General features: G+C 53.1%; 101 protein-coding genes, 1 tRNA gene and 2 pseudogenes (2 of these 104 running past the window's edge). 54 read left to right on the top strand and 50 right to left on the bottom strand.

The window, feature by feature from the left end; translation table 11 throughout:
- From MRY16398_RS23310 to MRY16398_RS23280, 7 genes are all read left to right on the top strand, one after another.
- On the top strand, positions 1–490 hold the 3' portion of the coding sequence (locus tag MRY16398_RS23310; protein ID WP_041852652.1) for a hypothetical protein. Its footprint begins 461 nt before the window's first position; the window shows 490 of its 951 coding nt (coding positions 462–951); the start codon falls outside the window, past its left edge; the stop codon is at positions 488–490.
- A 3-nt stretch (positions 491–493) separates the two neighbouring features.
- Positions 494–1,180: a hypothetical protein gene (locus tag MRY16398_RS23305; protein WP_125125273.1), complete on the top strand. Its 687-nt coding sequence runs from the start codon at positions 494–496 to the stop codon at positions 1,178–1,180.
- Between the two features lie 209 nt (positions 1,181–1,389).
- Complete coding sequence (tssF, locus tag MRY16398_RS23300; RefSeq protein WP_125125272.1) at positions 1,390–3,150, top strand: type VI secretion system baseplate subunit TssF; 1,761 nt, start codon at positions 1,390–1,392, stop codon at positions 3,148–3,150.
- Positions 3,114–4,196: a type VI secretion system baseplate subunit TssG gene (tssG, locus tag MRY16398_RS23295; RefSeq protein ID WP_125125271.1), complete on the top strand. Its 1,083-nt coding sequence runs from the start codon at positions 3,114–3,116 to the stop codon at positions 4,194–4,196. Before tssF ends, tssG begins: the two co-directional genes overlap by 37 nt.
- Positions 4,177–4,713 carry a type VI secretion system lipoprotein TssJ gene (tssJ, locus tag MRY16398_RS23290; protein ID WP_125125270.1) on the top strand — a complete coding sequence of 179 codons (537 nt, stop codon included), beginning with the start codon at positions 4,177–4,179 and terminating at the stop codon, positions 4,711–4,713. The genes tssG and tssJ overlap by 20 nt, the downstream gene beginning before the upstream one ends.
- Positions 4,714–4,716: 3 nt before the next feature.
- Positions 4,717–5,142 carry a type VI secretion system baseplate subunit TssE gene (tssE, locus tag MRY16398_RS23285; protein WP_125125269.1) on the top strand — a complete coding sequence of 142 codons (426 nt, stop codon included), beginning with the start codon at positions 4,717–4,719 and terminating at the stop codon, positions 5,140–5,142.
- A gap of 3 nt (positions 5,143–5,145) precedes the next feature.
- Complete coding sequence (locus tag MRY16398_RS23280) at positions 5,146–6,240, top strand: VasL domain-containing protein (RefSeq protein ID WP_125125268.1); 1,095 nt, start codon at positions 5,146–5,148, stop codon at positions 6,238–6,240.
- A 71-nt stretch (positions 6,241–6,311) separates the two neighbouring features.
- Here MRY16398_RS23280 and MRY16398_RS23275 read toward each other — a convergent pair whose 3' ends face one another.
- On the bottom strand, positions 6,312–7,784 hold the full coding sequence (locus tag MRY16398_RS23275; RefSeq protein WP_125125267.1) for an NCS1 family nucleobase:cation symporter-1: 1,473 nt from the start codon (positions 7,782–7,784) through the stop codon (positions 6,312–6,314).
- 146 nt (positions 7,785–7,930) lie between these two features.
- On the opposite strand from MRY16398_RS23275, the gene MRY16398_RS23270 reads away from it, so the two are divergent.
- From MRY16398_RS23270 to puuE, 3 genes are read left to right on the top strand one after another with little or no spacing between them, the layout of a single operon-like run.
- A complete protein-coding gene (locus tag MRY16398_RS23270; protein WP_125125266.1) occupies positions 7,931–8,650 on the top strand; it encodes a GntR family transcriptional regulator in 720 nt (239 codons plus the stop codon).
- A complete protein-coding gene (locus MRY16398_RS23265; protein ID WP_125125265.1) occupies positions 8,647–9,384 on the top strand; it encodes an aspartate/glutamate racemase family protein in 738 nt (245 codons plus the stop codon). Before MRY16398_RS23270 ends, MRY16398_RS23265 begins: the two co-directional genes overlap by 4 nt.
- Before the next feature lie 29 nt (positions 9,385–9,413).
- Positions 9,414–10,358, top strand: a complete 945-nt coding sequence (gene puuE / locus MRY16398_RS23260; protein ID WP_041852643.1) for an allantoinase PuuE — start codon at positions 9,414–9,416, stop codon at positions 10,356–10,358.
- Between the two features lie 630 nt (positions 10,359–10,988).
- Here puuE and hpxZ read toward each other — a convergent pair.
- The 4 genes from hpxZ to MRY16398_RS23240 are packed head-to-tail and all read right to left on the bottom strand — an operon-like array spanning position 10,989 to position 14,523.
- Complete coding sequence (hpxZ, locus tag MRY16398_RS23255; protein WP_223878735.1) at positions 10,989–11,375, bottom strand: oxalurate catabolism protein HpxZ; 387 nt, start codon at positions 11,373–11,375, stop codon at positions 10,989–10,991.
- Entirely contained in the window at positions 11,372–12,745 is a 1,374-nt protein-coding gene (locus MRY16398_RS23250) for an AtzE family amidohydrolase (RefSeq protein WP_125125264.1), read from the bottom strand. The genes hpxZ and MRY16398_RS23250 overlap by 4 nt, the downstream gene beginning before the upstream one ends.
- Positions 12,742–12,930, bottom strand: a complete 189-nt coding sequence (gene hpxX, locus MRY16398_RS23245) for an oxalurate catabolism protein HpxX (protein ID WP_041852640.1) — start codon at positions 12,928–12,930, stop codon at positions 12,742–12,744. The genes MRY16398_RS23250 and hpxX overlap by 4 nt, the downstream gene beginning before the upstream one ends.
- A 9-nt stretch (positions 12,931–12,939) precedes the next feature.
- The gene (locus MRY16398_RS23240; RefSeq protein WP_108702371.1) at positions 12,940–14,523 is read right to left on the bottom strand and encodes a gamma-glutamyltransferase family protein; all 1,584 of its coding nucleotides are present in this window, start codon (positions 14,521–14,523) and stop codon (positions 12,940–12,942) included.
- A gap of 114 nt (positions 14,524–14,637) precedes the next feature.
- On the opposite strand from MRY16398_RS23240, the gene MRY16398_RS23235 reads away from it, so the two are divergent.
- From MRY16398_RS23235 to hpxK, 3 genes are all read left to right on the top strand, one after another.
- On the top strand, positions 14,638–15,477 hold the full coding sequence (locus MRY16398_RS23235; protein WP_041852639.1) for a MurR/RpiR family transcriptional regulator: 840 nt from the start codon (positions 14,638–14,640) through the stop codon (positions 15,475–15,477).
- 202 nt (positions 15,478–15,679) lie between these two features.
- The gene (locus MRY16398_RS23230; protein WP_041852638.1) at positions 15,680–16,918 is read left to right on the top strand and encodes a pyridoxal-phosphate-dependent aminotransferase family protein; all 1,239 of its coding nucleotides are present in this window, start codon (positions 15,680–15,682) and stop codon (positions 16,916–16,918) included.
- Positions 16,915–18,159 (top strand): allantoate amidohydrolase, encoded by a 1,245-nt coding sequence (gene hpxK / locus MRY16398_RS23225; RefSeq protein ID WP_172600680.1) that lies wholly within the window; start codon positions 16,915–16,917, stop codon positions 18,157–18,159. Before MRY16398_RS23230 ends, hpxK begins: the two co-directional genes overlap by 4 nt.
- Before the next feature lie 298 nt (positions 18,160–18,457).
- Here the strand turns inward: hpxK and MRY16398_RS23220 are convergent, their stop codons facing one another.
- Together MRY16398_RS23220 and fadE are read right to left on the bottom strand one after the other, a co-directional pair.
- A complete protein-coding gene (locus tag MRY16398_RS23220) occupies positions 18,458–19,228 on the bottom strand; it encodes an amidohydrolase (protein ID WP_125125263.1) in 771 nt (256 codons plus the stop codon).
- 111 nt (positions 19,229–19,339) lie between these two features.
- Positions 19,340–21,784, bottom strand: a complete 2,445-nt coding sequence (gene fadE, locus MRY16398_RS23215; protein ID WP_079497620.1) for an acyl-CoA dehydrogenase FadE — start codon at positions 21,782–21,784, stop codon at positions 19,340–19,342.
- A gap of 250 nt (positions 21,785–22,034) precedes the next feature.
- Here fadE and lpcA point away from each other — a divergent pair, with 250 nt between their 5' ends.
- Together lpcA and MRY16398_RS23205 are read left to right on the top strand one after the other, a co-directional pair.
- The gene (gene lpcA / locus MRY16398_RS23210) at positions 22,035–22,616 is read left to right on the top strand and encodes a D-sedoheptulose 7-phosphate isomerase (protein WP_041852634.1); all 582 of its coding nucleotides are present in this window, start codon (positions 22,035–22,037) and stop codon (positions 22,614–22,616) included.
- A gap of 148 nt (positions 22,617–22,764) precedes the next feature.
- The gene (locus MRY16398_RS23205) at positions 22,765–23,532 is read left to right on the top strand and encodes a class II glutamine amidotransferase (protein ID WP_041852633.1); all 768 of its coding nucleotides are present in this window, start codon (positions 22,765–22,767) and stop codon (positions 23,530–23,532) included.
- Here MRY16398_RS23205 and dpaA read toward each other — a convergent pair.
- Positions 23,503–24,243 carry a peptidoglycan meso-diaminopimelic acid protein amidase gene (dpaA, locus tag MRY16398_RS23200; protein WP_041852632.1) on the bottom strand — a complete coding sequence of 247 codons (741 nt, stop codon included), beginning with the start codon at positions 24,241–24,243 and terminating at the stop codon, positions 23,503–23,505. The two genes, MRY16398_RS23205 and dpaA, sit on opposite strands and share 30 nt — an antisense overlap.
- 305 nt (positions 24,244–24,548) lie before the next feature.
- Here dpaA and dinB point away from each other — a divergent pair, with 305 nt between their 5' ends.
- On the top strand, positions 24,549–25,607 hold the full coding sequence (gene dinB / locus MRY16398_RS23195) for a DNA polymerase IV (protein ID WP_041852631.1): 1,059 nt from the start codon (positions 24,549–24,551) through the stop codon (positions 25,605–25,607).
- Positions 25,608–25,684: 77 nt separating this feature from the next.
- Here the strand turns inward: dinB and pepD are convergent, their stop codons facing one another.
- Entirely contained in the window at positions 25,685–27,142 is a 1,458-nt protein-coding gene (gene pepD / locus MRY16398_RS23190) for a cytosol nonspecific dipeptidase (protein WP_110295571.1), read from the bottom strand.
- A gap of 258 nt (positions 27,143–27,400) precedes the next feature.
- Here pepD and gpt point away from each other — a divergent pair, with 258 nt between their 5' ends.
- The 3 genes from gpt (at position 27,401) to crl (ending at position 29,668) form a co-directional block, all read left to right on the top strand.
- The gene (gene gpt, locus MRY16398_RS23180) at positions 27,401–27,859 is read left to right on the top strand and encodes a xanthine phosphoribosyltransferase (protein WP_041852629.1); all 459 of its coding nucleotides are present in this window, start codon (positions 27,401–27,403) and stop codon (positions 27,857–27,859) included.
- Between the two features lie 108 nt (positions 27,860–27,967).
- Positions 27,968–29,212: an esterase FrsA gene (gene frsA, locus MRY16398_RS23175; protein WP_125125262.1), complete on the top strand. Its 1,245-nt coding sequence runs from the start codon at positions 27,968–27,970 to the stop codon at positions 29,210–29,212.
- Between the two features lie 57 nt (positions 29,213–29,269).
- The gene (gene crl, locus MRY16398_RS23170; RefSeq protein ID WP_125125261.1) at positions 29,270–29,668 is read left to right on the top strand and encodes a sigma factor-binding protein Crl; all 399 of its coding nucleotides are present in this window, start codon (positions 29,270–29,272) and stop codon (positions 29,666–29,668) included.
- A gap of 140 nt (positions 29,669–29,808) precedes the next feature.
- On the opposite strand, the gene MRY16398_RS23165 is transcribed toward crl, so the two are convergent.
- On the bottom strand, positions 29,809–30,561 hold the full coding sequence (locus MRY16398_RS23165; RefSeq protein WP_071195911.1) for an IclR family transcriptional regulator: 753 nt from the start codon (positions 30,559–30,561) through the stop codon (positions 29,809–29,811).
- Between the two features lie 414 nt (positions 30,562–30,975).
- On the opposite strand from MRY16398_RS23165, the gene MRY16398_RS23160 reads away from it, so the two are divergent.
- The 6 genes from MRY16398_RS23160 to MRY16398_RS23135 all read left to right on the top strand — a co-directional run bounded on the left by MRY16398_RS23160 (position 30,976) and on the right by MRY16398_RS23135 (position 35,754).
- A complete protein-coding gene (locus MRY16398_RS23160) occupies positions 30,976–31,368 on the top strand; it encodes a RidA family protein (RefSeq protein WP_047371700.1) in 393 nt (130 codons plus the stop codon).
- Positions 31,369–31,479: 111 nt separating this feature from the next.
- Positions 31,480–32,304: an ABC transporter substrate-binding protein gene (locus MRY16398_RS23155; protein WP_041852624.1), complete on the top strand. Its 825-nt coding sequence runs from the start codon at positions 31,480–31,482 to the stop codon at positions 32,302–32,304.
- A gap of 54 nt (positions 32,305–32,358) precedes the next feature.
- Complete coding sequence (locus MRY16398_RS23150; protein ID WP_125125260.1) at positions 32,359–33,096, top strand: amino acid ABC transporter permease; 738 nt, start codon at positions 32,359–32,361, stop codon at positions 33,094–33,096.
- Positions 33,093–33,728 carry an amino acid ABC transporter permease gene (locus tag MRY16398_RS23145; protein ID WP_125125259.1) on the top strand — a complete coding sequence of 212 codons (636 nt, stop codon included), beginning with the start codon at positions 33,093–33,095 and terminating at the stop codon, positions 33,726–33,728. The genes MRY16398_RS23150 and MRY16398_RS23145 overlap by 4 nt, the downstream gene beginning before the upstream one ends.
- 5 nt (positions 33,729–33,733) lie before the next feature.
- On the top strand, positions 33,734–34,471 hold the full coding sequence (locus MRY16398_RS23140) for an amino acid ABC transporter ATP-binding protein (RefSeq protein ID WP_125125258.1): 738 nt from the start codon (positions 33,734–33,736) through the stop codon (positions 34,469–34,471).
- An 11-nt stretch (positions 34,472–34,482) separates the two neighbouring features.
- Entirely contained in the window at positions 34,483–35,754 is a 1,272-nt protein-coding gene (locus MRY16398_RS23135; RefSeq protein ID WP_125125257.1) for an alanine racemase, read from the top strand.
- 169 nt (positions 35,755–35,923) lie between these two features.
- On the opposite strand, the gene MRY16398_RS23130 is transcribed toward MRY16398_RS23135, so the two are convergent.
- Complete coding sequence (locus MRY16398_RS23130) at positions 35,924–37,003, bottom strand: porin (protein ID WP_071195906.1); 1,080 nt, start codon at positions 37,001–37,003, stop codon at positions 35,924–35,926.
- Positions 37,004–37,299: 296 nt separating this feature from the next.
- On the opposite strand from MRY16398_RS23130, the gene proB reads away from it, so the two are divergent.
- From proB to MRY16398_RS23100, 6 genes and pseudogenes are all read left to right on the top strand, one after another.
- Positions 37,300–38,403, top strand: coding sequence for a glutamate 5-kinase (gene proB, locus MRY16398_RS23125; protein WP_047371693.1), 1,104 nt, complete (start codon positions 37,300–37,302; stop codon positions 38,401–38,403).
- An 11-nt stretch (positions 38,404–38,414) separates the two neighbouring features.
- Positions 38,415–39,668, top strand: coding sequence for a glutamate-5-semialdehyde dehydrogenase (gene proA, locus MRY16398_RS23120; protein WP_125125256.1), 1,254 nt, complete (start codon positions 38,415–38,417; stop codon positions 39,666–39,668).
- Between the two features lie 116 nt (positions 39,669–39,784).
- Positions 39,785–39,860: transfer RNA gene (locus tag MRY16398_RS23115), tRNA-Thr, on the top strand.
- Positions 39,861–40,012: 152 nt separating this feature from the next.
- A pseudogene (locus MRY16398_RS23110) lies at positions 40,013–41,199 on the top strand (tyrosine-type recombinase/integrase).
- Positions 41,178–42,104 carry a HamA C-terminal domain-containing protein gene (locus MRY16398_RS23105; RefSeq protein ID WP_125125255.1) on the top strand — a complete coding sequence of 309 codons (927 nt, stop codon included), beginning with the start codon at positions 41,178–41,180 and terminating at the stop codon, positions 42,102–42,104. Before MRY16398_RS23110 ends, MRY16398_RS23105 begins: the two are co-directional and overlap by 22 nt.
- Positions 42,105–42,106: 2 nt before the next feature.
- Complete coding sequence (locus MRY16398_RS23100; RefSeq protein ID WP_125125254.1) at positions 42,107–44,653, top strand: DEAD/DEAH box helicase; 2,547 nt, start codon at positions 42,107–42,109, stop codon at positions 44,651–44,653.
- A gap of 156 nt (positions 44,654–44,809) precedes the next feature.
- Here the strand turns inward: MRY16398_RS23100 and MRY16398_RS31055 are convergent.
- Positions 44,810–45,039, bottom strand: a pseudogene (locus MRY16398_RS31055) (tyrosine-type recombinase/integrase); the annotation flags it as partial.
- Between the two features lie 6 nt (positions 45,040–45,045).
- Here MRY16398_RS31055 and MRY16398_RS31465 point away from each other — a divergent pair.
- Entirely contained in the window at positions 45,046–45,207 is a 162-nt protein-coding gene (locus MRY16398_RS31465) for a putative T6SS immunity periplasmic lipoprotein (protein WP_420488921.1), read from the top strand.
- 145 nt (positions 45,208–45,352) lie between these two features.
- Here the strand turns inward: MRY16398_RS31465 and MRY16398_RS23085 are convergent, their stop codons facing one another.
- Entirely contained in the window at positions 45,353–45,796 is a 444-nt protein-coding gene (locus tag MRY16398_RS23085; RefSeq protein WP_125125253.1) for a lysozyme inhibitor LprI family protein, read from the bottom strand.
- Between the two features lie 198 nt (positions 45,797–45,994).
- Positions 45,995–46,483 (bottom strand): MarR family winged helix-turn-helix transcriptional regulator, encoded by a 489-nt coding sequence (locus MRY16398_RS23080; protein WP_125125252.1) that lies wholly within the window; start codon positions 46,481–46,483, stop codon positions 45,995–45,997.
- A gap of 160 nt (positions 46,484–46,643) precedes the next feature.
- Here MRY16398_RS23080 and MRY16398_RS23075 point away from each other — a divergent pair, with 160 nt between their 5' ends.
- Positions 46,644–47,771, top strand: coding sequence for an MFS transporter (locus tag MRY16398_RS23075; protein ID WP_125125720.1), 1,128 nt, complete (start codon positions 46,644–46,646; stop codon positions 47,769–47,771).
- Between the two features lie 92 nt (positions 47,772–47,863).
- Here MRY16398_RS23075 and MRY16398_RS23070 read toward each other — a convergent pair whose 3' ends face one another.
- A complete protein-coding gene (locus MRY16398_RS23070) occupies positions 47,864–48,235 on the bottom strand; it encodes an STY0301 family protein (RefSeq protein ID WP_125125251.1) in 372 nt (123 codons plus the stop codon).
- Positions 48,236–48,432: 197 nt separating this feature from the next.
- On the opposite strand from MRY16398_RS23070, the gene MRY16398_RS23065 reads away from it, so the two are divergent.
- Positions 48,433–48,648, top strand: a complete 216-nt coding sequence (locus MRY16398_RS23065) for a hypothetical protein (RefSeq protein ID WP_125125250.1) — start codon at positions 48,433–48,435, stop codon at positions 48,646–48,648.
- Between the two features lie 140 nt (positions 48,649–48,788).
- Here MRY16398_RS23065 and MRY16398_RS23060 read toward each other — a convergent pair whose 3' ends face one another.
- Positions 48,789–49,019 (bottom strand): STY0301 family protein, encoded by a 231-nt coding sequence (locus MRY16398_RS23060; RefSeq protein WP_178107417.1) that lies wholly within the window; start codon positions 49,017–49,019, stop codon positions 48,789–48,791.
- A gap of 304 nt (positions 49,020–49,323) precedes the next feature.
- Between MRY16398_RS23060 and MRY16398_RS23055 the strand changes: the two genes are divergently transcribed.
- The 5 genes from MRY16398_RS23055 (at position 49,324) to MRY16398_RS23035 (ending at position 52,262) form a co-directional block, all read left to right on the top strand.
- Positions 49,324–50,355 carry an alpha/beta hydrolase gene (locus MRY16398_RS23055; protein ID WP_125125249.1) on the top strand — a complete coding sequence of 344 codons (1,032 nt, stop codon included), beginning with the start codon at positions 49,324–49,326 and terminating at the stop codon, positions 50,353–50,355.
- Positions 50,356–50,599: 244 nt separating this feature from the next.
- Positions 50,600–50,950 (top strand): BPSL0067 family protein, encoded by a 351-nt coding sequence (locus tag MRY16398_RS23050; protein ID WP_232034357.1) that lies wholly within the window; start codon positions 50,600–50,602, stop codon positions 50,948–50,950.
- Between the two features lie 36 nt (positions 50,951–50,986).
- Positions 50,987–51,352 carry an STY0301 family protein gene (locus MRY16398_RS23045; RefSeq protein ID WP_110295581.1) on the top strand — a complete coding sequence of 122 codons (366 nt, stop codon included), beginning with the start codon at positions 50,987–50,989 and terminating at the stop codon, positions 51,350–51,352.
- 93 nt (positions 51,353–51,445) lie between these two features.
- Positions 51,446–51,808, top strand: a complete 363-nt coding sequence (locus MRY16398_RS23040) for an STY0301 family protein (protein WP_110295582.1) — start codon at positions 51,446–51,448, stop codon at positions 51,806–51,808.
- Between the two features lie 88 nt (positions 51,809–51,896).
- The gene (locus MRY16398_RS23035; protein ID WP_108702370.1) at positions 51,897–52,262 is read left to right on the top strand and encodes an STY0301 family protein; all 366 of its coding nucleotides are present in this window, start codon (positions 51,897–51,899) and stop codon (positions 52,260–52,262) included.
- A 95-nt stretch (positions 52,263–52,357) separates the two neighbouring features.
- Here the strand turns inward: MRY16398_RS23035 and MRY16398_RS23030 are convergent, their stop codons facing one another.
- The 3 genes from MRY16398_RS23030 to MRY16398_RS23020 all read right to left on the bottom strand — a co-directional run bounded on the left by MRY16398_RS23030 (position 52,358) and on the right by MRY16398_RS23020 (position 57,062).
- Positions 52,358–55,300, bottom strand: coding sequence for a ligand-binding sensor domain-containing diguanylate cyclase (locus MRY16398_RS23030; protein ID WP_125125248.1), 2,943 nt, complete (start codon positions 55,298–55,300; stop codon positions 52,358–52,360).
- Positions 55,301–55,705: 405 nt separating this feature from the next.
- The gene (locus tag MRY16398_RS23025; RefSeq protein ID WP_041852603.1) at positions 55,706–56,287 is read right to left on the bottom strand and encodes a histidine phosphatase family protein; all 582 of its coding nucleotides are present in this window, start codon (positions 56,285–56,287) and stop codon (positions 55,706–55,708) included.
- Between the two features lie 265 nt (positions 56,288–56,552).
- A complete protein-coding gene (locus MRY16398_RS23020; protein WP_125125247.1) occupies positions 56,553–57,062 on the bottom strand; it encodes a hypothetical protein in 510 nt (169 codons plus the stop codon).
- A gap of 490 nt (positions 57,063–57,552) precedes the next feature.
- Between MRY16398_RS23020 and MRY16398_RS23015 the strand changes: the two genes are divergently transcribed.
- The gene (locus tag MRY16398_RS23015) at positions 57,553–61,260 is read left to right on the top strand and encodes a tetratricopeptide repeat protein (RefSeq protein ID WP_125125246.1); all 3,708 of its coding nucleotides are present in this window, start codon (positions 57,553–57,555) and stop codon (positions 61,258–61,260) included.
- A gap of 6 nt (positions 61,261–61,266) precedes the next feature.
- Here the strand turns inward: MRY16398_RS23015 and MRY16398_RS23010 are convergent, their stop codons facing one another.
- From MRY16398_RS23010 to MRY16398_RS22980, 7 genes are all read right to left on the bottom strand, one after another.
- On the bottom strand, positions 61,267–64,104 hold the full coding sequence (locus MRY16398_RS23010) for a DUF4062 domain-containing protein (RefSeq protein ID WP_125125245.1): 2,838 nt from the start codon (positions 64,102–64,104) through the stop codon (positions 61,267–61,269).
- A 23-nt stretch (positions 64,105–64,127) separates the two neighbouring features.
- The gene (locus MRY16398_RS23005) at positions 64,128–65,876 is read right to left on the bottom strand and encodes a hypothetical protein (protein ID WP_125125244.1); all 1,749 of its coding nucleotides are present in this window, start codon (positions 65,874–65,876) and stop codon (positions 64,128–64,130) included.
- A 212-nt stretch (positions 65,877–66,088) separates the two neighbouring features.
- The gene (locus MRY16398_RS23000; RefSeq protein WP_041852598.1) at positions 66,089–66,784 is read right to left on the bottom strand and encodes an ABC transporter ATP-binding protein; all 696 of its coding nucleotides are present in this window, start codon (positions 66,782–66,784) and stop codon (positions 66,089–66,091) included.
- Entirely contained in the window at positions 66,777–67,559 is a 783-nt protein-coding gene (locus MRY16398_RS22995; RefSeq protein WP_041852597.1) for an ABC transporter ATP-binding protein, read from the bottom strand. The genes MRY16398_RS23000 and MRY16398_RS22995 overlap by 8 nt, the downstream gene beginning before the upstream one ends.
- Complete coding sequence (locus MRY16398_RS22990) at positions 67,546–68,595, bottom strand: branched-chain amino acid ABC transporter permease (RefSeq protein WP_041852596.1); 1,050 nt, start codon at positions 68,593–68,595, stop codon at positions 67,546–67,548. Before MRY16398_RS22990 ends, MRY16398_RS22995 begins: the two co-directional genes overlap by 14 nt.
- Positions 68,595–69,494 (bottom strand): branched-chain amino acid ABC transporter permease, encoded by a 900-nt coding sequence (locus MRY16398_RS22985; protein WP_041852595.1) that lies wholly within the window; start codon positions 69,492–69,494, stop codon positions 68,595–68,597. Before MRY16398_RS22985 ends, MRY16398_RS22990 begins: the two co-directional genes overlap by 1 nt.
- A gap of 26 nt (positions 69,495–69,520) precedes the next feature.
- Entirely contained in the window at positions 69,521–70,657 is a 1,137-nt protein-coding gene (locus MRY16398_RS22980; RefSeq protein WP_041852594.1) for an ABC transporter substrate-binding protein, read from the bottom strand.
- A gap of 651 nt (positions 70,658–71,308) precedes the next feature.
- Here MRY16398_RS22980 and dgcN point away from each other — a divergent pair.
- Genes dgcN through MRY16398_RS22965 form a run of 3 tightly spaced genes read left to right on the top strand, consistent with a single transcriptional unit; the run spans position 71,309 to position 74,162 of the window.
- Positions 71,309–72,310: an N-acetyltransferase DgcN gene (dgcN, locus tag MRY16398_RS22975; protein ID WP_071195882.1), complete on the top strand. Its 1,002-nt coding sequence runs from the start codon at positions 71,309–71,311 to the stop codon at positions 72,308–72,310.
- The gene (gene dgcA / locus MRY16398_RS22970; RefSeq protein ID WP_041852592.1) at positions 72,310–73,287 is read left to right on the top strand and encodes an N-acetyl-D-Glu racemase DgcA; all 978 of its coding nucleotides are present in this window, start codon (positions 72,310–72,312) and stop codon (positions 73,285–73,287) included. The genes dgcN and dgcA overlap by 1 nt, the downstream gene beginning before the upstream one ends.
- A 26-nt stretch (positions 73,288–73,313) precedes the next feature.
- Positions 73,314–74,162, top strand: coding sequence for a D-amino-acid transaminase (locus MRY16398_RS22965; RefSeq protein WP_071195881.1), 849 nt, complete (start codon positions 73,314–73,316; stop codon positions 74,160–74,162).
- 561 nt (positions 74,163–74,723) lie between these two features.
- On the opposite strand, the gene MRY16398_RS22960 is transcribed toward MRY16398_RS22965, so the two are convergent.
- Both MRY16398_RS22960 and MRY16398_RS22955 read right to left on the bottom strand, forming a co-directional pair.
- Positions 74,724–75,557, bottom strand: a complete 834-nt coding sequence (locus tag MRY16398_RS22960; protein ID WP_107223689.1) for a glycosyltransferase family 8 protein — start codon at positions 75,555–75,557, stop codon at positions 74,724–74,726.
- Positions 75,554–76,936, bottom strand: coding sequence for a D-arabinono-1,4-lactone oxidase (locus MRY16398_RS22955; protein WP_079497595.1), 1,383 nt, complete (start codon positions 76,934–76,936; stop codon positions 75,554–75,556). Before MRY16398_RS22955 ends, MRY16398_RS22960 begins: the two co-directional genes overlap by 4 nt.
- A gap of 432 nt (positions 76,937–77,368) precedes the next feature.
- Between MRY16398_RS22955 and MRY16398_RS22950 the strand changes: the two genes are divergently transcribed.
- A complete protein-coding gene (locus tag MRY16398_RS22950; RefSeq protein WP_052249362.1) occupies positions 77,369–78,397 on the top strand; it encodes a LacI family DNA-binding transcriptional regulator in 1,029 nt (342 codons plus the stop codon).
- A gap of 68 nt (positions 78,398–78,465) precedes the next feature.
- Here MRY16398_RS22950 and MRY16398_RS22945 read toward each other — a convergent pair whose 3' ends face one another.
- The 19 genes from MRY16398_RS22945 to hemB all read right to left on the bottom strand — a co-directional run bounded on the left by MRY16398_RS22945 (position 78,466) and on the right by hemB (position 101,745).
- Positions 78,466–79,230 carry an HpcH/HpaI aldolase family protein gene (locus MRY16398_RS22945; RefSeq protein ID WP_041852588.1) on the bottom strand — a complete coding sequence of 255 codons (765 nt, stop codon included), beginning with the start codon at positions 79,228–79,230 and terminating at the stop codon, positions 78,466–78,468.
- Positions 79,231–79,259: 29 nt separating this feature from the next.
- Entirely contained in the window at positions 79,260–80,042 is a 783-nt protein-coding gene (locus tag MRY16398_RS22940) for a 2-keto-4-pentenoate hydratase (RefSeq protein WP_125125243.1), read from the bottom strand.
- A gap of 40 nt (positions 80,043–80,082) precedes the next feature.
- Entirely contained in the window at positions 80,083–81,042 is a 960-nt protein-coding gene (locus MRY16398_RS22935) for a D-2-hydroxyacid dehydrogenase (RefSeq protein ID WP_079497593.1), read from the bottom strand.
- A 73-nt stretch (positions 81,043–81,115) separates the two neighbouring features.
- Entirely contained in the window at positions 81,116–82,426 is a 1,311-nt protein-coding gene (tcuC, locus tag MRY16398_RS22930) for a tricarballylate/proton symporter TcuC (RefSeq protein ID WP_071195874.1), read from the bottom strand.
- Between the two features lie 131 nt (positions 82,427–82,557).
- Positions 82,558–83,829, bottom strand: coding sequence for a phosphopyruvate hydratase (eno, locus tag MRY16398_RS22925; RefSeq protein WP_125125242.1), 1,272 nt, complete (start codon positions 83,827–83,829; stop codon positions 82,558–82,560).
- Positions 83,826–84,854: a phosphotransferase family protein gene (locus MRY16398_RS22920; protein WP_125125241.1), complete on the bottom strand. Its 1,029-nt coding sequence runs from the start codon at positions 84,852–84,854 to the stop codon at positions 83,826–83,828. The genes eno and MRY16398_RS22920 overlap by 4 nt, the downstream gene beginning before the upstream one ends.
- Positions 84,855–85,321: 467 nt before the next feature.
- Positions 85,322–85,768, bottom strand: coding sequence for a DUF421 domain-containing protein (locus tag MRY16398_RS22915; protein ID WP_041852583.1), 447 nt, complete (start codon positions 85,766–85,768; stop codon positions 85,322–85,324).
- 10 nt (positions 85,769–85,778) lie between these two features.
- Positions 85,779–86,288, bottom strand: coding sequence for a hypothetical protein (locus MRY16398_RS22910; RefSeq protein WP_041852582.1), 510 nt, complete (start codon positions 86,286–86,288; stop codon positions 85,779–85,781).
- A 106-nt stretch (positions 86,289–86,394) separates the two neighbouring features.
- Positions 86,395–87,165 (bottom strand): ethanolamine ammonia-lyase subunit EutC, encoded by a 771-nt coding sequence (eutC, locus tag MRY16398_RS22905; RefSeq protein WP_041852581.1) that lies wholly within the window; start codon positions 87,163–87,165, stop codon positions 86,395–86,397.
- Positions 87,162–88,550 (bottom strand): ethanolamine ammonia-lyase subunit EutB, encoded by a 1,389-nt coding sequence (locus MRY16398_RS22900; protein ID WP_041852580.1) that lies wholly within the window; start codon positions 88,548–88,550, stop codon positions 87,162–87,164. The genes eutC and MRY16398_RS22900 overlap by 4 nt, the downstream gene beginning before the upstream one ends.
- A gap of 9 nt (positions 88,551–88,559) precedes the next feature.
- Positions 88,560–89,939, bottom strand: a complete 1,380-nt coding sequence (gene eat, locus MRY16398_RS22895; protein ID WP_041852579.1) for an ethanolamine permease — start codon at positions 89,937–89,939, stop codon at positions 88,560–88,562.
- Positions 89,940–90,935: 996 nt separating this feature from the next.
- Positions 90,936–91,982, bottom strand: a complete 1,047-nt coding sequence (fbpC, locus tag MRY16398_RS22890) for a ferric ABC transporter ATP-binding protein (protein WP_041852578.1) — start codon at positions 91,980–91,982, stop codon at positions 90,936–90,938.
- 12 nt (positions 91,983–91,994) lie between these two features.
- Positions 91,995–94,073, bottom strand: a complete 2,079-nt coding sequence (locus MRY16398_RS22885; protein WP_103245873.1) for an ABC transporter permease — start codon at positions 94,071–94,073, stop codon at positions 91,995–91,997.
- Positions 94,074–94,144: 71 nt separating this feature from the next.
- Positions 94,145–95,176, bottom strand: coding sequence for an ABC transporter substrate-binding protein (locus tag MRY16398_RS22880; protein ID WP_041852576.1), 1,032 nt, complete (start codon positions 95,174–95,176; stop codon positions 94,145–94,147).
- 4 nt (positions 95,177–95,180) lie between these two features.
- A complete protein-coding gene (uhpC, locus tag MRY16398_RS22875) occupies positions 95,181–96,491 on the bottom strand; it encodes an MFS transporter family glucose-6-phosphate receptor UhpC (protein WP_125125240.1) in 1,311 nt (436 codons plus the stop codon).
- Between the two features lie 86 nt (positions 96,492–96,577).
- The gene (locus tag MRY16398_RS22870) at positions 96,578–98,119 is read right to left on the bottom strand and encodes an MASE1 domain-containing sensor histidine kinase (RefSeq protein WP_125125239.1); all 1,542 of its coding nucleotides are present in this window, start codon (positions 98,117–98,119) and stop codon (positions 96,578–96,580) included.
- On the bottom strand, positions 98,119–98,748 hold the full coding sequence (locus tag MRY16398_RS22865) for a response regulator transcription factor (protein ID WP_125125238.1): 630 nt from the start codon (positions 98,746–98,748) through the stop codon (positions 98,119–98,121). The genes MRY16398_RS22870 and MRY16398_RS22865 overlap by 1 nt, the downstream gene beginning before the upstream one ends.
- Positions 98,749–98,923: 175 nt before the next feature.
- A complete protein-coding gene (locus MRY16398_RS22860) occupies positions 98,924–100,642 on the bottom strand; it encodes a bifunctional ornithine lipid synthase OlsF (protein WP_071195864.1) in 1,719 nt (572 codons plus the stop codon).
- Positions 100,643–100,773: 131 nt separating this feature from the next.
- Positions 100,774–101,745: a porphobilinogen synthase gene (hemB, locus tag MRY16398_RS22855; RefSeq protein WP_071195863.1), complete on the bottom strand. Its 972-nt coding sequence runs from the start codon at positions 101,743–101,745 to the stop codon at positions 100,774–100,776.
- A 471-nt stretch (positions 101,746–102,216) separates the two neighbouring features.
- Here hemB and MRY16398_RS22850 point away from each other — a divergent pair, with 471 nt between their 5' ends.
- Positions 102,217–105,168, top strand: a complete 2,952-nt coding sequence (locus tag MRY16398_RS22850; RefSeq protein ID WP_125125237.1) for an autotransporter outer membrane beta-barrel domain-containing protein — start codon at positions 102,217–102,219, stop codon at positions 105,166–105,168.
- Between the two features lie 94 nt (positions 105,169–105,262).
- Entirely contained in the window at positions 105,263–105,889 is a 627-nt protein-coding gene (locus MRY16398_RS22845) for a helix-turn-helix domain-containing protein (protein ID WP_041852569.1), read from the top strand.
- 17 nt (positions 105,890–105,906) lie between these two features.
- Here MRY16398_RS22845 and ampH read toward each other — a convergent pair whose 3' ends face one another.
- Positions 105,907–107,064, bottom strand: coding sequence for a D-alanyl-D-alanine-carboxypeptidase/endopeptidase AmpH (ampH, locus tag MRY16398_RS22840; protein ID WP_125125236.1), 1,158 nt, complete (start codon positions 107,062–107,064; stop codon positions 105,907–105,909).
- Positions 107,065–107,260: 196 nt separating this feature from the next.
- On the opposite strand from ampH, the gene MRY16398_RS22835 reads away from it, so the two are divergent.
- The 3 genes from MRY16398_RS22835 (at position 107,261) to MRY16398_RS22825 (ending at position 110,280) form a co-directional block, all read left to right on the top strand.
- Positions 107,261–107,794, top strand: a complete 534-nt coding sequence (locus tag MRY16398_RS22835) for an isochorismatase family protein (protein ID WP_041852567.1) — start codon at positions 107,261–107,263, stop codon at positions 107,792–107,794.
- Positions 107,795–107,922: 128 nt separating this feature from the next.
- Positions 107,923–109,143 (top strand): peptide antibiotic transporter SbmA, encoded by a 1,221-nt coding sequence (gene sbmA / locus MRY16398_RS22830; RefSeq protein WP_041852566.1) that lies wholly within the window; start codon positions 107,923–107,925, stop codon positions 109,141–109,143.
- 12 nt (positions 109,144–109,155) lie between these two features.
- On the top strand, positions 109,156–110,280 hold the full coding sequence (locus MRY16398_RS22825) for a DUF1615 domain-containing protein (protein ID WP_409349121.1): 1,125 nt from the start codon (positions 109,156–109,158) through the stop codon (positions 110,278–110,280).
- On the opposite strand, the gene MRY16398_RS22820 is transcribed toward MRY16398_RS22825, so the two are convergent.
- On the bottom strand, positions 110,277–110,579 hold the full coding sequence (locus tag MRY16398_RS22820; protein ID WP_041852564.1) for a YaiY family protein: 303 nt from the start codon (positions 110,577–110,579) through the stop codon (positions 110,277–110,279). The two genes, MRY16398_RS22825 and MRY16398_RS22820, sit on opposite strands and share 4 nt — an antisense overlap.
- Positions 110,580–110,832: 253 nt before the next feature.
- Between MRY16398_RS22820 and MRY16398_RS22815 the strand changes: the two genes are divergently transcribed.
- Entirely contained in the window at positions 110,833–111,069 is a 237-nt protein-coding gene (locus tag MRY16398_RS22815) for a DUF2754 family protein (RefSeq protein ID WP_125125235.1), read from the top strand.
- Here the strand turns inward: MRY16398_RS22815 and ddlA are convergent.
- The gene (gene ddlA / locus MRY16398_RS22810; protein ID WP_071195858.1) at positions 111,066–112,166 is read right to left on the bottom strand and encodes a D-alanine--D-alanine ligase; all 1,101 of its coding nucleotides are present in this window, start codon (positions 112,164–112,166) and stop codon (positions 111,066–111,068) included. The genes MRY16398_RS22815 and ddlA overlap by 4 nt on opposite strands.
- 84 nt (positions 112,167–112,250) lie before the next feature.
- Between ddlA and MRY16398_RS22805 the strand changes: the two genes are divergently transcribed.
- The 4 genes from MRY16398_RS22805 to phoA form a co-directional block, all read left to right on the top strand.
- On the top strand, positions 112,251–112,934 hold the full coding sequence (locus tag MRY16398_RS22805) for an extensin-like domain-containing protein (protein ID WP_125125234.1): 684 nt from the start codon (positions 112,251–112,253) through the stop codon (positions 112,932–112,934).
- Positions 112,935–113,104: 170 nt separating this feature from the next.
- Positions 113,105–114,295: a multidrug efflux MFS transporter gene (locus MRY16398_RS22800; protein WP_041852687.1), complete on the top strand. Its 1,191-nt coding sequence runs from the start codon at positions 113,105–113,107 to the stop codon at positions 114,293–114,295.
- A 258-nt stretch (positions 114,296–114,553) separates the two neighbouring features.
- Positions 114,554–114,814 carry an anti-adapter protein IraP gene (gene iraP / locus MRY16398_RS22795; RefSeq protein ID WP_041852560.1) on the top strand — a complete coding sequence of 87 codons (261 nt, stop codon included), beginning with the start codon at positions 114,554–114,556 and terminating at the stop codon, positions 114,812–114,814.
- A 100-nt stretch (positions 114,815–114,914) separates the two neighbouring features.
- A protein-coding gene (gene phoA, locus MRY16398_RS22790; protein WP_125125233.1) for an alkaline phosphatase crosses the window boundary here: on the top strand, positions 114,915–115,343 show its beginning. Its footprint extends 990 nt past the window's final position; 429 of the gene's 1,419 nt are visible here — the first part of the coding sequence; the start codon lies at positions 114,915–114,917; its stop codon lies off the right edge, out of view.

Genomic DNA, 115,343 nt, shown 5'->3' with positions numbered 1-115,343 from the left:
AAAGCTTGAGGAAGAATATCAAGTGCTAAAAAAAACAGATCCTAATAATGAACTCAGAAGATCTAACAAACAACGACTTTTTTATGCTGTTGCAGGTGATTATGGTAAGGGGAATATTTCTTTGCGAACAGCATATGACATGTATGATAAATATAATGGTGAATTCGATAAAAAAATGTCAAGACTTGATATTCTTAGATATATTGTTACGGATGAAGGTGCTGTAAAATTTACTACAATTTATCTTTATGATGCAAAAATGAAACTTGCTCAATATGTGCATGGGCATCCTCCAAGACGGTATGAGGCTGTTCTTGTAACATATTTTAAACAAGGTCATTCATATATTAATAGTTACTTAGAAAACATAAGAAAAAGTGGTGAAAATCGTCCTATCGGGCCGGGGGAGGGATGTGGGATATGTAAACAAAGGGAACGTTTTGCCGAAATTTTAGGCGTTCAGATAAAAAAACTTATACTACAGGGGTAGGTTATGCCTGCATTATACAGGTTTTTTTTTCCCATAATTCTATTCCTTTTTGTATGTGAGTTAAGTTCGCAGGTTTATTCTCTTCATGTATCTATCAGAGAAGCCAGACTAAGAGTTTTATTAATAAATCCCGGCTTGATTTCTTTATTGCCACTTTTTTTTCCTTATAATTCTCTGAAAACAAGATTGTACGTATTTGTTTTGTCAATTATTGTTACAGTGCTATTGGGGTTATGGCCTTTATCTTTGGGCAATAAAGAACTGATTTTAGGTGTACAGCTGAGTTTGTTTTTATTTTTCTTATGGGGTTATAACAATAACATAGCAATCAAACGCATTTCCTTGTTATTCGCTTGTATAGTCTGTGGGGGAGCTTTTTTTGGTATTTTTAGGCAGTTATATCTGGAGAGACAATTTCAACAACATAACTATTGTATCGATAATAAACGTAGTGGTTGTGGTATGTCATCAGTCTGTAGCGTTTATATCGATATAAAAGAGTGTGGCAGTAACCAGCCTGTAATATACGATTTATATCATGGTGAAGGTTATGCTTTTATAAAATATGGTTATGAACGTGGGATGCCTTTACTCTATCTGAATGGTGGAGGGAAAAGAATGGTGACATATGCCTTGTGCAAAGATAGGCTTGAACGAGTTTTTGAAAATGAAAATATTTCTTGTGAATAAAAATCAACATTCGTATGGATATTATGTTCGTTATTGGTAGTAGGGCAATGACAATGGAAATTATTCAATTTTGACAATAGTCAAAAAATAATAGTGAGTTAACGAAAGAAATAACGGAATTTGTTATATATGTCGTATTAACTGAAAGTAATAAGGGATTTATAAATTTTATTTATTCTATCTGACAGCTCCTTCGTCAAAGGATTTTCATGGACGATTTAACCCAACGCTACTACGAAGCCGAAATGCGCTACCTGCGCGAAGCCGGTAAAGAATTCGCGCAGGCATATCCTGACCGCGCGGCAATGCTGAACCTCGACAAACCTGGTGCTCGCGATCCGTATGTGGAGCGCCTGTTTGAGGGTTTCGCATTCTTAATGGGGCGGCTGCGTGAAAAACTGGATGACGATTTGCCGGAGCTCACCGAAGGGCTGGTCAGTCTGCTCTGGCCGCACTATCTGCGCACCATTCCCTCACTGTCTATTATTGAGCTGGCAACCGATTTTCGGCTGATGAAGCAGAGCGAAACGCTCAGCCAGTTTCAGGTGTTGTCACGCCCGATTGGTGAGCGAAAAACCCGCTGTCGCTACACCGCCACGCGCGATGTCACGCTCTATCCGCTGGCTTTGCCTGACGTGTCACTGCAGTACGAGCCGGACGGACGTTCTGTCATTCGCCTGCGTTTCGAATGCAGCCCGCTGGTCGGCGACTGGTCGCAAATTGATTTATCACGACTACCGTTGTATCTGAATGCCGACAGCCCGATAGCCTGTGCCTTACACCGGGCGCTAACGCTGGGAACGCAACAGATCTGGCTGCGTTTGCCGGGGCATGAGCGGCGTGTGCTGGAGGGCCATTTTTCTGCGCAGGGATTGGGCGATGATGACAGACTGTGGCCCAAAGGAGAATCCGCATTTAGCGGCTATCAGCTCTTACTTGAATATTTCACTTTCCGTGAAAAATTTATGTTTGTAGCGCTTCATGGGCTGGAAAACATCACCTGGCCGGAAGGAATAAAGGGTTTTGAGCTGGATGTTGTGCTGGTGGAAAGTTGGTCCCACGATTTGCCCTTCAATGCCGACACTATCCGCCTGCATTGTGTTCCGGTTATCAACCTGTTCCCACTAGAGGCTGACCCGCTGCATCTCTCTCCGCTGGAAAACGAATATCTCCTGCGCCCCATGCGTATCCAGGATGGGCATACTGAAATCTATTCTGTTGATCGAATCGTCTCCTCACGCCACACCGGCAATCAGGCGTATGTCCCGTTTTCCAGTTTTCGCCATCGGGGCGGCATGTTGCGTCACGATGCCCCCGAACGCTATTACCACACGCGGGTAAAGCGTGGCCCCTCGGGGCTGCATGATAGCTGGTTGATTTTGGGGGGCGATGGGTTTGACGCGGACAGGCTTATGGAAGATGAAACCTTGTCACTAAGTCTGACGGGTACCAACGGCCAGCTTCCGCGCAAGGCGTTGCAAAGCACGCTTCTGGACACCCCCCTCCATGCGGCGCAAAACAATCTGCGGGTCCGTAATCTCTGCGCGCCGACGCAGCCTTGTTATCCCCCTTCGCGTGACCGTTTCCACTGGCGGGTACTCAGTCATCTTGGCTCAAACTTTCTGTCGATGATGGATAACGCGGAGATCCTGCGCGGCACGCTGGCGCTCTATGACTGGACGGAGAGCGAGATGAATCGCCGTCGTCTTGAGGCGATTGTTGATGTTCAACACCATCTCATTCAGCGTTTCGAAAAAGGCTTTCTGCTGCGCGGAGTGGACATTCAGGTCACCCTCGACAGCAAAGGTTTCGCCGGGGAGGGGGATATCACCCTGTTTGGTGAACTCCTTCATCGCTTCTTCGCGCTCTATGCCGATATCCATCTTTTCACACAACTCACCGTAATATTGCAACCCACAGGGAAGTGCCTGCAATGGACCGAACACCACAGCCAGCGCGTACCGGGCTGATACATCGACTGACGCCGCACATTTCGCGGATTAATTTTTACCGTTTTTGCCAGTATCTGGAACAAGCTGCGCCACACGCCCCGCCGTTAGGCAGTAGCGCGAACCCTGCTGATGATCCCGTGCGCTTTCGCCCTCATCCGGGGATGGGATTCCCTGTCAGCGAACTTAAAGCGGTCGAGCACCATTCGCAGCAGCCTGACGCGCCAGTGACAGTACGCACCACTTTTCTGGGGCTTTACGGCGTCGATTCCCCTCTGCCAACGGCTTACCTGGACGACATCGCACAGGGAAAGGACGGGCATGAAGCGGTAATGGCGTTTCTGGATATCTTCAACCACCGTTTTACCACGCAGTACTACCGCATCTGGCGCAAATACAACTACCCGGCGTCGTTTGAACCGGGGGCAAGGGATGCGATTTCACGTTGCCTGCTGGGGCTCATTGGTTTGGGCATTCCCGGTAGCGAAAACCATATCGCCACGCCCGTTTCGCGTTTTCTGGCACTGTTGAGCGTGATGCGCCTGCCAACGCGTACAGCGGAAGGCGTGACAGCGTTAGTGGCACTGCTTGCGCCAAAGACCCAGGCAACGGTGACACCACACGATCCGCAGTCTGTTGTACTGCAAACGCGGGCCTGCCTGTCCCGAACGTCCCGCATTGACCTGACAACGCGCGCTCTGTTGGGGCGAACCGGCACGGACGTTAACAGTCAACTGTTACTGCAATTCTATACCGAAGAGGCTGACGAAGTGCGCGGATGGCTGCCGGGAGGGCAGTTGCATACCGATCTTCTGGTGCTGCTGCGTGTATATCTTGGCTGGCGTTGCCAGGCGCGGTTACAGCTCACGCTTCCGGTCAGCCTGCTGCCGGCGGCACAGCTAGGGAAACAGCGCGTTCAGATTGGCCTAACCGGCATTTTACGAACCTCAGGTTCCGCGCCAGACACCGGGACTGTAACGGTGAAACTTGGCCGCTATCAGGGACTCATGCCAGGTTCAACACGATGGGACAGGGAGAGAATCACGCATGTTCATTATCCACTGTAAGCGCCGGGCGTTGGCCTGCGCGATGGCGTTGTCAGTTTTCCTGACAGGCTGCGGGCTGGGGCAAAAGGTGATTGAGGGTTCGAAAAGTATGGCGAGCGCTATCTTCTATAAACAGATCCATACCTTGCATCTGGATTTCATCTCGCGTGGCGCGCTCAACACGGACGCGCAAAACACGCCGCTTTCCACCATGGTGCATGTCTGGCAACTCAAATCGCGCACCCGCTTTGATAAAGCAGATTACGACACCTTGCTCATGCAGGAAGAGTCGGCACTCAACGGCGATGTTCTGGCGGAACATTCAGTCTGGATTAAACCCGAGGGGGCGGTTTCGCTGGATGTGCCGCTCGATAAAGAGACGCAGTTTATTGCGATTGCCGGGCAGTTTTATCACCCGGATGAAACGCGTAATAGCTGGCGGTTGATCCTGAAACGGGACGAGTTGGATGCGGATAAACCCCGCACTATCGAGCTTTTGCGCAGCCAGTTAACGCTGCTTCCTGTGCAGGACAATTAATCCATGCCGACGCCTTCTTTATACGAAATGTTGATGTCTGGCTTCAGTGGCGAATTACCGCTGGAACAGGTCGGCGAGCGGGACCAGCTTATCCTTTCCGTGATGGACAACATGCAGCGCATTATCAATTGCCGGGCGGGTACGCTGGCGCACCTGCCGGATTACGGGTTACCGGATCTTAGCGTGATACATCAGGGAATGACGACGGGTATTCACGGGTTAATACACCAGATTGAGGAGACGCTGCGCCGTTATGAACCTCGCTTGAGTCAGCTCCGCGTGGAGCTACTGCCGCAACCGCGTCCCGGACATCTGAATTACCTGATTCATGCCGAACTTCCCGCCAGGGGATGGATCCGTTTTGACGGGGTCTTCTCGCCGGAAGGGCGGATAGTCCTACGTCATCTTAAGCAACAGGAGCGTGCATAACCTATGACGGACCATTCGTTATTTATCAGCCAGTTTCGTGTGGGTGGCGATCCCTGTACCTTTCGCGAAGCGGGCGAATTACAGGCCGAAATGGGTAAACTCACCCATCCGGCGCGCCCGGACGTGGACTGGCGTCGGGTCGAATCGTTGTGTCTGGCGTTGTTCAGACAAAATGGCGTGGAGCTGCAAACACTGGTCTGTTACATCCTGGCCAGAACAAAGCAGCAGGGGCTGGTGGGTATGACCGAAGGGCTGGAGGCGTTACAGACACTGATGACGCGCCACTGGGGCGATTTCTGGCCCGTGCAGGTGCATTCAAGAGTCACTCTGCTCAGTTGGCTGGCGGAAAAGATACAGCAGTCGCTACGGACAATGGAGGTTCAGTATCAAGCGTTGGCGCGGGTCTATCGCTGTGAGCAATACCTGGCTGAACTTGAAAAAGTACTGCGTCAGTGCGAACTCTGGCATCTGACCCGAATGGATATCGTTGCCGGTCAGTTGCGTAATGTCGCGCTGCGACTGGAGCGGCTCACGCCGCAGGAGACAGAAGCAGGCGTAACGCCGATAACCGCAAGCGCCATAGCGCCCTCCGAACCTGAAGAGATTGCGCCACGTGTCGCACCGCCAGCGCGGCAGACAACGGTCACACCATCCCGACGTTCATGGCCGATGTTTTTTGCCGGAATGATGACCGCAGTGTGTTTGAGCGGTGTCGGGGTTGGGGTATGGACATTTCTGAATCAACCTGATTTACGGGAACGAGAGCGCAATGCGCTGCCGGTTTCTGAGCTGTCTCATTACGCGCAGGCACAGAAGCAGTTGCAGCGCCTTTCTCAGCAACTGGATGCCCTTGATGAACGTAAAGGGAAATATTTAACCGCATCGGAACTGAAATCAGCCGTTTTCGCGATTCGCCAATCCCTGCAAACGCCACCGCTGGAAGAACTGCTTCGGCAACTGGATGAACAGACACGATCGGGGGAGGTGGCGCCTGCGTTGATCGTACAAATCGAGACCCGATTTCAACAATTGCTCAACCGCTATGCCCTGTTAAGCAACCCTCGTGCGAACAACGCAGGGGAGGATAAGACCCCGTAGACGTTGCCTGTTTTCTTCTTAATCTTCTGTCAGCAACAGGCCCGGACCACCCCAGTCCGGGCCTGATGCGTTTACTCTTTCGCCGTTGCGCGACGCGGAGCAAACCCTTCGCTAACCCCTTCACGATCGTGGCGTGCAATCCAGCGGTAGCTGCCTGCGCCCAGGAACACACCGATAAACCAGCTAAAGTTCGCCACTTCGTGCAGTGACGGAATAAAGCTGATTACCAGGCACACGGCGACCGATGGCACCAGTGCGGCAACCGCTTTCGGGTTGATGCCGTTTTTGTACCAGTAGCGCCCATTCGGGGAGACGGTAAACAGATCATCGACAAACACTTTCCCGCGTTTAATCAGGTAGAAGTCCGACAGGAGAATACCGAACAGTGGCCCGATAAAGGAGCCCAGCACATCCAGCGTGTAGTGGATCAGTTCCGGTGACTGGAACAGGTTCCACGGCGTCAGCAGCACGGAACCAACGGCGGCGATCATCCCGCCGGTGCGGAAGCTGATCTTCTGCGGCGAGCAGTTTGAGAAATCGAACGCCGGGGAGACGAAGTTAGCCACAATGTTGATCCCAATGGTGGCGATAATCATGGTCAGCAAACCAATTGCCATGGCCAGGCTATTGCCCACGTGGCTGACGGTCTCGATAGGATCAGTGATCATTTTGCCGAACAGCGACTGTGTACCTGACACGATCACCACGGTCACGATGGAGAACAGCAGGAAGTTAAACGGCAGACCCCAGCGGTTGCCGCGACGAATTTCCTGCATGCTTTTGCCGTAGCGAGAGAAGTCGCCAAAGTTCAGCAGTGGGCCGGAGAAGTAAGAAACCACCAGCGCCGTTGCGGTAATCATCTGCCAGGTTTGCTCGCCCGCGGTCAGCTCTTTGCTGGCAAGGGTAAACGAGATACCGCTAAAGCCGGTTTGCGACAGGATCCACACCGCCAGCGCCAGCATCACCACGTAGACAGCCGGGCCTGCGATATCGATAAAGCGTTTAATCGCGCTCATCCCGTGCCAGAACACCAGTGCCTGCAATACCCACATAATGCCGAAGCAGACCCAGCCCAAATGCGACAGACCAAGGAAATGCCCTTCGGTCATCGGGGCCAGAGAAGGCCAGAATTTCAACATCACCAGCATTAACGCGTTAGCGGCCAGATAGGTTTGTATACCGTACCAGGCAAAGGCGATAAGACCACGGATGACGGCCGGAATATTGGCACCGAACACGCCAAATGCCTGGCGACAGATAACCGCATAGGGCACGCCAGCCATTTGGCTTGGTTTGGCAACAAGGTTTGCGCACAACTGCACAATACAGATGCCCAGCAACAGGCACAGTAATACCTGCCAACTGGCAAGGCCGAGCGCAAAGAAGCTGGCCGCGACCACGTATCCGCCCATGCTATGAACGTCGGACATCCAGAAAGAGAAGATGTTGTACCACGTCCAGTTCTGGTCGCGCGTCGGGGCCAAATCGTTGTTAGTGAGTCGTGGGCTGTAACTGTCTTTGTAATTTGGTTCAAGGTTTGGCATGGAATCTGCTCCTCTGAATACAGATTGTGACGTTATGTCTGCCATCCTGTATTGCATGAACCAGGCCAGGTTTTAATTTTATGTATACAAAATATTTTAATGATGTATACAAAAAGATAAGAACCAGGTAACAAAGGAATTTCCCAATGAAGCAGCCAACGGGGCTACAGACCCCAGCAGATCTGGAAGATAAAGAAAATTTCATCTGGCAGTCGCTGATGACCGCCATTGTCGAACATCAATTACCGCCCGGCAGCAAATTACCCGAAGAAGCCCTGGCCGAAGTGTTTGGCGTTAGCCGCACGGGGATCCGCAAGGTCCTGACGCGCCTTGCGACGGTGCAAATGGTCACGATGACGCCCAGACGTGGTGCATTTGTTGCCAAACCGGATATCGATGAATCGAAAGCGATCTTCTCTACCCGCAAAATGATCGAGTGTGCCAACCTGCCGCAGGTACTTGAGCATCTACAGCCGCCACATATTGTTGGGCTCGAGAAAATCATCGCGCAGGAAGAAGAGGCGCATCAGAACCACGATGGCGCGGCGGCGATTCGTTATTCCGCGGCATTTCATATCCAGTTGCAGGCTATCTCTGGCAATGCCGTAGTGACCGATATTGTGACCACGCTGGCGCAACGTTCGTCGCTGGTGATTGCCGCCTGGGGCGCCCCCTGGCAGCGCGGGTGCCGCTGCGACGACCACGACAGGCTCATCGAACTGCTGCGTAAGAAAGATGGCGCGGCGCTGAGCCATGCTATGGCCCACCACTTCGATCATATTGTCTCAAGCCTCAGCTTTGAGCGCGGCGGCGACATCCTCCCCGATTTTGCCCGCCTGTTTGGCGCGCCAGGAGAACAGGCATGACACAATTCTGTATACAGGTGATCAACCCCAATACCAGCCCGGAAATGACGCATACCATTGCCAGCGCTGCCCGCAGTGTCGCCGCACCAGGTACGACGATCCTCGCCAGTTGTCCGAGCCAGGGCGTGGCATCAATTGAAGGGCATTTTGATGAGGCGATTGCCGCCATTGGCGTGCTGGAACAGATAAAAAAAGGCATGGCACAGGGGGCGCAAGGCCATGTCATTGCCTGTTTTGGCGATCCGGGGCTGCTGGCCGCCCGCGAGCTGGCAAGCGGGCCGGTCGTGGGAATTGCCGAAGCGGCGATGCATGTCGCCACGCTGGTCGCGACGCGTTTTTCCATCGTCACCACCTTGCCGCGCACGCTGATCATCGCCCGTCATTTACTGCAGCAATATGGCTTTGGGCATCACTGCGCCGCACTGCATGCGATCGATTTACCGGTACTGGCGTTAGAAGATGGCACGGGTCTTGCTCAGCAGAAAGTACGCGAGCGTTGTATACAAGCCAAACGGGAAGATAATAGCGGCGCTATTGTTCTCGGCTGTGGCGGGATGGCGAACCTTGCTAGCGAGCTGACGCAGGAGCTGGGTATTCCGGTGATCGATGGCGTCACGGCAGCGGTGAAAATGGTGGAATCCCTCCTGGCACTGGGGCTTGGTACCAGCAAGTACGGCGATCTGGCGTATCCCAATAAAAAGCCGCTTTCAGGATGCTTTGAAATGCTGAGCTGAAAGCGGCCCCAAAATGAGGTCGAATCAGCATGCATTCAGATACGGACAAGCCTGTCTGGCACTTTACCGATAACTACCCGCGCGATATGGCAGGGTATGCCGGAAAACCCCCTCATGCGCAATGGCCCGGAGGGGCGCGCATTGCCGTGCAGTTTGTCCTTAATTTCGAAGAAGGCGGCGAGAACCACGTCCTGCATGGCGACGCCGGTTCTGAACAGTTTTTGTCAGACATTATTGGTGCGGCGAGTTACCCGGCAATACATATGTCGATGGACTCATTGTATGAATACGGTTCCCGCGCAGGTTTCTGGCGCATCCACAATGAATTCCAGAAGCGCGGCCTGCCTTTAACGGTGTTTGGTATCGCAATGGCGCTGGCGCGCAACCCGGAGATCGTCGCTGCGATCAACGCCGCGGAGTATGACGTGGTGAGCCACGGCTGGCGTTGGATCCACTATCAAAATATGGATATCCAGACCGAGCGTCAGCATATGCAGCAGGCGCTGGAGATCCTCACGACGCTGTTTGGCAAAGCGCCGCTCGGCTGGTATACCGGGCGCGATAGCCCGAACACCCGCAAGCTGGTGGTGGAGCAGGGCGGTCTGCTGTATGACAGTGATTACTACGGCGACGACCTGCCGTTCTGGACAACGGTTGACGAGAAGCCTCACCTGATTGTGCCTTATACGCTGGATGCGAACGATATGCGCTTTGCCACCGCGCAGGGTTTTAATACCGCCGAGCAGTTCTATACCTACCTGAAAGACAGTTTTGATGTGCTGTATGAAGAGGGTGAAACGGCACCGAAGATGATGTCGATTGGCATGCACTGTCGGCTATTGGGTCGCCCCGGCCGTTTCCGCGCATTGCAGCGTTTCCTGGATTATGTGCAGAGTCACGAAGGTGTGTGGATTTGCCGCCGTCAGGATATTGCCGAGCACTGGGTGAAGACGCATCCGTATACTCCGGCGTGAGTTCATCCCCTCACTCCGGCCCTCTCCCTCAAAGGTGAGGAATCCCCACAAAATGCGAGCACGAACGGTCCCCTCTCCTCTTTGGGGAGAGGGTTAGGGTGAGGGGGAAAATGCGGCTCTGATGGTCATCTCGTTCACCTTATGTTCCTTGCTTTTCTGTCGCGACAGAACCCGTGAACGTGCCAGGGTGGCTCACCGCCACCACCCTGGCGACCCGGGTTCCCGGCCAGGAAAATCGCCGCTGGCGCGGTCCATGATGCTTATGTCGTCTGACTTTCGGGTCGTGGACCAGCCTGCGTCCTTGCAGGCTATCCCCTCCGCCCGCTTCCCTGCGGGCGGCCCCGGTCAGCCGCAACGCCTCATCGATTTTCAGCCGGACCCTGTCATCGCTGTCATTGTTTTATTCTTATTAAGCGGCGTTATCGCTGTAAGACGTAAGATTACTGGGGATTCCTCAGCCCCCGGAGAGAGGGGGGCACCTTGTATCCCCGGTAAGCGCAGCGCCACCGGAGACAATTCCCGGATGGCGGCGCAGGTACTTTATCCGGGCAATGTTTTCCATGCGAGCAGAGAGGGGGTTTCTCCCTCTCCCTGTGGAAGAGGGCATCCAGCCGCCCCCATCTTTCCTTTTTACCCCATCAAACTGACATGCGCCGCCACAATCCGCCAGCCATAGGGGAACTTCACCCAGGTCTGCATCTGGCGGCCCACCCGTTCACTGTTCTCGCGCGTAAACTCCGTGCTCGCGACTGCCATATCCTCACCGTAGGTGGTGATCGTGGTATTACGCAGCAATCTGTCCAGCCCCGCTGAGGGGCGTGCATTACGAAACTCGCGGATCGCCTCAATGCCGTACAAATTCTCTGTTGCGCCGTAGCGCACCGTGCGCGGGTCCGCCCAGAAAAGCTCATCCAGCACTGCCACATCATTACTGATAAGCGCCTGCTCATAACGATAAAACGCAGCGGTGACCTCATTTAATACTGTCGGACGGTCGATATTATCTCTGTTCATCATGCTTCCTGTGGGTAAAGAATGCCCGCCTGCTCCAGTCTCCACGCCGCCTGCAGACAGCGTGACTCCTGCCAGGGGGCGGCAATAATCTGTACGCCAATCGGTAAGCCCGAGGCGGTTTTTACGGGTACGGTCACCACCGGCAGGCCTAAAAACGAGATGGGCTGCGTCAGCATCCCCATACTGGCTTTGATCGGTAAATCGGTATGGTTAATGCGCATGGTGTTCTCGCCAATTGGCGTTGCGCTGCACGGCGTCGCCGGGGCCAGAAGCAGATCGACATCGTTAAACAGCGGTAGCGTTTTATCGCGAAACCAGGCACGAAAACGCTGTGCCTGGGTATACCAGGCCGAGGGGGTCATTGCGCCTGCCAGCAAGCGCTCGCGGGAGTTAAGCTCAAACGTATCGGCATCCGTTCGTAGCGCAGGAAGATAATGGTTACCCCCCTCTGCCGCAGAAAGCAAAAACGCGGCTGAACGCGCCAGCTCCGCTTCCGGCAATACCCGCGTCTGGTTAGCGCCCAGAGCTTGTGCCACCGCGTTGACGGCGGCGCGGGCATCAGCATTACACCAGGTGGTGAAATAGCCCTCCAGCACGGCACAGCGTAGCGCCCCCGTACTGGATAACGTGGGCAGCGTGGCGGCAGGTTCGTGTGGTGATTGCCAGTTGTCTTCCACGTCATGTCCCTGGAGCGCGTCATAGACACAGGCCAAATCCTCCACGTTACGTGCCAGCGGGCCGATGTGATCCAGACTGGCGACAAACGGATGGCTACCGCTGCGCGATAAGCGTCCAAAGGTGGGCTTTAGCCCCGGCACGCCGCACAGCGAGGCGGGAACGCGAATAGAACCGTTGGTGTCGGTGCCCAGCGCAAAATTGACCATCCCGGCAGCAACGGCCGCCGCTGAGCCGCCCGATGAACCACCCGCGACCCGGGTGAGGTCTCGCGGGTTACGCGTCGCACCATAGTGGCTGTTTTCGGTAGTGAAGCCATAGGCATAGGCATCCATGTTGAGCGTGCCAGCCAGCGTTGCACCCGCATTCGTAAGCTGGCGAATGGCGAATGCATCTTTTGTTGCGGGGGGCTGAGTGCTGAACAGCTTTGCCCCCGCCAGCGTGGTCACCCCCTCCACATCGAACAGGTTTTTCACCGCATAAGGTACGCCTGCCAGCGCTGGCAAGGTTTCGCCCGCAGCACGCCGGGCGTCGATGTGCGCGGCTTCGGTGAGCATGCGCGTCGCCGTTACGCCGGTGAAGGCGTTGATGCCGGGGTTTGCCTGTTCAATCAGCGCCAGTGATTGCTGTGCCAGTTCGCGCGCGCTAAAGGTTTTGCTACGCAGTCCTTGCTGAATGTCCCGAATGGATAAGCTCATAGCCGATATTCTCCTGCGCCTTCCTGGCGGTGAGGCAGTGGGAAAGCCATCAGCGGCTGCGCCATGGCCGCGATGCGGGTGAGCTGAACTTCGAGTTCGGCCCGGCGTTCATCGTCCAGCGGTACCGCCAGGAGTTGTTCCATCAACCGGATGTATGTCGGCCAGTCGAATTTGTTATCGCTCATAATGACTCCTTAAAAACCGGCCGCGCTGCCGTTACTGCGTGGATCAAATGCCCCTTCGAGCATCCCGTTGGGATGACGCACAATCGCCCCGGCGTGCCCGGTGGCTTCGCTCAGCCCCGGCAACCATTCAACGTCATGGCCCAGGTCACGCAGCGCCTGATACGTGGCCTCGCTGAATCGCCCCTCCAGCTTCAGGCTATCGGACGTTTGCCCCCAGGTGCGGCCCAGCAACCAGCGGGGGGCGCATACTGCTTCCTGCAAAGGCATGTTTTGCATCACGTGGCGGGTAAATATGGCGGCCTGTGTTTGCGGTTGCCCGTCGCCCCCCATCGTGCCGTAGACCATGGTGCGGCCATCTTTCAGCCGTGCCGCCGCCGGGTTGAGGGTGTGGAAAGGTTGTTTACCGGGTACCAGCGCCAGCAAATGATCCGGGTCGAGACTGAATGCCGCGCCCCGGTTTTGTAACAGCACGCCGCTCTCTGGCAGCACCACGCCGCTACCGAACTCGTGATAAATGCTCTGAATAAACGACACCGCCAGCCCGTTTTTATCCATCACGCCCATCCAGACGGTATCCCCCGGTCCTTTGCCTTTGCCCCAGGGGGCGGCCCGCTTGTCATCGATGCTGGCGGCCAGCCGTTGCAGTGGTGCCTGCTCCAGCAGACTTTGGACCGGCAGCGTGACGTGGCGTGGATCGGTGATGTAGCGGTCACGCAGGCCAAAGGCCTGTTTGGTTGCTTCGACGATGCGGTGAATGGTCTGTACTTCGCTGGCCTGCGCCATATCCAGATGGTCGGTAATGCCGAGGATGGCCAGCGACACCAGCCCTTGCGTTGGCGGCGTCATATTGAAGATGTCGCCCTTGCTGTGGCTCAGGCGAAGCGGTACCCGGCGGTGGGCACGGTGAGCCGCCAGATCCTGAGCGGTCAGTGGCAGGCCGAGCGCGCTCATTTCCGCCGCCATCTGATCGGCGAGCGCTCCGCGATAAAAACTGTCCAGTCCGTCGGTGGCGAGGCGGGTTAATGTGCGGGCGAGGCGCGGCTGGCAGAAACGGCTGCCCGCCTGTGGGACTTCGCCCTGAATTAGAAAAGTCTCGCTAAAGCCCGGCACATCCACCAGCTCCGGGTATTTACTTTGCGTGGCGCTGGCCTGCGACTGTGTTACCGGGATCCCTTCGCTGGCGTAACGGATGGCATCGGCCAGCAGGCGGGAGAGCGGCAATTGCCCGCCGCCCAATGACGCTGATACGTTCAGCGCCTCGTCCCAGCCGCTCAGCGTGCCGGGAACCGTGAGCGCCGCCAGCGGGCCACGATGGGGAATATGGCTATGCCCGCGATAGAAATCACGTGTCGCCAGTTGCCCGGCGGCGCCGCTGGCGTCAATGGCGAGGGGCGCGCCTTCGGGCGGCACTATCAGCCAGAAACCATCGCCGCCGATGCCATTCATATGGGGATAGACCACCGCAATGGTGGCGGCTGCGGCGATCATCGCCTCAATCGCATCGCCGCCGTGGCGCAACACCGATAGTGCCGATTCGCTGGCAAGGTGGTGGGGCGTTACCGCCATACCGGAAGGGGCAACATTACTTTGCATCGTCATGCTCTCTTTGTTCGGGTAAGTCAGAGAGCTAAGCAAGAGCTGTTCCAGATTGACGACAAGCGTTTCACTGTGTCAGCTTAATGTGAAACGAAAGTTGCAGGAGGGTCTATGCAGCAGTTAGATACGCGCTTACGCGAGTGCTATAACGAATTATCCCCGCAAGAACAGCGAGTTGCCTCATTTATCATGGATCATTTTGATGACCTGATGAGCTACAACAGCGCCGAACTGGCCCGTCTGAGCGGCGTGTCGAAAGCCACTGTCAGCCGTCTGTTTAAACGGCTTGGCTATGATCGTTTCAAAGAGATGCGCGACGAGGTGCGTACACTGCGCCAAAGCGGCATGCCGCTGACGGAAAACCGCGATGCTGTACAGGGCAACACCTTGCTGGCGCGACACTACAAGCAGGAGATGGCGAACCTGACACAGTGGGTGAATGCGCTGGATGCCGTGCAGTTTGCCGATGTGGTACAGGCGTTGGGCGCAGCGCAGCGCGTCTTTATTCTTGGCCTGCGCAACAGCGCGCCGGTGGCCTTGCATCTGCGCCAGCAACTGATGCAAATCCGTGGTCAGGTCAGTCTGATGCCTCAGCCGGGGCAGACACTGGCAGAAGAGTTAGTGGATATCACCCCGCAGGATGTGGTGGTGGTGGTCGCTTTTCGTCGTCGTCCACGGGTCATCCGCCCGGTACTGGAAGCGCTGCACAAACAGGGCGTGCCGACTGTTGCCATCAGCGAACCGCAGGCGGCGGGCATTACCACGCTTGCCCGCTGGCACTTCGGCCTGCCGCTCGACAGCGTATCGGCGTTTGATAGCTACAGCAGTGCCATGAGTCTGGTGAATTTACTGGCGAATGCGTTACTGCACAGCGCCCTGACGGAGGGACGTCAACGTATCCATAACATCGCATCGCTGTATACAGAACTCGACGAACTGGAGCAACGATGATGCACTGTATTGGTGCTTTTGCACCCGTTCAGGGGATCGTTATGGTGCGGGCAGATAACGTTAATCCGCGCTGAAAAAGGACGAAATCAGCGCAATAGCAGGCTGGTGTCTTCATTTCCTCTGTGGCACATTAGTTGCAGAAAGTAGCACTAAGAATCTTTTGTTTCATGACGATCACTTTTGTATACCAAAGGATGTGTCCATGTTCGACTCTCAGCACTCTGCGCAAATTAACCCGCCACACCGTTTACTGATGGGACCGGGACCTATCAACGCCGACCCGCGCGTTTTACGTGCCATGGCGAGCCAACTTGTGGGGCAGTATGACCCGGTTATGACCGGCTATATGAATGAGGTAATGGCCCTCTACCGCGAGGTATTCCGCACGCAAAACCGCTGGACCATGCTGGTAGATGGCACCTCGCGCGCCGGGATCGAAGCGATCCTCGTCTCTGCGATCCGCCCTGGCGACAAGGTGCTGGTACCGGTCTTTGGCCGTTTCGGGCATCTGTTATGTGAAATCGCCCGTCGCTGCCGTGCGGAAGTACACACCATCGAGGTGCCCTGGGGTGACGTTTTTACGCCCGATCAGATTGAAGACGCCATCAAGCGTGTTAAGCCTCGCCTGTTACTGACGGTGCAGGGTGATACCTCTACAACAATGCTGCAGCCGCTGGAAAATCTGGGTGAGATTTGCCGCCGTCATGGCGTGTTGTTTTATACCGATGCCACCGCATCGCTCGGCGGTAACGCGCTGGAGACCGATGCCTGGGGGCTGGATGCGGTCTCCGCGGGTTTGCAGAAATGCCTGGGCGGTCCGTCGGGCAGTTCGCCCATCACCCTGAGCCCACAAATGGAAGAGGCCATTCGCGCACGCAAATGTGTGGAGCAGGGGATCCGTACCGATACGCACCAGGACGGCGATGACGAGATGATCTACTCCAACTATTTCGATCTCGGCATGGTGATGGACTACTGGGGGCCGGAACGCCTGAACCACCATACCGAAGCCACCAGCATGCTGTTTGCCGCCCGTGAGTGCGCACGCATCATGCTGGAAGAGGGGATGGACGCGCTGATTGCCCGCCACGAATTACATGGCCGCGCCATGCTGGCGGGGATCCAGGGAATGGGGCTGGAGGTGTTTGGCGATATTCATCACAAGATGAATAACGTACTCGGGGTGATGATCCCGTCGGTTGTGCATGGTGAAGAGGTGCGTAAGCGCCTGCTGGATGATTTTCACATTGAAATCGGCACCTCGTTTGGCCCGCTACAGGGCAAGATCTGGCGTATTGGCACTATGGGGTATAACGCGCGCAAAGATTGTGTGCTGCAAACCCTCACAGCTCTGGAAGCAGTGCTTAACCGTCTGGGCCTGCGCACTGTACAGGGCGCGGGAATGCAGGCCGCCTGGGATGTCTACGAAGGGGTGGCATGATGATGACTGCCGATGAGGCTGACCGCGCTGCGCACCGGGTAATGACGCGTTGCGATGCGCTGGCAGAGATCAGTGAAACGCCGGGTCAACTCACCCGGGTTTACCTCTCTTGCGAACATTTGCGGGCGAACGCGCAGGTGGCGCAGTGGATGCAGGATGCGGGAATGCTCACCTGGCAGGATGCGGTAGGCAATATTTGTGGACGCTACGAAGCGGCAAGCGACGGTGCACAGGCGGTGTTGCTTGGATCGCACCTGGACACCGTTCGTGACGCCGGACGCTACGACGGCATGCTCGGCGTGCTGACTGCCATCGAAGTGGTGGACTGGCTGCACCGTCAGGGTTTGCGTGGTTCACAGGCCATTGAGATCGTCGGGTTTGCTGATGAAGAGGGCACGCGCTTTAACATCACGCTGTTAGGAAGCCGGGGGCTGACCGGCACCTGGCCGCAGGGCTGGCTGGATTGCGAAGATGCGCAGGGGATAAGCGTGGCGCAGGCGATGGTCAATGCCGGTCTGGAGCCTACACGTATCGCCACGGCGGAACGTGCCCGTGAGGATTTTTCCGCGTATCTGGAGCTGCACATCGAGCAGGGGCCGGTACTTGAGCAAGAAGATCTGCCGCTCGGCGTGGTCACCGCGATCAACGGTGCGCGCAGGTTGACCTGTCGGTTTAGCGGGGAAGCGGGGCATGCGGGCACCGTGCCGATGAGCCATCGTCACGATGCATTGACCGCCGCCGCCCAGTGGATCGGGTTTGTTGAACAAAAAACGCGGGAGTCTGGCCCGGAGCTGGTGGCAACGGTCGGTACGCTGCAGTGTGAGCCCGGTGCGGTGAACGTGATCCCGGGAGCGGTGACGTTGACGCTGGATATCCGCAGCCCGAACGATGATCTGCGGGAGACGCTGTTAAACGCCCTGCTGGATGAGGCCGTGCGCATTGGGCAGGCACGTGGCGTTGGTTTTAGCTACGATATTTTTTACTCCATTGCGGCAACACCTTGTGATACGCATCTGCGTAATGTGCTGGCTGGTGCCGTTGAGGCGGTGCAGGGGCGCGTGCTGTTGCTGCCAAGCGGTGCCGGGCATGATGCCATCGCGATTGCGGAACGCTGGCCATCGGCCATGTTATTTGTGCGTTGTGACAGAGGGATCAGCCATCATCCGGCCGAGAGCGTGCAGCAGCAGGATGTGGCGCACGCGTTGCGGGCATACAGTGAAGCGGTGAGAGCGTTAATGTAATTCAGTGTTTCCCTGAAAGAGGGGAAATTATCGTGTAGCCCCGGTAAGCGCCAGCGCCGCCGGGGACAATTCCCGGATGGCGGCGCAGGCACCTGATCCGGGCTACGACCGGTTTTCTCCCTCTCCCCTGGGGCAGAGGAATCCCCACATAAATGCGAGCACGAACGGTCCCCTCTCCTCTTTGGGGAGAGGGCCAGGATGAGGGGGAAAATGCGGCTCTGATGGTCATTCCGTTCACCTTATGTTCATGGCGACATGTCAACTTCGGACACGTGAACGGGTAAAGGGGAACGTCATATCACCCAAGCGTAAACGGATCGGCGTCCTGCCAGGCGGGAAACTTCTCGCGGTACTCTTTTAATGCGGCCATCGACAACTCGGCATCAATGCGGATAGCCTGGTGCGGCTCGGCGGTGGCGATAACCTCGCCCTGCGGGTTAATGACCCGGCTGTCGCCACGATAATGATGCCCGTTGCCATCGGTACCCACACGGTTGCAGCCCGCGACATACGCCAGGTTTTCAATAGCGCGAGCCACCAATAGCGATTGCCAGTGCAGCGAACGCGGCGCAGGCCAGTTGGCGACATACAGCGCCAGATCGTAATCATCGCGATTGCGCGACCAGACCGGGAAGCGCAGGTCGTAACAGACCAGCGGTAAAATACGCCAGCCGCGCCACTTAAAGACCACGCGCTCGTTACCGGCTTCGTAATGGTGATGTTCATCGGCCATGCGGAACAGATGGCGCTTATCATAGAAATGAACAGCCCCTTCCGGCTCGACCAGCAGGAAACGGTTAACCGGGCCGCGCTCTGTTTGCAGCGCGGCACTGCCCGCGACCAGCGCGTTCGTCTGGAGCGCTTTGGCCTGCATCCACGCCACAACGTCTTCTTGCGGCATCGACTGCTTCGCCGCTTCCATCGCAAAACCGGTGGTGAACATTTCCGGCAGGACTATCACATCACGCCCGGTGATATCTTCAAGCTGGCGGTCGAAATGGCGCAAATTGGCCGGACCGTCCATCCAGACTAAAGGTTGTTGCAACAGCGTAATTTTTAAACCAGGCACGATTTAAGCTCCCCTTAAACAGCATTTTTACACTTTAGCACGAGAAAAAGGGAATTTGTGGTAATAAAAAACCCCGCACGAAGCGGGGTCAGGGTCTCTTCGAAGGGGGCGTTATGCAGCCTGAGGCTTACGCACCTTTTCCGGTGTTTTTACCGGCTGCGTTGCCAGCTCTTCCGGTTCGAAATCGTCGACATTGATACTGCGCAGACGGCTGATTTCGGCTTTTGTCAGGATCTCAGCTTCGTCCTGATTGATAAGCCCGCCGGCCAGCGCCTCTCTTGCCAGCACGTCCAGACGTGTGAACGGCAGGTTTTTACCGAGCTCTTTACAAATGCGCTGATGAATCGGGTCGGCGGCAATCACGTCAAGCAGCGCCTCTTCCAGCAGACCGACCGGGTTATGTTCGCTCGGCGTCAGGTACTGACCACGACCAATACGCGAACGGGTGGCGCACGGCGTTTGCAGAATCTTAGCGACCTGATGATCCAGCTTATCGGACGGTGCCAGATAGTGACGACCGGTCGGGAAAATCACCACCCGCAGCAGACCCGCGACCACACGGTTCGGGAAGTTGGCCAGCAGATCGTCCATCGCCTGTTCAGCCTGATACAGCGCGTCCTGTACGCCCCAGTGCACCAGCGGCAGATCCATCTCATGGCGGCCTTCATCGTCATAGCGTTTCAGCACCGCAGAGGCGAGGAACACCTGACTTAAGATATCCCCGAGACGTGCCGAGATACGTTCACGACGTTTCAGGCTACCGCCCAGTACCGCCATCGACACATCCGACAGCAGCGCGAGGTTGGCACTTAAGCGGTTGATATGCTGATAGTAGCGTTTGGTTGAATCGCTGGTCGGGGCCGAACTGGTCAGCCCGCGCGTCAGCCCCAGCCAGAAGCTACGCATCTTATTGCTACCCACATGCCCGATATGTTTAAACAGCAGTTTGTCGAACGCATCCACGTCATTGTTTTGCGCGGCGGCCATTTCATCCAGCACGTACGGATGGCAGCGAATCGCGCCCTGACCGAAGATCATCATGCTGCGGGTCAGAATATTGGCCCCCTCAACGGTGATGGCAATCGGTGCGCCCTGATAGGCGCGAGCCAGGAAGTTGCCTTCGCCGAGCATAATGCCTTTACCGCCAGCGATATCCATTGCGTCAATGATTGACTGCTGGCCACGGTGAGTACAGTGATACTTCACAATGGCGGAGAGCACCGCCGGTTTCTCACCGAGCATAATGCCATACGTAATCAACGCGGCAGCAGCATCCATCACATAGGCGTTACCCGCGATACGTGCCAGTGGTTCTTCGATCCCTTCCATCTTACCGATAGCGACTTTGAACTGACGACGGATATGAGCATAGGCGCCAATACCCAGCGCCACCGATTTCAGGCCGCCCGTGGAGTTGGATGGCAGGGTGATACCACGGCCCACGGACAGACATTCCACCAGCATACGCCAGCCCTGTCCGGCCATTTTCGGACCGCCGATGATGTAATCAATCGGTACGAAGATATCCTGACCACGCGTCGGACCGTTCTGGAACGGGACGTTCAGCGGGAAGTGACGACGACCAATTTCAACGCCCGGGGTGTTGGTGGGGATCAGCGCACAGGTAATACCGAGATCTTCTTCGCCACCCAGCAGTTTTTCCGGGTCAGAGAGTTTAAACGCCAGGCCCAGTACGGTCGCGATAGGCGCCAGCGTGATATAGCGTTTGTTCCAGGTCAGGCGCATACCGAGCACCTGTTCACCCTGCCAGTCGCCCATGCAGACGACGCCGGTGTCCGGGATGGCGCCCGCATCGGAACCGGCTTCCGGGCTGGTCAGTGCGAAGCACGGAATTTCCTGTCCACGCGCCAGACGGGGTAAGTAATGATTTTTCTGCTCTTCGGTGCCGTAATGTTGCAGCAGTTCGCCCGGCCCTAAAGAGTTAGGTACGCCGACGGTGATCGCCAGGATACCGGAAACCCCGGAAAGTTTTTGCAGTACGCGGGACTGGGCGTAAGCGGAGAATTCCAGGCCGCCGTACTCTTTTTTAATGATCATCGCGAAGAAGCGATGTTCTTTCAGATACGCCCACAGTTCTGGCGGTAAATCGGCCATTTCATGGGTAATCTGAAAGTCGTTAGCCATACGGCAGGCTTCTTCCACCGGGCCATCAATAAAGGCCTGTTCTTCGGCGGTCAGGCGCGGCTGCGGGTAATTGTGTAGTTTTTTCCAGTCAGGATTACCGCGGAACAGATCGCCTTCCCACCAGGTTGTGCCGGCATCGATAGCTTCTTTTTCCGTACGGGACATCGGCGGCATCACTTTACGAAAGCCGCGGAAGACCGGCGCAGAGATCAGCGATTTACGCATCGGCACAAAGTTGAAGGGCACAAGGATAATGGCCAACGGCACCAATACCCAGATGGACCACAGACCTGAAGCGCCAAGCGCGGCAGTCCATGCCAGGAGGATTACGCTGCTGAGCAGCAGACTCACCCGGTGATAGAACAACACGCCGAGTAGGACAACAGTTGCGAGAAGACTCAAAATCATCATAGAGAAAAGCTCCCTTGCTTGTAGGAGGTCTGACCACTTGTGATGATATGGTTGTAGTGGATGTTATTTCTTTTAGCAATGTGTTTACAAAATAATTACAACCTGGTTCACATTGTTGGGGAGGAATGTGGCACGAAAAACGAAAACCCCCGACGATCACCATGGCTTTAGCTTCTCGCTTGCCATGCTATCCGGTAAACTGCGCGCGAGAATTTATATTCATACTGCTTTCATACTGAAGGATATCCTCATGTACCAGGATCTGATTCGTAACGAACTGAACGAAGCAGCGGAAACGCTGGCAAACTTTTTAAAAGACGATGCCAATATTCACGCCATTCAGCGTGCAGCGGTTCTGCTGGCTGACAGCTTCAAAGCCGGCGGTAAGGTATTGTCCTGCGGCAATGGTGGTTCCCACTGTGATGCGATGCACTTTGCCGAAGAGTTAACGGGACGCTATCGTGAAAACCGTCCGGGTTATCCGGGGATTGCGATTTCTGATGTGAGCCATCTCTCCTGCGTCAGTAATGACTTTGGTTACGACCATGTTTTCTCTCGCTATGTTGAAGCCGTTGGCCGTGCAGGGGATGTACTGTTAGGTATTTCTACTTCCGGTAATTCTGGTAATGTCATTAAAGCGATTGACGCGGCGCGCGCGCAGGGCATGAAAGTCATCACCCTGACCGGTAAAGATGGCGGCAAAATGGCAGGTACTGCCGACGTTGAAATCCGTGTACCGCACTTTGGTTACGCCGACCGCATTCAGGAAATCCACATTAAAGTGATCCATATCCTGATTATGCTGATCGAAAAAGAGATGGTAAAAGCGTAAGAAGGCTATTTTATTTGCCAGTTTGAACCAGGGCTGTGTTCAGAATCCTCTCGTACCCGGTGTACGCTCCGGTTCTTACGCGCTGTCCGTGTTCAAACTGGCTGCAACAATTACGCCTTCTCTATATTTGGGCGTTTGGGGGTGTTGAATGTGCGAACTGCTCGGGATGAGCGCCAATGTGCCAACCGATATTTGCTTTAGTTTCACCGGGCTTGTTCAGCGCGGTGGGGGAACCGGGCCGCATAAAGATGGCTGGGGTATCACCTTTTACGAAGGCAAAGGCTGTCGTACGTTTAAAGACCCGCAACCCAGCTTTAACTCTCCGATTGCCCGTCTGGTGCAGGAGTACCCGATAAAGTCCTGCTCGGTGGTGGCCCATATTCGCCAGGCGAACCGTGGTGAAGTGGCGCTGGAAAACACGCACCCCTTTACCCGTGAACTCTGGGGACGCAACTGGACCTACGCCCATAACGGGCAGTTAACCGGATATAAATCGCTGGAGACCGGCAACTTTCGTCCTGTCGGTGAAACCGACAGCGAAAAAGCTTTCTGCTGGCTGCTGCACAAACTCACCACGCGCTATCCGCGTACTCCGGGCAATATGGAAGCGGTATTTAAATACATCGCGACGCTGGCGACTGAACTGCGTGGGAAGGGTGTTTTTAATATGCTGCTGTCGGATGGGCGTTATGTCATGGCGTTCTGCTCGACCAATCTGTTCTGCATTACCCGTCGGGCACCGTTTGGCGTGGCGAAACTGCTGGATCAGGATGTGGAAATTGATTTTCAGCGGGAAACCACACCTAACGATGTGGTTACCGTGATTGCTACCCAGCCGCTAACGGGCAATGAAACCTGGCAAAAGATTATGCCAGGCGAATGGGCATTATTTTGTCTCGGGGAGCGTATAGTTTGACGCCAACTGCGGGTGAATAACTTCGTGGCTCAGCGGTTTGCTGACCACGTAGTTCCCGTCAACAACAGAGACCACAGGCGGTTTCTGCGTCTGCTGGAAGAAGTCATAACCCGGTTTTAACTGTTCCCAGAATTTCGCATAGGTCGAATATTTGTGACGCTGCATATTCGCGTCCGTCATACGGAACGGGTAGATGCTCAGTTGCACGCTTTCCTGACCAAACACCAGCGCGGCGGTGACGAACTGGAAAATCTCGTCGATTTGCGAATCGGTCATGGCGTAACAGCCAATCGACACGCACGCGCCGTGGATCATCAGATATTTCCCTTCATAACCGTGGGCACGGTCATAGGCGTTAGGAAAACCAATATTGATGGCTTTATAAAAACGGCTATCCGGTTTTAGCTGGCTGCGCTGAATGGAATAGAACCCTTCCGGGCTTTTGAAATCGCCCTGACGCTGTTTCGGGCCCAGGCCGCCGGAGTAGTTACAAATTTTGTAACTATTGAGGAGCTGATATTGCTCACCCATTTTGACGTAGAGATCAAGGGTACGCTCTTCTTTGAAGATCTGGATGTATACCGGCGACCCCATCAACTGCTGCTTATATTCTTTGCTGATCGGCGTTGTTGAACCATTGCTGCTTAATAAGCTGGCAAACGAGACGCACGGCATCAGAAGCATCGCAAGAAAAAATGCGATTTTGCGCATACTGCTTGTTTCCTTGATAAAACGGTTACCACATTGCCAGGACGGCAAAAGAATCCCATAAATTCAGATTAATCTGGATTGGGTGCGCCCACAGTAGCATCACGGTAGTTTTTCGCAAGCCCGGATCGCTGAGTTTACAAATTAGTTTTTTGCAGCGGTCCCCCTGTTAAATATTGTCTGATGAAAACCCCAGAAATAACAGCGCTATTGGGCGTTTTTTTCACTGCGAATTCACTTTTTTCCCCTCTCTTCTCATTCTGGGTAATAATGCTGTATACTTATCCAGTATCCGATAAGGTGAGCGTATGCGCAAAATCATACATGTCGATATGGACTGCTTTTTTGCGGCGGTGGAGATGCGTGATAACCCGGCTCTGCGGGATATCCCTATCGCTATCGGCGGCAGCCGGGTTCAGCGCGGCGTTATCAGCACGGCTAACTATCCGGCGCGTAAATATGGCGTGCGCAGCGCCATGCCCACGGCAATGGCGTTAAAGCTCTGCCCGCATCTCACCTTATTACCGGGGCGCTTTGAAGCCTACCGGGAAGCCTCTCACCAGATCCGCGAAATCTTTTCCCGTTATACAAGCCTGATTGAGCCCCTGTCGCTGGATGAAGCGTATCTGGATGTGACCGACAGCCCCCACTGCCACGGTTCGGCAACGTTAATGGCAGAAGAGATTCGCCGGACCATATTCCGCGAAACCCAACTCACCGCATCGGCCGGGATTGCACCGGTGAAGTTCCTGGCGAAAATCGCCTCCGATCTGAATAAACCTGACGGGCAATATGTCATTGCCCCTGCGGATGTACCGGCGTTTTTACGTACGCTGCCACTCAGTAAAATTCCGGGCGTTGGCAAGGTGTCGGCGGCAAAACTGGAAACGCTTGGGTTGCGTACCTGCGAAGATGTGCAGAACAGTGACCTGGCGATGTTGCTAAAACGCTTCGGTAAATTTGGCCGCGTGTTGTGGGAGCGCAGTCAGGGGATTGATGAGCGACATATCAGTAGCGACAGGCTGCGCAAATCGGTTGGCGTGGAGCGTACGCTGATAGAAGACATTCATGAGTGGGAAGAGTGTGAAGCCATTATCAACCAACACCTTTATCCGGAACTGGAACGGCGGCTGGCAAAGATAAAACCCGATCTGTTGATTGCCCGGCAGGGAGTCAAACTCAAGTTTGCCGATTTCCAACTCACCACCCAGGAACACGTCTGGCCACGCTTAAATAAAGACGATTTGCTGGCGACGGCGCGGAAAACCTGGAATGAGCGGCGCAGCGGGCGCGGCGTGCGTTTAGTGGGTTTGCATGTGACGCTGCTCGATCCGCAATTAGAACGTCAGTTGGTGCTGGGGCTGTGATAAGCGTGAAAATAAGAGCGTAACGGGAAGAGAAAAGGAAAAGCGTCCGCACCAGTAAAAGGTGCGGACGCTACGACTTATTTCGCCGGAATAGCTTTCAGCAGCTCGGTCAGCAGCGTCCAGTAATGGCCCACGCTTTCGATATGTACCTGCTCATCCGGGGAGTGCGGACCGGTGATGGTGGGCCCAATAGAAACCATATCCATATCCGGGTACGGTTTTTTGAACAGACCACATTCCAGACCGGCGTGAATGATCTGAATGTTCGGCGTCTTGTTGAACAGACGCTGATAGGTCTCACGCACCAGATGCATCACCGGCGAGTTCGCATCCGGCTGCCAGCCAGGGTAGCCGCCTTTCGGTGCGGTTTTTGCACCAGCCAGTTTGCCCAGCGATTCCAGCATGCTCACCACATAATCTTTGCCGCTATCGATCAAAGAGCGGATCAGACAGATGATTTCCACGCTGTCGTCCTGCATGGTGACCACGCCAACGTTCAGGGAGGTCTCGACCACGCCTTTGGCAACGTCGGAGTTACGGATCACACCGTTTGGTGTGGCGTTCAGCAATTGAATGAAGCTATCGCGGGAAGCAGCGGTCAGCGCCTGTTTGTCGCTGGAAACGCTATCCAGCAGTACCACCAGGTTTTTCTCTTTCATCGCCAGCTCGTTTTTCAGGATGTCCTGATAAGTTGCTGCCAGTGTTTTCAATTGTTCAGCTTTATCGGCCGGAACGGCAAACGTGGCGAAGGCTTCACGCGGGATAGCGTTACGCAGGGTACCGCCGTTGAAATCGGCCAGACGCAGGTCCAGCTCGGCCGCGTGGCCTGCCAGGAAGCGCGCCAGCAATTTGTTGGCGTTACCAAGACCCAGATGAATATCGCCGCCGGAGTGGCCGCCTTTCAGCCCTTTCAGGGTCAGTTTGAACGTCTGGTAGCCCGCTGGTACCGCTTCGCGGGAGAGCGGCAGGGTGGTGATGAAATCAATACCGCCGGCGCAACCCATGTAGATTTCGCCTTCTTCTTCTGAGTCAGTGTTGATCAGAATATCAGCCTGCAACCAGCCGGGCTGCAAACCAAACGCGCCATCCATGCCGGACTCTTCGGTCATGGTCAGCAGCACTTCCAGCGGACCATGCTCAACGCGGTCATCCGCCAGCACCGCCAGCGCGGATGCCATGCCGATACCGTTATCGGCGCCAAGCGTAGTGCCGCGCGCTTTTACCCACTCGCCATCGATGTAGGGCTGAATCGGGTCTTTGGTGAAGTCATGTACGGTGTCGTTGTTTTTCTGCGGCACCATATCCAGGTGCGCCTGCAGCACAACCGGTTTGCGGTTTTCCATACCTGCTGTTGCTGGTTTGCGCAGCAGAATATTGCCAACCTGATCGCGTTCCGCATGTAAGCCTTTTTCTTTCGCCCAGCTCATGATGTGCGCGGCGAGTTCTTCTTCATGGTAAGACGGATGAGGAATAGAACAGATTTTGGCAAAAATATCCCACAGCGGTTGTGGCGATAGTTGAGACAATTCAGACACGATGAGTCTCCTTTAAAAGGCCTGCCAGCATATTTTGCAGGTCCGAGGGTTAAACTACAGAACAATCACAAGGCCGGATTGCGAGATGGTCTTGAGAATACCACTTTATTGTCTCTCTGTTAGTACGCGTCGCGTAAAAAGCGCCAGCCCGGCCCGGTAACACTGGTTTTTAGCGCGACAGATCTCTATAATCTCGCGCAACCTATTTCCCCGTAGAACACTTTTTAAGCCGTATATACACAGGCTGGGACACTTCACATGAGCGAAAAATACGTCGTCACCTGGGACATGTTGCAGATTCATGCACGCAAACTGGCAAACCGCCTGATGCCTTCTGAACAGTGGAAAGGCATTATTGCCGTTAGCCGTGGTGGTCTGGTTCCGGGCGCATTACTGGCACGTGAACTGGGTATTCGCCATGTCGATACCGTTTGCATTTCCAGTTATGACCACGACAACCAGCGCGAAATGAAAATTATCAAACGCGCAGAGGGTGATGGTGAAGGTTTCATCGTTATTGATGATCTGGTCGATACCGGCGGCACCGCGGTGGCTATCCGCGAAATGTACCCAAAAGCGCACTTCGTCACTATTTTCGCTAAACCGGCCGGGCGTCCGCTGGTTGACGATTACGTGATTGATATCCCGCAGGATACCTGGATTGAACAGCCGTGGGATATGGGCGTGGTCTTCGTTCCGCCTATCTCTGGTCGTTAATCCTCTCTTTATGATTATTTACAACGCCTGGCATCGCCGGGCGTTGTTTTTTTTCGCATCCACCAGGTTACAATACCGTCATCGACGTATTCATGGAGGCTGCGCGTAATGCCACAAGCTAACCTCAGCGAAATCCTGTTCAAACCCCGCTTCAAGCACCCGGAAACCTCAACGCTGGTGCGTCGCCTTACCCATAGCAAACAGTCGCCTGTAGAATCCACCCTTGACGGTAACAATGCGCCCCACTGGTATCGGATGATCAACCGACTGATGTGGATCTGGCGTGGCGTTGATCCGAAAGAGATCCTGGACGTACAGGCGCGGATCGCCATGAGCACGGCGGAACATACCGATCCTGAGCTTTACGATACGGTGGTCGGGTATCGCGGCGGCAACTGGATCTACGAATGGTCCACTCAGGCTATGCAGTGGCAGCAAAAAGCCAGCCAGGAGCAGGATACCACCCTCAGCGGCCAGCACTGGCTGCATGCGTCAAACCTCTATAGCATCGCCGCTTATCCGCATATTAAAGGGGATGTGCTGGCGGAGCAGGCGCAGGCGCTGGCGAATCGCGCCTATGAAGAAGCAGCGCAGCGTCTGCCGGGCACCATGAAAGAGATGGAATTTGCGATTCCCGGCGGTTCGCCGGTGATTGGCTTCTTGCATATGCCCAAAGGGGAGGGACCTTTTCCCACCGTCCTGATGTGCGGTGGGCTGGATGGCCTGCAAAGCGATTACTACAACCTGTATGAACGCTATTTTGCGCCGAAAGGCATCGCCATGCTGACGCTGGATATGCCTTCTGTGGGATTCTCCTCAAAATGGAAACTCACACAGGATTCGAGCCTGCTGCATCAACACGTGCTGAAAGCGCTGCCGAACATTCCGTGGGTTGACCATACACGCGTGGCAGCGTTTGGTTTCCGCTTTGGTGCCAACGTGGCGGTCCGCCTTGGTTATCTGGAGTCTCCGCGCCTGAAAGCCGTGGCCTGTCTGGGGCCAGTTGTGCATGCGCTGCTGACTAACCCCCAGCAACTGGGGCGCGTGCCGGAGATGTATATGGACGTGCTCGCCAGTCGGCTTGGCATGCACAATGCGTCGGATGAGTCACTGTATGTTGAGTTGAATCGCTATTCGCTAAAAACGCAGGGGTTACTGGGGCGGCGCTGCCCAACGCCGATGCTGTCTGGCTTCTGGAAAAACGATCCGTTCAGCCCGGAGGAGGAGTCGCGTTTAATCACGTCGTCATCTGCGGATGGTAAATTACTCGAAATCCCGTTTAATCCGGTTTATCGCAATTTTGATAAGGCGCTGCGGGACATTACCGACTGGATCAATGATAGATTGCGTTAATGGATTGCTAATTTCGATTGATTTGGTAAAACAGTTGCATCACATAAGGAGATCGCAATGACGTTACCGAGTGGACATCCCAAGAGCAAACTCATTAAAAGGTTTACCGCGCTAGGCCCGTATATTCGGGAAGAACAGTGTGCCGATAATCGCTTCTTTTTTGATTGCCTGGCCGTATGCGTCAATGTAAAGCCCGCGCCGGAGAAGCGTGAATTTTGGGGCTGGTGGATGGAAATGGAAGCGCACCAAGACCGTTTTACCTATAGCTACCATTTTGGGCTGTACGATAAAGACGGGAACTGGAAAGCAACCGAGATAAAAGATTCAGAAGTGACTGGCCGGCTGGAGCATACGCTTCGTGAGTTTCATGGTCGCGCCCGCGAGGTCCTTGCGGCGCTGGAGCTGAAACTGGAGCCTGCGGAAAATTTCTCTGACGAGATTAACCTGACGGTGTAAGCGCAGTAAAAAGATTCCCCGACAAGAGACAATCCGGATTCAGCCCGCTGATTCCGGATTTTTTACGTCTCAACGCAACTGGCGATGTCGTTGTTGATGGCTGCGCTTCCGCCTGCCGGAGCAGGGAAAACATGCCGGACTCAGGTGAAATCCGACAGTTTTTGGCCGGAAACGATCAACTCTTTGAGCAACATTTGACGGCGCTCCTCCGGTGTATCGCGACTCACCATAAAACAGATCGCCGCGACCGCCTGCCCGCTACGAGAACGAATCGGCGCCGCCATACAGCAGGTAAAACTCTCCGACAACCCCTCAGTCAGACAATAGCCCTGCTGTCCGGCACGATGAATATCTTCCAGGAAGGCTTGTTTATCGAGCACTTGCCCGTTCGCCAGACGGTAATCTTCTTCGGGTATAAGGTTGAGAATAGCGCTGTCCGACCAATTACTGAGTAACAGACGGCCAGTCGCCGTCCAGGTGATCGGTACCCGCACGCCGATATCCGACGTGATTTTGAACGGGTGGGCATTACTTTCCGACAGCACGACGGTGTACTTATTCCCCTCCAGCATACAGAGCTGCACCGTCTCGCCATGGCGGGCGACCAGTTCAACCATTAACTGATGTGAGCGGCGGATAAGATCGTTATGTGCCATATAATCTGCACCGTAATAGTGCATTTCACGGCCAAAGAACACCGCGCCGTCGGCATCCACTTCCAGCAGCCCGGCCTCGCTGAGCAGGCTGACAAGTTCATATACACTGGAGCGCGGCGCGCCGGTGGCCTCGATCAAATCGCGCATCGCCATCGGCTGACGAGCGATATGCAACTGGTGAAAAATGTCGATAACCCGGTCAACACCGCGCGCACGCGATGGCTTCTCGTCCGGCATAAGCAAATTCTCCTGATGCAGTCGGGCGGTCGCGCCAGACAGTAAAGACAATAAAAAAGAGAAGCATGATACACCCAGCGTCGTCGTTAACCCATCCCCGGTAATTAAAATTTTACTGCCGGTGTTTATATTTTTTTGTTCTATTTTGGGGCCTCATTTTAGCGCATGGCGCACAAATTATTTTTTTAAAATTACGACCCCGGTAACATTTTCATTCTGCCATTCCCCCCATTCGTTTTTTATTTTGCGATCGCCACAACACCACAAAAAATTAAATTGATCGGGATATATTGCAAAAATAAAAAACCTGTGCAAATCTTGCTCTATCCGATATTGCAGATAACAGTCCGATATACCAGACGGTTGTGACGCAGTATTCATGGCGATTCTCAGAACAAAAAGGAGCAGCATTGCATGACGATTAAGCGTTATGGCATTGAAGGCGGCACTGGTACGGGCGGGCAAAAACTGCCGTTCGCACGCGCCGTTGAGGCTGATGGCTGGCTGTATATCTCAGGCCAGACGCCGATGCGCGAAGGCGAAGTGGTGGAAGGCGGGATCATAGAGCAGACCCGCCTGGCGTTTGATAACTGCCTGTCCATTATGCGCGAGGCGGGGTACAGAGTAGAGGATGTGGTGCACGTTACGGCAGTATTAACCGACGCACGTTATTTCAGTTCCTTTAATAAAGTTTTCAGCGAGATATTTACCGGAAACCCACCGGCACGTATTTGTAGCGTGCAGGATTTAGTCGTCGACTGCAAAGTGGAAGTGGATATGAAATGCTTTCGCGCCGACCGAAAATAATATTATTTATCTGATAATTCACTGAGATTTTTATTTATTCGCCCACACCAGGGCTGCCCGTTAATAACTGATGCTTTTTATGTCGTCTCCATTTAATAAGCGAGCAAAACAATGAATGCAACTTCGTTAAAAATCATCGCCGGAACGCTGGCCCTGCTGGCCGTTGCCGGTTGTACCCCCACGGAAGAGAAGCAAGTGGCGGGTGCGGCTCCCCAATCGACGCTGCAAACCGTATTGCAACGCGGCACGTTACGCGTGGGTGATTGCCTGAGTTTCGCTCCCTTCGGTTTTTACGATAAAGACGGCAAACCGGATGGTTACGACGTCGATTTGGCGAAAGCGCTGGCGAAAGAGATGGGCGTGAAACTGGAAATGGTGAACACCACCAGCGCCAACCGCATCCCTAACCTGCAAACCAACAAAGTGGACGTGGTGTTCTGTAACTTCACGCGCAACCTGGAACGCGCCAAAGAGATCGGTTTCACTCACCCGTATGTCGTGGCGAGCGAAGCGATGTTGGTCCGTAAAGAGAGCGGCATCAAATCGGCGCATGACATGGCCGGTAAGACCATCGCTACGGTGAAAGGGTCAACCAACGGAGACGAAGTGCGCAGTATGGGCATTGAGGTCAAAATTCAGGAATACGACTCTTCCCAGGCGGCCATTCTGGCGGTGAAGCAGGGGCAGGCTGATGCAATGATTGAGGATAACAACTTCCTCGCTTATCAGGCCAAGCTTGATCCGACCCTGACGGTCACCAATGAAGCGTTGGTGCCGCTGGAATATAACGCCTTTGGTGTGAAGCAGGGCGACCAGGTATGGCTGAACTACCTCAATGAATTCCTTTTTGAGATCAACGCGTCCGGTGAGAACGCCACGCTCTATCAAAAGTGGTTTGGTGATAAGCCGCGTTACCCACTGAATCCGCAATTCTGATTGCCTGCGGTGTAGCGCCCTTTGGTCAGCTACACCGCAGGAAGGAGTCCATGCATGAGTTATCAATGGCTAACCCTGTGGAGTTACGGCGAGACCTTCCTGGCCGCCGCCTGGCTGACGTTACAGGTTACTCTTCTCGCGTTTGTGCTGGCCGTCGCGCTCGGCTTGCTGGCAGCGCTGGCGAAAGCCTCGGCTGTAGCGCCGCTACGCTGGCTGAGCCACTGCTATGTGGAATTTATCCGTAACACGCCGGTGTTGCTGCAAATTTTCATCATCTTTTTTGGTCTGCCTTCCCTCGGCATCACCATGAGCGCCTTTACCGCGGGGGTGCTGGCTTTGGGCATTAACGTCGGTGCTTACCTGTCGGAGACCTTTCGCGCCGGAATACAGTCGGTGCCGAAAGGGCAACTGGAAGCCGCGTGGATTTTAGGTATTTCACGCCGCCAGGTCTTTCTGAGTGTGGTGTTGCCCCAGGCCGCGCGCGCCGTGTGGCCGGCCATTATTAACAACCTGATCCAGCTATTGCTCGGCACGTCGCTTTTGTCGGCCATTGCACTGCCGGAATTGACCGGCACCGCCACCGTGATAAACGCCCGCACCTTGCTTTATATCCAGACGTTCAGCGTGGTGGCGCTGGTCTATCTGCTGCTGAGTAATCTCTTTTCCTGGCTCGGTAACATGGTGGGAAGCCGCTTATTTCATCCGCAACTGTTCACGCCGGTAAAAAAGTCCGCCCGGTGGTGGGCAAAAAAATGGCTGACTAACCCACTGAAACGGGAGAATGCGCTATGAGCGATATGGTAATGACCTCGTTGCCGTTGCTGCTGGAGGGGCTGTGGATCACCCTGCTGCTTTCGGTCGCGGCCATCATTGGCAGCACGCTGCTTGGCCTGCTCGCCGCCGTGTTGCGTACCAGCCGTGTCCCGGTCGCCAGCCACATTGCCGTGCTTTACACCGAGTTATTTCGCGGCACGCCGGTGTTGATCACCCTGATGTTTATCTACTTTGGCGTGGCCTATTTTGGCTATGAAATCAATTTGTTTGCCGCCGGTATCCTCGGTTTGAGTATTTACCAGGGAGCCTATATCGCCGAAGTCTTTCGCGCCGGGATCGAAGCGGTACCCAAAGGACAATGGGAAGTGTCGTGGATCCTCGGGTTGTCAAAACGCCAGACCTTTCTTAGCGTGATCTTGCCACAGACGCGCGGCATCGTACTGCCACCACTGGTGGGGCAGTATCTTTCCCTGATTAAGGATACCTCTATCGTCAGCATGATTGGCATGTCGGAACTAATGCACCAGGGCCAGGCGATCGTTGATCGTATCGGTCAGCCGGTAGTGATTTATGCGCTGGTGGCCGTGCTGTACTTCGTTGTCTGCTTTCCGCTTTCCCGTTGGGTTCAACATCATCAAACCAGGAGCTAGTTCTCATGAGCAATTCCGCCATTACGCTGAGCCGTATTACCAAATCTTTTGGTAGCACCCAGGTGCTGAAAGAGATCAGCCTTGATGTTTCGCCCGGCGAAGTGCTGGTGCTGATTGGCGCATCAGGTTCCGGCAAAAGTACCGCGTTACGCATCATGAGCGGGCTGGAAACGGCCGATGGGGGCGAAATCTGGGTTAACAATGTGCCGCTGCACGACCATAAACGCAGCCGGGAAATTTGTGGTCATGTCGGAATGGTGTTCCAGCAGTTCAACCTGTTTCCCCACAAAACCGCGCTCGGCAACGTGACGCTGGCGCTGATAAAAGCGCAAAAGCTGTCTGAGGCTGAGGCCAATAAACGCGGCATGGCGGCCCTGACGCGCGTCGGGCTGGCTGAGCGCGCGCATTATTATCCGTCGCAACTCTCCGGCGGTCAGCAGCAACGGGTGGCGATCGCCAGGGCGCTGGCAGTAGAGCCGAAAATTATGTTTTTTGATGAAGCTACCTCCGCGCTCGATCCCGAACTGGTGGGCGAAGTCATGGAAGTGATGCGCAGCCTGGCGCGTGAAGGGATGACCATGGTGGTGGTCACCCATGAGATGGGCTTTGCGCGCAAAACCGCAGACCGCGTGGTGTTTATGGATCAGGGGGTGATTGCGGAACAAGGATCGCCAGAGCAGATATTCGTTAATCCACAAAATCCGCGCACCCAGCAGTTTTTATCGCGTGTTCTTGAGCATTGATCGGAGGCGTTATGTCGATTCATTTTCCGTTGGTGGCAGACGGTCTGCTGGATGCGCTGCAACCTGCGCCACGCTTTAAATCTGTTGCAGGCCGTGGCGATGCGCCGTTATCTGTGGGGACGCCGGTACTGGCCAGCGATAGCGTGTTTTCTCCATTGATGCTAATGAAGCAATCGGCGCTGGAGAATAATCTGCGTCAATTGGCTGATTTTTGTCGCGAACAGGGTGTGATGCTGGCAGCACACGGCAAGACGTCAATGTCGCCCGCCATCCTGCGTCGAGCCGTCACCGAAGGCGGTGCCTGGGGATTGAGCGCGGCAACGCCTGCGCAGGTTCGCGCGCTGCGCCAGTTTGGTATCCGTAATGTTTTTCTCGCCAATCAACTGGTCGACCCTGCCGGTATTCGCTGGATAGGTGAGTGGCAAAAGCAGCATCCTGACCATGGCTTCCTTTGCTATGTTGATTCGCTGGAGGGAGTGCGTTTGCTGGAACAGCATCTCGGCGACAGTCGCATTGCGGTTCTGCTGGAGATGTCGGTCAGTGGCGGGCGTACGGGGTGTCGCTCATCCGCGCAAGCACTGGAGATTGCCGCCGCGATAGCGGCAAGCCCGGTCCTGCAACTGGTGGGCGTGGCGGGCTATGAAGGCGCGCTGGGTGCGGGGCGTGATGCCGCGGGTATCGCCAGGGTGCGCGATTATTGCCAGATGCTGATCGCGACGGCTGCGCTGTTGGCCGGGGAGCAACTGTTCAGCAGCGACACTATTATTCTCAGCGCCGGAGGCGGCGCCTGGTTTGATGTGGTCAGCGCCTGTTTTAGCGAGGCGAGGCTCTCGCTACCGATCACACCGCTGATTCGTTCGGGTGCCTATATGGCCCACGATAACGGGTTATATGCCCGCATCGCGCCGTTTGCCCAACCGGGCGCTCGTCATCATTTTGAACCCGCGCTGGAGATCTGGGGGAGGGTATTATCGCGCCCTGAGCCAGGCCTGGCGTTTGTTGATTTCGGACGCCGCGATGTGCCCTTTGATCAGGACTTGCCGAATCCGCTGTGGGTGCGAAATGTGGATGGTAGTGCTCCTCGCGCCGCTTCTGGCATGCGCATCAGCGAGGTGAACGATCAACATGCCTATTTGTTGTTGCCGCAAGAGGATGCCTTAAAGCCCGGCGACTGGGTAGGTTGTGGCATTTCACATCCCTGTACCGCGTTTGATAAGTGGCGCTATTTGCCACTGGTGGATGATGACTATTGCGTCACCGATTCACTGGAAACGGCATTCTGAGTCAGGCATGTGTGCATAACGGCGCGCTGTCGTGCGCTGTTTCACGACGGTTTTTCGATAGCCCCTTTCTTGCTTTTTGTTGCATATACTGGCGGAAAAAAGAAAGCACCGACGAGGTTATCGTTCGGTGCTTTATGTTCTTCAGTGAAGTGCGTTTATGCGATAAGACTTAGAACTGGTAAGTCACGCCAACAGCAACGATGTCGTCGGTAACGTAGCTTGAACCGACGTAAGTTGCGAAATCACCTTTGTCCAGTTGGTTGATTTTGTAATCAACCATCGCAGAGAAGTTTTTGTTGAAGTAGTAGGTCGCGCCTACGTCAACATATTTAACCAGGTCCTGATCGCCCCAACCGTTTTCCAGGTCTTTACCTTTGGTCTGTACGTAACCAATGGACGGACGCAGACCGAAGTCGAACTGGTACTGAGCAACGGCTTCGAAGTTTTCAGATTTGTTAGCAAAACCACGGCTGCCGATTGGCGTCATGTTCTGCGCGATGCTGTACATAGCTGCCAGGTAGATGTTGTTAGCGTCATATTTCACGCCAGAAATCCACGCTTCCGCGTTAGCGCCTTTACCCAGTGCCTGAGAGTTTTGCAGATCGGTACGGTCTGATTTGGCATACGCAGCAATCAGAGTAACCGGGCTGCCGCCAAAGTTGTAGGACAGGGAGGTACCGAAGCCGTCGCCATTCTGTTTAGAAGCAGCACGGGAACCTTCGTTTTTACCCTGGTACTGCAGGCCCAGGTTCAGACCGTCAACCGCACCGAAGAAGTCGGTGTTACGGTAGGTAGCCACGCCAGTGGTACGTTTGGTCATGAAGTTATCGGTACGGGTCAGAGAGTCACCGCCGAATTCCGGGAACATATCGGTTACAGACGCTGCATCGTACAGGATACCCAGGTTACGACCGTAGTCGATAGAACCGTAGGTTTTTGCTTTCAGGCCAGCGAACGCCAGACGCGTTTTCTGAGTAGAGCTGCTTTCATCGGTGTTGCCAGCGAATTCAGATTCCCAACGACCGAAACCGGTCAGTTGATCGTTGATCTGCGTTTCGCCTTTGAAGCCCAGACGTACGTAAGTTTTGTCGCCATCCTGAGTGGTATCATCGCTGAAGTAGTGCATGGCTTTGATTTTGCCGTACAGATCCAGTTTGTTACCATTTTTGTTGTAGATTTCCGCAGCGTTGGAAGAAGCAGAAACAACACCAAGGCCGATCATCATTAATGCCAAAGTAGTTTTTTTCATTATGTTTCCTGATTAATTGTAATTAACGCGCTTTAGATCGCTGAACGTCGCCGCTCGAGTGAAAAATTCACGTAGGTTTTAACGTCTGCGAATTAAAGTTTTATGACAATTCTTATTTATTTTTTTACAAAGCAGGTTTTACAGGTAGTGTCATAAAAGCGTCAAGTTTTGTAAGTAGGTTTTCTGATTGCCTTCAAGGATTTTCTTAAGTTGTTAAAACTGCCAGTTGGAAGTTGGCTCTGATCCTGTTACAAAGACTGTTTACTTTTTTTCTTCTACGTTGAACGGCAGAAATCATGAGCGACAGCCAGACGCTGGTAGTGAAACTCGGCACCAGTGTTTTAACGGGCGGATCCCGCCGCCTGAACCGCGCCCACATTGTTGAACTCGTGCGCCAGTGCGCACAGCTACATGCAGCAGGGCATCGTATTGTTATTGTGACTTCTGGCGCTATCGCCGCCGGGCGTGAGCACCTGGGTTATCCGGAGTTGCCTGCCACCATCGCCTCGAAACAACTTCTTGCCGCTGTCGGGCAAAGCCGCCTGATTCAACTGTGGGAACAGTTGTTCTCGATTTACGGCATCCACGTTGGGCAAATGCTGTTAACCCGCGCCGATATGGAGGACCGTGAGCGTTTCCTTAATGCGCGTGACACTCTGCGTGCGCTCCTCGACAACAACATTGTGCCGGTCATCAACGAGAATGACGCCGTTGCGACGGCGGAAATCAAAGTCGGCGACAATGACAATTTATCGGCGCTGGCCGCTATTCTGGCGGGCGCAGACAAACTCCTGCTTCTGACCGATCAGCAAGGTCTCTTTACCGCTGACCCGCGTAACAACCCGGACGCTGAATTGATCAAGGATGTGTACGGTATTGATGACGCGTTGCGCGCGATTGCGGGTGACAGCGTATCGGGCCTGGGTACTGGCGGGATGGGTACCAAATTGCAGGCGGCGGATGTCGCCTGTCGTGCAGGTATCGATACTATTATTGCCGCAGGTAGCAGGCCGGGTGTGATTGGCGATGTGATGGAAGGGGTTCAGGTCGGGACGCTTTTCCATGCGCAGGCTTCACCGCTGGAAAACCGTAAACGCTGGATTTTTGGCGCGCCTCCGGCAGGTGAAATCACCGTTGATGAAGGCGCGACAGCCGCTATCCTGGAACGCGGCAGCTCCTTGTTGCCAAAAGGGATTAAAAGCGTGACAGGCAACTTTTCCCGTGGTGAAGTGATCCGCATCCGTAACCTCGAAGGTCGCGATATTGCACATGGCGTTACCCGCTATAACAGTGACGCGCTGCGTCGCGTTGCCGGTCATCATTCGCAGCAAATTGATTCCATTCTCGGCTATGAATATGGCCCGGTCGCCGTGCATCGCGACGATATGATTATCCGTTAAGGAGCAGATGTATGCTGGAACAGATGGGCATCGCTGCTAAAGCAGCGTCGTACAAGCTGGCATTGCTCTCCAGCCGTGAAAAAAATCGCGTACTGGAAAAAATCGCCGATTACCTGGAAGCACAGTCTGACGAGATTATTCTCGCTAACGAGCAGGACGTTCTGGAGGCTCGCCGTAATGGCCTGAGCGAAGCGCTGCTTGATCGCCTTGCGTTGACGACAGCGCGTTTGAAAGCGATTGCTGACGATGTTCGCCAGGTATGCAAGCTGGCTGACCCGGTAGGGCAGGTCATCGACGGCGGTCTGCTGGACAGCGGCCTGCGCATTGAGCGTCGCCGTGTGCCGCTCGGCGTAATTGGCGTGATTTATGAAGCGCGTCCGAATGTCACCGTGGATGTGGCTTCCCTGTGCCTGAAAACCGGCAACGCGGCGATTCTGCGCGGCGGTAAAGAGACCTGGCGCACCAATGCGGCAACGGTAAAAGTGATTCAGCAGGCGCTGGAAGAGTGCGGTTTACCCGCCGGCGCGGTACAGACGATTGAAAGCCCGGACCGCGCGCTGGTCAATGAAATGCTTAAGATGGATAAATACATCGACATGCTGATCCCGCGCGGTGGCGCTGGCCTGCATAAGCTGTGTCGTGAACAGTCCACCATTCCGGTGATTACCGGGGGCATCGGCGTTTGCCATATTTTTGTTGATAATACGGCAGAGATTGCCCCGGCGCTGAACATTATTGTGAATGCGAAAACCCAGCGTCCGAGTACCTGTAACACCGTCGAAACGCTGCTGGTTCATCAGGATATTGCGGGCACTTTCCTGCCTGCGTTGAGCAAGCAGATGGCGGAAAGCGGCGTTACCTTGCATGCGGATGCGCAATCGCTGGCGGCGCTGCAATCGGGTCCGGCGGCGGTTGTACCGGTTAAAGCAGAAGAGTATGACAATGAGTTTCTGTCGCTGGATCTGAACGTGAAAATCGTTGCTGACCTGGACGATGCTATCGCCCATATCCGCGAGCATGGCACGCAGCACTCCGATGCTATCCTGACGCGTACTCTCAGTAATGCGAACCGTTTCGTCAATGAGGTCGACTCTTCTGCTGTTTATGTGAATGCCTCCACGCGTTTTACCGACGGCGGTCAGTTTGGCCTTGGCGCGGAAGTGGCGGTGAGCACGCAAAAATTGCATGCGCGTGGACCGATGGGCCTTGAAGCCCTGACCACCTACAAGTGGATCGGTTTCGGTGACGATACGATTCGTGCGTAAATAACAGCGGGGTGATGCAAAAGTAGCCGTTTGATTCCAAAGGGCATTGACGCATCACCTCGTTAGATCTAACCTTTTGCCCCGTGGTTCACCGACGTGAATCCCGTCCTTTCAGGGCCGATATAGCTCAGTTGGTAGAGCAGCGCATTCGTAATGCGAAGGTCGTAGGTTCGACTCCTATTATCGGCACCACTTCGAGTTCCTCACACGTTCGTAGTCACCCATAAAGTTCTTGTTTTATAAAGGCTTTTGTTTCTCTTTAGTCCGTTTTAACCCATAGCTATCCCGTAGAATCCGGTACTAAATGTGTATATGTTCCTGTTCGGTCCTGGATTCCTATACACATGCCTTTAAACGATATGCAGATTCGCCGCGCTAAGCCTGAAGCTAAAGCCTATACACCTGTAGATGGGAAAGGGCTGTCATTGCTTATAGAACCTAATGGAAGCAAGAGTTGGCGGTTCCGTTATCGTTTTGCCGGTAAACCAAAAATGGTCTCGCTTGGTGTGTATCCTACGATCACACTTGCAGATGCCCGTTCTCGTCGTGACGATGCCTGAAAACTTGTCGCCGAAGGAAAGAATCCGAGTGAGGTTCGAAAAGAGCAGAAGATTGTTTTGTAAACCGAGTCTGAGAGCGCGTTCGAAAAGATAGCTACTGAGTGGCATCAAATGAAGTCTGCCAAATGATCAGCAGGATACGCAGCAGACATCATGGAAGCGTTTCAGAACGACATCTTTCCTTTTGTCGGGACTCGTTGGTGAAATCAAACCGCTAGAACTGCTTAATGTGCTGCGTAAAATTGAAAAACGTGGCGCGTTAGAGAAAATGCGTAAAGTGCGGCAGCGTTGCTCCGAAGTATTCCGCTATGCAATTGCTACAGGTAGGGCGGAGTTTAATCCTGCGGCAGATCTCTCAAGTGCTCTCGAAGTACATCAATCTAATTACTTTCCATTCCTAAAGGCTGATGAGATACCAGATTTTCTGCGTGCCTTAGACGGTTACACCGGAAGCCGACTAGTCCTGATTGCACGAAATTGCTCATGATTACTGGTGTGAGAACCATCGAATTACGTGCGGCATTGTGGTCAGAGTTTGATCTGGGTAACGCTATTTGGGAAATTCCTGCTGAAAGGATGAAAATATGCAGGTCACATCTTGTGCCGTTATCAACTCAAGCGTTAGATTTATTTAATGAAGTGAGATCATGACAGGGAATTATCGTTATGTTATTCCGGGGCGGAATGTTCCTAACAAGCCTATGAGTGAAGCCAGTATAAATCAGGTCATCAAACGCATTGGTTATGACGGTAAAGTTACTGGTCATGCTTTCAGGCATACACTTTCTACTATCTTACACGAGAGAAGCTATGAAAGTGCATGGATTGAAACTCAATTAGCACATGTAGATAAAAATGTCATCCGTGGAATGTATAACCATGCGCAATACTTGGATATACGCAGAAATATGCTACAAAATTATGCTGATTTTCTTTTAAGGAAAAAAATATGGGAACGTTTGATAATCTAAATGATTATGTTGCAGTTAGAAAAAAGGATTTTGAAAGCTGTCTTGATGTTACAGAGCACGATCTTGAAATTGATTCTGTGATAACTAACTTAAGATTTCATTATATAAAGTTTGATGGTAATGGAATGCCAATGGTAAAAGCTCTTGCATGTAAATTATATGAATACATTATTGATTACTGTATATCAGCAAGAGAACGTTCAGATACCCTTACCTCCCAGCAATCTATGATTCTTTCAAAACAAGCTCGTGATCTTTTTAGGCATCCGGACGTTACCGATAACTCGCCAGATAAAACGGGTGAGGCAGGTGAGACGCTTTTATTTTTTTTAATGGAGGCAGTGCTTGGAGCGCCTCAGCTGGTAGCGAAAATGGAGCTAAAAACAAACTCTAATGATGAAGTTAAAGGCTCTGACGGAATTCATATAAAATGGAATGAGCATGACAAACTTGTAGATTTCTATTTTGGAGAGTCAAAATTATATAAGCAGGTTTCTAATGCTTTAGATGAAGCATTAAAAAGTATTTCATCTTTTCATGCAAATGAGATGTATAAGCATGAATTCAACATGGTAACTAAATTTTTTAAATATGCTAATAATGAAATAAAGAGTGCTATAAGTGAACTTTTCGTTGCTGGTGAACCTGGACCAAATGTGAGGATTAATCATGCTTGTCTCATAGGTTATGATTGGGCTAAGTTTAAGAAGTTAAAGAATAGTAAGGAGCAGACTATAGATGAGCATTTTCTGCAAGAATTTAAGAAAGATCTGCCACGACTAAAAAAATTATTAGAAGATAAATTATCGACATTCACTCTTAAGCATCTTAGGTTTGATGTTTTTTTTATACCTTTTCCTTCTGTTAAAGAATTTAGAAATGAATTTAATAAGGCATTGGACTAGTTATGAAACAGCTTAATGAATTGTACATTGGATTAGTTAAAGCAAGTATAAAAAAATTGCTTGGTGTATCAGATAATCATCAAGATATAACTGAGAGTGATCTTTATAAGTTACTTTCATTCGCTTCCATTTTGTCATTGTCAGAAAAGGATAACGAAAAGGCAAAGGCTTATGAGATTGTTAGTCGTATATTTGAGGTTGTTTCAGAAAAAGATTATAAAATAATTGGTTCTGCTGATTTGATCTTATCAAGGATTGGGAATTTCCCCGGCAGGATGTTAATGAGGGATAGGTTTAATAAAGGTGCTGAACCAACTTTATCTCTATTTTTTTCTCTTGAGAGAATAGCACGAGAAACCGAAAATTCATTAGAGGGTAAGCAGTTAACGGATTTTCAGTATGATTTGTTCTCGTCACTAAAAAACTACTCTTCGTTAAGTGTCTCAGCTCCAACATCAGCAGGCAAATCATTTGTTTTAACGCTAAACGCTATTAGGTGCATTAAAAATCACTCTAAAGAATGTATTGTCTATATTGTACCAACGAGAGCATTGATAAGCGAAGTTTCTAATAAAATAAGAAGTGAATGTGTGAACTCAGGGCTTACGAAAACTATAATACGCACTTCACCGACTTTGGTAGACAGAAGTAAAATAGTAGAGGGTATAGTTTATGTACTTACGCAAGAAAGATTTATAAGTTTACTCACTGAGTCGGTCAATGTTTCAGAGTTTGTAATTAATTTGTTATTAGTTGATGAGGCTCACGAAATACAAAAAGGTAAACGAGGAATCATACTTCAAAATGCAGTAGAGGTGGCATTAGATTTATACCCTAATGCAAATATTATGTTCTCCAGCCCGCTTATTAAGAATCCAGAATATTTTTTGAATGTTTTTAGACGAGAATATCGAAGCAAATCTTTTATAGAAACAATTTCACCTGTTGCCCAAAATATTTTGTTGGTTAATCAAGTTGACAGAAAGGTTAAAACAATTTGCGTATCTGCGCTTCTGGATGATAAGGATGTTGTCATTGGTGAGTTTGACATTGATTTTTCATTTCGTGGAGGAAAAGTAGATCAAAAAGCTGCTTTTGCACATTTTGTATCTGATAGCGGAGGTGCTGTTATTGTTTTTGAAAATGATCCCTCTATAGCTGAGGATGTTGCAATTTCTCTAAGCCAAATAATAACTTCTGATGATTTGCCTCACGATTATTTGGAGTTTATTGCATTTGTAAAAGAAGAAATGCATGTCGATTATTCATTGGCTTATTGTATGGAATTTCGGGTGGCATTCCATTATGGTAATATGCCTTCGATTATCAGAAATGGTATAGAGTTTTTTTTCAAGCGAGGAGATATTAAATATATAATCTGTACCAGTACTTTGCTGCAGGGGGTTAATCTTCCAGCAAAACATATAATTTTAGATAATCCTTATAGTGGCTCTGGTCCGATGACTCGAGCTGATTTTCTTAATCTATCAGGCAGGGCTGGCCGATTATTGCAGGAGTTTCATGGGAATGTTTGGTGCTTGCGACCAAATGATTGGGATGAAAAAGTATATACAGGTGATAAACTTCAAGTGATACATACTGCAATGTCTAATGTTATGTTAGATGGTGGTGAAATAATTTGCAATACTATTGATGGATTGATTACTGATCCGCTTGAAAAGGAACTTGCAGATATTGCTTTCGCTAAACTATTCCATGAATTGAAAAGGGATGAATTACAATCAGAATACTTTCTCCGCTCTGATAAGACTGATGATTACTATGAGGTCTTAGATTATAATTTTAGTAAAATCTCTCGAATGGGAATAACTGTTCCTGATGAGTTGTTACGATTGAATATGGGTATTCGCCCTGATTATATTCAAAGACTTTATGATTATTTCATTTTGTTGGAACAACTGGATGATTATATTCTTTATTCACCTTTTAAAAAAGGAGGTAAGAAAAGAATAGATATCGCAATAAGTATTATAAGGGATTGCTTTTCATGGGGAATTAGCCATCATCAGGCACTTTGGATAAGCATGTTGGCACACCAATGGATGACCGGTAAATCTTTAAGTACACTGATCTCTTATGAAGTCGAACGAGGATTCTCTTTGGAGGAGAAATTAAAGAGTGATGAGGACGTTTACTTTAAAAGGAAAAAAACTTCTAGTATTATTCGTGGTGTACTTAAAGGGTTGGAGACGCATGTACGATACAATCTTGTTAGATATATTAAAGTTTATCAGGATGTATTAAGGTTCGTTTTGGTTTTGAGAGGTGAGAATACCAAGGCATCCTTTGTGGAGAATATTAGTGTTTATCTGGAGTTTGGCTCTTGTAATTCAATTGATTTGAACCTAATGTCAGTTGGCCTTTCTCGTAGCACGGCCTTATTAATAAGAAAGAAAATAAAGTTTCCACAAGAGGGAACACCAGAGGATTACATTAATTTATTAAAGGGAACCAGATTAGAAAAAATCACAATCCCATCTTATTGTGTAAGGGAAATTCAACAGATCCTTGGCGTAGTTCCTAATTAATTGCATGAGAAATTGTGCTTATTATCTTCCCGCCACGCCTGCCTGCTTAACGGGGCGGTTTTAATGCAGGTGCATGAACCGGCTCAGGCCACGCCGGGACTGATGCAGGGCGGGGTAAAAAAAGTGCGTGGAACTAAAACGGGTATGCTTAAAAGAAGCGCGGGTAATCGCGTCTGCACGCATATCGAAAACCTTATCAGCAGTTTGCTTAGAATGTTCCTTAAGGCTGTACAGTATCGTAATAGCTTTCATTGATAAAGGGACATCGCGGGCATTGCCATTCTTAGTACCTGCAAATGTGCAACTCGCTTTTCAAGGTCGATAAAGCGCCATCGTAGTTCTGCGATCTCGCTACGGCGTATGGCTGTCTCTAAAGCCAGAAGAATATTCGTGTGCCAGCGCAACAAGGCGAAAGGCTCGGCTGGATGGAGATTATGCAAAGCAATAAGCCCGCCAGCACCATGTTTTATTACGATGTTGCTGATCCAGTGTTGGTTTCTGCCGAACATTGTTTACCATTTAACACGTTTCGCTTTACTATAAGAAAATCTTAGACGGTATTAACTGCGACCGTAATTAAAGCCAAAAAAGCGCGCCTGTATGAAGTCACGTTTACCGCAGGGTAAGGGTAGCAGTAATTCAACACGAAATTCTGACCACCTTAGGCAAAGGCGGTCAGAAAAAGCTAAGGGGCACCTTTTATTCCAGATTTAGCATTTGAAGCATCTTTATTTCTTTAATACGCTGTTTATTCATATTGATTGTGCACCCTGTTGCGGCATTACCAAGGTAGTGCGTGCCCTGTGAACCCGTCGCTGCAATGTTGCAATAATCATCACGATATTTGAGCCATTCGGCCTGGTTTCTTTTGAATAATTCAATCATCCGTTTTTTGCGTTCTTCATCGCCCATCCACCACTGGGTGTAGTCGAAGTTTTCCATCTCCTTAAGCTTATCCGCATAGACCTTATTGAGCGTCTCGGTGGATTTATCCTCAATGTCGCCTAAGCATTCACTGTTTTCGTCGCCATATTTCTCTTCGCAGACTTTGACTTCATCGTTTCTTGTTACGTTTGCTGTCTCAGCCGCCAGCGAAGCGTGGCTGGTTAATAAAAAGCAAAAAAAAATGATTGTTTTTTTCATTGGGTTAAATTCCTTACTCTTATATTTGTTCTTCCCACATCTTGACTCAACTTCGGATCGTTACGTAAGAAATTAATAAGTGAATCGCCTCGAATTCAACAGACACCTCAGAGCCGTTTTACGAAGGCTTAAAGAGAGGGGCCCATGAGCGGGCCTTTAATTACCCGGCCATTATCGATATGAGCGGGGGCCGCAATCTCAGCCCGGAAATGTCAGCAGCAACTCCTTTAATAATGATTCAAGCTGCTCCCGTTTAGCCTGGGAGAGGTTGGCCAGTATCGCGTTTTGCGTTTCAGTGTGGACGAGAAGCGCCTGTTCGATACGCTCTCGCCCATAAGCTGTCAGGCTGACCAGTGTGCTGCGTTTGTCATCGGCATCTTGAATTCGCTCAATCAGTCCTTGCTCTTCAAGATGGTTAAGGCGATTCGTCATCGCTCCGGACGTGACCAGTAGCGATTTATATAGCTGTGTTGGAGAAAGACAATAAGGCGCGCCGGCTCGGCGCAAAGTGGCAAGGACGTCAAATTCCCCGTCGCGAAAGCCGAACGGTTCCAGCGCCTGGGCGCGCATCTTCCCCAAGTGCTTCATCACCCTCAACATTCGGCCAAAAACTTTCATTGAAGAGGCGTCAAGCTCAGGCATTGCGCTGTCCCACTGGCTGACAACGAAATCGATATGGTCATGCATTTTCGTACCTTAAATAGGGTTATTTATCGAGTTGTGCGGTCCATCTTACACAAGGAACACATTTATCTTAATGTTAAGATAAATGCTTACGCATTTTTTGCTGGAGCAATCACATGCCTAAAAGGATTACGTTTTGAAACGCATAGCATCTTCGCCCTTTATGTTCGCATTTATCGCTTTTTTGATCGGGTTGAATCTTCGCCCCATCCTGGCTTCCATCGGACCGTTATTTCCGGTTTTACAGCGTGAAGCAGGGCTATCCGCCACGGAATTCAGTCTGCTCACCACTTTGCCTGTCGCCATGATGGGGTTGGTTGCGCTGAGTGGACCATGGCTTTTAGCCAGAACCGGTGCAGTCAGGGGTATTACAGTAGGGCTTTCCATCCTGCTTTTCGCCTGTTTATTCCGGGGTTTTAGCACATCACTCACGGGGCTTATGTGTACAGCTTTAGCGGGTGGTGCGAGTATCGGCATGATCCAGGCGTTAATGCCAGCGCTGATAAAAAAAGAATACGCGCAATCGGCCAGCACGTTTATGTCTCTGTTCAGCACCGGAATTATGGCCGGTGCGGCGCTGGCTGCCGCCACGGCCGAGCCTTTGTTTACCCGGCTTGATTTAAAGCCTACGCTGGCAATAGCCGGTTTGTTAGCGCTTCTTGCCCTGATATTTTGGCTGTCACGGGCCAGGCACCGCCAGGTAGAAAAAACGGTGTTTGCAGAAGTGACATTATCGTCATCCAGAACATGGCTGTTATTGCTATTTTTTGGCATCGGGACAGGTGCCTATACCCTGGTACTGGCGTGGCTTCCCCCTCTCTATATCCAGGCGGGCTGGAGCGCACGGAGCAGCGGCTATATGCTGGCCTGGCTTACGTTAACCGAAGTTGTGGCGGGCTTTGCCGTTTCAGCGCTGATCACGCGCTTTCCTGACCGCCGTGTTCCGCTGCTCATTGTGCTGTTGATGTTGCTGGCAGGGTTGATGTGTCTTGTCTTTTCTCCCGGAACCACGCCAGTTGTGTCAACATTGCTGCTTGGTTGCGGTATCGGCGCGCTGTTCCCGCTATCGCTCATCGTGACATTTGATCATGCCCGAACGCCGGCCGAGGCAGGGAAACTGTTGTCACGAGTGCAGGGTGGCGGATACCTGATTGCCGCGCTGATGCCATTAATCGCCGGTATGGTGCGCGACAGCGGTGCGTCACTGACAAACGCGTGGCTCATCATGAGTGCAGGCGTCATCCTGTTGATTGCGATAGCTTTACGCTTTAAGCCTGTTGTGCACAGGTAGAAATAACGGTCTTATTCCCGCTCTGCCAGTTACCTTCGGTGTTGACCTTACCTTCACTGTCAAACCAGAAGGTATCTGGCAATCAGATGGGCTTATTGGCAAACAATATGTGTCTGTTCTGCGCTACCTTCGAACCATGCTGAGCATTTTTTTGCGCTGGCCGGGATTTTTAACGTAACCGTCTTATTTGTGCCTTTAAACTGACAAACGAGAAACATAGAAGTGTTGCGAGCTTTAACCGCAGCTTGGGAATGACTCAATGTCCATACAGCAGAATCATCGGAATCAGGCATCAAAGATCCCATTTCTTTAGGCGGCCCCTCAAACACATCAAGATTATAAAGTGAGTACTCCTTGTTATTTTCTGTCAAAGACTGAGGGCATTCAATTTTTTCAGCACAAGTAACCCCGGAATAAAACAAAAACATAGAACTTAACATTAGAGCTCTGTTACTCCACAACATCTAATACCCTCCTGTATTTTTCAGGACGTGGCTTTAATGCAATCTGCATATATTTTCCACGTATTGGCTTATCCGCACCACCATTATCACGCACATCAGCGCATTTTCCGAATACAATGCTGCGAGCAAGTCACGCGTTTTGCTTGTGCTATGATCCCGCGGCGCATAATCCCCTTTCCCACTTTCGGTGATGTGAGATGAAAATTATCCTGTTTAGTGTTGTGCTGATCGCTGCGCTCTTTCTGATCCCTGATCGTTGGGTTAACGATATTTTTATGCGTCATATTTCTGTTACGGGTGACGGCGAAGAGGCAATGAACAATTACGCCTTCACGCTGTTGCTTATCAAGACTGCTCTGGCTGCTGTGATTGCTGCTCTGGTGCTATGGGGCTACCGTTTATTTAAACGCTGATTAAATATTGAGTGGTAAACGTTCTGTTTGCGATGAAACACTGCGGAGTATGAACAATTTACTGTTCATCTCTTATGGATGGTTTATGGCGTATCGCCAGTTCCGCTAAGCGGGCGATATCTTGCAATGCGCAGGTTTATTCACAAGAGGCGTAAAACCCATCTTTGCTGTATCCATACCATTTCTTCGTCTGTATCCGGTAATAATGACGCCCTTTCTTCTGGCGGCCCGACGAAAACATCAACGACATTCATTCGGTATGTTTTATTGCCATCCTGTAAAACAGGCGGGCAGTTGATTTTTTCGGCAAAAACAGCGCTGGAAAAAAGAAAAACCGCGCAACCTAAAATTATTTCCTTACTCCACGACATAGTCATTCCCTTCGGTGTTTTTGGGGCGGGAGAATTTTCCTGCTGATCATATCAGTTAGAGGGTCTTAAGGGAGTCCTCAAATAACTTGCCACGTTCATGGCGAAATTTTAGCCCCGTGAAAGCATGGCGTTTGGTTCAGTATGCTACGCGCTTGCCGATGACATCACCCGCGCCAGAGATTTTGTGGTGCGAATCATCGGATTACTGCATCAATTACATCGACTTCTTGCGTTATTCATCGGTTAATTCGAATGATATCCTGCGTCAGGATCGGGAAAAATCCCCCTACACAAGAAGGACATTATGAAATCAACATCCCTTATTCTGGCGGGCTGTATGCTGTTATCGTCCGCTATTTCACAGGCGGTTGCCGCTGCCGATACCTTACCCGGATCAACCGAGGGCGCAAAGATAATGAAATTCACGCCGTCACAGGATCAGACCGATTTATTCAGCAACGTGATTTACTCGCAGGTCAAAGATGGCGTGGCGCTCAGGCAGCTCAGGATGTCGCTGTTGGTCCCGCGCAATAATGACCTGAAACCGGCCATTGTCTACTTCCCAGGCGGCGGTTTTATGACGGCCAATCACGATAAATACATCGCGATGCGTATGGCGCTGGCGAACGCAGGTTATGTGGTTGCCGCCGCGGAATACCGCGTAATTCCGGATAAATTCCCCGCGCCATTGGTCGACGGGAAAACGGCGGTACGTTACCTCAGAGCGCACGCCAAAGAGTACAACATCGATCCTGCCCGCATTGCCGTGTTGGGTGATTCCGCCGGGGGATGGCTGGCGCAAATGCTGGGAACGACCAACGGCGAAAAAGAGTATGACAAGGGGGATTACCCCGAGCAGTCATCTGACGTTCAGGGTGTGGCCACGATTTATGGCATCTCGAATTTGCTCAATATAGGCGAAGGTTTCCCGGAACAGATACAGCAGGTGCATCGCTCAGCGGCGGTGACCGAAGCGTTACTGGTCCACGGCGCGGCATTTCGCACCTTTGCCGGGGCAACCATCGACAGCGACCCGAAAAAAGCGCTTGCCGCAAGTCCGATGGGCCATATTACCGGCCATGAACCGCCGTTTTTGATTATGCACGGCAGTGCGGATACGCTGGTTTCTCCTCAGCAAAGCGCGCAGTTATATCAGGCGTTGAAAGCGAAAAAAGAGACCGTCGAGTATGTCCTGGTTGAGGGGGCGGAGCATGGCGATATTCACTGGTATCAGCCGCAGGTGATTGACCATGTTGTCGGCTGGTTTAAGCACACGTTAGGCGCGCCGACAAAACAGAACGCGCCCGCGAAAGCGGATAAAAAATCTAATTTGTAATCCCGTCATGGGGTGCTGAGCTTGCCATTAATAGCTCTTTATCAGGGGAGGGCAGGCTCAGAGTCTTCATTTCCAGCGGCCAATAATTACGGCGCGCTTTTCAAATAATCGGTTGATAAATATATAATACATACTCCAGCTAGCCAGGAATTTTCTTAATTTAAAATCCGCCCTTGTCCTCTATTTGCATATCTTTACATTAGATGCAGAATGTCATCACTCAACTTCTACGGGTGTTAACTCCATGGCATATATCGCAAAAACACCGTTAGCGTATGTCGGTCAGTCTGTAGGTAATGGTCAGTGTGTGGCGTACACACAAAAAGCGGCCAATATGCCGCGCACGGTAGCATGGAAACGGGGCGAATTAGTTAAAGGTAATATGACCATTGCGCCCGGTACGGCGATTGCCACGTTTGATGCGGATGGTCGCTATGGCAACCATACTGACGGACGTTCCCACGCCGCTATTTATCTTGGGCAGGATGCGTCGGGCATACAGGTGCTGGATCAGTGGGTGGGGCGAAATCGCGATAGCCAGGGACGTCTGGTTGTTGCTCCCAAACCAGTCAGCGAACGCACCTTAAATTTTTAAAAACGCCGCGCATTGAAAACAATGGAGATAACTATTATGTCGTGGAGTAATGCATTATTATTAAGCACCAGCATGTTTTTGTTTTCAGGTATTGCCCAGGCCGAAAAAATAAACTGCCCTGAGACGTTAAAGGAAAATAATAAGACATACTCAATGAATTACGTTAGTCTCTTTATGGGGCCTCCCGAAGAGAAAGCGGATTTAATGCCAGACACGCTTGATGCGTGGGTATGGACATTAAAAGATTATCAGGACTATGTGAAAGAACATAATACGTCTTTATTCCTGGTCTGCCGTTATAAAGGGACAGATAAAACCGTAACAATTAAAGTCCCTGCCGATGCAAAAAAATGCTCAGCCCACTATGGCAAGAAAGACGCTGTATTAGCGACCTGTGAGTGATCTTGGGCGTATACGGGAAAAACACTGTGGCGAGTATGCTAAAGTGCGCGGTTGTGTTCAGGGGATCTGCGATCTTTCAAGGAGTCTACAGCTATGCCATGGTGTAAGTTCTTTATGTCAGGAATAATATTATCGTTGTCTGTTGGCGCGGCTCAGGCAACAACGGTTTGTCCGCAATATCCAACGCAGCAAGATAAAACACACGCCTTAAACGATGCCAGTTTGTTCGTGGGGCCGCCTAAAGATTTAGTCGAACTGATGCCGGATAACGATCGGGAGACGGTATGGACGCTGCCTGATTATCAGGATGAGGCGAAAGAGCATAAAACGTCGCTCTATTTTATATGCCACTATAAGAACACGAAGCAGAGCGTCGAGTTGATTGTACCGGCCACGGCCAAAAAATGTTCCGTTGCCTATGATAAGAACCGTAAGCTTATAGCTGCTTGCGAATAACGTCTCTCTGCACAGGTATGGATTCGCGGTTTTTGTTCAGAAACCCGCTATCAATGTGCATTTCTGCTGAAAAATGGAAGTCGTTATTATGTCCAGACGTAAAGGGATAGTGTTAAACGTAGCGCTACTGTTTTCAGGTTTGGCAAGCGCTGAAAAAATGCAATGTCCTGATTTGCTGACAGTGAAGAATACCTCTTACAGGATGGATGACGTCAGCCTTTTTCAGGGGCCACCGGACAAGTTGGGAGAGTTAATGCCTGACACGCTGAATGATATGGTGTGGACGCTGCAAAATTATCAGGATTATGGCCGGGAAATGAACTTACCGCTCTATCTTGTTTGCCGTTATAAGGGGACGAAAAAAATACTGGAATTAAAAGTACCGGATACGGCAAAGAAATGTTCGGCATGGTTTGGGAATAATCAAAATGAATTTTATGCTTCTTGCGAATAGTCTTTCTGCATTGCAATTGTGCTTTCGCACAGCGTTATTCCCAATATGGAAATAACGCTGCCGGGTTTTCATTTGATGTTGAATACGCCATAACCCTAAATCTGAAAATGACCAGATGCGCTTTCTTCTTCGCCGGACCAGCAAACCACTTTGTTGCGGCCAGTCTGTTTGGCGATATACAGCGCGTGGTCGGCCTGCTTAATTAACGCGTTGCTGTCACTGGCAGAGGACGACTCCGCCAGGCCGAAGCTCGCCGTCACCTGCAGCCCTTCGGCGATATGCCGATAATCCGTCTGCGATAAGGTAACCCGCAGTGATTCGCAAATCGCCGTAGCCTGCGCTATCGGCATATGCGGAAACAACAGAGTGAACTCTTCACCGCCCCAACGGGCGCTCAGCCTGGCGTCCTGCTGTGTATTACGCAGCAGGTCCCCGATACTTTGCAGCACCTTATCGCCCACCACATGTGACCAACGGTCATTTATCTGCTTAAAGTGATCAATATCGAAGATTGCCAGCGTCAGCGGATAATCATGCGCACGGGCATCGTCGAAGCCGAGCATCAGTTGTTTATCAAAGACCCGGCGGTTTGCCAGCCCGGTCAACTGATCCTCTTTGGCCTGTCGTTCAAACTCCTCAGCCTGCTCCTGTAAGGCCAGCGTCTTGGCGGCAATCAGCGTGCGCAGGCGCTCTTCGTTACGGCGCGCCTGCCTCAGACGCCAGCGAAAGACCATGAACAGCGCCAACAGAAACAGCAGCACTAACAGCACCTGAAAGAGGGGCCGCTGCCAGAAAAACGGGTTAATGCGCAGGTTGATAACCGTGTCCGTGCCATTCCACTCGCCGTTGGGGTAACTGGCGGAAACGTTGAAGCGGTAGTTCCCCGGCGGCAGGTTGGTGTATTCCGCTGTCGTATTGTTTTCGCGATCGATCCACTGCGGGTCAAAACCCTCCAGACGGGTACGATAACGAATACGCTCCGGCAGAACATAGCCCAGCCCGGAATAGTTTATCCGGATGCGTGTTGTTCCGGCAGGAAAGGTATAGTCATTGTCGAGCGGCGTGGTGTTACTCTCAACCGACTCCACCACCGCAGCTAACCGTGTCTTGCTAAATTCCCCTAATCGTTCAGGGTGAACCATCACCGCACCGCGCGCGGTCGCCACCCAGATACCGCCATCACCGGCGCGCGTGGCGGCAGGCATTGAGCCGCCATTGGCCTGCGCGCTGATCATGCCGTCACTTTCACCGAACGTGGTTACGGCAATCTGCCGCTTAAGCCCCTCAATAACATCCACGGCTTCGGCTTTGCTTATCCTAATCATACCGCGGTTCGAGCTAAGCCACAGATACCCCATATTGTCGGGTATCACCTGGAACAGTTTGTCGATGGGCAGACCGTTTTTACGCCCCACCATACCGATTGCGCCATCGCTGCTCCGATAACGGAGCAAGCCCCGGTCGGTTGTCATCCACATATAGCCAGGTTCGCTGTAAAAGCCGAAGGCATATTCGGCATTCTCCATGGCGGAAATATCGATGTGCTCAAATTTTCCGTTATGAAAAACGGAGACCCCCACGCCAGTACCCACCCAAATGCGCTGCTGTTCATCTTCCTGCAGCGCCATAATAAAGCTGGCAGGAAGACCGTCATCTGCCGAGTAGGTATGGAGCGTGCCATCGGCGCGTAAGACGCTCAAACCGGAGGCGGTGCCGATCCACAGGTTCTGCTGGTGATCGGTGAGGATGGCGCGAACCTCGTTACCGGGCAGGCCATTAGATTGCTGTAATACCGGGGTTAATTGGCCATTTTTCCAGTGCAGCAGACCATCGGTATAAGTACCGACCCATACGCTGCCATCCGTGGCCTCGCCGAGGCTCAGTACCGATGGCTGCGTGTGTTGATTCCAGTTAATTTGTTCGACGCGCCCATTCCGAATGCGGTTCAGCCCGGTACTGGTGCCCACCAGGATACTGCCGTCCGAGTGCGTCATCACGGTACGAACATAGTCGCCGTTCAGGCCCTGGCGGGTGCTCACGGTGATAAACGGCGCGCGACGCAGGCGGATCAATCCCGAGTTAGTACCAATCCAGATACTTTGTTCCCGATCTTCCAGGATGCTTTGCACGCGGTTATGAACGATACCATTATCAATATTCAGGTGTTCCAGCCCTTGTGGACTGAGGCGGAATATGCCGTGGTTAATGGTGCCGAACCAGATATCTCCACGCTTATCCTGCATCATGGTTGAGACCACTTCGTTGGTAAGTTCCGGGTGCAGCGGCTGAAAATCTTCACCGACGCGCTTCCAGACGCCGGCTTCGGTACCCACAAGTAAAGTGTTATCGTCTGTTACCAGCAAACTAAAGGCGCGGACTTGCGGCAAACCGCTGGCTGGCGGCACCGGGGTCGCTTTATTGTCGATCACCTGATACAGGCCGTTGTCTGTTGCGGCCCAGATAGTGCCGTCCGCGTCTTCCACGCTTTTGTTGGCGGTGACGTTATCGAGAATATGCACATCCCGCGTTGCGCCGGTTTCATTGGCGGGGCGCATTAACAGGCCTTTTCCGGGCATGGTCACCCACAGATTACCTTTACTGTCGCGCATGGCGGAACCAATCATGGTCGGTGCCGCAGCATAGGGCGTCCAGATGCCATCTTTCCAGGAAGAGAGACCGCCGCGCGCGCCTGCAACCAGCAGGCTGCCGTCTGGCCCGGCGACAAACGCCAGCGTTCCGGAGTCGGGCATGGCGCTTTCGCCGCCGCGTTCGAAAACCTGGAAGGTTTTGCCGTTGTAGCGGGCGAACCCTTCCCAGGTGCCGAACCATAAATAACCTTCCCGGGTCTGTGCGATGGCGTTGATGCTATTGTGTGGCAGGCCGTCTTTTGTCGACCAGGTTTCAATAAAATATTCGCTTAATGCAATGTGTGGCTCATCTGCCAGTACCGGGCGGCAGAAAAAAAAGAGAAACCCAAAAAAGAAAAGGCGCAGGGTATCAGTGAAAGTATCGATATATTTATGCATTGCTCTGTGCATTAATTAACCACCCTGTCTTTACTGGTTACATTATGAATACAGATAAGACTCAACGCTAAAGTCGCAAAAGGGATTTTCTTTTTTTGCTTTATTTTTCGATATATTCCGGGTGTATATTTCGGTCGCTATTTTTCCTCGCGAAATTTTCGCTACCTTAAGCTAAATCAAACTTATAAACGTTTTGTTATTCGGCTCGGGAGACGGGCCATTTTTATGCGCTGATTTAAAGATAATGCGCTGTTGTATCCCGAATTGTCTTCTTGTTTTTGAATAGAATTATTAATAGCACTACTCTTCTGCTTTCGCGCATTTTTATCGCACTTTATTGTTCCTATAAAAGAAACGTTAGCATTTTAAAAGGAATAACGAGGTTATCCTTCTCCTCGCTATTTCCTTTCACACCGATTATTGCGCCGGGGCAGAACACTGGCTGGAGACGCCATCCAGCCCTTCGGTATCCCTGGTAAAAGATTTAAAATGCTGCTGTGCGTCAAGCTGAACCACATAAATCGAATCAAAGTCCGCCGACGGCCATGAAGGCACCTGCGACGCATCGCCACCCGTCTGGGTAATCAGCGTTTTTGCGGCGGTGACCAGATTTTTATGCTCCCAGGAAATAAACGTTAGCGGCTGGTTTTGCTGCGCCAGCAGTGCGGAAACCAGTTCGCTGGTGTCATCAGCATGGAAACGCAGCACCACCGGTTTGGATACCTGAATCGCCAGCGGCGTGATGGTGGTCAGCGGGCGCAACGAGCTGCCGGTTTTTTTCTCTTTCGGCGCTGAGGCATACAGCGCGTCCGGGTTACCGTAGCGCTTGAGCAGCACCGAGGGGAGACTCAGCGCCCGGTTTAACCCTTTGCAGGTAAGTTGCCCGCTGTTGTTGTCCGGTTTCTCGCCGTGACGAAAGAAGACGTAAGTGCTGTCAGCCGATGCGGCCAGGGGAGAGAGCAGTGCCGCGCTAAGTAACGCTACAAGCCAGCTTTTCATTGTGTTTTTCCCACGTGTCAGAGAGAGATTTTATCAGGGATAAAGACATGACATCCTTCCATTCCCTGCGCTGTAACATCGAATAACGTTGTCGAAGAATAGGGCGAGCCTGCGTGCTTCCCTGCCACCGACACGGGTCACAGGGAAGGCCATCATGCTACGCGCAGTCGCGCTCCGGCGAAACCCGCAATATTTCATTACCCATTGCCATTTTGTCACTAACGGTAAATATGCCTGATGCTCTCTCAGGCCAACAGACGGAGCCTCAGGGAAGTGTGGTGGCGTCTATCACCACCATTCCCAACGCGTTGGTCCGCTTTATTACCCGCAGGGTGCGACCAGAATAGAGATTGCCGGAGGGCTCGCAGATGCGGATCTCTTCATCAAGATCGCGGTCATAGACGCTGGCCCCGGAGCAGCTTCGTGAGCCGCCAGAGCTGTAGCGATAAGGGGCGGTATAGGTCGATTCAACGCCGGGCAGCAGCCAGGTGAGCGTGGTGAAGAGCGCGGAAAAAACGAACACCATCCCCAGGGCCATACCGCACCAGGCTTTGAGATATTCCGTTCGTGTGCTGATATTGGCGGCAAAGCGTTTTCGTAGGGCAAAACAGACGACAACCGTCATCGCAAGCGCGGTCATCACCATATATCGAAACGCCGCATGGGACAGGAAGGTGGGGCGATAAATCATGTTGCGCCAGGCGAAAAAGCCAAAAATCGCCGCCACAACGGCAATGGCGAGGGTCAACAAATACGGGTAAGAATACTTTTTCATCTGCGGCTTTCCCTGCGCGGCTGCCTTTATATTTTGTCATTGTCAGATAACAGCGGGCGGGTAACAATCCCTGTTTTCAGGAAGGCGCGTTTCGACCAGTTCTGGGGGGATGACGAACCCGGTCAGAAAGGGCAAAATGCCAGGCTGACAGCCCATCTTGTAGCGGTGACATTGGGGTCCAGATAAATACATGGATAAGTCAGATTGTTCAGAACGGGATTTATCCTCGTTAAGCGCTATCGCTTTATTGTCTCTGCATTCAAAAATACGCTCCCTTTTACATGCGCGTGGTGTTCTGCGTACCCAAAATCGCCCGCTGGGTGATGATGCGCGGTGGCGGGTGGCCAATATGGATCGGGTTTGGGTATCTCCACGCTGGAGAAAATTCTGGCATCCGAACGGGTCAATGATTCGGTGAAACGTCAGGCCCAGAACCTTATTCGTCGTTACGGATAAATATGTTACCGACCAACCACATGGAACAGCGCTAATGCCAACGTCAGCCAGTCAGCCTCGCCAGATTCGCCTGTTTTTGTCTTCCACCTTTCGGGATATGGAAAACGAGCGTCATGAATTACTGACCCGCGTTTTTCCCCTGTTTCGACAGCAGTGTCTTGAACGCCAGGTGGTATTTAGCGAGATTGACCTGCGCTGGGGGATTACCGAAGAGGATGCGCACAACGGCCAGACGGTGCAAATCTGCCTCGAAGAGATCGCCCGCTGCCGCGCGCTGGGCATTTCGCCGTTCTTTATTGGCTTTATCGGCGAACGTTACGGTTGGGTACCACAGCGTCACGATCTGGAAAATTACTGGCACCAGGCGGCGCAGGATGAAAACCCCTATGCCCGACGTATCGAAGCGGCGCTGGCGGAAGGTATCAGCGTGACCGAGCTGGAGATGCGCTTTGGGTTTATGGACGATGCGCAGGGGGTCAGCAGGCAGCGGGTCCAGCTCTATTTTCGCCATCCGGATTTAACGGCCTCTCTTGCCGGGAAAGCGTCGGCCACGTTCTATGAAAGCACAGAAGCTGCCCGCGGCAAGCTTGCGGCCCTGAAAAGGGCAATCAGAGAGACGCACGCGGAGTGCATCGGTGTTGATGGCTACCAGGCGATCAGCGAATTTGGTCAGCAGATCCTCGATTTCTTAACTGCCGAACTGGATACCCACTTCCCCCTTGATGAGGTGCCGAATGAGCGGCAACTCAGGTTACATGCGCAACAATGCTATGCGCTTTCCCGGCGCGAGAACTATGTGCCATTGCCGGCTTTTAAACAGCAGGTTGAGACATGGGCACAGGACATGCTTGCTGCCATGCTCCCAAATGGAGATCAGGCGCGCGATCCCCTGAACCGGCTGGCGCTGGTCGGCGATTCCGGGCGGGGGAAAAGTGCGTTTATGGCCGACCTGGTGGCCTCTGAAACCTTTAACACGGCGTTGGTGATCGCCCATTTCGTTGGCGCGGACGGCGATAACACGCCGGAAAGCTGGCGTGAGCGGGTGCTACAGGTGCTTACGCCTTATCTGCCCGCCACGCTTGACGTTCCCACCGAAGATGACGCGCGCTGGGCGGCGTTTGCGGAACTCGTGAGCGCCGCCCAGGTGCAGATGGGCAAGCCCATCATTCTGCTGCTGGATGCCATTAACCAGTTCTCCCCTCAGGAGGCGGGGATGCGCCGCCTCAATGGCCTGCGCTTCTTACCGGGCACATTGCTGGTGGTGACCTCAACGGAACCGCTACCGGACACGTGGCAGACGCTGGCTTTCCCGGAACTGACCGAAGCGCATCGCCGCGAGGCCATAACGTTATTTTTGCGCCAGTACAGTAAAAAGCTGCCGGAGACGTTAGTCGGGCAACTGGTTGCCGCGCCCGCCTGCGGTAACGCGCTGTTTTTGCGTCTGGTGATGGAAGAGTTACGCCTGCATGCGGATCACGACTCCCTGGCGGCACGGGTGAGCGCATTACTCACTTATGATGATGCGGGGCAACTGTTCCTGGCGCTGTTAAATGAAACCGACCGGGATTTTCGCGCTGAGGGATACTCCCTTGCCAGCCATGCGACGACGCTGATTGCCGCTTCCCGCGCAGGGGTATCACACAGTGATTTAGCCGTCCTGCTGGCACCGCATCTGCACCAGTCAGGCCTGAAAATGGCCGACCAGACCTTGCTGCGCTTGCTGGCGCGTATCGCGCCGTTTTGCCTGAACGAAGACGGCAGGTTGCGTATCACCCATACCATCTTTACCCAAACGCTGACCGCGCTGTCGCCGTTGATGTCCCCGTCCCGGCGGGCGCTGGTGGCCCGGTTTAATCAACGGGATGCGTTTTCGGTGGCCGAACGCACATACCAATGGATGGCGCTGGAAAATTATGAGCAACTGGTGGAGACCCTCGGGCATGTCGACGCTTTTTGCGCGTTACAGCAAAGCTACCCGGAGCTGGCCTCGCAGGCGATGCTCTCACTTGGCGCCGGGCGAAGCTCCCTTTCGCTGTTATTACATGCGCTGGTGGAAAATTGGAATGTCTGGCGCCCTGAGGTGGTGTTTACGCCCACAATGAACGCGGTAAGCGCCTGGTTTTTGCAACGCGGATTCTGGCAGATTGGTGTGCGCTGGAGTGAACTGGCGGCTGTTCTGGTACGCAAAGCCACGCCCGTTAACGTGATCAACACCATGGGGACGATCAATAGCCTGGCGCTTTTCTATCGCCTGCTTGGGCAGTATGACAAAGCGGAACCGCTGCTGCATGATGCGCTGGCAATGATGCGCAAGATGTTGCCCGCAGGGCACCCGGATATTGGCGTCGTGCTGAATAACCTGGCCGGAATTTACGGCGCACTGGGCCAGCCGGAAAAAGCAGAGCCGCTATTGCGCGAAGCACTGCAAGCGGTGAGCAACGAAAACAGTATCGATTTTGCCAACCTCGCCCAGAGTCTGGGGGAGTGTTATCAACAACTGGAAGAATATGAGCAGGCGGAGTCTTTACTGCGTAAATCGCTGGCGGTGAGAACGCGTCTGCAGGCCCGCGACAATCCCCATCTCATTGGCTTAAAGCGCAGCCTTGGCGGGCTCTATATGGAGCTTATGCGTTACGACGAAGCCGAACCTGTTTTGCTTGAAGTGCTGGCCTTGCGTAAGGCGGTTTTGCCGCCGGAACATCCCGATATCGCCACAAGTCTGAACGATTTGGGAGAACTCTATTATCGTCAGGGCGACGCCGATAAAGCCGAACCGCTGTTTACGCAGATGATGGACATCCGGCGTAAATCGTTATCATTGGGCCATCCTGACTTCATTGCCGGGCTGTTCTATATGGCGGAGTTATACCATTCTCTGGGGCGCCTTGAAGACGCCGCATCGCAACTGCGCGAAGCCATCCCTTTGCTTGAGCATCTGCCGGATAATCAGGCGGAGCTGCTATTTGCCCGACAATCGCTGGCAAACCTCTATATGGAAGACGATCGCCATGAAAAGGCGATCCCGCTGTATGAAGCGATGCTGACCACGCAGTCTGAACTGAGTCGGCCTGAAAGCCCGGTGATGTTACGGCTACTTGATGACCTCGGCATGCTCTACCTGGGCCAGGATCGTCTGGATGAGGCGGCCGCCTGCTGGGCGAAATGGCTCGCTGTACAGGAGGGTAAGCTCGCGCCGGAGAATGCAGGCAGGCTCAAGGTTATGCGTAATCTGGCCTGTACTTACAAAGCACAGCAGAAATATCAGGAAGCGAAAGCATTGCTGCTGCAAATTATGTCGCTTCGTGTTGAGCATGACCATGGTGACGTTGAGCTTAAGGTGCAGTCCGTGGCGGAGGCAGCAGAAATGCATTATTTTCTGGCCGAGTATGCGGCTGCGGAAACCTTGTACCGCACGCTCTTTACCATGGTGGAGCCGCAGTGGCTTGAAGCATCCCCGGAAAAAAATGCGCTGTTTCAATGGCTGGTGGCAAGAGGCGTGCTGGACAAAACGGGGCGCAAGGAACAATGGGGGCAGACGCCTGTCAGTATGGCGACCGCGTCATGGCAGACATCCTTAAAAGTCGACGTCTCAACATGGTCAACAGCGGCACAACCTGGAACGCCTGCGGAGCCGGTCTCCATGACAGATGAATCTCCGGCGGAACCTGCGAGCGCGCAAACAGAGGCAAAGCGTAGCGTGGGCGAAAAGCTACGCAGTGCCTGGAATAAGCTCGTTCACTAAGCGGGCTTACTCTGTCTGGCCGTGCTCGCCGGCCAGGCGGTAAAACAGATCGCGACTTTCCTCGAGTTTGCGTATCTCGGTTGCGTCGCTGCTGTAAATCGTTTCTACCGCGGCAATAGCGCGGTCATAGAGCCCGACGGCGCGGGCAAAGTTTTTTTCCACCAGATAAACGGTGGCAAGTTCCTGATAAAACGATGACAGCATAATTTGCCGCTGCGGTGTTGGCGGCATCTGTTCGATGAGTGCAACCGCTTCCTGCAGATGCTGTTCCGTTTCGGCGGTGTTGCCGCTTTGGGCCTTAATCTGCGCGATTTGCATGATAATGTTGGCCAGAACGGCAGGGTCCCGCGGGGGTTGCAGGGCCGCGACTTTTGCCTTCTGGTAAAGTTCCAGCGCCTGTTCACTCTTACCCGCCGCATTGAGTTGCTGCGCCATGTTAGACATGGTTACGGCCAGCATTTTCATGCCGGCTTCACCGGGGTTAAACAGATTTTCCAGCACCTGATCCATGGCCTCTTTTGCCAGTGCCGGGTTAGCGGTTTTTTGCGCCAGTACCGTGAGCGTATTGTAAAAGTGCGCTTTCAGCCCCGGCGGCGTTTTATCGTCCTCTACGGCAGGTTTAATCATCTCTGCCCACCGTGTCGCCGCCTTTTCCGCCCGGCTCTGACGTAACCAGGTGAAGATGGAGAGCGCGGCAGGCAGGTGGTTTTGCAGCACCGCCGGGTCCGGGGCGGTCCACGCAAATGTCTGTTCAAACCGGGGGTCAAGACGCCGTCCGTCGTAAATACCACTAAACTGCCAGACGGTGTGTAACAGGCCCGGATCCACCTCGTGCAAACGGATCACCGCCATCACCTCAGAGAGTTCGCGTATGACCGGATCGATCTCACCGAGCGACAGCCACTGCCAGGTGCGTTCCGCCAGCGCAAAGCCGCTGCTGTCCTGGATCTCCCCGAGAATACGTTCCCGGCAGCTTTCCATTTCATCATTGTCCTGTAGCGCCTGATAGAGCGTGTTATGCAATAACCGCAGGCGACCATCGCTGTTCTGACAATACGGGGCAAGCCGTGCCAGCAGCGGCACTAACTCGCTATCCGGGACTTTCAGCGAGGGGTAAATCGCCAGAATGCGGGACAGTTCGCCATGGGTCAGCCCCCGACGAGAGGCCGCAATGGCGCAGGCGGCGCGGGTCGCCAGTTTCGATGAGAAATCACGGTCGGACGCCGCTAATACGGAGGTAAACAACGCGCCAGGCCCGGCACAGGCCAGCAGCGTGGTCAGTCTCTCCGGCAGCGCTTCGTGTCGGGCATGCAGGCAAAGCTCTTCTAATACCAGGCGCATAAACAGCGGATTGTCGCAGGCGGGCGCGCTGATAAGCTGTCCGGTAAGCTCCCCGGACAAGGACTTGCTGACCAGGCTCAGGCTTGCCTGGCAAAGCGCTTCGCGCTCTTCCTGCGTCAGCGCCGGAAGCGAGCGGCATTTCCAGGTGAATTTTTGCTGCTCAAGGAATGACAGCACCTCTGGCGTGGCGGACAAGACCAGCAGCACGCGTGAAGGCCATTCAAGCTGTTGCAGGCGGTGAATCGCAAGCTCAGGTTTATCAAACTGGTTGATGGCATCCAGAATCAGAACCAGCGTCGCATTCTCGCGCTGACGGAAGCGTTGAACTCTTTCCATCACCTGCTGCCAGGCGTGATGGTCATCGGAGGCGGGCTCTGTGCTATCTCCCTCTTCGGCCAAAAACCAGAACAGCCGGTTACGCCAGTTGTCGAGCGTCGTGTCGCCATCCGCGCCAATATAGTGGCTGAATACACGATAGTTATCGTCCTGGCTCAGGAGCTCGCTAATTTCAAGCGGCACATAATCGTCGTCCCACGGCATCGGCGCCTGCCGGTTTTTCTCCCGCAGCGTGCTTTCTAAGTCGGCTAAAAAGGCGCTTTTACCCATCCCCGACGGGGCGGTAATCAGCCAGGGTTCCGGGGAAATGGCCATCCAGCCCTGGTTAAGCTCGCTGACTATCTGCTGGCGAAATGCTGTAAGCGGCACATAGGCCCGGCGACGCACGGCGGCGAACTGCGCGTGTTCATGGGTGCGCTGTTGCCAGCGATTGGGCATCTTTTCCGCCGGATACAGCGTATCGATGGCGCTGAGCAGGTAAGCTCTTACCGCCTCGCCGAATTGTTCCACGCTGTCATAGCCGTCGATAGCGATAGTCTGCGGAAAATGCTGACGCAGCCGTTGTTTCAGGGAAGCCAGTTGTGCTGTGCGCGTGCTATCCGGCGTGCCATCAGGCAGGCGATCAAACCAGACATCCTGCGGAGCGTTAGCGCTTGCCATGGTGGCAGTGAGGGCCGGATCGCGTAAAAACATCTGCACACGCGGCGTGCTGGCAGAAGAGAGGGGGGCGACATCCGGCGGAGGCGCCAGAAACGCAAAGCGAATTTCCAGCTCCGTGACGCTGATATTTTCTTTCAGTGCGTCACGGATCAGCCCGGCGTAGCGCTGGTCCGGTGATTGCTGCCAGTAGGCGGCCAGATCGTCAGCCTGCGGCACCCAGCCGTAGCGCTCGCCAAGGAAACCGATAAAGAAAGGAGGAATGCCAAGCGACCGACAGCGTTCAATCTCTTCAAGACAGATTTGCACCGTGCGGCCATTGTGGGCCGCCTCTTCGGTGATTCCCCAGCGCAGATCGATTTCGCTGAAATTGATCATCCGCTGATAGCAGATCTGGCGGATCTCCGGGAAGACGCGGGTCACCAGATAGTGGCGTTCTGCGTCCATATCCCGAAACGTGGAGGAGAGAAATACCCGGATTTCGCGCTGCGTGGTTGCCTGAGTCATCATGCCATTCCTTCGCCTAATATGTGTTAGCCGCCAATAATTTCCACATCACGTCCGGTGGTGCGCGCCACCCAGCGTGCATTTTCCTGTAGGGTTTCGATACCGAGCGCATACAAGATTTCCTGCAAGTCTTCGGTATCCGGCGTCGGCGAATGGGCTTCCATTTTCGCCAGCGCAGTAGAGAACAACACCGCGGACCGTTCGTAGTCGGCGATATCCTCTTCATAGCCAAGAAATTTCGCGTAAGCGGCGCAGAGTGCGGCGCAGGCGATCAAAAACTCCGCCAGGTGCTCGCCCACCATATTCCAGAAATGGAGTGTATGCGCCAGGTGCTCATCGGTAAGCCCCCACAGGCTGGAGGCCAGCACCACAGACGTGATGGCGATACCGCAGATAAACAGCCCGAAAGCCATGCGTTTTGCGAGGCGGTGCTTGCGCTCTTTTTTATGGACGTTTTTTTCGAAGTAATTTTTCTGATCGCGCACCCAGCTCTCTTTCACTGAGTTAATCGCCGTTTTTAGCGTGCTGGCCTCGCTTTGCGGGTAAATACTCGCAGCCAGCATTGCCCGGCGCACCCAGGCGATATTGTCGTGGCTGCGGCGCAGATAATGTAGCGAAACGGCGCGCGCAATCCCGGCCTGACGCCAGACGTTCTGCACACGCAGCCCCTCCGCCAGCGCACGCAGTTCGGTGGCATTGCGGTTAGCGCGAGAACTGTGGACGCGGCTGAGCGCGACGGAAAGCAGTACCAACAGGAGCAGCGACAGGCTCAGCGAGGTGATAACCCAGTGCTCGCCATCACCCGGCACCCGGTTGCCCACCAGGGCCATGATGGCCGCCAACCCAAAGATAACGTTGTATACCTTACGCATATCTTTCATCTGTTTATTCGCCAGTCTGTCGATATGGGCGAAAGCGGCGTGACAGAGATGCGATGCGCCGAGGCTGGCGTTCGCCTCATCTTCTTTGGTGATACGCGCATTCAGCGTATCGAGGCGCTCAAGGCTGCGATACCAGGACTCTTCGCCGTGGCTCGATGGCGTCTCCGGCTGGCCTTTGACCGGCAGCGGCGGATACCAGGAGACAGAAGGGGCGGTGGCGCCGTTAGCATAGGTTCCCGCTTTACGGCGCACGTGAATATGGCACACCAGGCCGGTGTCCGGTACATCCAGCAGGTTCGATTGACCCAGATAGCGCTTGATGCCGGGCAGTCTGGCATTCAACGCGGCCAGGTCGTGCTCCTGAATGCGCCCTTCGCGCCGGAAGTTAACCACCTGCGCGGTGCCCCCTAAGCCCCTGGCTTTTTCGCCATCCCACAGCGCGAAAAGAATATGACAACGCTGCGCCAGGTACATACCCGCTCTGGCATATTGCAGGTCGCGGTAGAGAGAGCCCTGCGGGTTTTGATCCAGGGAAATCATCGGTTCAGAACCGGGGATCACCGTGTCGATGCAGTAGATACCGCCGGTCTTTTGCGCGTAATCGTAGAGTTCGCGAAATTCCGTCACCGTGTCGGCGAAGTCACGCTCGTACTCTTCTTTGGCAAAAGGCAACACCACATGCAGCGGTAATCTTTTTTCCATGATCACGCGGGCAAACAGGCGGTCCGCCCCTTCGGCCAGCGAAGAGAGCGCCATGACCGGTGAATGAGGATAGCGCGCCTGAATCGCGCTGATTTCACTCTCCAGCAGGGCGAGAAGCTGCTCTGTATCCTGCACATCGCGGTGTCCGGTGACGCCTAAGGTCACGGGTAAAGATGAAAATTGAACGGGCATAGTATCGACAACAAGATGAATGAATTTGCGTCAATATACGTTCTATTTCCCGGAGGGAAAACTACTAATATTTCGACTCATCATGCGGAAAACAGAGGGTTTTTTGCGCGGGATGGCCGCAGCAATCACCGCTGAAAGGTAAGGTTATGTTGACCCGTGATCGTGGCGAGGTAGCCCGGACAAGGCGTTGTGCCGTCATCCGGGAACCTGGTTTATCCCCCCAGATACATCTTCTTCACTTCCGGGTTTGCGAGCACATCCTTTGCCTCGCCGGAAAGCACAATCTTGCCGTTTTCCAGCACATAGGCCCGGTCGGCAATCCGCAGGGCCGCCGTGGCGTTTTGCTCCACCAACAAGATGGTGATGTTCTCCTCACGCAACTGGCGAATGGTGGCAAATAACTCACCCACCACTTTTGGCGCAAGGCCCAGACTCGGCTCATCAAGCATCAATAACACCGGCTCGCTCATCAAGGCGCGGGCGATGGCGAGCATCTGCTGCTCACCGCCGCTCATCGTGCCTGCCATCTGTTTACGGCGCTCTTTCAGACGCGGAAAGAGGCTGTACATCCTGTCGCGCAGACGGGTGAAATTCGCCAGATTGTTATACGCCCCCATGCGAAGGTTCTCTTCGATGGTCAGGTTGGTGAAAATTTTTCGCCCTTCCGGTACCAGCGCCAGCCCCTTGCGGACGATGTGGTGCGTCTGACTGCGGGAGATATCCTCATTGAGAAAATTGACCGTTCCGCTGGAGCGCACCATATTGACGATACCGTTCAGCGTCGAGGTTTTCCCCGCGCCGTTGCTGCCAATCAGCGTCACAATTTCCCGGTCGTTAATCTCAATATCGATGCCTTTCAGCCCCTGAATAACGCCATAAAACACTTTCAGCTCACGGGCGCTAAGCATAATTTACGTCCCCCAGGTAGGCGGAGATCACCTCCGGATGTTGAATCGCGTCGGACATCAGTCCGCTGAATAACGGTTTGCCATATTCCAGCACCATGACGCGTTCACACAGGGCGTTCACGAACGGCATATCATGCTCAATTAACAACACGCTGAGCTGGTAATCCTTACGCATTCGGAAAATCAGGCTTGCCAGATCTTCTGTCTCTTTGGGGTTCATCCCGGCGGCGGGTTCATCCAGCAACAGCAGTTTTGGCCCGGTCGCCAGCGCGCGGGCAATCTCCACTTTGCGCTGGTTGCCATAGCTCAGATTGGTGGCCTGCATGTTGGCGTATTCGGCGATACCGATATAGTCCAGTAGCGCCATCGCCTTTGCCCGGGCGGCACGTTCGGCAGGGAAATAGCGGCCAATGTGCAGCGCGGCTTCCAGCAGTGAATAGTGGCTGCTGTGATCCAACCCGACCATCACGTTTTCCAGCACGGTCATCGAGTTAAACAGACGGATGTTCTGGAAGGTGCGGGCAATCCCTGCGTTCACCACCTTGTTTGGTTTTAAGCCCTTGACCGATTTGCCCGCCAGCAGCACGTTGCCGCTGGTCGGCTTGTAGTTGGCCGTGATGACGTTAAACAGGGTAGTTTTTCCGGCGCCGTTGGGGCCAATCAGGCCAAAGATTTCGGCTTCATCAACGTGAAAACTGACATTATCAATCGCCCGCAGGCCGCCGAACTGCATGACGACCTCCTGCACTTCGAGAATCGCGTTATTTGACGTCATGACGGCGTCTCCCGAAGCGGACTTGCCACACTTCTTTTTTGCCCAACAGACCTTCACGGGCGAATAACATAATGATCAGCAGCAGCAGTGAGAACACCACCATACGCAGCCCCGGATAAGAGCCCAGATCGTGGCCGAACAGCGACAGCGGTTGGTCGAGGAAACGCAACCATTCGCCGCTGCCCACAACCACGATGGTGCCGAGCAGTGCGCCCGTGGTGCTGCCCAGACCGCCGAGCACGATAATGATCAACAACTGGAAGGTCAGCATAAAGTCAAACAAACCCGGCGCGATGGTGGTCAGCAGCGAGGCCAGTAACCCACCGCCAATGCCTTCGAAAAAGGCGCTGGTGGCAAAGGCACAGGTTTTGATACGAAAGGTATTCACCCCCATGGCGATGGCGGCGTCTTCGTCATCGCGGATCGCCTTCATCATGCGGCCATACTTCGACCACACCAGTTGCAGGATCATCCCCGATGCCGCCAGGGCGAACAGCCCGCACCAGAACAGCAGATGGGGCTGCTGAGGAATATCATTAAGTCCAATGGCGCCGTTGGTGATCTGCGGGTTATTGATGGCGAGGATCTTGATAATAAAGCCAAAACCCAGGGTCACAATCGCCAGATAGTCGCCGCGTACGCGAAACACAGGGAACGCGAGGCAGACCGCCAGGAAAGCGGCGCATAGTCCGCTTATCAACAGCGCCGGTAAGAAACTGGTGTGTAACATCAGGATAAACGGGCTTGGCGCGGTCATCTCGAACATATCGATTTTGCTGTCGCTTGAGAGAATAAACAGCGCGGTAACATAGGCACCCACGGCGACAAATCCATTGGGTTCCAGTGACAACTGCCCGGTGACGCCGTTAATCAGGTTGTAGCTCACCGCCAGGATCATAAAGACAAATACGGTGCTGATTACCCGAATAATGTAATCGTTGAAAACCAGATTCATCCCGGCCAGCAGCGCAATGGCGAGCACAATAATGACCAGGTTACGCCCCTGAGCGCCGAGAGTGGTTGAAGCGTTAAACATTAGAAGCGGCTCCTTTCCAGACGTTCGTCACCCATAATGCCCACCGGGCGGAACAACAAGACCAGAATCAAAAACATAAAGGCGAAGGCGTCTTTGTAACCCCCCAGTTCGGGGTACAGCGCGACAGCGACCACTTCGGTGAAGCCAAGAATAAACCCGCCCAGCACCGCGCCGGTGACGCTGCCAATGCCACCGAGTACGGCGGCGGCAAACGCTTTCAGGCCAATCAGTACGCCCATCAACGGATCGATAGTCGGGTAGCTGATGGAGTAAAAGACACCGCCCAGCGCGGCAAGACTGCTGCCCAGGGCGAACACCAGCGAGATAATGCGGTTCGCATCAATACCCATCAGGCGCACGGTATTGACGTCAAACGCCACCGCGCGGATCGCCATCCCGTAGCGGGTGCGGTAGAGCAGCCAGAGGATCGCCAGCAGCAGAAGCACGGTGATCAGCGGCACGACCCACGCCACGTTAGTGATGATGATGTGACCAAAAGTCAGGGTGTTGTTGAACCAGTCCGGCGCAGAAAAGAAACGCGAGCTGCCGCCGAAGAGGACGTTAAACAAGTTTTCCAGGAAGAAGCTGACGCCAATGGCGGTGATCAGCATGGAGATTTTTGATGCCTGACGCAGCGGGCGATAAGCCACCCGGTCGATAAACATTCCCAACAGGCCGCAAAGCCCGAGGGTCAGTAAAATGGCTACCCAGAAGGGCAGCCCAATGGAAGAAAAAAGAAACAGGGTCGCAAATGCACCGACCATCATGACATCCGCATGCGCGAAGTTGATCAGGCGCAGGACCCCATACACCATGGTATAGCCAATGGCGATCAAGGCGTACATGCCGCCCAGACTCATGCCATTGACGACCTGCTGGAGAAAAATGGTGCCATCCATCTCGTTTAATAACCTCTTATTACTGCTTACGGATTCACCACAGTTTTGAATGCCAGTTGACCATCTTTCACTTCGTTAATCACCGCGCTACGAATGGCGTCGCCGTCTTTCAGGGTTAACGTACCGGTTACACCCTGGAAGTCTTTGGTCGCGCGGATTTTCTCGTTAACGCAGACGCGATCGTGCGGATCGCTACACTGGTTCATCGCATTGACGATCACGTTGTAGGCATCGGCTGCCATTGCGCCCCAGGTATGGGTTGGCGATTTGAATTTCTCTTCCCAGCCTTTAATAAAGGTTTCGCCTGCCGGAGTCTGCTCTTTGGCGTTCGGTGAGTAGTAGTCGGTGGTCATGTACCCGTTCACCGCATCTTTGCCCACATCAAAGAACACCGGATCCGCCGCCAGACCATCGCCGCCAACAACCGGTTTGTTTAAGCCCAACTGTTTTGCCTGCACGGCAATCAGTGCGCCTTCGGTGTAGTAGATCGGCATGTAGATCATGTCGACGTTTTTGGCTTTCACGCTGGAAAGCTGCGCTTTAAAGTCTTTGCTGCCCGCAGGTGCCTGGACTTCAATAGGAATGGTGCCGCCATTTTTCAGGAACTGGGCGCGGAAGGCTTTGGCCAGGCCAACGGAGTAGTCGTTGCTGCTGTCAAAGACGATAGCCGCCGTTTTCGCATTCAGATCGCGTGAGGCCAGGTTGGCACCCACCACGCCCTGGAAGCTGTCGGAGAAACAGACGCGGCTGACATACGGGTGGTTACGGGTGACGCGGTCGTTGGTTGCGGTAGAGGAGACCAGCGGAGTTTTGCTGTCATCGGCAATTTTGACCATCGCCAGCGTATTACCGGAGGTGACTTCACCGATCACCGCGTCGACTTTGTCGCTGGAGACCAGGCGCTGCATGGCGTTCGCGGCTTCAACTTTGTCACTTTTATCGTCAATCACGATAAGCTTGACGGTGTCGCCGTTTTTCAGGGTCGGGGTGATGCTCTGAATCAGTTCCAGGCCTTTCTGCGAAGGTTGACCATATCCGCTGAGCGGCCCGCTCAGGGGCAATACCACACCGATTTTAATCTCTGCCGCCAGTGCGCTGTGCGCCCCAGCCAGGCCGGAAATCAGTACTGCCATTAAAGAGACTTTCCCACAAAAACTCTTCATTGTTACCTCACCGTCCGTCAGTTAATTGTGAATGTTGAAGCATCAAATACCGCGTAACACTGAATACTGATGCGCCTGGCACCACGCGGCCGCTTCGTCTGGAATGCGCTGCATGTCGTACTGACTTCTTCCGTAAGCGCGAGCCTGATATTTCCGTTAGAAACGAAAGCCGGAAGAAATGAATATTAATTAAGGGCCAGGCCTTTTGATTTTCCAGAGATATTTCTGGCGACAATTTCCATCAATAACGGATTCACCTTACATCCATTAATTGGATTTTTCTCATCCATTCTTCTTATAGATTTATCGTGCGTAATAGCACTGTTTTGGATCGCTAAAATAGTGCATTGCGCTTTATTGGTGCGTGAATAGTGATGAGATCACATTATGATAAATATTTTTATTGCCTGGCTGAGGGGAGGGGGTGGATTTAAAGATTAATATTTTCACAAGCGTTTTCTGGATTTCTTTTATCAGAATAAAACACTGCCTATTTGCAATAAACATGGTAAATAAAGCCTGCAATAGCGACAGTTGACAATAATAAAACCCTTGTTATTCTGCATAAACAGTCAGCCTTTATTTAATTTTTTTCAGAAATGTTATTTCTGCGTTAATTTATTTTCAGTCTTATCCTGAGGGGGATAAATAATGAATATCCAAAAGCCCTATCTGCTTTTTCTTGGTGATGCGCATGACCAACTGGCAGCAAAAGTTGCCGATGGGATTAAACAATGGCACCCGGAATATTGCGTGGGTCAGTACCGTATGGCGAATTGCCATGCCGATTGCCAATTAACGGATATGGATATTGATGCTGCGGTTAAGGCGGGGGCAAAAACACTGGTGGTGGGTGTGGCTAACCGTGGCGGTATTATTTCAAAAGAGTGGATTTCAGTACTGAGCGCGGCGCTGGAAAAGGGAATGGATTTAGCGGCGGGCCTGCATAATAAACTGGCCGATGTTCCTGAGTTAAAAGCGCTGGCCGACCGGCTGGGTCGCAATTTGTTTGATGTTCGCCATCCGACGCAGCAATACCCGGTTGCCAGCGGGCGCAAACGCAGCGGTAAACGCGTACTGCCAGTGGGCACTGACTGCTCTTGCGGCAAAATGTATACCGCGCTGGCTATTGAAAAAGAGATCCTGGCGCGCGGCGGCAAAGCCACATTTCGCGCCACCGGGCAAACCGGCATTCTGATTAGCGGGGCGGGCGTGAGCGTTGACGCGGTGGTCTCCGATTTTGTCTCCGGCGCGGTGGAAACGCTCGCCCCGGCGAACGAGGCCGATCACTGGGATATTATTGAAGGGCAGGGGTCACTGTTTCATCCCTCTTTCGCGGGCGTGACGACTGGCCTGATTCATGGCGCGCAGCCGGATGCGCTGGTGCTGTGTCACGAGCCGACCCGTACCCATATGCGCGGCGTGGATTATCCGATTCCGGACATCGCTGACTGTATGGCGCTGAACCTGAAAATGGCGCAACTCACCAACCCGGATGCCCGTTTCGTGGGGATCTCTTTGAATACCTCCGCCCTGAGCGATGCCGATGCGCGGGCGTTGATGGCTGAACTGGAAGCACGTCACGGACTGCCGGTTGTGGATCCGTTCCGTCAGGGCGTTGGCGCGATTGTTGATACGCTGGCGGCACTGTAATGGAACTGACCATCGCCCATGAACGCTGGCCATTGCGCCATGCGTTCACCATCGCCAGGGGGAGTCGAACCGTGGCCGATGTGGTGAGTGTCACCCTTCAGTTGCAGGGATTTACCGGACGCGGCGAATGTCTGCCTTATGCGCGTTATGGCGAATCGGTTGAGAGCGTCATGGCACAAATCGAGCGTCTGCGCCCCGCGCTAGCGGCGGGTATGACGCGTATGCAATTGCAAAGCGCACTGCCTGCGGGGGCGGCGCGTAATGCGCTGGACTGCGCGTTCTGGGATCTGGAGTGTAAGTCGTCCGGGCAGAGTGTCTGGCAGCGGGCCGCATTGCCCGCACCACACAGTTTGCATACCGCGTACACCTTATCCCTTGATACCCCGGCGCGCATGCAGCAGATGGCGCAGGAAAACGCCTGGCGTCCGCTACTTAAACTCAAGCTCGCCGATGATGAGGACATTGCCCGGGTCAGCGCTGTGCGGGAAGGGGCGCCGCAGGCCAGACTGATTGTGGATGCCAACGAAGGCTGGGATGAGACGATCTATCTGCGTCAGGCTCCCGAACTGGCGCGCCTTGGCGTCACGCTTATTGAGCAGCCGCTCCCGGCAGGCAAAGACGCGGTGCTGGCTCAGTTGCCGCATCCGGTGCCGCTGTGCGCCGATGAATCCTGCCACGATCTTGGCTCGCTTGGCGCTATTGCCGGGTGCTACGAGATGGTGAATATCAAACTGGATAAAACCGGCGGATTAACCGAGGCGCTGCGCGTGCGGGAAGAGGCCACGCGTCTTGGCCTGCAGATTATGGTGGGTTGCATGGTCAGCACATCGTTATCGATGGCACCCGCCGTGGTAGTGGCGCAGCAGGCGAGCGTGGTTGATCTCGACGGGCCGCTATTGCTCGCCGAAGATCGTGAAGACGGGTTGCGTTACGACGGCAGCGAACTTTTTCCCCCGACCCCGGCGTTATGGGGTTAGTGGCGTAATGATGTAAGGAGATAGACATGTCACGCACGGTTTACCTCAACGGGGAGTATGTGCCGGAAGAAGAGGCCAAAATTTCCGTTTTTGATCGTGGTTTTTTATTTGCCGACGCAGTGTATGAAGTTACGGCGGTGGTGAACGGCAAGCTGGTGGACTTTGCCGGCCATGTTGCGCGGCTCGCGCGATCTTGTCGTGAGCTGGGCTTACCTCTGACGCTTTCGCAAGACGATCTGCGCGAGATCCATCAGCGCCTGATCGCGGAGAATGGGCTCACGGAAGGGGGGATCTATCTGCAACTGACGCGCGGTAACAGTGGCGATCGCGATTTTCACTTTCCATCGGCGCAGACGCCGACCACGCTGGTGTTGTTTACCCAGGCGCGTGCGGTTGTGGACCATCCTGCTGCCAGTAAGGGCATCCGTGTGGTGACCTGCCCGGATATTCGCTGGCAGCGGCGGGATATTAAAACCGTGCAGTTGCTGGCGCCGTGTCTGGCAAAAGCCTGGGCCGAGGCCAACGGCGCGGATGATGCGTTTTTGGTTGAAGATGGCTTTATTACCGAAGGCAGCTCTTGTAACTGTTATATCGTGACGGCAGATAAAACCATCGTTACGCGGCCGTTGAGCAATAATATTTTGCACGGCATTACCCGTAAGGCGTTGTTCCGTCTGGGTGAGGAGCACGGCATCACCTTTGAAGAGCGGTTATTTACGCCGCAAGAGGCACGCCAGGCGAGCGAAGTGTTTATCAGTTCCGCCACCACCTTTGTCTGGCCGGTGGTGAGTGTGGACGGTCAGCAAATCGGCGACGGTAAGCCTGGCGAGATAACGAAGCTGTTGCGCCGGATTTACCTTGAGATGGTGGGGTAACGCATTCCCGGATGCGGCGCAAATGCCTTATCCGGGCTACCACCGGTTTTCTCCCTCTCCCCCTGGGAGAGGGTTGGGGTGAGGGGAATATGCGGCTCGGAAGGTGGGTTCCGTTCACCTTATGTTCATGGCGAAATGTCACCTCCGGACACGTGAACGGGTAAAGGGGAACACCGCGTTCCCCTTTACAATCCCCGCGGCCCCGCAAAAAATCGGTGCTTCGCACTGCGTTCGCCTCCCGCCCCGCTGCCTGCGGTCGGTTTGACTCGACGTCCTGTCTCGACAAACCTCAGTCCGCCATCCCTGGCGGCCTGACCTTGCCATAGGGTCTTCGTCTCACCGATTTCAGCGGGGACTCAACCCCCTCGCTGCACGCTCTGCGCCAGAGGGGCACATAGATGTCGCTGTGGTTGTCATGCGGGAAAACGAGTCAGCCATGGTTAACAAGGTTGAAGACGTTCACAGTATCTACGATTTGTAGCCCCGGTAAGCGCAGCGCCACCGGGGATTTTTCCTGAATGTGCTCTGGTGAGGGGGAGCAGACCTCACAGATTTCCCCCCTCAATGCGGGTAATACTCCCACCACAGACGGTGCAATGCGTACCACTTATCGTCCGGCTCGGGGAACTTCTCCCAGGGTTTATCAATGATGTAATGCACATTCTTCACCCTGCTGAAATCCCACATCTTCGGGTGCTGCAACGCCAGCGTCTTTAATGCGTTATAACCATAATGCAGCGGCACCCAGCGATCGCGGAAAACATCGTTGAGAAAATCCTGCTCGGCAAACACGTAATCGGAGATATCCGCCATGGCGGCCAGTTGCGTCACCATCCTGTCATACATATCTTTATCCGGCGTCAACAGCAGAAAACCGCCATTAAGATAATTATCCAGGGTCGCCGGTGGATGCGCCGTCATCTGCGGATCTTCACACCAACTGTAATAGCAGTTTTCAGGCTGCCAGCTTTCCGGGTAGCTGGCGATACGGTTGGGATTACACCGGCACGCGTGGCAGGCGGCAATAAAGCCCGCCTGTAGCGGTAACTCGAACACTTCATCCATGTTCTGTACCACCAGCATATCGGCGTCGAGAAACGCCACGCGCTGATACTCCTCAAGTGTCCATACCGCCAGTTTGCTCCACACCTCGGCAAAACGGGCATTAGCGTAGCGGTGTGCCAGCGCGGGATCGGGGCCAAGAATCGGCACCTCCCGAACCACACATCCGGCATCGCTCAACGACCTGCGTGTCGCGGCCTCAATGCCAGGCGTCACCATCACCACCAGCGGCCACGGTGAACCGCTTTTTTGCAGCGAGTGGCGCAATGCCTCCACGCCCGGTACGTAGCCGGGCTGGGTGAGCAACGTCACCCAGGCGAACGCGGCACTCATGACAACAGCTCCGCCATAAAGTCATTGAGGAATTTACCCTGCGGATCGAGCGCCTGGCGCACCTCCTTGAAAGCAGGTAACTGTGGATAAAGCGCGGGCCAGTCATACAGGCTGGCATCGAAATATTTCCCCCAGTGGGGCTTCCCACCCTCGCTTGCCAAAAGCGTCTCCACCGCGCGCAAAAAGGCCAGCCCCTCTTCGGAGAGTGAACCATCCTCGGCGTAATAGACCACAAAACCGAAGAAACAGGTGGGCTGCTGCCAGGATGGGCTCAGCCAGGCGCCTGATGGCCCGGTACAGCGCAAAATGATCGGGTAGTGCATATGAGGTTGTTCGCGGGTATGCCACTCGCGGATCCGTGTGATAAGCGCGGGGGCGCGGTCCATCGGTACGCCAATCTCTATATTGATCTGCGGCGTGGCGATGCCGCGACAGAAGACCTGATAGACATCGCCAATCACGTCGGAGAAATCTTTAAAGCGCGTCACTGTACGAAACGGCTTACCGTTTTCATCCACGATACGGGTGTCGTTGCGCATATTTTGCAGGGTGTTTTCCACCGCGACATTCATCTGATCACTGGTCTCTTCCAGCATCAGCAGGTCACCATGGTTATCCCGCCAGGCCTGACGCTCATCGTCATGCGCTTCACGGGCATTCCAGGCGTGGACTTTGTTTTCATCTACAAACCACCAGGCCTTGCTGAATGTCCATTGCTGATTCCAGGCCACCAGATCTTCTTCGAGCGTATCGGCACTGTGCGCGCTTTTAAAACAGGTAAACTGTGTGTAAGGACGCGTGCGTAGCGTAACGGCGCTGATGGCGCCCAGCGTTCCCAGCCCCAACTGTGCCGCCGCAAACCAGGGATGCTGGTCATCCAGCGTATGAATCTGGCCCGCTGCATCAATAAGCCGGATAGCAAGCGCCTCATCCGCCAGCGAGCTTTGCTGCATACCCTGGCCGTGCGTGCCGGTCGAGATCGCGCCCGCCAGCGTCTGCGAGGCAATCACCCCCGGCGAGGCGTGGAGCATACGGTTCATGGCGGTCAGCACTTCATAAACCTCATGCAGCGGAGTACCACCGGCAAAGGTGACGCTATCGTCGCTCACCGCCAGCAGGCCCCGCAGACGGGAGAGATCAATCAGGATATCCTGCGGCTGGGTTATCGCGAGCATCCTGCCCGGAGACATGCGACTGCCCATGATGCGTACCCGCCCCTGACAACTGGCAATCGCCTGCTGCAACTGCGCTTCAGTTTCTGGTGTGATAACCGCGCGTTCCTGTGCCAGCGTGGCGTTTTGCGCCCAGTTTAAAACAGCGTGCTCGTCTGCAACGGGATGCGTCTGGCGGCGGGGGAAAAGCGGTTGCCGGGTGGTCATTGGCGTCTCCTTAGAATGAAATTTGTCCTCCCTAACAGCATAGCCTGTCATGTAAAAGTGTGAGGAATGTCTCGCTTGTTCTTGTAAAAGATCGGTACGACGGGCAGGAGAGGCGCACAGGGAAGGGAGCGTTTTGGGGAATTAAATATCATTTTTCATTATCAATAATAATAACCCTTAATTTTTTCTTAATAAGAAAACGATTCTTAAGGCAAGTTAAAATATTTATAAGTTTGCACTATGTCTAATTAATTCAGGCAGATGTTAGTATGGTAAAACGATAGTGCCAGATATAAGAATCTGTTATTATGGCTTATGCACAATATTCTTGGTGCATTTTCACAGCGAAAAACTGTAGGGATTATAATTTAATCCCCGGCTTTCTGAATTGATGACGGGAAATCCGCGCCAGGACGACATTAAGGTGACGCAGTGACAATAAAAAAATTGGCTGCAATATTGGGCTTATCTCATACCACGGTATCGCGTGCTTTAAACGATCACCCCGCCATTAGCCAGGCCACCAAAGACAGTGTGCTACAGGCTGCCAGAGATTATGGTTATATTCCCAATAGCGCCGCGCGCGCGCTGCGTAATGCCAGTACCGGCGCATTTGGTCTGGTGATCCCGGATATTCAGAACGATTTCTTTATTACCGTCACTAATGCCATCGCGCATGTCGCCGCCGAGCGCTCCTGGCAGATGATGCTGGGCATTACCAGCGACAAGCCGGAGATGGAACATGCCGCGCTGTTGCGCTTAATGACCGCCCGTGTGGACGGCATTATTTTCGCCCCAACCGCCAACCCTCTTGCAGAAACGCAAGAGCTGATTACCCGTACGAATGCCGTCCAGCTACTGCGCAAACATCGCAGCCTGCAGGCGCCGGTTATCGCTATAGACGATCGCCACGGCATTTCGCTGGCGGTAAAACATCTGCGAGAACTGGGCCACCAGCGTATCGGTTATATTGGCTCCTCCGAAGAGTTGAGCACTGGCTATGAACGTTTACAGGGCTTTCTGCAATGTTTCACCCCGGCAGAACAGACGGCGCTCCAGGCGCTTATTCATGTCGGTCCGCCGCAGGCCGAGTTTGGCGGTGAGGCTTTCAGGCGCGTGATGGCCGCAGAGGTGCCGCCTACCGCCCTGGTGCTCGGTAGCCCACGTTATGCCATGAGCATCTTACTGGCCGCGAAAGAGAAAAATATCCGTATCCCGGACGACCTTTCGCTGGTGGCTTATGGCGATGTCTCCTGGGCCAGCCTGCTGGAGATGAAACTGACCTATATTTCGCTGCCGGAAAAACAGATTGCTGACGCCTGTGTTGCCATCATTGATCGCCTGATGAATCAGGAGCAGACGCTTGCTCCGGAGGCCTTTTACGCCTCCACCGATAGCCAGATCTTTACCCCGCAACTGGTGACCGGCGACTCCACAAAAGCGATTCGCCCCCGTCGCTAAAAGAAAAAACCGGATGAGGCTGCCGCGCGCATCCGGAAAAGAAACACCAAAACAAGTACTTCGGGAAACTATCTGAATTTCGCCAGCAGTTGCTCCGCGCCTTTGGTCAATAGCCCCTGGTCAGAACCAATGGCAATCATCTGGAAACCCAGCTCGATATAACGGCGGGTTTGCGCTTCATCCGTACAGAGAATGCCGACGGCTTTTCCAGCCGCTTTGATGCGTCGGCCGGTCTCTTCAATCACTTTAATGACTTCCGGGTGCATCGGCTGACCAATATAACCGAGGCTGGCCGCGAGATCGCCGGGGCCGATAAAGAAAGCGTCAACGCCATCAATGGCCGCCATCGCCTCGATATTTTCCAGCGCGAGGGTGGTTTCCGGCATCACGATGAGACAAATTTCTTCCTCGCAGGTGGTGGCGTAGTTTTTTATCCGCCCAAAGCCGGATGCACGCGGCGCGCCACAGTAGCCGCGCACGCCATGAGGTGGATAGCGCACGGCAGAGACCAGCGCTTTTGCCTGTTCGACGGTATCCACCTGCGGCACCATCAGGGTATTTACCCCCGCATCCAGATAACGCTTAATCAGCGAAATATCGTGGTTGGGGATGCGTACGATGGGCTGAGTCGGTCCGCCAGCCGCGCAGGCCTGCAACTGCGAGTAAATTTCGATGTATTCACTCGGGCCATGTTCCGCATCGAGTCCAATAAAGTCATAACCACAGCCGGAGAGGATCTCAGCGGCGATATAGCTGCCCAGTTGAGTCCAGAGGCCGAGCTGTACACTGTTGTTTTTAATGGCATGCTTGAAATGATTTTTTTGCAGTTCCATAACGGCTCCTTTAAGCCTGCGAGACTTCCTTAGTCGGCAAAGCGGGTGCTGATGAGCCCCACGCCAGTGATTTCTGCATCAAAGGCATCCCCCGGCCTGGCGGATACCGCCGGACCGATAGCGCCGGTGATAACAAACTCCCCGGCGCGCAGCGGCTTACCGATACGTACCAGGTCATCCGCCAGCCATTTCAACGCATGTAGCGGGTGGCCGAGAATGGCGGTCGCTTTACCCTGTGAGACCACTTCACCAGCGCGCCTGGTGACCATTTCGCTGCGTGTGATGTCACAGTCGGAGAGGGAGACCGGCCTGGTACCCAGTACCACCAGACATGCGGCGGCATTGTCTGCAATAAAATCACAGGACTTCACGTTCCAGCCGGTGACGCGGCTGTCGCAGATTTCAAACGCCGGAAGGAGGTAATCAACGGCGTCGATGATGTCGAGGAGGGTGTGTTCGGTTTGCGTCAGATCTTTTTTCAGGACGACGGCAATCTCAGTTTCCACGCGCAGATCGCTGACGACCGGTTTAGTGATTTCCGCACCGTCGATCAGCACCATGTCGGCGTAGATATTGCCGTAACAGGGGTCTGAAATACCGAACTGCTTCTGCACGGCTTTGTTGGTTAAACCCAGTTTACGCCCGACCAGACGGCGGCCCTGCGCCTGCCAGATTTTGTCGTTGTAATCCTGAATCATGTACGCAGTCGTCAGGTTTTCACTGTCGACCAGCTCGCGAATCGGATCGCCCGCTTCGTTGTTATCCCAGGCCTGGCGCAGCAAGTCTGCCGCTTTGATAATGTTGTTTTTCATTGTTCTTGCTCTAGTTATCTATTTGATTTGTAGGGTGCTATCAGTCGCCCACGCGATTTTGCGGTTGTCCGGCCAGATACGCTTTGACGTTATCAACGGTGGTCGCCAGAATGCGTCCGCGCGCTTCAACCGAGGCCCAGGCAATGTGTGGGGTAATAATGCAATTCTTCGCCGTTAACATTGGGTTTTCAGGCACCGGCGGTTCTTTGGAGAGGACATCGACAGCGGCACCGGCAATCACGCCGTTATTGAGCGCATCGGCAAGGTCAGCTTCGTTAACCAGATCGCCGCGCGAGGCGTTAAGCAGCAGGGCGGATCTCTTCATTTTGCGCAGGGATTGTGCGTTGATCATGCCCTGTGTTTTTGGCGTCAGTAAGCAGTGCAGGCTAATCACATCGGCTTCGGCGTAAAGGGTATCGAGGTCGACATAGCGGACGCGGTCGTTTTCCAGCGCTTTGTTCTGGTATTCGTCATAAGCCAGTACATTCATACCCAGCGCCTGCGCCACGGCGCCGAACGCCTGACCAATACGGCCATAGCCAATAATACCCACGTTTTTGCCCGCCACTTCGAGCATCGGTTTCAGCCAGTAGCAGAAATCCGGTTTTTTCCCCCAACCACCGGCGTGGACATCGCTGTCGTGCAGGCCAACCTGGTTACAGAGTTCCAGCATCAGCGCAGTTGTAAATTGTGCGACGGTAGAGGTGCCGTATGTCGGGACATTGGAGACCGTCACGCCGTGGGCTTTTGCCGCTGCGAGGTCAATAACGTTATAACCGGTCGCCGTAACGCCAATAAATTTCAGGTTAGGACACTGGCTAAATTCTTTTTCGCTTAAGACGACTTTATTGATAATCGCTATTTCCGCATCGCCAATTCGTTCCACCACTTCTTCCGGGGCCGAGTTGTCATAAACGGATATTTCTCCCAGTTGCGAAAGCGCATCCCACGACAGATCGCCAGGATTCAGTACGCCACCATCTAAAATAACAATTTTCATACGTTACCTTTTCCAGTTTATTTTCAGCAGTACACCAACTTAATCGATGTACTGCTGTTTGGTCAGCAATTAATTAATGTAATTCTTTGGTCTGATTAATGGCTGTTTGTTTATGGTCGAGGGTTAATACGGCCAACAAACTTAATACGGCGTTAAACCCAAGCCAGACACCCACCATCGCATTACTGTTAAAGGTGTGGTTAAGCCAGGTACAAATTGCCGGCGTCAGGCCACCCAGTACGGCGGCGGCAACCGCCTGAGCAAAAGAGTAACCCGCCGTACGGGCATGTGCCGGTACCAGTTCGACCATCGCGGCAACCTGAACGGAGCTGTAGCAGGCATACATAAAAGAGAACCACAGTTCAAAGACGACAAATTTAAACACCGTCGGGTCGGCTGCCAGCCAGGAGAGCATCGGCCATGCGGTGAGCGCACCGGTCAGCGTCACCACGATAAGCATCGTTTTTCTGTTGACCCGGTCAGCGATCATCGCTGTGATCGGCAGCCAGAACAGGATCGACAGGCCAACAAAGAACAGCGTGATAAAGCCAACGTTCTCACCGAGGTTCAGGCTTTTGATAAAGGTGGGGGCATAGGTGGTGACCGTTTGCGCGGTGACGGTTGCCATCGCCACCATCCCCATGCAGACCACAATGGTGCGCCAGCCGGTCACCAGGCTTGTGCAAATCTCTTTTACGGTCGGTGTGGTTTTCTTCTTCGCGAAAACTTCCGTCTCTTGCAGGTTTGAACGCAGCCAGAACATCAGCGGGATAACCGCGCAGCCAATCAACAACGGAACGCGCCAGCCCCAGTCGTGCAGATCTTCGGTGGACATGTTGTAGAGCAGTACCAGGCCGATAATAGACGCTGCCATGACCGCAAACTGCTGGGAACCCACCTGCCAGCAGGTATAGAACGCACGCCGGTTCGGCGGCGATATCTCTGCCAGATACACAACCACGCCACCCAGTTCCGCGCCGGCTGAGAAACCTTGTAGCAAGCGACCAAGAATGACGATGATCGGTGCGGCGATACCAATGGAGGCATAGGTTGGCGTCATGGCGACGCACAAAATACCGATGGACATCAGGGTCAGGGCCATAATTAACCCTTTTCGACGGCCATGACGATCGGTGTAAGCCCCCAGAATAATGGCCCCGAACGGACGGGCGAAGAAGCCTAAAGCGAATGTCATCAGGGTGAGCATTAATGACACATATTCATTATCAGACGGGAAATAAGCCTGCGAAATATAGCGCGCATAATAGCCATAGACCATAAAGTCATATATTTCGAGGGCGTTTCCGGCACCCACCTGAACAATGGGTTTGATCTGCATTTTCTTTTTGGCTGCAGGCAATGCCTCGCCGCTGTAATCGGTCATTTGAATCTCCTGAAATTATATATCGACAATTTGGAAAAACTCATACAACCAGAACAGACATCGAAAATTCAGGTCAATGCGTAGGGCCCGGAGATAACGCCTGTTCAGCTAATCGGAATAAAATTAAAAAATTATTTATGATCTAATGCGGCGATGCCGAAAAATCCCAGAGCATTGGCCTCTTCCAGCCGAATGGCTTCATTCCATTTTGATGTACGCTCTGAGCGGGTCATTGAGCCCACTTTTAATTGCCCGGCATTCAAACCTAATGCGAGGTGGACAATAATATTGTCTTCGGTTTCACCTGAGCGCGCGGAAACAATCGAGCCGTATCCCGCTTTTTGCGCTTCGGCAAATGCATGACGTAATTGGGTAATAGTGCCAGCCTGGTTGGCTTTTAATAATACGGCGTTACAGGCTCCTATTTCCGCCGCTGCTTTTACGCGCTCGCCATTTGTCACGAAATAATCATCACCGACAATTTGCACCTGAGAACCTGCGGCTTTCGTAAAGGCGATAAGACCTTGTTCATCATCTTCTGCCAGCGGGTCTTCAATAGAGAGAATCGGATACCGATCCAACCAGCCGAGCAATAATTCACACATGCCGTCGGAGTCATATTCCGTGGCTTCCAGCGCCAGGCGGTAACGGCCCTCTTTGCCAAACTCAGACGAGGCGATATCCAGTGCGATAGAGACATCCTGGCCCGGTACATAGCCTGCGCTTTCAATCGCTTTTACCAGCGTGTCCAGCGCCTGTTCATTGCTGCTGAACTCTGGCCACCAGCCGCCTTCATCCGCCACGCCGCTTAAATGGCCGCGCTGTTTCATGATGCGCCCCGCGCTGTGATACACCTCAGCGGTCATCACCAGCGCTTCTTCAAAAGATTTCGCCCCGTTGGCGATAACCATCAAATCCTGAATATCGATACGCCGCCCGGCGTGCGCACCGCCGCCGAAAATCTGAATTTGCGGCAGCGGCATCGCCACTTTCCGATCGCCTGCCAGATACTTCCACAGCGGCAGGTGGGCATTGTTAGCCGCCGCATAGATAGCCGCCATGGAGCAGGCGACCGAGGCGTTGCCCCCCAGACGGGAGAACGTGCCCGTGCCGTCCAGTTCAATCAGAATGCTGTCGATAAGTTTCTGATCGTTGATATCCGTGCCGATAAGCGCCGGGGCAATTTCATGTTGAATGTTATGCAGCGCTTTTTGCACATCTTTGCCGGAAAGAACACTGCCGCCATCGCGCAGTTCCACCGCTTCGTGCATCCCGCATGAGGCCCCGGCCGGTGCCATGCCGCGACCAAAAAGACCATTTTCCAGATGCACTTCAACCTCAACTGTCGGCCAGCCCCGGGAATCCCACACGCGACGGCCAATCACATTTTTAATACGACTCATAACCCGTTCTCCTTCCGCCAGAATGATGTAATGTCTTTCAATTGCGTAAATTGACGCTCCAGTAATGCGCAACTTGCGCGACGTACGTTATTCGCATGCCTGCCCTGGAGATATTCCGCCGGTGATTTGCCGTCGACGCGGGCCAGAATTAAACAGGGCAGCAGTGTTGCGACACGGGCTTCGTATTCCCCGACAGGTTCCCAGGTGATGTGGTGAAAATAGCTTTGGGACATTGCATCAAAGGCGAGCATGAGTTTTTGCTGTGTCTCCTGCGACCCGGCAATCACCGTTTTCAGCAGAAAATGATTTAAGCAAAATGCTAAATCGAATGCCGGGTCGCCATACCATGCGCATTCCGCATCGAGAATGACTGGGCCATGTGGGCCGCGTAAGATATTTTTCGGGCTAATATCACCGTGCACCAGTGCCAGTCTGGTGGATTGTGTTCTGTGTAATACCGTCAAAATAAAATCAGCATAGTGCGGGTGAACGCGGGCGATTTCCCCAAGGTAGGGATCCAGACGCAGCGAAAAGAAGTTGTCGTCATAGGCGAAGGTTTTTGCCAGCGCTTCGCTTTTCGCCGTCTTCTGATGAATTTCACCTAATATGCTGCCTGTTTGCGCGGCAAAATCGATATCGATTTCTCCGCTTAACAGTTGTGATTTCCAGTTATGAAATTGCTCTGCGGGCAGATAATCCATCACAAAACAGAGCGCGCTACGGTCGATGCCTGTGATATGGGGAACCGAGTGCGGCGCAATACTGGCGACGGTTTGCATCCAGTCTATTTCGGCAAAGACACGTTCAAGCGGTGCATGCCACTCTTTAGCGACTTTCAATTTTGGCAGTGCCTGTTTCAGGCAAAACTGCCGTTCCCCGGTGCTGACTTTTAAAATGTTGGAAGAGACGCCGCCCGTGAGTGGGCTGACGTGCAGGGCTTCTTCTACTTCGAGGAGGCCCATCGTTTGCAATACATCACGTATTGCATCCTGATCTATCGACAGATCTTTGAAACACGTTTCCATTCATCACCCGTAATTGATGTATTTACGTAACTGTTTCTGATGAGTAAAAAGCAGCAGGCAAGCGTTCCCCTGCGACTGAATTAGCCGTGGCGCAACGACGTTAATTATTTACAGCAATAGGGTATCTATCATGGCGAAAAGAATATGCCTTGATAAATGCTTACCGTCCCGAATGTAGCTTTTTAATCATACTGTATTTATTTATGCACACGTGTGCATAAGAGTCAATCAACCTGCGAGTTAATTATGTTGATGCGCCTCTCATTTATTTTTTAATGAGTGTAACTTGCTGTTTTTTATGTTTTTATATAGGTGTGATCTTGATCGTAATTATAAGAAATGGAATTTTTAAATGCCACTGTTGCGGGTTTTATGGAAAGATAATGAAATTAAAGGGACGGACAGAAGGCAGCGCACTGTGAACTGCCTGCGGCATAATTGCAGACAGCCACAGTGTAAATCCGGTTTTATGGCGACTTCGCAATAATCGAGATATGGCCATTGCGCTCAAGGATGGCGTACTTAATATCGTCAAGTTTATCAATGCCCTGATTATTACGTGCAGAGACCATGATGTCATCATAGGTGATATCAGCCTCTTTCATTTTGCCGCGTAACATCTGGCCATGTTCCACCAGGATGACCGGAGCACCGTCGATCATGTCTTCCGCGTTATTGATATATTTTTTGAGATAGCCGAAAAGAATGTCCACCGTCACCAGGGTGATGATTGTTAGCGCCGCACCGGTGACGGAAAAATCATTCCCCAGTAACGCCTGTTGTGTGGCCTCGCTGATGATCAGCAGCAAGATAAGATCAAAAGAGGTCATTTGTAACAGTGCCCGGCGTCCGGCGATTTTAAAAACCACCATTAACACCAGATAGATGGCGATTGCCCGCAATACCATTTCCATTGTCTCGCCCTCAGGGGTAAATAAATTGCCAGATGCTGGTGCTGGATGCGCCTTCCACACCAATTTGCGACGTTACGCTGCCCGGAAGCTGTGGGGTCAGCCCCAGCCAAAGATCAAAGGCGTCTCCCGGATGCGCGTGGGAATATTCCAGACGCAGTATTCCGTTTCGACTGGAGACCTGGTCTGGCTGCGGCTGAAGCGTGCGTATCTCATATTGCTGCATAAAATCGCCGCCAAGCGTGATGACGAGCTGCTCATGCTTTGGCGCGCTGACGGTAATGGCCAGCGTCATATCGCTTTGTAAACGCCCGAATCGCTCGTAATGTACTTGCAGTTGTTTATCGCCAGTTTCCTGCGTTCTGTCGCTTAAAAATCCGTGGGAAAACAGGCCTGCAAGGGCGCTGATGACAATCAAAAAAAGCAGATAAGCGCCATATTGCTGTACCCGGGATTCGAATCTCAGCCAGCGCGGGTTCTCTCTTACAGGATGATTCTGGGGATCAGGTGCGGTCTCTTTCACCTTGGAGTCTCCACAAACGTAGAATGCACACAGGGTTAACAGAGTATGGAACAAAATTTGCGTTACGCGTCGCGCTTTACCCTTGGGCGATAAAGCGCGCGGGAGGCTAGCGAACGCGTGGGGTCACGCGTCCGTGCAGGGCAGGGTTATCGCTTTCGTCTTTTAACTTCACGCCGGTAAGCCTGCGCAGGAACGCCTGTTCCAACAGCCAGGCGAGCTTAAAGGCGGCGGCGTCATAGTTCAGCCCCTCGGGGCGAATGTTCGAAATGCAGTTGCGCTCCGACTCCAGCCGTTTGCGCTCGGGTTTCCATGTCAGATAGACACCCAGGCTGTCCGGGGAGGAGAGGCCGGGGCGTTCACCAATCAGGATCGCGACCGCTTTGCTGTTGAGCGTTTCGCCAATGTCATCCCCCAGCGCAACCCGTGACTGATGCGCCAGTACCACCGGGGCAAGTGAAATCCCCAGCGTCTCCAGATAGGGTAGCAGCGCTTTAATCAGGCCGACGGACTGGCGTTGCACCGCATGTGAAGAGAGGCCATCGCCAATCACTAGCAGCAGGTCGTGGGCGGGCGTCCGACTCGCTTTTAAGGCATCGCGGCTCTCTTCGCTGAGCATGCGCCCCAAATCCGGTCGATTCAGATAGATGTGCCTGTCTGTCGCCGCGCTGTGCGCATTCAGTGTTTGCAGCCCCAGCTCGTGTAACTGTGTCGCCAGACTTTCACTGTCGAACGGCTGGTGGATGGCATCGCGGGCCTGAGCATGGGCCAGGCCAAAGTTCAACACCTCACGCGTGGGCAGACTGGCGCCGCTGCGCCCAAGCGCGATGCGGGCATCGGTAAATTCGCGCAGTAATGTCCAGGCATCGGGTGGATTCATGCGCTCACTCCTTGTGGTAATGCGGTCAGCAGCGGGTGGTTTGCCCCGGTTAAACGCAACTGTCCGTGGGTATCGATAATTTGCATACGGGTGAGCCAGTCGGCGAACTCTGGCGCATGTTTCAGCCCCAGCAGACGGCGGGCATAGAGGGCGTCGTGGAACGACGTGCTCTGATAATTGAGCATGATGTCATCCGCGCCCGGTACGCCAATCAGGAACGTCAGCCCGGCGTTACACAGCAGCGTCAGCAACGTGTCCATATCATCCTGATCTGCTTCGGCGTGGTTGGTGTAACAGACGTCGCAGCCGATAGGCAGCCCCATCAGCTTGCCGCAGAAGTGATCTTCTAAACCGGCACGAATGATCTGCTTGCCGTCATAGAGATACTCCGGCCCGATAAATCCGACCACGGTATTGACCAGTAGCGGGTTGAAGTGGCGCGCCACGGCATAGGCCCGTGCTTCGCAGGTTTGCTGGTCAACGCCGTGATGCGCATTCGCCGACAGGCAGCTCCCCTGGCCGGTTTCAAAATACATCACGTTGTTGCCGAGCGTGCCGCGTTGCAGGCTCAGGGCTGCATCCTGCGCCTCTTTAAGCATCGACAGATTAATGCCAAAGCCGCTGTTGGCCGCTTCGGTTCCCGCCACGGACTGAAAGACCAGATCCACCGGTGCGCCACGTTCAATCAGTTGCAGCGTGTTGGTGACGTGCGTCAGCACGCAGGATTGGGTGGGGATGGCAAAACGGCTGATGATGTCATCCATCATATGATTGAGCCGTTCGAGGACCGGCAGGCTGTCGCTGGCCGGGTTAATACCCACCACCGCATCACCCGCACCGTAGAGCAGGCCATCGAGCATGCTGGCGGCGATGCCTTTTAAATCATCGGTGGGATGATTCGGCTGCAGGCGAACGCTTAAATGGCCGGGCAGGCCGATGGTGTTGCGAAAACGGGTAATCACGCTGCATTTGCTGGCCACCAGAATCAAATCCTGGTTACGCATCAGCTTGCTTACCGCGGCTGCCATCTCCGGCGTGACGGCCGGGGCGATGTGTGTCAGCGTGGCGGCATCGGTGGTATCGGCCAGCAACCAGTCACGGAAATCGCCGACGGTCAGGTGGCGGATAAGCGAAAAGGCATCGGCGTTGTGGGTATCAACGATCAGGCGGGTAACTTCATCGCTTTCGTAAGGAATGAGCGGATTGTCCAGAAGGTCACGCAGCGGGATATCGGCAAGGGCGATTTTCGCCGCCATGCGCTCTTCCGCTGAATCTGCCGCAACACCCGCCAGTACATCCCCGGAACGGGCCGGGGACGCTTTTGCCATGACTTCTTTAAGACTGGCGAACCGGTATGTCCGGTGCGCCAGGGTCGTTTTATACATTTCGCCTCCTCAGGAGAGCGCACGCAGTTGCGGATCCATCGCCGCACGCTCACGGGCTGACGCTGTTTTACGGAACCACATGTAACCGCCCAGCATCATCAGCGCGAAAATGAGCGCTAGCAGGGTGTTGTACCAGACCATCGCGACCAGACAGAGTACCGCCATACCCAGCGCAAACGCGGGCGCTATCGGGAACAGGGGCGCTTTAAACGGACGCACCAGGTTCGGCTCGCTACGGCGCAGTTTGAACAGCGCGGCCATTGAGATGATATACATAACAATAGCGCCGAATACTGACATCGTCACAATGCAGGCGGTCAGCGGCATGCCGCTAATGGTTACCAGCGAATCGGAGAAAATGGCCGCGATCCCCACCACGCCGCCCGCCAGAATCGCCAGGTGCGGTGTGCGCGTTTTACGGTTCAGGTTCGCCAGGCTGGCAGGCAGGTAGCCCGCACGCGCCAGTGAGTAGATCTGACGGGAGTAACCCATGATAATGCCGTGGAAAGAGGCCACCAGGCCAAACAGCCCCAGCCAGACCAGCATGTGCAGCCAGCCGCTACTGTTGCCCACCACGACTTTCATTGCCTGCGGTAAGGGGTCATTAATGTTCGACAGGGCGCGCCAGTCACCCACGCCGCCGGCAAATATCATTACGCCAACCGCCAATACGGTCAGCGTCAGGATACCGCCGCCCAGCGCGCGAGGAATGGTGCGTTGCGGGTCTTTGGCTTCTTCGGCGGCCATCGACGCACCTTCAATTGCCAGGAAGAACCAGATAGCAAAGGGGATAGCGGCAAACATCCCCGACAATGCCGGGGCGCTAAAGCTTTCTGCACCTGCCCAGCCGTTGGCCGTGAAGTTGTCCCAGGAGAAGCCCGGTGCAACAACACCCATAAAGACCAGCAATTCAAATATTGCCAGCAGGGTGACGATCAATTCAAACGTAGCGGCAATGCCGACACCGAGAATATTCAACGCCATAAAGATGATATAGGCGCCGCAGGCGATCCATTTCGGATCGAGGGACGGAAATTGCACGTTCAGGTAGGCCCCGATAGCCATTGCAATAGCCGGTGGCGCAAATACAAATTCAATGAGCGTGGCGAAACCGGCAATAAATCCGCCGGTGGGGCCGAAAGCCCGATACGCGTAAGCAAAAGGGCCGCCCGCGTGTGGGATCGCCGTTGTCAGCTCAGTGAAACTGAAGATGAATGCGCAATACATGGCGGCAATCGCCAGCGCGACAATCAAAAATCCCATCGTTCCGGCCTGGGACCAGCCATAACTCCAGCCAAAATATTCGCCTGAAATGACCAGGCCGACGGCTATGCCCCATAAGCGGAAGCTGCCGAGTGTTCTTTTTAATGTGGTTGATTCTGTGGTCATCATTTACTGCCTCGCCATTAAACACAGTGCAATGTCAGTAGCAAAGGCAGTGCCAAGCTTAAAAAGCAAATAAATTCATTTGGTTATGGATAGCACGAGGAATGGCGCGAAAAAAACGCGGCACCGATGTAGCGCCTGACGGGTAATTCTGGTGCATGCTGCCCCGCAATGGTGAAATTTGCCGTAGGGTAAAAGCTTTTGATGTTTTTCCCAGGAGGAACTTGCTGAAAGCGAAGCGTAAAAATAATGCCTTGAGTGAAATTTCATTAGGCATAGTAGTTTGAATCTTTTATGGTTCAGGAAAAAACAAAATATTATAGGGAGCAGGCAGGGAATAAATCCGACAATTCTTACACCCTTTTTATCCCGGCGACGCTTTACTATTATTAATTATTGACGATATTTACTGTTTTTATTTCACATAGTGTTTACATTTTAGATTTCATTACCTTATGACATTGTTTTGTCGGTTGTATCACAATGTTTTCAGGTAATTACCTGATGTTAAATTTAATCGTTGAGAATGAGTTGACCTGAATTGTTTCGCACTTTAGTTTGAGAGAAAAATTTTTCAGGCAAATCCAGGATTATATTTAACTAAGGAGGGGCATATGGCCTGGCGACCAATTTTATATGTCATTTTTACGACTAACCCACGGCTGAGCAGCAGGCGAGCGCGGCTGCGTGTGGTCGCAAACCATCCATAGTGAGGCTCCTGGTCAGGAAGGTTAGGTGTTCCGGTGATGCAGACGCATCCGGGAGCATCCCCCCGGTGGCGCTGACGCTTACCCGTTCACGTGTCCGGAGGTTCCATTTCACCATGAACATACGGTGAACGGAACCCACCTCCCGAGCCGCATTTTCCCCCTCACCCTGGCCCTCTCCCTCAGGGAGAGGGAACCGATCGTGCTCGCATTTTTATGGGGATCCCTCCCCCTCTACGATCGGGCACCGAACCCGTAACCCGGATAAGGCAAAGCCGCATCCGGGATAAACTCACGCGGTTTCGGCCAGTTCGAACATACCGTAGGGGTGGATTTGCAGGTAATACTGCTCACCAACATCCGGTTGCAGGCGGGTGGCGTTAACCTGCAACAAAATGCGCTGGCCGTGCCATTCCACAATCACCTCGTACTGCGGCCCCATATAGGCCACATGCACGATCACGCAACGCTGGCTGTCATCACCCTGTTCACCCAGCGTGATGGCCTCCGGACGGACACCCACCGTGCCGCTTCCCTGGGCCGAGAAATGTGCCGGCACAGGCAAACGGTATCCATAGATATCAACGAATTGCGGGTGGAACGTTGCCGGGAACAGGTTGGCATCCCCCATAAAACTCGCCATAAAGCGTGACGCAGGCTGGCGATACAGATTCTGCGGCGAGCCCATCTGCATGATGTGACCCTTGTTCATCACCAGCACGGTATCGGAGACGGCAAATGCCTCGCTCTGATCGTGCGTCACATACAGCGACGTGATGTTGAACTGCTTTTGCAACTCGCGAATTTTATCGCGCATGCTGCGACGCAGGTTGGCGTCGAGGTTACTCAACGGCTCATCAAACAACAGCACTTTGGGTTTGAGGATCAGCGCGCGTGCCAGCGCCACGCGCTGTTGCTGCCCACCAGAAATCTGATCCACGTAGCGGTCTTCAAAGCCTTCCAGATCCACCATCGCCAGCGCTTCTTTCACCCGCGTTTTCACCTCCGCACGTGAAACCCCCAGCATCTTGAGACCGTAACCCACGTTTTCTCCCAGCGACATATGGGGGAAGAGGGCGTAGGACTGGAACACCATGCAGATATCGCGCTGCTGAATGGAGCGATGCGTGACATCCTCACCATCAATAAAAATGTGTCCCTCAGAGGGCTTTTCCAGCCCTGCCACCAGACGCAGCACCGTGGTTTTCCCACAGCCTGATGGGCCGAGTAACGTCACCATCTCCCCCTGAGGGATGGCAAGATTAATGTTGTCGATAACCGTGTTATTACCAAATCGCTTGGTGACATTGCGCAGTTCAACGAAATGTTTTTGTGTCATGGTCGCGCTCCGTTAGGCCTGGTTTTTAGCTTTGGAACGGGAGATACGCGCCTCACCGATCAGCCAGTCAAAGATGAAGATGATGGCGAGCATCACCACAATAAGGATTGAGCCATAGGCAATTGCCACGCCGTATTCGCCGTCTTCCACGCGGTTCAGAATGTAGGCGGTCGCCACACGCGTATCCGGCGTTACCAAAAAGACAATGGCGCTGACAGTAGTGATGGCGCGGACAAAGCTGTAAATCAGCGCGGACAAAATCGCCGGGCGCAGCAGGGGCAGCAAAATCTGCGTAATGGTACGCAACGACCCGGCGCGCAGGCTAAGTGAGGCCTCATCCAGTGATTTATCAATCTGGCCTAAGCCTGCGATCCCGGCGCGAATACCCACCGGCACGTTACGCATCACCATCGAAATAATAACAATGGCGGCGGTGCCAGTGATGTACACCGGGGCGCTGTTAAAGGCGAGAATATAAGAGACGCCCGCCACGGTGCCCGGAACCGCAAAGCACAGCATGGTGGTGAACTCGATGGTCTTTTTCCCTTTGAATTGCTGGCGGACCACAATCCAGGCAATCAGCAGGCCGAAAATGGCGGTAATCGGGGCGGCAATCCCGGCGTAAAGCAGGGTATCGAGCAGAGAAGGCCACGCGCCATCGCTCATTCCCTGGCCAAACAGCTTAATAAAGTTATCCAGCGTCAGGGTATAATCCACGCCCCAGTTCACCGTGAAACTGCCATAGAAAATGCTGCCATAGAGCAGGGCGTTGAAGGCCACCCAGACTGCCAGCAGCGCCACTACGCTCCATACCAGCGTGACCGGCAGAGGCTGCACATCGCCGCGATAGGATTTGCCGGAAACGGTGACGTAAGAGCGTTTGCCGATCCACATGTACTGCACGCAGAACACCAGCAGTGAGAAGAGCAGCAGGAACGCACCAAGCGTACTGGCGGCCTGATAATCAAGCTGCGAACCGGTGATGTAGAAGTAGATTTGCGTTGCCAGCACGTCGAAGTTGCCGCCAAGCACCAGCGGGTTACTAAAATCGGCCAGCGACTGCACGACCACAATCAGAAACGCGTTAGCCAGCGCCGGTTTTAGCAGCGGGATAAATACCCCGTTAAAGGTCTGCCAGCGGCTGGCGCGCAGGGTGTACGAGGCCTCTTCCAGTGACGGATGAATAGTCTTAATCGCCCCGTCGAGGATCATAAAGGCCATGGGAGTGAACGCCAGCACCTGCGCCAGCCAGATACCGGTAAACCCATACAGCCAGTTGGTATTGGTGAGCCCGAACCAGTCGACCATTAATTCGGTGATATAGCCGGAACGTCCCATCATCAGGGTAACGCCGAGGCCGACGACAAACGGCGGGGTGACGATCGGCAGAATCGAGAAAATGCGGCCAATAATCGCGCTGCGCTGCGCAATGCGGGTTGTGTAAATCGCCAGCACCAGGCCGAAGAAGGTACAGCCGACGCCCACGGCAATAGAGAGCCAGATGGAGTTCAAAATCACCTGAATGATGTGCGCCTGGGCGAGCACATTCATAAACGCCAGCGGGGCAAATTCACCGCTGGCGGTGGTGAACATAGGAATAAAGATGGCAATACTTGGCCAGACGATAAAGACGCCGATCAGCGCCACGATGACAATCAGCGAACCAATAACAAAACGGTCGCCGCCGAGCCACTCCAGGCGGGTGAGCGCCAGAGTCATGATGGCTGCAAGGGCGACAAACAGCACAATCACCGCATAACCGAGACCACGTCCTTCTACGGTGGCGCTGACAGCCACAAACGCCATGCACAGTAAGGCCCAGCCGGCGTCAAAGTAGTGGCGGCCTCGCTGCTCGCGCTTCGCTTCACTCAGTGGGCGAAGCAGTAACACGGCGGGCAGCAGATACCACAACCAACTGACGTTAACGTGCGACCAGCCGTAGGCGTCGATAATTTCATCGCGCGTAGACTCCAGCAGGCCATAATCCAGGCTCCAGCTTGGCAGCAGCGCAAAGGCCAGCCCGCCAAGCAGAACCCAAAGGAATATCGCATCCCGCTTGGGGGCGGGATGGAGTGTGAGTGTGTGTGACATAAGCATTCCGGTGTTGTAGGCCGGGTAAAGCCGTTAAGCCGCTACCCGGCAATATGATCGCCAATGCGCGTTTACTGGCCCATCTTCACGTCGCTAACCCATTTGTTAATGAGCGCTTTACGTACGTCTGTGGAACCGTATTTATCCATGTCGTAATTGATAAGTTTCAGGTCGTCGAGCTTGAGCGAGTTCGGGGAGGTTTCGGCGGTGGTGTTGGTCAGGATCTGGTAAGACTTGCCCTTTTTCCATGCCAGCTCCTGTGCTTCTTTTGACAGCGCCCAGTCAACGAACAGCTTCGCGTTATCCAGGTTGCGCGCCCCTTTCAGGATGCTGATACCGCCAATTTCGTAGCCGGTGCCTTCACAAGGTGAAATCAGTTCCAGCGGCGCGCCTTGCTCTTTTTCCAGCGAGTAGTCATGCAGGAAGCCAATGCCGATGGCGGTTTCGCCACGCGCGGCGTTACGTGCCGGGGCGATACCCGATTTGGTGTACTGAGAGATATTGCTATTGAGCTGTTTTAAGTAATCGAAAGCCTGGTCTTCGCCCCAAAGTTGAACGAAGGTTGCCAGCGCGGTATAGGCGGTGCCGGAACTCTGCGGGTCGGCGATTTGAATTTCGCTTTTGTATTCCGGCTTCGTCAGATCTTTCCAGCACTTCGGAATGGGCAGGTTTTTCTCTTTCAGGCGTTGGGTGTTAACGCCAAAACCGAGAATGCCCACGTAAACGGCGGAAGAGAGATTGCCTTTCACTTTCGCCGGATCGCGGAATTTCTCCATGATTTCGCCCAGATTGGCTGATTTATAGGGCTGCAACAGTCCCATCTCCCCGGCCTGCGACTGTGGATCCAGCGTGCCGCCGTACCAGACATCCGCCTGCGGGTTTTTCTTCTCCGCATCGACTTTCGCCAGCGTGCTGCCTGAGCCGTTACGGATGAAGGAGGTTTTCACATTGTATTTCTCGCCGAAGGCCTGTGTTTCGGTTTCACACATTTCGTTGGTCGCGCTGCAGTAGACCACCAGACGACCTTCTGCTTTGGCCGCGCTGCTGAATGCCGCCAGCGCCAAACCGGTCGCCACCAGGGTAGAGAGCAGGGTAACTTTCATTGTTTTATCCTTCCTGTGAGGTTGTAGGACTGCGAGACGTCATGATGCCCGCCATCAACAAGGGCATCAGAAGTAAACCCATTAATACGGCGGCGACGGAGAGCAAGCTGAACATCCCCGACCAGCCATAGTGTTCAATCACCTGCGACAGCGGCCAGCCCGCCAGCGCTGCGCCCGCATAGGCAAAGACGCCGAGAAAACCGGTTATCGATCCTGCCGCGGCCTTATGCCCGCATTCGACGGCGGCCAGGCCGATGAGCATTTGTGGGCCAAAAACAAAAAATCCCACGGTAAAAAAGCACATCGCCAGCAACGCGTAGTGATGTACCGGCGCCAGCCACAGTGCCGCGACCGAAACAATCAGCCCCAGCGTGAAGAGCAAAATCATCGGCGCTCTCTGCCCGCTAAACAGCAAATCCGATCCCCAACCGGCGAACAGCGCACCTAACAGACCGCCAACTTCAAACAGCATCACCGTGGCATTCGCGCTCAATAAATTGACGCCGTGGCTTTCTGCCAGCCAGATGTTGCCCCAGTCATTGAGCGCAATGCGGATCAGGTAGACCAGCACATACGACACGCCCAGCAGCCAGATCATCGGGTTACGCAACATGGTGATACGTAACATCTGCCATAAGCCCATTGGGGGGCTTTGTTGTTCCTGACGAAGCTCCAGCGGGTCATGCCGCCATTCGCCCACGCTCGGTAATCCTTCTTCCTGCGGTGTACCCCGCAGTTGCATTGTCAGCCAGACGCCGAGCGCCATGCTGATTATCCCTGGTGTCAGCATCGCAGCCTGCCAGCCCCACCAGTGGGCGGCAAAGGCACATATCAGCGGAATCACGGCACCGCCAATATTGATGGACATGTTCCAGCATCCCCACCAGAAGCCGCGTTCATTGCGGGAATACCAGTGGGTGAGCAGGCGAGCACAGGGGGGCCAGCCCCAGCCCTGAAAAAAACCGTTTAACGTCCAGACCACTAACAGCAGCGGCAGTGAGTCACCAAAAGCGAACAGCACGTTCAGTAAACCCGTGGCGAACAGCCCGCAGCCCATAAAGGCGCGCTGCCCGTGGCTGTCGTGCCATAGCCCGGCGGCAAACTTTGACAGGCCATAGCTGAGGTAAAACAGTGAGCCCATCAGCCCGATGTCGCCTTTGTCTAACCCCAGATCGCTTTGTAGCGCCGGAAGCACGTAATTGACGCTTTTACGCGTCAGGTAAAACGCCGCATAGCCCACCACCATGCACAGCAGTAACCGTGGGCGAAAAGCCCGGTAACGTTGTTTAACTTCAGCAGATGAGATGGCGTGCATAGCGGTCTCCAGTTGCGCTGACTATAGGTAAGCGCAAACGAAAGCGGATGAGAGAAACTCCCCAGGTGACTAAGACTTTTTCCTGGTCAGAGCGGGTTTTGTTGCAAAATTGTGGGCAGGTTAACAGTTACGTGCGTGCCCTGACGCGACTCAAGCGTTAGCTCACCCCCCAGGGCATGGACACGTTCGCGCATTCCCTGGATACCAAAGCCCGGCATCTTCTCAGCGGCTATACCGAGGCCGTTATCATGCACTTCGAGACACAGACGGCCGTTTTGCTCGCTGAGGGCGATGCGCACTTCACTGGCGCAGGCGTGTTTGCAGACGTTATTGAGTAACTCTTGCAGCAGGCGATAGAGGGTGAAAACCAGGGTTTCGCTGGCAGGGGGAGCACTTAACCGATAATCGAAATGGCAGGCAATACCACGCTCGGCAAAGGCAAATTCGTTAACCAGATGGTGCAGGGCTTCTTGCAGCGAGAGTTCATCCAGCACCGGCGGGCGAAGCTGGCGCAACAGTTGCCGGGTAGAGTGGTGGATGCGCCTGGCGAGTTCGTTGATTTGATTCGCGGCTTCCAGCGCCCGATCTGTTTCGCCCGCCCGCTTCACCAACTGTGACTGAATTTGGATGGCGGTAATATTCTGGCCAATTTCGTCATGCAGTTCGCGGGCGAGACTTTTGCGGGTGTCCTCTTCTGTATGGATAAGTTTCTCGGTCAACACCCGGCGGGCCTGTAATTCCGCCTCCAGCCGTTTGCGGTAGTGGTGCAGATTTTGCGCCAGATGTTGCTGACGGCTGATGGCGATCCCCAGGCCAATCCCCAGCAGCGCTTGTGTCGCAAGGAAGATTTCCAGTTCCAACAGGTCGCTAAACCCCACCCCAATCTGACGGGCGATGGTGATCAACATACTGCCGAGCAGGCCAGACAGCACGCCGCCCTGCCAGCCGAACTTCCATGCCATCACCACGTTGGGTAAAAACACCACGATCAGTAACAGGCGTTCAATCTGCGGTGACAGCACCATCTGCGTGCCGATCCCGATAATAAAAAAGAGGCTGCACCAGATGATAAGCGAGGTCCGTAACGGCGGCGCTATCGTGTCAAGGCCAAGCAGATGATGGCGATGTTGCTGACGTAAGAATTCAAAAATGAGATAGACAAAGGGTGTCAGTAGCACCCCGCCGGTGAACGAAGCCAGGCCCGCCAGCAGCATGGTGCTTTGCAAAAAAGGGGCGAGCAGCAGGGTATGCAGCAGTGCGCTGGCGGTAACGGCAGTCAACAACAGGGACAATCGTTGCCAGTAGAGCGGAAAGCGGTGCCAGAAATGTTGCGTCATCAGCGCCGGAAGCAGGGTGATGATGGGCGCGGCCAGCATCGTATAGCCACTCAGGAGCTGCTCGCTGTGCAGCCATAAAATCAGCGCCAACTGGGGGAGCAATAAGGCTGGCCAGAAACGACGCGAGAGCAAAATCAGCAGTGCCAGATAGACGCCATGCGGTAGAAAGAGCACCGCCTGCTGGCCGTTATGGGTGAGGTAGAAACTGAGCGTCCACAGCATTAGCCAGCCAGGCCCCCAGGCCAGCACAATAAACAGCGAGATGATCCCGTGGCGTAATGAACGCGACATCAGTGATTCGCCAGCAGATTATGGTTAAGCGCAAAATGGACCAGCTCAATGGTGGTGGCGCAGTTCAGTTTACCGAGCACATTGGCACGGTGAACATGCACCGTTTTATGGCTGAGATCGAGTTTGAACGCGACTTCTTTGACGCTATCGCCTTTCACCAGTAAATCAAACACTTCCCGCTCGCGTGGTGTCAGAGACGCCAGGACTTTGTTCGGTTCGATCCCGCCGCGCAGCGCCTTTAGCGCATCGGCACAAAGATAATGGCCGCCAAGACCGACGGAACGCACCGCGCGCACCAGTTCTTCCGGGCCGCAGCGTTTGGTCAGATAGCCGCTGGCTCCCGCATCCAGTGCGCTTTGCACAAAGGCAGGGGTATCGTAGATGCTTAGAATGATGGCGCGAAAATCAGGGCGCTGCGCCCGCAGGCGTTTCAGCAGACTCAGACCATTTTCATCCGGCATGGCGACATCAAGGACGGCGACATCCACATCACTTTTTAATAGCGCAGGCCAGGCTTCGGCGGCGGTACTGTATTGCCCGGTGATGCTGAGATCGTTTTCAAGGCCGAGAAGTTGGGCGAATCCTGAACGCACCACCACATGATCATCCACCAGAACCACACGAATCATAACGCACTCTCATAAGCCTAAAGCTTCATGATGCCGTCTGGTTTTCGCGTGGCAATGCTCTGGTCAATGATATGTAAGCGGTGTAACAAAATTGCAATATTTAACCTGTTCCGGGAAGGGAAAGAGGGGTCGCCGTTGAGGCCATCCCTGGCCATCCACGAATCCTTTCGGAGGATCAGGCTGCTGTGTCATTCAAATGTGCGGCGATATAACGTTCATAGCGGTTCGCTTTCAGATAGGTCAGGTCGACGAGCACCAGACCGTCTACGCAGTTGTTGAAATCCGGGTCACAGCCAAAATCGATAAACTGCACGCCGCCGGGGTCGCACAGCTCAGAGTATTGCTTGTAAAGCGGCGGAATACCGCAGCCCAGGTTGCCCAGCAACGACTTCAGACGCGTCAAATCTTCGGTGTAATCTTCGCCCGTAAACTGTGCCAGCACATCCGGTAGTGTCGCAGGCCAGGGGCGGCGAGATTCGGCCAGCGGCCATCGTGCCGGAAACCACAACCGATAGAAGGCAATCAGTAAATCCCGTGCCGCGGGCGGTAAGCCGCCGGAAATAGAGACCGGGCCGAACAGATAGCGATATTGGGGGTAGCGTGCCAGATAGGCGCCAATACCGGACCAGAGATAGTCGAGACCACGGCGTCCCCAGTAACGCGGCTGAATAAAGCTGCGCCCCAGTTCAATGCCGTGCTCTAACACCTCTGACATCCGTTCGTCGTAATGGAACAGGCTATAACTGTACAGCCCCTCCGGGCCATGCGCCTCCACCTGACGCGCCGTGGGCGTAAAGCGATACGCGCCGACGATCTCCAGATCGGTTTCATCCCATAAGATCAGATGCAGGTAGTCATCATCATAACGATCTGTGTCACGACGCTTGCCGCTACCTTCACCAACCGCACGGAAAGCAATTTCGCGCAGGCGGCCTAACTCACGCAGCAACGGCGCATCTTCTTGCCCCTGACGCTGCCAGAGGTAAATGATTTTGCCGTCTGCGGTGCGTCCCAGACACTCCGCCCGGCTAAGTTCGCGGCGCAGCGTGGCCCGGTCTTCCGGGCGGGCGATCGCACACTCGGTTTTAAAGACGCCCGGCGCTTTTTTACCTAAGCGTCGCACGTGTTTACGGCATTTATCCGCCAAATCGCGTGGAGCCAGCGAGGTCGAATGCCAGCTATCCCAGGGAATACGCTGACCGATGGTGATGGGCAGTTGGGTACCACGGCGACGGAACATCTGCTGCATAAGGAGCAGCATTGGCAGCGTATCGGAAAGCAAGGCGCAGCCATAAAAGAGGGGGCTGTTTCGGGCATTGATCCACACTGGCAAAAGCGGGGTGCGGAATTTGGCGGCCAGTTTGATAAAACCGGGGTGCCATTTGCCGTCGCGAATCCCTTTGCGGGTCAGGCGTGAAACTTCACCAGCCGGGAAGAAAATCAGTACGCCGCCGTTCTGCAATTGGGTTTCCATCTGCTGCAGCGAGGCCTTGCGGGTGCGACCGCCACCCATATTATCCACCGGGATAAACAGGGAGCTGAGCGGTTCCAGATGGCTCAGCATGCGGTTGGTCACGACTTTTACGTCGCGACGCACGCGAGAAACCGCATACATCAGCGCCAGACCGTCCAGCGTGCCTGTCGGGTGGTTGGCGATAATCACCAGGGGGCCTTGTTCGGGGATTTGTTCAAGATCGTATGCGGGGATGGTGCAGCGAATTTGTAGATGCTCCAGGACCTGCTCAACCATATCCAGCCCTTTCAGATGGGGATGGTTTGCAGCGAACTGCTGGAACTCTTGTTCGTATAATAAACGCCTGAGCAGATTCTTTTGCCAGGGCGCGGGTTTGGCCTGTGGCCAGAGGTCGTCGAGTACATTGTCGAGACTAAACATGGTGGCTCCTCCTGCCGTCTTGCGATGACAGTAGAAGTACGGGATGACAGTTGCATTTCAGCTTTATGAATAAATGGTAATGCGGGGGATGTGAGGAGAACAGGCCCGGCAGCCGCGCCGGGCCTGAGGGCTTACAAAATCTTACGTTCAGCCAGGTCGAGTGCGAAGTAGCTAAAGATCAAATCGGCACCGGCGCGTTTGATGGCGCCCAGACTTTCCAGTACGACTTTCTCTTCGTCAATGGCTCCCGCCTGCGCGGCGAATTTAATCATCGCGTATTCGCCGCTCACCTGATATGCGCCCAGCGGCAGCGTGGTGCGCTCGCGGATATCACGCAGGATATCGAGGTACGGACCTGCCGGTTTGACCATCAGACAGTCGGCGCCCTGGGCTTCATCCAGCAGCGATTCGCGAATCGCTTCACGACGGTTCATTGGGCTCATCTGGTAGGTTTTACGATCGCCTTTCAGCGCTGTACCTGCCGCTTCACGGAACGGGCCGTAGAATGATGACGCGAATTTGGTGGAATAGGACATGATGGCAGTGTCGGTAAAGCCAGCGGCGTCCAGCGCCTGGCGAATCGCCTGCACCTGACCGTCCATTGCGGCGGAGGGGGCAATAAAGTCAGCGCCAGCGGCGGCGGCAACCACTGCTTGTTTCCCGAGATTAATCAGCGTGGCGTCGTTATCGACGCCGTGGTCGCAAAGTACGCCGCAATGACCATGTGAGGTGTATTCACAGAAGCAGGTGTCTGACATCACAATCATTTCCGGCACCGCGTCTTTGGCAATCCGTGACATGCGCGCTACCAGGCCGTTTTCCTGCCAGGCATCGCTACCGGTCGCATCAGTGTGATGAGAGATACCAAAGGTCATTACAGAACGAATACCGGCCCTGGCAATGCGTTCAATTTCGCGGGCGAGGTGTTTTTCCGGAATGCGCATCACGCCAGGCATGGCGCTGATGGCTTTGTAGTCGTCGATCTCTTCTTCAACGAAGATAGGCAGCACCAGATCGTTCAGGCTGAGTGTTGTCTCTTCGAACATAGCGCGGAGCGAGGCAGATTTGCGCAGGCGGCGCGGACGGGTGATTAAGTCGGTCATGATTTGCCTGATGTCTTAGGAACAGAGGGCACAGTGTATCCGAAAAGTGGCCGGTATGTTTCACCAAAATCGGCGTTAAAACGGCAATATATGAAGGGCAATGCGCAGAGACATTAAAATGCATTAAATTATTCATCAGTTCAATTTTGATTGGCATGATTTATAGTGCTTCATGATGTTATTTTTATTGTGATTGAGAATCGTATTTTTATTTGTCCTGTTAATATCTTTTTTTGGCGATTCAATATTCATTGGATTAGGATTATCTGTTTGATTTTAAAGTATTTTACAATATTTATATATTCTGATTTCTTATATTTATGTTTTATATGTCCGAATTCGGACTTTACGTGAACTTTAATTGAACCATTTTCTTTTTCTGCGGCATAATTTCCCCGCAAATAACTTTATTGCATTTGATGCATTAATAATTGATGGACCAACGATAATGTCCCTGAGGAGGGATGACAAATGCACTCGTGGAAAAAGAAACTTGTAGTATCTCAATTAGCATTAGCCTGCACGTTGGCAATTGCTTCTCAGGCAAATGCGACGACTTATGATACCTGGAATTACATTGATAACCCTAAGACAGCTCTTGACTGGAGCAATATGGATGCGCCAGGTACAGTAGATGGTAACTATGTAAATTATAGTGGTTTTGTATACCATAACAATGCGAATGGTGATTTTGACCAGACGTTTAAGGGTGATACCGTTAATGGCACCATCTCTACCTATTATCTGAATCATGACTATACAAATGGTACTGCTGGCTCAGATAACACATTGAACGTGACTAATTCAGTTATTCATGGCTCTATCACATCTCATCTGCCTATTGGGGTTGGCACTGATGGTAGTGCTTATCAATATCATGAATACGGCACCGATCGTGTCATTGACGAAAACTGGCATGATGGCGATGTATTTACGCTGAATATTTCTAACTCCATCATTGATGATGACTATGAAGCACTGTACTTCACTGATTCTTATCTTGATGGTGACGTCACGAAATCCACTCATGAAACGTTCACCACTGCGGCAGGTGAAGGTTATCAATTTGCGGACGGCGCAGGTCTTGGTCTTGCAGTAAACCTTGATGTTGAAAGCAATATCAATATCTCTAACAACTCTCGTGTTGCAGGTATCAGCCTGACGCAAGGTAATACTGTTAACAACGCTTATACAACTGAATCCCATACCTGGGACAACAATATTAGCGTCTCAAATTCTACCGTGACTTCTGGTTCAGTTGATTCACTGGAAACTCGTGGTTTCTATGGCAACTCAAGAGAGCCGAGTGAATACAGCGGAGACGGTACCGTTAATGACGTAGCACTGTATTTCAGCGATAGCTCAGCATCTCACTATTCAATGAAAAACAACGTCAACTTTGATAATTCAACCCTGCTCGGCGATGTTGTTTTTGAAAGTACGTTTAACGCTGGGTTCTATCCTCAAGGCTACGACAGTAATTCTGATGGCTCTAAAGATACCAACGGTGGCTGGGCTGACGACGCACTGAATGTTGATGAGCTCAATATTACTCTGGACAATGGCTCTAAATGGACAGGTTCTGCGACCACTTCTGCCAACGTTGATGTTGAGTCTATGCCTTCAACTGATTGGTATGATGTTACAGGTAATAGCCTTTACCCTGGCGCAATTATCGAAGCAAATGCCTGGGGACGTACAACTGATAATAAGGTCTTCCAGAGCGGTGTATTCAATGTAGCGTTGAAGAATGGCTCAACATGGAACACTGTCAATGCTTCTAATATTGACACCTTGACTATCGACAGTGGATCTAAAGTAAATGTTGGTGATTCCACACTTATTTCCGATTCCATTAAATTAACAAATAACTCTTTGCTGAACATTGGTGAGGATGGTCATGTTGCGACCGATAGCCTGTCTATTGATAACAGTACCGTAAAACTGGCCGACGATATTGCCTCGGGCTGGAACTATTCAGCTGCGCTGTACGCTAACACCATTACCGTTACGAATAATGGTCTTCTGGATGTTAACGTTAATGAATTCGATGCTTATCCGTTCCAGGCAGATACCCTGAATCTGACCAGCGCCACCGATACTCGTGGTAATATCCATGCAGGTGTGTTCAATATTCATAGCAGCGACTATGTTATGAATACCGACCTGGTGAACGATCGTACTTCGGATAAAACCAAAGCTAATTACGGCTACGGCGTGATTGCGATGAATTCCGATGGTCACCTGACTGTTAACGGCAACGGAGACATCAACGGCGGTAATGAACTGGATAATAGTGCTACCGACGACGTAACCGCTGCCAAAGGTAACTACAAAGTTCGTATCGATAACTCTACTGGTGTAGGCCGTATCGCTGACTACAAAGGTAAAGAACTTATCTACGTCAACGATAAAAACACCACTGCAACCTTTAGCGCAGCAAACAAAGCTGATCTCGGTGCGTATACCTATCAGGCTGAGCAGAAAGGTAATACCGTCGTTATGCGCCAGATGGAGCTGACCGACTACGCGAACATGGCGCTGAGCATTCCTTCTGCAAACACCAACATCTGGAATCTGCAACAGGATACTCTGTCTACCCGTCTGACCAATGGTCGTCATGGCCTGGCTGACAACGGTGGCGCATGGGTGAGCTACTTTGGTGGCAACCTGAATGGCGACAACGGCGTGATCAACTACGATCAGGACGTTAGCGGCATCATGGTCGGTGTTGATACCTTCGTTGACGGTAATAACGCGAAATGGATCGTCGGTGCGGCAGCAGGCTTTGCGAAAGGTGATGTAAGCGATCGTTCTGGTAAAGTTGATCAGGATAGCCAGTCCGCGTACATCTACTCTTCTGCGCGCTTTACTAACAACATCTTCCTGGATGGTAACCTGAGCTACAGCCGTTTCGATAACGATCTGTCTGCCAGCATGTCCAACGGCCAGTATGTTGACGGCGACTCCTCAACGGATGCATGGGGCTTCGGTCTGAAACTGGGTTACGACTGGAAAGTTAACGACAAAGGTTATGTTACTCCGTATGCCGGTATTTCTGGTCTGTTTCAGTCTGGTGATAACTTCCGCCTGAGCAACAACATGAAAGCGGGCGATCAGGACTACGATAGCCTGCGTTATGAACTGGGCGTGAACACAGGTTATACCTTCACCTATGGCAGCGATCAGGCTCTGACTCCGTACTTCAACCTGGCATACGTTTACGATGATTCTAACAACACTGCAAAAGTGAATGGCGATTCTATCGACAACGGTGTTGAAGGTTCTGCGGTTCGTGTTGGTCTGGGTACGCAGTTCAGCTTCACCAAAAACTTCAGCGCATACACTGATGTGAACTATCTGGGCGGCGGCGACGTTGAACAGGATTGGGGCGCAAAAGTTGGCGTGAAATACACCTGGTAATAAATCTGGCAGGGAATATATTTTCCCTGCTATTTTATCAGTATCCAAATTCCCGCCACGGATTGGCGGGAATTTTATTTTATAAGGGACTTGAATGATTTCATTAAGTAAGCCGCTTGCGGAGTTATATTTACTAGATGAATGTTTTTCCGCTCATGGTATTCCTTTTGAGTTAGCCAATGACGCCATTCTGACTTTCAATAAAATCGACCCGAATAACATTACCCTTGTCCTTCTGCAGGGTGAAATAGCTATTAGTCGAAAATATAACGATGTGCTATTAGGTATTGCCAGGGCACCGTTTATCAAAGGGCTAAGTACAGGTCTTATTCAACGCCCATCCGAGTATATATACACCGCGCAAAACGAATGCTCGGGATATTACTTGTCTTCTGATTTAGCGATGACGCTCATAGATAAAAACCAACTGTGGCGTGAAGCGTTTGCGTGGCTGACATGGTGGCACCGCATTGCTGAAACCCGCGACTGTCAGCTTATTGGCAGCAGTACCTACGACCAAATTCGGGCATCGCTGTTAACCATGTCTGACTGGGACGAACAGCTTAGAGCGCGCGTTGGGGTTATTCAGTACATTCAGCGGCGCACCGGGGTTTCTCGCTCTGTGATTGCCGAAGTCCTGTCCGCACTGCGTAAAGGAAACTATATCGAAATGCATAAAGGCAAGCTGTTGAAAATCAACCGCTTGCCTTATGAGTATTGACCAACTGCCTGGCCAAATCAGGACGAAGGTGCAACCACCGGTTTATTGTTGCTCAATTCACTAACCAGATCGTTTACGCCATCGCTCATATTCACGAAACGCGTTAATGGCGAACGCGTGATCACCACGAACACACCGACATTACTTTGCGGGATCATCGCCATATAGGTAATGAAACCGCCACCACCACCCGTTTTCTGAATAATTCCCGGATGCCCGTCTTTCGGTGCCATATACACCCAGCCCAGGCCTAACGCATCGGCTTTACCCGGCACATCCATTCCGATAACACGTGTAAGCTGATTGCGCTGATAAATCAGCGTCTGCATACGATCTGCCTGGCTGTTACGGCTGTAGAAATCAGAAGAGAGGAATTGCTGCATCCAGCGCATCATATCGCCCGGCGTTGAATAAACACCACCGCTACCAATAGCTGCCAGGGTGTTATCGCACGGACTCGCGCCTTTTTCCGCCACCATCAAACGACGACACTGGTCAAGTGATGGCGTAAACGTGGTGTCTTTCATCCCTAGTGGACGCGTAATTTGCTCTTCGAAAAGCTGAGAGTAGGGTTTCCCCGCCGCATTCGCCAGAGCGTCGGCCAACAGATCAAATGCCAGGTTAGAATACGCCGCCTGGGTTCCCGGTGCCGATTTTAAGGTCGCCGTAGAGAGCCAGTTCCAGCGCTCTGTGCGGGTCGGCCAGGTAAATACGGTTCGCTTTGCTGCACCACCCGGTTGTTCACGCGGCAGTGCGCTGGTATGTGTCGCCAGGTTAACCAGCGTAATCGGCGCACCCTGATAAGTCGGTACACGCGCACCCGGTGGCGCATATTTGCTTAACGGATCGTTGAGTTTCACTACGCCCTGATCGAGGAGCTTCACCAGCATTTCGCTGGTCATAAGCTTGGAGAGCGAGGCAATGCGAATAACCGAATCAAGCTGCGGGCGCACGTTCGAACCAGGACGCGTTTCACCAAAGCTTCTGAATACCCGCTGGTTACCGTCAATCGCCACCATCGCCATCCCTGTTGCGCCACTGCCATAAAAAATATGGTTGGCGTAACGATCAACAATATCAGACGCAAATTCAGCATCAGGCGACTGTTGTGCTGCATGCGCACAAGTCAGTGTTAACGCGTAGAGCGTCGCGGAGAAAAACAAACAACGTTTCAACGAAAGCATCCGTAAATGAAAGAAGTGGATAATGCGTATTTATACTACCAGGCGGCATATTTCAAAGCACCGAAAAGCGCATTATTTCGCGAAATAACGTAACGAGGGGTAAACATGAACTTTTTTCCGGACCACAAAATAGCCGCTTCGTTGTGATACCCTTTTTCTTTCCGCGGCGAATTTCTGGAGGCGATCAATGTCAGGTAAGCGAGTGGTGATGGTAGTGGATATGCAAAACGGGGTTTTTGCGACGCCACGTTTTCGACGCGAAGCGTGTGTAGCGCGGATAAATCAGCTCACACGGGCGGCGGATACGGTGATTTTTATCCAGCATATCGAAAGCGGTGGACTGGAAGAGGGGAGCGAAGGGTTCCAGTTGCTGCCCGATCTTTACCAGCCTGATAACGCTTTGTATGTCACCAAAACCGCCTGTGACAGCTTTTACCGTACCCGGCTGGCGGAGGTTTTACGCGAGCACGATATCTCTGCATTCGTCATGTGCGGCTGTGCGACAGATTATTGTTTCGATACCACGCTGAAAAATGGTGCCAGCCGTGGATATTCAATTACCGTAGCTGAAGACGCCCATACGACAGCCAACCGACCAGCGGCTCCGGCTGAAACACTCATCGCCCATTATAATGAAGTCTGGCGCACACTTACGGTGCCGGATAACCCCGTTTTTGTGAAACCCGTCGAAACAATTCTTCACGAGTGGCAAACGAACTAAGGCGTTACGCTCAGGTCTGATTCTACAGTTCTCACAACGCTCCCCCACCGCAGGAAGCTCCTGTGGCGGAGGTGTGTTGTGCGCCGTATGAGTAATGCACAAAAATAAGAAGTGAGCAGGAGAGTATTATGTTTAAGTCTTTTTTCCCAAAGCCGAAGCTGTTCTTTCTCTCGGCCTTTATTTGGGCACTGATCGCAGTCGTTTTCTGGCAGGCCGGTGGGCAGGTCTGGATAATGCGGCTGGTTGGCGCTTCTGAGGATGTTCCCATCAGCGCGGCGCGCTTCTGGTCCCTGAACTTCCTGCTGTTTTATGCCTACTACGCATTATGCGTTGGCCTTTTTGCGCTATTCTGGTTTTTCTACGCACCGCATCGCTGGCAGCGCTGGTCAATCCTGGGAACGGCCTTAATCATTTTCGTGACCTGGTTTCTGGTGGAAATCAACGTCGCGATTAACGCGTGGTATGCGCCATTTTACGATCTTATTCAAAAAGCGCTGAGTGCGCCGAATAAAGTCAGTATTGGTCAGCTTTATAGCGAAATCGGTGTCTTTTTGTGGATCGCCCTGATTGCGGTCACCGTTGCGGTGCTGAACAACTTTTTCGTGAGCCACTATGTCTTTCGCTGGCGTACGGCAATGAACGAATTTTATATGGAGCACTGGGACCAGTTGCGCCATATCGAAGGGGCGGCGCAGCGTGTTCAGGAAGACACCATGCGTTTTGCTTCTACGCTTGAAGACATGGGTGTTAGCTTTATCAATGCGGTCATGACGTTGATTGCTTTTTTACCGGTTCTGGTGGCACTGTCGCCACACGTACAGGAGTTGCCGCTGGTGGGTCATCTGCCGTATGGTCTGGTGATTGCGTCCATCGCCTGGGCGCTCTCCGGCACCTTTCTACTGGCGTTTGTCGGGATTAAACTGCCGGGGCTGGAGTTCAAAAATCAGCGCGTAGAAGCCGCATATCGTAAAGAACTGGTGTATGGCGAAGATGACGTCAACCGCGCGAAACCTCATACAGTGAAAGAGCTTTTTTCTGCCGTCCGCCGTAACTATTTCCGTCTTTATTTCCACTATATGTATTTCAACATTGCCCGTATTTTGTATCTGCAGGTTGATGTGGTGTTCGGTCTGGTTGTCCTTTTCCCGACCATCGCCGCCGGGGCGATTACTTTTGGTCTGATGCGCCAAATCACAAACGTATTTGAACAGGTGCGCAGTTCATTCCAGTATCTGATAGCCTCATGGACCACGCTGGTGGAACTGATGTCCATCTATAAACGTTTGCGCAGCTTTGAAAGCGAGTTGAATGCACCGCCAGCATCGCAAATGACCAACACTTTCAGTTAAGCAAGGAACCATATGCCTGTTTGCGCGCCGCGTCTTATCGCGACCACAATGACACTACTGGCGGGAATGATTCTCGCCGGTTGTACGACACCGAAAAACACAACCAGCGCAGAAGAGACGAAGGAGGCCGAAGCGGAGAAGCCCCGCGATGTGGCGAGCGTGGTCAGAGAAAAAATGCCCGCGAGTGTGAAAGACCGGGATGCGTGGGCGCAAGATATTGCCACCACTTTTAGCAGCCAGTCGATTGCTCCGACGCTGGAAAATATCTGTTCGGTGCTGGCGGTTGCGCAGCAGGAGTCTAACTATCAGGCCGATCCGCAGGTGCCGGGGCTGAATAAAATCGCCTGGAAAGAGATTGACCGCCGTGCGGCACGTTTACATATCCCACTTGCCCTGGTACATACCGCGCTGAAAATTGAATCGCCCAATGGCAAAAGCTATAGCGAGCGTCTGGACAAGGTTCGCACCGAAAAACAACTGAGCGAAATTTTCGACGATTTTATCAGCGTCGTGCCGATGGGGCAGACGCTTTTTGGTTCTTATAACCCGGTGCATACCGGCGGGCCTATGCAAATTAGCGTTGCGTTTGCTGAGAAGCACACCGACGGCTACCCGTGGAAAATGGAAGGCACGGTGCGACAAGAGGTCTTTACCCGTCGCGGTGGCCTGTGGTTTGGCACATACCACCTGCTCAATTATCCGGCAAATTACACGGCACCCCTTTATCGCTTTGCTGATTTTAATGCCGGACATTACGCCAGCCGTAACGCGGCATTCCAGAATGCACTAAGCAAAGCGACCGGCGTTAAACTGGCCCTGGACGGCGATCTGATTCAGTACGGCAGCAACGATGCAGGTGCAACGGAGCTGGCAGCCAGAAAACTGGGGGCGAAACTGGGAATGAGCGACAGGGATATCCGCCGCCAGTTACAAACCGGCGACAGTATTGCCTTAGAGAAAACGGCGTTATACCAAAACGTTTATCGTCTGGCAGAACAGAAGACCGGGAAGACGTTACCGCGAGAAATGCTGCCGGGGATCCAACTGGAAAGCCCGAAGATCACACGCAACCTTACAACTGCCTGGTTTGCTAAGCGTGTCGATGACCGCCGGGCGCAATGTATGATGAAAAACTAATGATGGCGTCGCCAGCGCAATACCAGGGCAATCACGCCCAGAAATGCGCTGCCAATCAGGAAAGGCACCAGACCAAAAATGGTGCCAACACCTAACCCCATCTCGACGTGTGGTCGGTTGGTGTCCTGCATTTGCATCAAATGTTCAAAGACCCCGGGCGCATGCACCAACAGGTTCAGCAGTTGCGCGCCCGCCCAGAAGCAGAGCAGCACAAACACGGCATAAGCGATATTACCGGGCGTAGAGGCGTCGCGAGTTTTTTTACCCGAAAAGGGTTTCGACAGGGTAAAGTCAGCCATATAGACCTCCGCTACGTTTAATTACGTTGGCTCATTGCCAGTGAATCGGTGTAATTTTGACAGTTCGATTAAATTGTCAACATCGGAATGGTGATAATTTCGCAGCGGGAATGATTCCGGATGTGTAAATTTTGTACGCGCTCACATTTCTGTAACATTTCGACCATCGAATTAACATTTCAGAATTTCCGTATGCGCCACAGACGTGCCATGACAAATATGCGAGGATGGCGTTTTTATTGCCGGAGTTGTCATGAAGCTGCCTTCAAAAATACGCCGTGACTGGCACTACTATGCGTTTGCGATTGGTTTGATCTTTATTCTGAATGGCGTTGTGGGTTTGCTGGGTTTTGAAACGAAAGGCTGGCAAAACTATGCCGTCGGGCTGATGACCTGGGTTATCAGTTTCTGGCTTGCCGGGTTTATCATTCGCCGCCGCCCCGAAGAAAACGAAGAAGCGGCGAATGAGGACGAAAAAACGCCGAATTAACCGTTCATCGAACTTTTCAGCGCGCTATCGGCCTGATGGCGCGCCAAAGCCAGTTCAATCAGGCGCGTGATCAAATCGGTGTAGCCGAGACCGCTCGCCTGCCACAGTTTCGGGTACATGCTGATATTGGTGAAACCAGGCAATGTATTGATCTCATTGATAATCACTTTGTTGTCCGGTGTCAGGAATACGTCGACGCGTGCCATACCCGCGCAGCCCAGAGTCTGATACGCCTGTACGGCGATGGCGCGAATATGATCATTCACTTCGGGGGCGATCGCCGCCGGTACAACCACTTGCGCACCGTTATCGTCAATGTATTTGGTATCGTAAGCGTAAAACTCACTGTTAAGCACAATTTCGCCACAGGTACTGGCTTGCGGATCGTCATTACCCAGCACCGCACATTCGATCTCGCGACCGGTGATGCCGGTTTCGACCACTACTTTATGGTCAAATTCGAACGCCAGGCTGACGGCGGCATGGTACTGCGCTTCGTTGGAGACTTTACTGACGCCAACGGAAGAGCCCTGGTTGGCTGGTTTTACAAACAGCGGCAGCCCAAGTTTCGCCTGTATCTCTGAGAACGTCATACGATCGCGATTGCTGCGGGTTAAGGTGACAAACGGCGCAATAGCGAGACCCGCATCACGGAGCAGACGTTTGGTCACGTCTTTGTCCATGCAGGCGGCGGAGCCCAGCACATCTGAGCCGACAAACGGCAGGTTTGCCATGCGCAGCAGGCCCTGTAGCGTACCGTCTTCACCCTGCGTACCATGGACGATCGGGAAAATCACATCCACTTGTGGGAAGGGTTTGGCATCCGTGGCATTCATCAGTTGCTGTGACGGTTGTCCCGGCACCAGCGCAACGCTGCTTTCAGAGGGATTAAGTGCAATTCGCGCCGGATCGCTGGCATTTTGCAGATAATTATTCGCGTCGTTGATATGCCACTGACCCTGCTTATCGATCCCCAGCAATACAACATCGAAACGCGATTTATCCATTGCATCGACGATATTTTTTGCCGATTGCAGCGACACTTCATGTTCAGCCGACTTGCCACCGAACACGACCCCTACCCGCAGTTTTGCCATCTCAACTTTCACTCACATGAATCAGAAAGCACATACCATATCACTTCTGCCATACTGTTTTGCAGTGATTAATGGAGGGGATGCGTGAAAGGGAAAGGCTTCATCGGTTTGTTTATTTTGCTCGGCGGACTGGCGGCGGGTTGGCGCTATTTGCCCGCCTACTACAACCCCTTCGCACCATTACACCTTAATGATCCGCCAGGCCGCATTACCCAATTTAAGTTACGCCGGCTCGATCCGGGGCAGTGCGTTGAGTTGCTGCAACAGGCAAACCAGCAGCAACTCATTTCCTCAACATCTGTCGCCGATACCCAGGGTGACTGTCCGCTGAACAATGTGGTACGGGTGCGCGATTTTGGCCCGGTCAAACTTAGCAGCAGTTTTCTTGCCAGTTGCCCGCTGGCACTCAGTTCAGCGCTTTTTGTTGAACAACAGGCCCGGCCGCTAACGCAGCAATTTATGGGCAGCCCGCTCATACGCATCGACCATCTGGGAAGTTACGCCTGCCGTAATATCTATAATCGACCCGACGCCCGTCTTAGCGAACATGCCACTGCTGAAGCGCTGGATATTAGCGGTTTTCATCTGGCAAACGGTCAACAGATAACGGTATTGCGAGGCTGGACGCGTGATGATACGCGCCCCTGGCTACAGGCGATGTTAAGCGCGAGTTGTGGGTATTATGGCAATGGCCTTGGGCCGGAGTACAACGCGGCGCACGCCAACCATTTTCATCTTGGGATGCGTGGATTTGGGCTATGCCGCTAAAGCATAAACTACCGTGATAAGTGTGGTTGATATTCAGGGCTGTGGCCTGTGGCAGAATAGAGAAGATAAAACACCAAAAAAAAGCTAATCGCACCTCTGGTGCGTATTCTTATTACTGTTCTTGTTAACCTGTGTCTAATTTGCCAAAAACTGAATAATAATTGCTGTTTATGGAATCCTGGAGAATTAACCTTATTTCCGTATGGTTCGGCTGTTTTTTCACCGGTCTTGCCATCAGTCAAATCTTACCGTTCTTGCCCTTATATGTCTCCCAACTGGGGGTCTCTTCTCACGAAGCGTTGTCGATGTGGTCCGGGTTGACCTTTAGCGTCACGTTTATGGTTTCCGCGATAGTTTCACCGCTATGGGGCAGCCTTGCTGACAGAAAAGGGCGCAAGTTAATGTTGTTGCGCGCCTCTCTGGGGATGGCAATCGCCATTTTACTACAGGCCTTTGCGACAAATGTCTGGCAGTTGCTCATCTTACGTGGCGTCATGGGGCTCACGTCTGGTTACATTCCCAATGCGATGGCGCTGGTCGCCTCTCAGGCTCCCCGTGAGCGTAGCGGTTGGGCCCTAAGCACACTCTCGACGGCGCAAATCAGTGGGGTGATTGGCGGGCCGTTAATGGGCGGTTTTCTGGCGGACCATTTTGGTTTACGAACCGTTTTCTTAATCACCGCAACGCTGCTGATCGTCAGTTTTCTGGTCACACTGTTTCTGATCAAAGAGGGGGCGCGTCCTAAGGTCAGCAAGGCGCAACGGCTGAGCGGCAAGGCCGTCTTTTCCTCGCTACCTTATCCGGGCCTGGTGATCAGTCTTTTTCTGACGACGCTGGTTATCCAGTTATGCAATGGCTCTATCGGGCCTATCCTGGCGCTGTTTATCCAGTCTATGACGCCCGACAGCAGCAATATCGCCTTCCTCAGCGGGATGATTGCCGCCGTACCGGGTGTTTCCGCGCTTATCTCGGCGCCGCGTCTGGGAAAACTGGGCGATCGAATTGGTACGGCGCGCATTCTGATGGCAACGTTAGTCTGCGCCGTGGTGCTATTTTTCGCCATGTCGTTTGTCACCTCGCCGCTACAACTGGGCATTTTGCGTTTTATGCTTGGTTTCGCCGATGGGGCGATGCTGCCTGCCGTTCAAACGCTGCTGCTTAAATATTCCAGCGACCAGGTGACCGGACGTATTTTTGGTTATAACCAGTCGTTTATGTATCTGGGTAACGTGGTCGGGCCGCTGATGGGGGCGTCTGTCTCGGCGATGGCCGGATTCCGCTGGGTATTTGTCGCCACGGCGCTGGTGGTTTTATGCAATATTTGGCAACTGGCGCTGGCATTACGTAAAGCGCGACGTTGAACGGATATCCAGATCGGAAGCTTCTGGCTCCGCTCTGGATATAAATTTTCTTTATAGAAAAAATATATTCTTTTATCTCCCGCCTCGCTTTGACACAGGAATAAATTTGCGTCTATGTCATAGAAACGTTTCGTTACTGGGTTTCCTATTTTACGGTTCTACATAGTGCAAATTTAGCGAAAAATAATAGATGCATCCACTTTGCAACTACAGAACAGAGTGCTAACGTCATCGAATATCACATAAGGAAATAGCGCTATGAAAAATCTCATTGCAGAGCTGTTGGTAAAACTCGCGGAAAAGGAAGAGGAATCCAAAGAACTGGTTGCGCAGGTGGAAGCGCTGGAGATCGTGGTCACTGCACTTTTGCGTCAGATGGCGCTGCCTGAGCAACAGGCGCTTATCCAGAGTATTGAAGGCGCGATGGATGATGTTCATCCGGGAACGGACGTTTCCGATCATGATACGGAGTTGCTGCAACAGTATATAAAAAAGCTTTTAAGGCATCCGCGCAACTGAGACTTTGAGATAAGTCACGCTGTCATCTCACTGTCATACGCGGTGCCTATAGTCGCTCTGTTTTATTTCTTTTTAAGTATTTATACACGGAGAAAATAAAGTGAAACAGAGCGCATTATTCGTCGCCTTATTCCCTATGCTGTTTGCCCCTGCTATTTATGCGGATACCACTTCCGCCACCACTGTGCTTGAGAATCGTGCCGCACAGGGCGATATTACGACGCAAGGCGGCGCCCGCCGTTTAACTGCCGATCAAACTGACGCAATACGTTCCTCGCTCAATGACAAACCGGCTAAAAATATTATTCTGCTGATCGGTGATGGCATGGGCGATTCAGAAATTACCGCTGCGCGAAATTATGCCGAAGGGGCGGGCGGTTATTTTAAAGGTATCGATGCGTTACCACTGACGGGTCAGTACACGCATTACGCGCTGGATAAGAAAACGGGCAAACCCGATTACGTGACCGACTCTGCGGCATCCGCAACGGCATGGTCTACCGGCGTGAAAACTTATAACGGCGCATTG

The organism is Phytobacter sp. MRY16-398, from assembly GCF_003925915.1.
Classification (GTDB): domain Bacteria; phylum Pseudomonadota; class Gammaproteobacteria; order Enterobacterales; family Enterobacteriaceae; genus Phytobacter; species Phytobacter diazotrophicus.
Note: the sequence above shows the minus strand (reverse complement) of the source record. Positions and strands in the feature narration are given on the sequence as shown.

Excerpts from the sequence above, each read along its gene's own strand:
- MRY16398_RS22960 (WP_107223689.1), bottom strand. The coding sequence starts at position 75,557 with ATGAGTGCCGCGTTCGCCTGGGTGACGTTGCTCACCCAGCCCGGCTAC.
- MRY16398_RS23105 (WP_125125255.1), top strand. The coding sequence starts at position 41,178 with ATGGGAACGTTTGATAATCTAAATGATTATGTTGCAGTTAGAAAAAAG.
- hpxX (WP_041852640.1), bottom strand. The coding sequence starts at position 12,930 with ATGAGCGATAACAAATTCGACTGGCCGACATACATCCGGTTGATGGAA.
- tssG (WP_125125271.1), top strand. The coding sequence starts at position 3,114 with ATGGACCGAACACCACAGCCAGCGCGTACCGGGCTGATACATCGACTG.
- tssF (WP_125125272.1), top strand. The coding sequence starts at position 1,390 with ATGGACGATTTAACCCAACGCTACTACGAAGCCGAAATGCGCTACCTG.
- MRY16398_RS23055 (WP_125125249.1), top strand. The coding sequence starts at position 49,324 with ATGAAATCAACATCCCTTATTCTGGCGGGCTGTATGCTGTTATCGTCC.
- MRY16398_RS23025 (WP_041852603.1), bottom strand. The coding sequence starts at position 56,287 with ATGAAAAGCTGGCTTGTAGCGTTACTTAGCGCGGCACTGCTCTCTCCC.
- MRY16398_RS22945 (WP_041852588.1), bottom strand. The coding sequence starts at position 79,230 with ATGGAACTGCAAAAAAATCATTTCAAGCATGCCATTAAAAACAACAGT.
- MRY16398_RS22995 (WP_041852597.1), bottom strand. The coding sequence starts at position 67,559 with ATGACGTCAAATAACGCGATTCTCGAAGTGCAGGAGGTCGTCATGCAG.
- iraP (WP_041852560.1), top strand. The coding sequence starts at position 114,554 with ATGAAAAATCTCATTGCAGAGCTGTTGGTAAAACTCGCGGAAAAGGAA.
- MRY16398_RS23275 (WP_125125267.1), bottom strand. The coding sequence starts at position 7,784 with ATGCCAAACCTTGAACCAAATTACAAAGACAGTTACAGCCCACGACTC.
- MRY16398_RS23005 (WP_125125244.1), bottom strand. The coding sequence starts at position 65,876 with ATGCCCGTTCAATTTTCATCTTTACCCGTGACCTTAGGCGTCACCGGA.
- MRY16398_RS23270 (WP_125125266.1), top strand. The coding sequence starts at position 7,931 with ATGAAGCAGCCAACGGGGCTACAGACCCCAGCAGATCTGGAAGATAAA.
- MRY16398_RS23235 (WP_041852639.1), top strand. The coding sequence starts at position 14,638 with ATGCAGCAGTTAGATACGCGCTTACGCGAGTGCTATAACGAATTATCC.
- proA (WP_125125256.1), top strand. The coding sequence starts at position 38,415 with ATGCTGGAACAGATGGGCATCGCTGCTAAAGCAGCGTCGTACAAGCTG.
- MRY16398_RS23150 (WP_125125260.1), top strand. The coding sequence starts at position 32,359 with ATGAGTTATCAATGGCTAACCCTGTGGAGTTACGGCGAGACCTTCCTG.
- MRY16398_RS23160 (WP_047371700.1), top strand. The coding sequence starts at position 30,976 with ATGACGATTAAGCGTTATGGCATTGAAGGCGGCACTGGTACGGGCGGG.
- MRY16398_RS23165 (WP_071195911.1), bottom strand. The coding sequence starts at position 30,561 with ATGCCGGACGAGAAGCCATCGCGTGCGCGCGGTGTTGACCGGGTTATC.
- MRY16398_RS22870 (WP_125125239.1), bottom strand. The coding sequence starts at position 98,119 with ATGTCGCGTTCATTACGCCACGGGATCATCTCGCTGTTTATTGTGCTG.
- MRY16398_RS23040 (WP_110295582.1), top strand. The coding sequence starts at position 51,446 with ATGCCATGGTGTAAGTTCTTTATGTCAGGAATAATATTATCGTTGTCT.
- MRY16398_RS23240 (WP_108702371.1), bottom strand. The coding sequence starts at position 14,523 with ATGCAAAGTAATGTTGCCCCTTCCGGTATGGCGGTAACGCCCCACCAC.
- MRY16398_RS23065 (WP_125125250.1), top strand. The coding sequence starts at position 48,433 with ATGAAAATTATCCTGTTTAGTGTTGTGCTGATCGCTGCGCTCTTTCTG.
- eno (WP_125125242.1), bottom strand. The coding sequence starts at position 83,829 with ATGAGTCGTATTAAAAATGTGATTGGCCGTCGCGTGTGGGATTCCCGG.
- MRY16398_RS23010 (WP_125125245.1), bottom strand. The coding sequence starts at position 64,104 with ATGATGACTCAGGCAACCACGCAGCGCGAAATCCGGGTATTTCTCTCC.
- MRY16398_RS22900 (WP_041852580.1), bottom strand. The coding sequence starts at position 88,550 with ATGTATAAAACGACCCTGGCGCACCGGACATACCGGTTCGCCAGTCTT.
- MRY16398_RS23000 (WP_041852598.1), bottom strand. The coding sequence starts at position 66,784 with ATGCTTAGCGCCCGTGAGCTGAAAGTGTTTTATGGCGTTATTCAGGGG.
- MRY16398_RS23250 (WP_125125264.1), bottom strand. The coding sequence starts at position 12,745 with ATGAGCTTATCCATTCGGGACATTCAGCAAGGACTGCGTAGCAAAACC.
- MRY16398_RS23135 (WP_125125257.1), top strand. The coding sequence starts at position 34,483 with ATGTCGATTCATTTTCCGTTGGTGGCAGACGGTCTGCTGGATGCGCTG.
- dpaA (WP_041852632.1), bottom strand. The coding sequence starts at position 24,243 with ATGCGCAAAATCGCATTTTTTCTTGCGATGCTTCTGATGCCGTGCGTC.
- MRY16398_RS22825 (WP_409349121.1), top strand. The coding sequence starts at position 109,156 with ATGCCTGTTTGCGCGCCGCGTCTTATCGCGACCACAATGACACTACTG.
- dinB (WP_041852631.1), top strand. The coding sequence starts at position 24,549 with ATGCGCAAAATCATACATGTCGATATGGACTGCTTTTTTGCGGCGGTG.
- MRY16398_RS23155 (WP_041852624.1), top strand. The coding sequence starts at position 31,480 with ATGAATGCAACTTCGTTAAAAATCATCGCCGGAACGCTGGCCCTGCTG.
- MRY16398_RS22955 (WP_079497595.1), bottom strand. The coding sequence starts at position 76,936 with ATGACCACCCGGCAACCGCTTTTCCCCCGCCGCCAGACGCATCCCGTT.
- eat (WP_041852579.1), bottom strand. The coding sequence starts at position 89,939 with ATGACCACAGAATCAACCACATTAAAAAGAACACTCGGCAGCTTCCGC.
- MRY16398_RS23230 (WP_041852638.1), top strand. The coding sequence starts at position 15,680 with ATGTTCGACTCTCAGCACTCTGCGCAAATTAACCCGCCACACCGTTTA.
- MRY16398_RS23080 (WP_125125252.1), bottom strand. The coding sequence starts at position 46,483 with ATGCATGACCATATCGATTTCGTTGTCAGCCAGTGGGACAGCGCAATG.
- puuE (WP_041852643.1), top strand. The coding sequence starts at position 9,414 with ATGCATTCAGATACGGACAAGCCTGTCTGGCACTTTACCGATAACTAC.
- MRY16398_RS23145 (WP_125125259.1), top strand. The coding sequence starts at position 33,093 with ATGAGCGATATGGTAATGACCTCGTTGCCGTTGCTGCTGGAGGGGCTG.
- MRY16398_RS23030 (WP_125125248.1), bottom strand. The coding sequence starts at position 55,300 with ATGCACAGAGCAATGCATAAATATATCGATACTTTCACTGATACCCTG.
- fbpC (WP_041852578.1), bottom strand. The coding sequence starts at position 91,982 with ATGACACAAAAACATTTCGTTGAACTGCGCAATGTCACCAAGCGATTT.
- MRY16398_RS22850 (WP_125125237.1), top strand. The coding sequence starts at position 102,217 with ATGCACTCGTGGAAAAAGAAACTTGTAGTATCTCAATTAGCATTAGCC.
- dgcA (WP_041852592.1), top strand. The coding sequence starts at position 72,310 with ATGGAACTGACCATCGCCCATGAACGCTGGCCATTGCGCCATGCGTTC.
- MRY16398_RS23205 (WP_041852633.1), top strand. The coding sequence starts at position 22,765 with ATGTGCGAACTGCTCGGGATGAGCGCCAATGTGCCAACCGATATTTGC.
- MRY16398_RS23060 (WP_178107417.1), bottom strand. The coding sequence starts at position 49,019 with ATGTCGTGGAGTAAGGAAATAATTTTAGGTTGCGCGGTTTTTCTTTTT.
- hemB (WP_071195863.1), bottom strand. The coding sequence starts at position 101,745 with ATGACCGACTTAATCACCCGTCCGCGCCGCCTGCGCAAATCTGCCTCG.
- MRY16398_RS23130 (WP_071195906.1), bottom strand. The coding sequence starts at position 37,003 with ATGAAAAAAACTACTTTGGCATTAATGATGATCGGCCTTGGTGTTGTT.
- uhpC (WP_125125240.1), bottom strand. The coding sequence starts at position 96,491 with ATGCACGCCATCTCATCTGCTGAAGTTAAACAACGTTACCGGGCTTTT.
- tssJ (WP_125125270.1), top strand. The coding sequence starts at position 4,177 with ATGTTCATTATCCACTGTAAGCGCCGGGCGTTGGCCTGCGCGATGGCG.
- MRY16398_RS23305 (WP_125125273.1), top strand. The coding sequence starts at position 494 with ATGCCTGCATTATACAGGTTTTTTTTTCCCATAATTCTATTCCTTTTT.
- MRY16398_RS22920 (WP_125125241.1), bottom strand. The coding sequence starts at position 84,854 with ATGGAAACGTGTTTCAAAGATCTGTCGATAGATCAGGATGCAATACGT.
- eutC (WP_041852581.1), bottom strand. The coding sequence starts at position 87,165 with ATGAATCCACCCGATGCCTGGACATTACTGCGCGAATTTACCGATGCC.
- MRY16398_RS23050 (WP_232034357.1), top strand. The coding sequence starts at position 50,600 with ATGGCATATATCGCAAAAACACCGTTAGCGTATGTCGGTCAGTCTGTA.
- MRY16398_RS22860 (WP_071195864.1), bottom strand. The coding sequence starts at position 100,642 with ATGTTTAGTCTCGACAATGTACTCGACGACCTCTGGCCACAGGCCAAA.
- gpt (WP_041852629.1), top strand. The coding sequence starts at position 27,401 with ATGAGCGAAAAATACGTCGTCACCTGGGACATGTTGCAGATTCATGCA.
- MRY16398_RS22940 (WP_125125243.1), bottom strand. The coding sequence starts at position 80,042 with ATGAAAAACAACATTATCAAAGCGGCAGACTTGCTGCGCCAGGCCTGG.
- hpxK (WP_172600680.1), top strand. The coding sequence starts at position 16,915 with ATGATGATGACTGCCGATGAGGCTGACCGCGCTGCGCACCGGGTAATG.
- MRY16398_RS23265 (WP_125125265.1), top strand. The coding sequence starts at position 8,647 with ATGACACAATTCTGTATACAGGTGATCAACCCCAATACCAGCCCGGAA.
- ddlA (WP_071195858.1), bottom strand. The coding sequence starts at position 112,166 with ATGGCAAAACTGCGGGTAGGGGTCGTGTTCGGTGGCAAGTCGGCTGAA.
- MRY16398_RS22935 (WP_079497593.1), bottom strand. The coding sequence starts at position 81,042 with ATGAAAATTGTTATTTTAGATGGTGGCGTACTGAATCCTGGCGATCTG.
- MRY16398_RS22985 (WP_041852595.1), bottom strand. The coding sequence starts at position 69,494 with ATGGATGGCACCATTTTTCTCCAGCAGGTCGTCAATGGCATGAGTCTG.
- proB (WP_047371693.1), top strand. The coding sequence starts at position 37,300 with ATGAGCGACAGCCAGACGCTGGTAGTGAAACTCGGCACCAGTGTTTTA.
- MRY16398_RS23100 (WP_125125254.1), top strand. The coding sequence starts at position 42,107 with ATGAAACAGCTTAATGAATTGTACATTGGATTAGTTAAAGCAAGTATA.
- sbmA (WP_041852566.1), top strand. The coding sequence starts at position 107,923 with ATGTTTAAGTCTTTTTTCCCAAAGCCGAAGCTGTTCTTTCTCTCGGCC.
- MRY16398_RS23085 (WP_125125253.1), bottom strand. The coding sequence starts at position 45,796 with ATGAAAAAAACAATCATTTTTTTTTGCTTTTTATTAACCAGCCACGCT.
- MRY16398_RS22980 (WP_041852594.1), bottom strand. The coding sequence starts at position 70,657 with ATGAAGAGTTTTTGTGGGAAAGTCTCTTTAATGGCAGTACTGATTTCC.
- MRY16398_RS22880 (WP_041852576.1), bottom strand. The coding sequence starts at position 95,176 with ATGAAAGTTACCCTGCTCTCTACCCTGGTGGCGACCGGTTTGGCGCTG.
- MRY16398_RS23140 (WP_125125258.1), top strand. The coding sequence starts at position 33,734 with ATGAGCAATTCCGCCATTACGCTGAGCCGTATTACCAAATCTTTTGGT.
- MRY16398_RS23070 (WP_125125251.1), bottom strand. The coding sequence starts at position 48,235 with ATGTTGTGGAGTAACAGAGCTCTAATGTTAAGTTCTATGTTTTTGTTT.
- MRY16398_RS23280 (WP_125125268.1), top strand. The coding sequence starts at position 5,146 with ATGACGGACCATTCGTTATTTATCAGCCAGTTTCGTGTGGGTGGCGAT.
- MRY16398_RS22845 (WP_041852569.1), top strand. The coding sequence starts at position 105,263 with ATGATTTCATTAAGTAAGCCGCTTGCGGAGTTATATTTACTAGATGAA.
- MRY16398_RS22965 (WP_071195881.1), top strand. The coding sequence starts at position 73,314 with ATGTCACGCACGGTTTACCTCAACGGGGAGTATGTGCCGGAAGAAGAG.
- MRY16398_RS22865 (WP_125125238.1), bottom strand. The coding sequence starts at position 98,748 with ATGATTCGTGTGGTTCTGGTGGATGATCATGTGGTGGTGCGTTCAGGA.
- MRY16398_RS23075 (WP_125125720.1), top strand. The coding sequence starts at position 46,644 with ATGTTCGCATTTATCGCTTTTTTGATCGGGTTGAATCTTCGCCCCATC.
- MRY16398_RS22885 (WP_103245873.1), bottom strand. The coding sequence starts at position 94,073 with ATGTCACACACACTCACACTCCATCCCGCCCCCAAGCGGGATGCGATA.
- MRY16398_RS22815 (WP_125125235.1), top strand. The coding sequence starts at position 110,833 with ATGAAGCTGCCTTCAAAAATACGCCGTGACTGGCACTACTATGCGTTT.
- tssE (WP_125125269.1), top strand. The coding sequence starts at position 4,717 with ATGCCGACGCCTTCTTTATACGAAATGTTGATGTCTGGCTTCAGTGGC.
- frsA (WP_125125262.1), top strand. The coding sequence starts at position 27,968 with ATGCCACAAGCTAACCTCAGCGAAATCCTGTTCAAACCCCGCTTCAAG.
- MRY16398_RS23045 (WP_110295581.1), top strand. The coding sequence starts at position 50,987 with ATGTCGTGGAGTAATGCATTATTATTAAGCACCAGCATGTTTTTGTTT.
- MRY16398_RS22990 (WP_041852596.1), bottom strand. The coding sequence starts at position 68,595 with ATGTTTAACGCTTCAACCACTCTCGGCGCTCAGGGGCGTAACCTGGTC.
- MRY16398_RS22800 (WP_041852687.1), top strand. The coding sequence starts at position 113,105 with ATGGAATCCTGGAGAATTAACCTTATTTCCGTATGGTTCGGCTGTTTT.
- MRY16398_RS22915 (WP_041852583.1), bottom strand. The coding sequence starts at position 85,768 with ATGGAAATGGTATTGCGGGCAATCGCCATCTATCTGGTGTTAATGGTG.
- MRY16398_RS22835 (WP_041852567.1), top strand. The coding sequence starts at position 107,261 with ATGTCAGGTAAGCGAGTGGTGATGGTAGTGGATATGCAAAACGGGGTT.
- MRY16398_RS23015 (WP_125125246.1), top strand. The coding sequence starts at position 57,553 with ATGCCAACGTCAGCCAGTCAGCCTCGCCAGATTCGCCTGTTTTTGTCT.
- tcuC (WP_071195874.1), bottom strand. The coding sequence starts at position 82,426 with ATGACCGATTACAGCGGCGAGGCATTGCCTGCAGCCAAAAAGAAAATG.
- lpcA (WP_041852634.1), top strand. The coding sequence starts at position 22,035 with ATGTACCAGGATCTGATTCGTAACGAACTGAACGAAGCAGCGGAAACG.
- MRY16398_RS23020 (WP_125125247.1), bottom strand. The coding sequence starts at position 57,062 with ATGAAAAAGTATTCTTACCCGTATTTGTTGACCCTCGCCATTGCCGTT.
- MRY16398_RS23035 (WP_108702370.1), top strand. The coding sequence starts at position 51,897 with ATGTCCAGACGTAAAGGGATAGTGTTAAACGTAGCGCTACTGTTTTCA.
- dgcN (WP_071195882.1), top strand. The coding sequence starts at position 71,309 with ATGAATATCCAAAAGCCCTATCTGCTTTTTCTTGGTGATGCGCATGAC.
- crl (WP_125125261.1), top strand. The coding sequence starts at position 29,270 with ATGACGTTACCGAGTGGACATCCCAAGAGCAAACTCATTAAAAGGTTT.
- fadE (WP_079497620.1), bottom strand. The coding sequence starts at position 21,784 with ATGATGATTTTGAGTCTTCTCGCAACTGTTGTCCTACTCGGCGTGTTG.
- MRY16398_RS22820 (WP_041852564.1), bottom strand. The coding sequence starts at position 110,579 with ATGGCTGACTTTACCCTGTCGAAACCCTTTTCGGGTAAAAAAACTCGC.
- hpxZ (WP_223878735.1), bottom strand. The coding sequence starts at position 11,375 with ATGATGAACAGAGATAATATCGACCGTCCGACAGTATTAAATGAGGTC.